The sequence below is a fragment of the Microcoleus sp. AT8-B5 genome (genome assembly GCF_036705565.1).
Classification (GTDB): Bacteria; Cyanobacteriota; Cyanobacteriia; order Cyanobacteriales; family Microcoleaceae; genus Microcoleus.
Window position 1 is genome coordinate 57,532 of sequence record NZ_JAUBUY010000001.1, and the last position, 99,041, is coordinate 156,572.

The following is a 99,041-nucleotide window of genomic DNA, read 5'->3' on the forward strand; positions in this document are numbered from 1 at the left end:
TTAATAGCTCCCTTTTCTAACTTAAAAGTGATGAGATATACTTCAGATGATGTGCTATGGCTAAGTGCCAGTCCGAGTTTGCAATTATTCGATATTTCTCTCATTAACTACTTAAATCATTCAGTACCAATACAAATATGGGAATACGAACAAACGGAAGATGAAGCTTGCTCTTTAGATGTCGCCGTTGATCTACTACATCACTATTTGAAAGCGCGGAATAGCCCAATTCATCTAATCGGTCACAGTACCAGCGGACTAATTGGTTTAATGTATGCCCGCCGCTATCCTCACAAAGTCAGCTCTTTGGGACTTTTAGCTGTCGGCTTGCCATCTGCTATTAATTGGCAAGCTCATTACTATACACATCTTTCTGCTTTTTCCTGGAGCCGCAAACAAATTTTAACTCAAATGGTTGGCGATATGTTGGGAGAACAAAATCAGTATATCAATCAAAGATTTGTATCATATTTTGAAGAAGATTTAGCACTTTCGCCTTCGCCTCACTCGTTATTTAGTACGACTAATTTATCCGATGGGGGTGTAGAAGTACCTTTGTTGTTATGCAGTAGCAAGACGGACTTTGTAGTATCTCCTATTGTCATGCGCCCCTGGCTTAAGTTTCTGAAAAAGGGCGATCGACTTTGGGAATGTAAAGATGGTAGGCATTTTTTTCATCACTTCTATCCAGAACAAGTTGGGGAAGAAATACTAAACTTTTGGCTGTCTCTACACAGTCGCCAACCGATTTTAGATTTGAGGTTCTAGATTTGCGCCACTATTGACATAAATAAGTAACAAGTTTTGGGGTGCTAAAAGCAGTCTACTCGCCAGCCTGCCAAAATTTACTACAGATTCAACTCTTTATATATCAAGACTTTGCAGCACTAGCAGCTTCCCGCAATGAAAATCTACGGTTAATGTATTATGATATATTAATAAGTTTTATTGTCAATAATTAATTATGAAAAATATAAGGAGTGCGATCGAGGGCGACAACAGCTCAATCAAGAGCCCGCCGTACTTTCGAGTACCGCTGAGCCTCAAAATTATCGTGCCGTTTCTAAGCGTATCCGTCACTCTATTGTTATTAGTCATACACACAGTCAAAATCGGATTTGCCAACACTCTCGAAAAAGGAGTGCGCGATCAAGTTGAAAACCAAGCATTTTTAGCCGTGCGAGACTTCAAAAGTCGATCGACTCAATTGATAATGCAAGCCAAACTGCTATCAGAAGAAGCCCAACTTATTCGCGCTATAGAAAAGAAAAACACAGACATCTTGCGTCAAGATATATTATCTCTAAAAACCACATTTAAACTAGATTTAGTCAAAGTAGTAGATGGGCGGGGCGAAATGGTAGCAGAGTTGCGAGAAGATTCGCTCATAGATAAGAAGTTAATCAATAGCGCAGCGATAAATTCAGCACTTAAAGGCTTAGAAAAGTCAAATTTTGTCAGCATTGATGGCAAAGCGCAAGCATTGCTAGTAGGATTTGCACCGATTAGAAGCAAGAATAGGATAATTGGTGCTGTACTCGTCGGTGACTTAGTGACAGACGAACAATTGCATAAAATCAACATTGACACTAAGAGTAAAAACTACTTCGCAATCTTTAAATCAGGAGAATTAATTGCTACTGATTTTCCCCAAATTCGCTCTAAATCTTGGAAAAAACCTACACCACAGACATCGACTACTAAAATAGATATTGAGCGCCTGTCTTACATAATGAAAACGGTAGAAATCTCCGAAATAGGCGATAGCATAGCTCTAGGTGTGTTTAGCCCAATGGCGACAGTGCAGCAAACGCAATTAACTTTATCTCAACGGCTAGATAGTTTCTTTTGGGCAGGGGTAATTCTAGCCACGATTGTTGGTGCTGTAGTTAGCCGAATCATCGGAAAACCAATTCTAGATTTAACTCAAAATGTGAATTGGATGGCAAGCAATGAATACTTTTCTGGTAGAGTACCCATTCCTTCCTCTGATGAGGTAGGTCAACTTGCGGAAGCTTTCAACTGTATGATAGAACAAGTAGAAAATCGCGATCGTACACTAAACCTACAATTGCACCAACTGCAACAAACGCTTCACGATTTAAAAAATGCCCAATCTCAACTAATTCAAGCCGAAAAAATGTCCAGTTTGGGGTTGATGATGGCTGGTATTGCTCACGAAATTAACAACCCAGTTAACTTTATTTATGGCAACCTCTCTCACGCTAATCAATATACTCAAGATTTGCTCAGGCTTGTAGGACTTTACCAGCAGGAATTTCCGAATGCAAGCGCGCCGATTCAAGACTGCATCGAGGAAATTGAACTCGACTTTTTATCAGAAGATTTGTCGAAGTTACTATCTTCGATGAAAATGGGTACTGAGCGAATTCAGCAAATTGTTTTGTCCCTGCGAAACTTCTCTAGGTTAGATGAAGCTGAAATGAAACCTGTCGATATCCATGAAGGAATTGACAGCACTCTATTAATTTTAAATAGCAAAATCAAAACAGCGATTAAAGTAATTAAAAATTATGGAAAATTGCCCTTAGTAGAGTGCTATCCGTCGCAGTTAAACCAGGTATTCATGAATATCATAGCCAATGCTGCTGATGCACTGTTGAGCAATCCAAATCTGCGAAACAAGGAGATTGAAATCCTCACAGAAATAGCAGGAGTAAATCAAGTTGTGGTGAAGATTAGAGATAACGGTAATGGGATTGACCCGGATGCAATTAATAAGCTATTTGACCCATTTTTTACCACTAAACCTGTGGGTAAAGGAACTGGTTTAGGGCTGTCAATTTCCTACCAGATAATCGAGAAGCATCAAGGGAAAATAGAAGTGAATTCGGAAATAGGGCAGGGAGCAGAGTTTGTGATTTATTTGCCGATTAAAGCCCGCACCCAAGAAGCCGCTTGTTTGTGCCAGAGTTAAGACAGTTGCTTGAATTGAATATCAGTTAGCTATTTGATTAGAGGAGACGGCATTGCCGTATCCCTACCGCAAAATAATCATGAACTCGCGAGGAGGATACGGCACTGCTGTTTCCCTACCCCGATTAATTGTAGGGAAACGGCAGTGCCATTTCCTGATTTCTGAAGTCCTTACTACAAACTTAATATCACTTAATGGCAAGTTGCAGAAACTGGCTCTTTTGCTGACACCGACTCGCCAGGATTTACCCATACATAAATCTCCGTTGCATCGTCGGCGCAACTGCCACACCCGCCGCACTTTTTGGCTTCTGCCATTTTGCTAATTCTGCCTTTACGAATTAGGCGGTTTAACATTCCGCGCAAAGCATCGCCATCCATGCGAAAGTGGATTTTTAGATCCGCGATAGAGGCTCTTTTGTTGTCAGCAATAAATTTTTGGATTTCGCTTAAAATCATGGCTTTTCTCCTTTGTTTGATTCTTAAACGTAGTTAACAGTCAACAGTCAACAGTCAACTAACTACTGATTGCTGCGCGTCGCTTGGGGCGTATTGCACCGATCATTTTTAATCCCGCAAGTGTCAGCGCCATAGCTATTACCAGTCTCACTACCCAAATAACTGAAGATTCTGGATGCTCTGCATATGTCGCGACTTGATAATAGAGGACTGCAATCCAGTAACCTAAACCAGTAGTCCATAAGCCTGCGAATACAGTCCATCCCAAGTTAGTTTCGCGGTAAAGCGCAGCCGTTGCGGAGACGCAGGGAAAGTACAGCAATACAAAAAGCAAATAAGCAAAAGCTGCTTGATTGGAACCGAACCGCTGGGACATTTGTCCGTAGGTGCTACCAGAGATACCTTGGTCTTCTTCCGCTTGTTTTTGGTCGGTAATATTAGTAGAATTTAAGCCGAGGGGATCGAAAAGTTGACCGGGAAGTTTTGTAAGATTCTCTGGTATGCTAAAAAATGCTTGGCCGATATTTCCCCAGAAACTAAATTCTTCTTCTTTCTCCGGTTCTCCACTTGCTGCTTTTTGTTCGTCTGCTAGTTGGGTGTACAAGGAATCTAAGGTTCCAACCATTACTTCTTTGGCAAATATTCCTGTTAGCAAACCGACGGTGGCGGGCCAGTTTTCTTGGGTGATTCCCATTGGTGTAAATACAGGTGTTGCCGCGTGGCCGACTGCACTAAGAATTGAGTCTTTGCTGTTGTCTTTGCCGAAGGAACCGTCGGTGCCCACTGAGCTCATGAATCCTAGTATAACCACCATGATCACGATCGCAATTCCGGCCTTTGTGATAAAAGCTTTCAGTCTGTCCCAAGTACGCAGTAACACTCCTTTGAGCTTGGGAATGTGGTAGGGCGGCAATTCCATAACAAAAGGCGCGGCTTCTCCTTGGAGGATGGTATTCTTGAGGATTAGTCCGGTGAGAACAGCGGCTAGAATTCCGATTAGGTAAAGTCCTAATACCATGTTTTGACCGCCGACTTGGAAGAATGCGCCGCAAAATAGGGCGTAAACTGCTAATCTGGCACTACAAGACATGAATGGATTCATCATAATCGTCATTGTACGATCGCGCTTATTTTCCAATGTCCGCGTCGCCATAATTCCGGGGATATTGCAGCCGAAACCGACTATCATCGGCACAAAGGATTTACCGGGAAGTCCGACAAATCGCATCAATCTGTCCATCACGAAGGCAGCCCGCGCCATGTAGCCGGAGTCTTCTAAAACAGACAAACACAAGAACATCATCCCAATTTGGGGGATAAATGTAGATGTGGTTTGAATGCCACCACCAGCACCTTTTGCGAGAAGTCCAATCAACCATCCTGGTGCGCTGATACTTTCTAAAAGTTTAGCGAAACCATCTACAAAAATTGTCCCCAAGGCGATGTCAAAAAAGTCGATAAACACTGCACCAACGTTAATCGAAATGGTGAACATTAGGTACATTACCGCTAAGAATACGGGAATGCCTAAGAAACGGTTGAGAACAATTTGGTCAATTTTGTCAGAAACGTTGGTTTTGACTTCTCTAGAACATTCGGTGACGCCTTGGGTTAGGTTGCGGATGAAGGTGTAACGGCTGTCGGCGATGATAATATCGAGGTCGTCATCGAGGGTTTCATGGACTCGGCGGCGGTGCGGAACGACGATTTTTTCGAGTTCTGTACAGGCGAGTTCCGGGGCGACTTCATCCTGATATTCTAACAGCTTCAGGGCTGTCCAGCGGGCATCTACGGTGCGATTTGGGCTGTGTTTTTCGATGTGCGGGATGAGTTGGACGATCGCATCTTCGATCGTAGCCGGATAAGCGACATAGGCAGATGGTACGATCGGCTGAGACAGCGCCCGATTAATCGCATCACGCAACAGAGGCACTCCGTCATTCGAGGAAGCACTCATCGGCACTACCGTACAGCCGAGGCGTTCTGCAAGTTTATTGACCTTGATTTTGAAATCCCGTTCTTTGGCAACATCCATCATATTCAGCGCCAAAATTGTCGGTACGCGCATCTCCAAAATTTGGGTAGTGAGATACAAATTGCGCTCTAAATTAGAAGCATCAACAATATTAATAATTAAGTCAGATTCCCCAGATAGCAAATAATCTCGCGCTACCAATTCATCGAGTCCAGTATCTCCATCTTCCGCATCAAGAGAATAAACTCCCGGTAAGTCAACAATCGTAATTGCTAAACCATCGTGAGTGTATTTTCCCTCTTTGCGTTCGACAGTTACTCCCGGCCAATTACCTACTCGCTGCTTGGCACCAGTCAGGGCATTAAATAAGGTAGTTTTGCCACAGTTAGGATTGCCTACCAATCCAATAATTTGCTTAGCCATTATTTAACCTCTTCTACAAATAGAGTTTTAGCTTCATCTTTGCGTAAACTGAGTTTGAAACCCCGCACGAGGATTTCGATGGGATCTCCCAAAGGTGCGTAGCGGGTGATAGTAAATTCAGTTCCCGGTGTCAGCCCCATTGCCAACAATTTGCCCTTATAGGCGCGGGCTGTTTTCTCATAGCCAATGACGCGGCAGATTGCGCCGACAGCTAAATCCCCTAGTTGTTTTTTCTCGTTCATCTGTTGTTTGAATGCAGTCTAAATTGGTAAAAATTCAATGAAATTTCAGAATCTGCGAAAATCTCTCTCTTCTGGAGACTCTGCGCCCTCTGCGGTTAATAAAAAAAATCTTTTTCACCAATAAAATAGGATTGCTGTAGATGCAATTTTTCTATGGCAATTTTGAATTCCTACACATAATTTTCTGTGCCATCCCTGCCCCCAAACCGATGCGGTTGTCCCCAATTGCCACGATGACGGAACCGCCAGATGTGCTGACGATTTGAACTTCTATAGTGGGGACTAATCCCATACCAATCAGACGGCGTACCGTGCCTTCTGAACCTTTGAGTTTGACAATCTGCAGTGTCTCGCCGATGCTTGCCATTGCTAGGGGAAATGATTTACCTTCACCCAAAGCAGGCTGAGTTTCTGTGCTGCTGTCTTCGCTTTGAGAGACTTCTGGTGTCTCGCCGTAAAAGGTGAAACCCCCGAAAGACTTGGGGTTTAACTCTTGATTCTGTTGGCTGTATGCTTGGTTTTGTTTCATGGGTCTTCTCACAGTCGATCGGTTTTAGCAGCAAGTTTTTTGGCGTTACTCCCAGGAAACAATTGAGATATATTCTCAATAAACTTTACACCGCAGTCCACGCATCGCCAAACTTCGGTTGTCAGGCTACTTGTTTTCTGGGAAGATTTCGGATACAGTTGTTCCCCGCGATCGGAAATTTGATGCTTTTTTTGCGATCTAGAGTTGAAATCTCTCTTAGGTTAGATGCCAATTTGCGGTTAAATTGCGCGATGGTCAAACTTACTGCTCTTAAGCATCTTATCTGAAAAATTGTTTATTAGCAACAATTCTCAAATATATTAACCAGAAACAGAATCAGCCATTGGTGGGACGCCGCGATACTAAATATCGATCGAATTTTAATGACTCGCCCCAACTCCTAAAATAGCGATCGAGCAAGCATATATACTTAAATGTTAGGGCGGACAGAGTGGCATCGCCCCTACCGATTCACAATTTATCAAGAATTATGCCAGCAAGTTTTCTGCCAAAGTCGATCGCACAACTCACAGAATCTACCTCAATTGCCTTAGCCCAAAGCATTCAACGGGAGGCAATTACAACTCCCCTATCTTCTGAACCAATTGCCACAACCTACGTGCGCCAAGGCAGCGGCAACACACCGATTTTGCTACTTCACGGCTTCGACAGTTCCTTGTTTGAATTCCGCCGCCTGTTGCCGCTGCTGGCTGCCGAAAATGAAACTTGGGCGGTTGATTTGTTGGGTTTTGGCTTTACAGAAAGAGCAGCAGGTTTGGCATTCAGCGCGAGGGCAATTGAAAGTCACCTTTACTATTTTTGGAAAACGCTAATTTCGCAGCCTGTAATCTTAGTCGGTGCTTCAATGGGAGGTGCAGCAGCAATTGATTTTACTCTCAATTATCCCGAAGCTGTAAAACAATTAGTGTTAATAGATAGCGCAGGTTTTGCCATCAGTTCTAATAAGGGGAAGTTTTTAATTCCTCCTTTAGGATATCTGGCAACTTCATTTTTACGCAATCCCAAAATTCGCCAGCGAATTAGCGTCAATGCTTATTTCGATAAAAATTTGGCTTCTGTTGACGCTCAAACTTGTGCTGCTTTGCACTTGGAAATGCCCAACTGGAATCAAGCTTTAATTGCGTTTACCAAAAGCGGCGGTTACGGTGGTTTTGGGGAAAAATTATCGCAAATTCAGCAGCAGACGCTGATTTTGTGGGGAAAACAAGACCGGATTTTGGGGACGGCGGATGCGGAAAAGTTTGCAAGGGCGATCGCAAATTCTCAACTAATTTGGATACCCGACTGTGGGCACGTTCCCCACTTAGAAAAGCCACAGATTACCGCGCAGCATATTTTAGAATTCATCACCAAAAGCGGACTCACGCAAAAAAATTAAACCTAGGGTGCGCTGCGGCGCACCTTACATATATGGTTTCCCTGGAAAATTTGGTATAGTTTGAGGTCAAATAGACAGGTTTCAAACTTTCGGCAAATACTTTTGTACGATCGTCCATCCTGTGAGCAACACAGTCACAAATCCCCCAAACAAGGCCAAATTAGTGCCGATGTGGAGGGGACGTGCCCAAGGATGTTTAGGGCCAATTTGCAGCCCGCTTCCAACAGAAACCAACACCAAAGCCACAACAGCTAACCCCGCCGGTAAATGAGCCGAGTGACCCAAATTGCCGTAGTATCCTAGGGTGCCGACTACACCAATTCCCAGCAGTAAAATTACCAAAGTCGCCATCCCCGCACCAGTGGCTAAATGAAAGGGACGCAGCCATTTTGGGCGCGGTTTTTTGGTACTCCTAGCGGCAAACATCCACGTTCCAGTAACGGCCAGCAACAGGTAAGCCAACAGGGAAACACCCATTGACCAAGCCGCTATTTTCCACAACCACAAGAAAGAAGGCAGATTCATCGGTTGCATCCCTAATTAGGATTTTCCACAAAAGGTTTCTTTCCGATTTTACCTGGACTTGAAAGCAAAAATGAATTATTTTGAGATCGAGTGCGATGTGCGATCGGACTATCCACAGATTGCATCAGTCTTACCTTGAAGTCAAACCCACTTTCTCCGATACTCAGCTTAATTTACGCTCGATATTGGTGGAGCACCTTTTTAGGAGCCACCTTTCCATTCTAGCTGGCTGGTTTTGCTCTCCATGAAAGGCATTTTATAAAACCCTAATTTTTGTTCTAAGATTAACCGGAAAAAAGGCAGACCTTCAATCAAATATCTTTTCCACAACCTTCTCGGTTCACTTAACAGTCTGTACGCCCATTCTATGCCGACTTCGCTCATCCATTTTGGAGCTCTGGCTTTGCAACCAGCTTCAAAATCAATGGTTGCACCTACGGCTAAGAAAATTTTGACGTGTGTTAATTTGCTCCTGTATTTAACCAGCCACTTCTCTTGCTTTGGCGCTCCCACTCCGATAGCCAGAACTGTCGCTCCTGATTTATTGATCGCATCAATTATTGTTTCACATTCTTCCTCATTTTTTTCAAATCCAAAAGAAGGAGAAAGTGCTTCAACCACTATTTGTCTACCAATTTTTTGGTTAATTTTTTCCTGGGCTTTCCTAGCAATACCTTCAGCCGCTCCTAGCAAAAATATTTTAATCTTCTCGTTATCTTTGTGATACATATAAAATGCCGGAAACAAATCCGAACCAGAAATCTTTTCTTTGAGAGGAGTACCCAAAAACTTGGAGGCATACATCAATATTTGACTGTCGCAGACTCTGTAAGTAGATGTATTGTAAGCTTCATAGAAGTCGCGGTCATACTGCAACTTAATCAAGTGGTCTACATTTGGTGTAAATACGACACCACCTTCGCCGTCGAGTTTTTCAAACAACTCTGTGATTGACAAGTTATCTATCGAGACATTCAATAAATTAACTGTTTTCATTTATTATGCCCTTCCCGGTTTATATTAAACTACAACTCAAACTATTATAGCCCACAATACAGTTGCGTGTTGTAACTAGGCGCTTCAGTGAACATAGTTTTCTCAGTATATCCTCCTATGCCCTACCTGTCTAGTCAGGATTTTTAAAGATTATGTAAAGAATCAGCTCGTTTTAGAAAAAGTGTATAAAGCCAATTTTTAAGTTTATAAGTCGCAAGACAGTTTCAAGTAAAAAGCCATCCAGTGCTAATACTTGTTGAAGCATTGCAAATGAATGTAAAAAAAAGAGTTTATGAGATTAAGAGTTTAACCTAGTGACAAATATCTGGCAACTTCCGAACGGGATTTCATCCAAAAGTGGTAGATTTTTGAGTTTTTGGTCTCTAGGGAAGGCAATATAGTCTCCAGCTTGAAGTGAAGTGGCGATCGTATTCCTGAAAATCATCCTGATTTTTGGTGAACCAGCGAATGTCTTCTTGGTGGCGAACTGGTTTTCTTGGCCTTAAGACTTTCTGGAGCTTTTAAGACGAGACCCGATATTCCTCCAGCAATCAGCGCAAAAATCGGGTTAGTCATAGCATTCAAAACACAGTCAAACACGTACATAGTTAAGGCTACTCCCAGGACGGCAGCGGGCGCTACTTTGGGATTTGACCAGGTTCTGGCGGGATACTTGAACAGGGTAAAGACGATAACAGGAAGTAACAAAGAAGAAAATAAACTAGCTAAACCGACTGCACCGTTGACGCCAAATGCAATAATCCATAAGCTGTCGGTGACCGAGATATCTTTACCCGACTCGTCGTAAACGCGGTTTCCGCCGGAATCTCCCCAGCCAAAAAGAAATCTTTGCCGCGCTTTTTCCCCCAAAATCTCTTCCATGTCAAATCTAAACTTCAGAGAGGCGGAGCGTTCTTCGCCAAATATTGGAGTGATGAAGTCCATCACGTCTTTGCTCGAAAATTGACCCGATGCAGCGACGTACAGATAAAACACTATATATCCAATTATGAATAGCAGGGGCAAAGGGGTGCGAAACCACTTGGCAGAGAATAATACGAGTAACCCCATTGCAAATAAACTGTAGGCGCCAGTAGAACGGCATAGGAAAAAAGCGATAGTTAATATAATTGCTAAAGTCTTGATGTTACGACCCTGAAACTTTTTGAGCGTCCCAGTTTGCCAAAGCCAAAGTGCGATTAAGGCGGCTGTCATCATCCATAGACCCACCATCAAACCGTGCTGCATAAATACTACCGGTCTCCACCCCCCCAGGCGCCTTGCTTGACCCCAGTCCTCAAAGGCATTGACGCCGTAAATCATTAGGTGCAGAATTGGGCCCCTAACCCCTTCAATTAAAGTAAAAGGAATGTAGGCCAACCCACCTGCAAAAATCCCGATCGCCAATTGTCGCAGCCCGTCTAAACTACCTAGATACAAGCGTCCTAAAAAATAAGGCAGACCCCAAGTAACGATTTGGTTGATAGTCGGAGAAATTGGACTGCCGCCATTACTAACTTGTGAAACAATTGGACACAAACAGTAAATTACCACTGGCACGTCCAGCCAACCGGGCTTAAAAGATGTGAGGCGCGCAGGATCGTAGATAAGAGTCCCCAACAAAACGCCGTAGCAAGCAGCCGAGATTTTGGTATAGGATGGCAATGAGGGGATGGGATAAGAAGCTTGCGGCAAAAACAGCCACCCTACCACAAAACTTATAATTACTGCACGCTGAGCCGGAAACCTCACAAACAGGTAACAAACGACTGGAATAAAGCCGAACAGAGCAAGTGGGATTAATGCAACCATAGGTATTTTTTGGCAGTAAAATTTTAGAAAGACAACTCAAATTGCCCGCTCAAAATTCTTGATTAAACGATCGCCCAACCCCAATCTTTTCAATCAACCTCAATTTTACGTGTTGTTGGTTAATTGTGCCTGACGTTCCAAAGCAGTGTACAGTGCCGCATCGAGGAGATTAGTTGCATCGTCCATAACAGCAAGTTCGCACTTACCAGCCTATTTTTGCCTTTTCTGCGGGGTGCGGATCTCTGCAGGAGGCGATCGTCACTTGATAGTCTAGCCGATCTTACTTTGTCGTCAGGGACAAGTCCCAATTACAAATGGGCAGATGTTTGATGACTAGACAAGTTTAGCCTGTAACGGAGCCAGCCTGAAAACCTCCGTCGCCCTCTGGTTCAGATTTTGGCTGAGCAATTTATAACCAGTATTCCCACGTCAGTGCGGTCAGAACTCGTGTCGAGACTGCTGCGTAGAAAACAGGACACGGGCGATTTTAGTTGTGGCAGAAGAAACCCACCAGAGGATATTGATTTTCTCCCCAGAATCCCGCACCTAAAACGCCCGTAGCGCCGAGTTTCAAATGGCGGCGCGGCACTTAGCATCGAACTGGAATTTTTTCCTTCGCAGAGTAGGGAGAAAAGGAATCTACGTTAACGTCGCGCTGTTTAGATTTGTCTACAGCAACTTTCAATGCCGCTTCAAAATGATCCGTGGCATCTTCCCAAGTATAGTTGTTCACCTTGGCATAGGCGGCTTCAGACATGGCTTGCCACTTGGAATTTGGCATCTGACAGATAGACTCTATGGCTTTTGCCATTTCTTCGGGATCTTCTGGTGTTACAAGTATGCCAGTACCGCCGCTCAAAATTTCAGGAGCAGCACCTGCTGGGGTACTGATGACGGGAGTGCGGCACGCCATCGCTTCGATAATTGGCAAGCCGAAGCCTTCTGAGCGGCTCGCCAGCAGCCAAGCATCGCATTTGCTGTAATAGTCTTTGATTTTGTCTTGGTCGGGTTGAATTACATACTCGGCATTGGCCGGTAGGGGCAATTCCGAGGATGGGGCCCCTGTACCGAAGGCAACCAGACGCAGGTTGGGGATCTTTTCTGCCGCTAGGGAAAAAGCTTTGAGGGCGATGTCGGTTCCTTTCCAGTAGATTGTAGAGTACATTAGGCCAACTGTAGGAACCGATTGTTTGTTGCGAGGACAGGCGTAAAATTGCTTGGTGTCCACGGTAGGAGGAGCTAAGGAAACTTCGCGATCGCCATATTTAGTCCGAGCTAGGTCAACTAACCACTCAGAGATCGTAATTTTGTGCATGGGCAGCATCCAGGTTGCTTCTACTCTTCCTTGAGGTAGATAGTCAAAAATTTCGTGGTGCTGGATAAAATAAGCTTTTGCTCCTTTGCTAGGAGAGAGTTTGGCTACCCACTCGGCGGTTTCCCACCAGGTGGCCACTACTACGTCAGCGTCAGGTACATCTTTGTCTTCTACGGGGCGGTAGCGATCGGTAATTTTGTGTTCTACACCTAAGTTATCGAAAAATGAGGGTTCATTTTCAGGTGGGGAAATCCAACCCCCTCCTCGCAGCAGCGACTTGACTTGCTGGCGCATACTCGGCTGGGGACTGGGTACAGAGATGACGAACACGGAGTGTCCTCGCTTTCTCAAAAGTTCTGCGAAAATAGATATTACTCGTATTCCACCAGTTAGAGACAGAGTAGGAAGAACAAAGGTGATTTTCATTTTTAAGTCCCGCTGAAGACTTTTACTCGCTTTCGGCGCTGCTAGCAGCGCTGATGTTAGAGCCCAAAAGGAAAGAGGGGCGGGTGAATATTAATTACCGCTTTCCTGGTGTTTACATAGAATCGAACCGATCGACTGTTCGCAACACCCCAATATCTATCTGCCACAACTTGAATGTCGTTGCATTGATCATAAGGATTGATGTTAGCCAGAAACAGTTCCCATCGGGATAATTTGCAGATCGGCGAAAGTTCAGCCCGAAGATAGATACCTCATCAAATAGAAGCTTGTTTCGCGACAAACACCAAGCTCTGTAACAGCCTCTGTTCAAGATAACATCATTTGAGCCAACAGATAGGAATGTACGGTAAACCGAATAGCAGCAAACTTTTCATGTGAGGGATAAAGGTAGCATCTGCAACAATCTTCAGTAGATTGACATCGCCTTTGGCAAAATTTTATACTGGATTCAAGAGGGGACTTCTTACCTTGAGAATGTTGATCGATCCATGAAAATAACAGATATAAATACCATCAGTGGCTGTAATTTTTTGGTAAATGTGCTGTAGGTATTGCTTGACACAATATCCTATTTGGTCAAGATTCAGAGATGGTGGTTTTCTCAGAAACCTGCAGGGGCGCGATCGCGCGAATCATCGTCGTGGAGCCGCGAATGAGGGGATAAAGCGGATTTTTAAAGCGATCCCCCTCGCCCTCAGTTTTCGTCTGTTCATAAAAAAACCTAGTTGATGCGTCCACTGTTTGAAAAAATAGGTTTCCCAATCGTGCTACAGAACATAGAGTTTCACCAATATAAATTTAATTAGCGGCATGAGTTTTAAATTTGTTAATAAAAGGCGATCGCCTGAAAAAGTTCCCACAAGAGACTGCCAGTGGGGGGCAGAGTATATGTAGCGTTCCTGCCCAATTCCAGTCTAAGTAATTACCGTAACAAAAATTCAGCAGCAAATTATCAAATGACCCTATCAAGATCCAAGGAATACTCAAGGTGGATTGGTCAATATCGTGCAAACTTTGACTCCTAAGTAGTAGCAGCAGCTTCGTGGAATGTATCAAACGATTTCGCCTACAAAAAATTTGATGTTATGAAATCATAATTTTTCCTAAGTTGGCAATTCCCGATGACAATCGGTGTGATCTTGGGGGCCGGGCCGCCGATGCTTGTAGCGATATGTTGGCCTGTTTTTATGCAGCTAAAATTATGCGATCGCCAGCAAAACCAAACCTAGAATTAAAAGCAGATGCCTGAACGGAAAGCATCTTCCGGTGGGAAGATATGAACTTCGATTATTGCACAGCATCAATCAATAGCCGAGTTCGGATATTCCGGCTGCTGAAGAATGGATTAGTTTCACAGTCAGCGATACTGGAATTGGAATCAAGCCAGAGCAAATTGAGAGAGTATTTCAAGCTTTTACGCAAGCGGACGATTATACTCCTCGCAGGTACGGCGGTACGGGTTTGGGACGGGCAATCGCCCAGAAATTCTGTGTGATGATGGGGGGAGATATTAGTCGGGAGAACGATTTGGGAAAAGGGTCAATGTTTACTGTATAATTGCCGACGATTGTAGCTGAAAAAGCAGCTAGTTAAAAAGGATTTGCCAACCAATAATTGCCAGGGCTAAATCTGCGATCGCGTGGCTGATATAACTCGACCAAAGCGAACGGTAAGTCAGATAAGAATGCGACCAAATTATCCCGGCGGTGAAGACAGCTAAGGAACCTAAGATCACAGCCTGCCAGTCGCTGTAAGCTGCGATTACAAAAATGTGGTGGAGGGTGAAAAATAGCGAACTCAGAAATATTGCTTTTGTACCCGGTATGAGAATCTGGCACTTGTTGCAGACAAACCACCGCCAAGTAAATTCTTCAATCAGCGAGTTAACTAGCACAAAATATGCTTCGACAATCAAGTAAATAGTAGGGCTGCTAATACCTAACTGGTACGATTTTTCTTTAGCAACTACAGGATCGATCCACTGCTGACCAAAAAGGCTATAGATACCCAGAATTACCGCAAACATGAATATTCCCCAAATAGATCCAGCCAGCAATTCTTGGGGCTTGGGCAGGGATAAACTGAGCTTTTTGCGATCGACAAAAACAGACCACGCGATCGGAAAAACCAGCAACCAAACTTGACAAAAGACTGAGAGTGTTTGTCCCCAGCTTCCAGGGGCAAGATACAAGGCTGCTATGATACCGATACTAGCGGCAGGGACAAGCAATGTTAAAGCCAATAGTGCTGTTTTGCGATCGCCCATGTCCAACATTTTGCACGATTCCTTAAAAAATTGGATTGAGATCGAATGAAAAAGCTTGGTGGAGGCGGACAGATTATACCACTTTCAAGAAACAATGCAACTGTAGGGCCGCGATCCAAACCCTTATGCAGTCAGTCATTCTCACGTTTTTAATCTAAAAGGTATGAGTTGTGTGCAGTTTATAAAATTTGCGTTTATTTCTTGAAACTAAAAATTGGTAAAATGGCGATCGCACGGACGATCCTACTAACCCGGAATTACTCTAAATCTACTCAGTTGTCTGGTTTCTGAAATCCGAGCGATCGTTCTATTTCAGGTTCAGCACCATTTTGCAGCCAATCAAGGGGTTTTTCTGCTATTTGGGCTGGGTTTACCCATATAATATCTTTTAGCGGATCAACATCTACTGCTACTTTAGCAAAACATTGTCTCACTTTGTTATCAAGTGAAATTACTGTGCGATCTGTAGCGATCGCAGCTTCCACCAAGCGCAAATCTTTAACCATTACTTCCCGCTCTTTATCGCTCTCGGCTATTGCTTCAACTTGACACCACAAATCATTATCTACCTCGATATCGAAGAAACATAATTTATTCTTGGCCACCATCTGGGACCGCCATTTACGAGCAAATTTTGATTGATGTTTGTTCCACTCATCTCTAATATCTGGAGTCATCACAATTCGGTGAGAAAGATCCAAGACAGCTTGGAGAAATTTCCGACAGTAAACCGATGTGGGATAGGTTGCATCTTCTCTACCAGTAGCACGCGCAACAGAAGCATCTATTACCAGGCGTTTAGAAACTTTATCTGCCATATTAACGCTTCCACAAAACAGCTTCTGCTGCATCCAAATAGCGGCTTTCTAGATGCAAAGAAACATCGCCCAAATCTTCAGGCCACTCTCCAAAAGCTCCCGTCTCGTCTAAATCGGCACTGGTGACTTCTGTAACACCATCGTCGCGCCGTTTAAACCAGTGAAGTTTTACTAAATCCGGTAGTATTTTACCCTCGGCAACTAACGATTGAACTGCTAAAAGCAGCAATTCGCTGTGAGTTTCTAGAACTACTCGCACACCTCTATTTGCAGAATCCACTAAGATTTGTGCTAAAGCAACTTGAGCGCGAGGATGCAAGTGAATTTCCGGCTGTTCTAGATAAACTAATTGTCCTGGTTCTGCTACAAGCAAAGCAACTAAAACAGGCAAGGTTTGCGATACTCCCAAGCCAACATCAGCAATACTAACAGTATCGCTTGCACTCCCGCTGCGGGATAAACGACCTACTAGCAGTTCAATTTGTACGTCATTAATCTGTCTGGCTTCAACTTTCCAGTTAAGTCCTAATAACTCAAAAGCTTGACCCAATTTTATCAGTCGCTCGTCTTTTGTTTCTTGCCAGTAATTAACTATACTAGCAACATAATTTTCAAAAAGACCCGGAAATTCACTGCCAACTCCTGCGGTATTGTAGGTGCGTCCTGGATTGCCTCTCAACCCGGGAACGTGGACTATGCGGCGAATATGTTTGGGGAAATTCGCCGAATAGGGTGAATCAAACTGACTGTCGCCAAATTTCAAATCTAGAAAACATCGGACATTACTCACACTCAATAATGGCGGTTCTTCGTAGGAGTTATTATCTAACAATAAATTGTAAGTTTCAGCCAGATATTCGGAAATAGTTTTCAACAATTCTTGATGCTGCATTCCGGGAAATATAGTAATATTTTCACCATCGTAATAAGGAATACAGTAAGTCGCTTTAACAACTTTAATCCCGTGCTTTGGCTGCTTTCTGAATAAGCTGATAAAAAAATTATCTGTGTCTATATTCAGCCTGAGAGAAAACTCATCCCTGTATTTTTCTGGAGAAAGTTTAGACAATACCTGTTCTGCTGATGTAAATTTAACATTAGGCCCGTCAAGTTTCAAACCACCTGGGTCGTAAGGGGCTTCTAGCGTTTGCTTCATCAGCAATAGTGGCTGCATGATGCTAGACTTACCAGAACTGTTGGCACCGGCTAGAATTGTCAGCGATCGCACTTCAATCTGGCACTCTTCGTAAATAGACTTGTAGCCGCATACTGCAATTTCAGTAATTCCCTGTACAGGCTCTTCGTTCTCGGTTTCAAAGAAAGTGGATTGAGTCATAATATTATGTTGGTCTTTGCCGCTCCAAATACCATATTATAATCTAATCCCTAGTAGCTGTGTATTTTGGCTGAATGACGATCGCAATTGACTTTGGAACTAGCAACACCGTCGTCGCTCGCTGGAATCAAGTCCTCCAGCAGCCCGAAACTTTAAAATTACCGGGATTGTCGGCAATCTCGGCTCAAAATCCGCCCCTAATTCCCAGTTTACTCTACGTTGAGGACGCTGCTCAAAGTAAAGTCATACTCGGTCAGCAAGTCCGCGACAAAGGCCGGGATTTGAGTGGAGATTCTCGGTTTTTTCGCAATTTTAAGCGGGGAATTGGCACTTCTGTTCAGGGTTTTGTGCCGGAACTTGACGGACAACTTATTACTTTTGAACAAGTAGGTGAGTGGTATTTGAGTCAAATTGTGAACTCAATTCGCGAACTGCCCTTGCCGATCGATTCTTTGATTTTTACTGTGCCGGTAGATAGTTTTGAAGCTTACCGCCATTGGTTGGGCAAAGTGTCACAATCTCTGCAAGTAGAACAGGTGCGGATGCTGGACGAACCTACGGCGGCTGCTTTGGGTTACGGTTTAGCCGATCGCGAAAATCTGTTAGTCATTGATTTCGGCGGCGGAACTCTCGACCTTTCTTTGGTGCGTTTGGACGCTTCCTCCAACAAAAAGCCCCTCGGTTTTATTCTCAAGTGGGGCGAAAAGCTATTAGCTGAATCTTCAGCGCAAAAAACAAAAGTTGCCCGGGTTTTGGCTAAAGCCGGACAAAATTTAGGCGGTTCTGATATTGATAATTGGCTAGTTGACTATTTTGTTCAAACAAAAGGGCTGGCAAAATCTCCGATTACAACGAGATTGGCAGAACGGTTAAAGATTCAGTTATCTTTAGTAAATCAGGCAGTTGAGGTTTATTTTGATGATGAAAATTTTGAGAGTTACGAATTAGAATTAGATCGATCTCGTTTTGAATCTATCCTCGGTGAACATCAGTTTTTTGACAAACTCGACGAGTGCATGAATCAAGTATTGCAGCAAGCGCGGCGCCAAGGCTTAGAAATTGGCGACATCGACGCAGTTTTGCTAGTTGGCGGTACTGTACAAATTCCCGCTGTTCAGCGTTGGGTGCAGCAATATTTCGAGCCGACAAAAATTCGCTGCGACAAACCCTTTGAGGCGATCGCCCAAGGTGCTCTGCAACTGAGTCAAGGCATAGAAATCAAAGATTTTCTCTATCACAGTTACGGAATTCGCTACTGGAACCGCCGCGACAATTGCCACAGTTGGCACAGTTTAATTAAATCCGGCCAGTCTTATCCGATGAGCGAACCGGTAGAATTAGTCTTGGGGGCTTCTTTAGAAAGTCAGCCAAGTATAGAATTAATTATCGGCGAATTGGGAGCGGAAACTGGCGGCACGGAGATATATTTTGATGGCGACAGACTAATTACTCGCCAACTCGCGGGCCAAACATCGGTACAGCCCTTAAATGATAAAGAAGGAGCCCGCAGCATCGCGCAATTGACGCCGCCTGGGTATCCGGGGAGCGATCGCATCAAAATCTTCTTCCGCGTTGACGAACAGCGCTTTTTGCGAATTACCGTGGAAGATTTGCTGACAAATGCAACTTTGTTAGAGGATAAACCCGTGGTGCAGCTAAGTTAGGAAGAGGTTTTACAGGTAAGGTGCGCTTCGGCGCACCCTAGTGATTGCATTCAAAACAAATTGTTAAAAGCAGATGAACTACAAACTAGAATGTCCACTCTCTCCTGAACTAGAAAAGTATCGCGACAGAATCGAAGCTACCATTAAACCTTACATCGAAATTCAAACCCAGAATAATGATGACGTTAATTGGTGGCAGAGTAAATTTGGGGGATTGCCTTATTTACCTAAAGGCTTTGAGTATCCAAAAACTGCTGACGGTAAATATTTATTCTTGCTAGCGCAACTCAACTTTGATGAAATACCGCCTTTAGATGGTTTTCCCGATCGGGGTATCTTACAGTTCTATATAGCTGACGATGACCTATATGGTTTAAATTTGGACAATTCTGCTAATGCAGATAATCATACAATCGAAGACAGATTCAAAATAATGTATTTTCCTCAGCCCGACTTCAAAGTTGAAAACATTATTACCAATTATGATTTTTTGCCGGAACCAGAATATTTTCCCGTGCATGGCTGCTGCAACTTGCAATTTACTAAAAAATATGCGCCGATTAGTATCAGTGACCGCCAATTTACCCAACTTTTAGGAGAAATTGATGAGTTTTTTACCACCGAGCATAAAATTTACCTTGAGTACCAAGACATATCATCTTTTCGAGGTCATAAAATAGGTGGTTATCCTGATTTTACACAAGAGGACGTAAGAAAATATAGTAGTAACTCCGAGCAAAAACCAAAGCTAGACATTCTTATATTGCAAATGGATACCGATTGCAATGAGACAGTAGATATCATGTGGGGAGACACTGGTGTAGGTAACTTTTTTATTGATGAATCAGCACTCAGAGAATTAGATTTTAGTGAGGTTTTATATAATTGGGATTGTGCTTGAAGGCAGTAATGAAGTAAGCAAGCTAAAAAAAACCACAACTGATGAAATCCGATCGAAGAAACCGGGTTTTTGACCGAATCTACGGCTGTAACGCAGTATTTCCCAAAAAAACCCGGTTTCTGACCACCGGTGCATCAGTTCTAATAATGTTCGACTATGCCCAATTCCCTAAACCTGAGATTTGTGCACCACCACGGGTGTTCCCACCGAAGCCCATTCAAATAGCCATTTAGCATGATTGACAGCTACATTTGTGCAGCCGTGAGTAACGGGATTGCCAAACAAATTGTGCCAGTAAGCGCCGTGAATTGCCATGCCTCCGTCGTAATACATTGTATAGGGAACGTCGGGCACGTCGTAGTCATCCCCAGTCATTCTAGTAACGCGGTGTTTGGTTTGAACGGCAAAGGTTCCCGTGCGGGTGGGAGTCGATGATTTGCCGCTGGAAATAATTACCGCGTAAACTGGTGTATTTCCTTCCCAAGCTATTAACCTTTGTCTTGACAAATCTATTTCAATCCAGCGTTCGCTGGATTGCTGCAACAGCATAATTTTATTTGCAATTATGTTGTGCTGTTCGCTGGCAAATGCGGTCATTGAACCGCCGCAGAATGCAGCAAAAGTGAGGGCGCAGCCGGCACAGAAAGTTCCAGCGCGGCGGAAGTAAGTTGAGTTGATAATGCTGTTCATTTCTCACACCTCGTACTATTTTAGATTTTAGATTTTAGATTTTAGATTGGCTTGTCCTATTTTAGATTTTAGATTTGAAATGTTGGATTTGGAAACAGGGCTTAACAAGTTGTTAAGTTTTGGGAGAGAGTTTGGGCAATTTGGACGATCGCCCGCCAATCGCTATTTTCCACTAAGTGTTTAGGAAATAAGTCTCCGGCTAAACCAACGGCGATCGCCCCGGCGTCAATAAATACTTTCGCATTTTCCAGCGTCACCCCGCCAGTGGGAATTAAAGGAATGTTTCCCAGGGGGCCTTGCAGGCTTTTCAGGTAAGCCGCGCCTCCCAAAGCCGATATCGGAAACACTTTAACGCAGGTAGCGCCTGCTTGCCACGCGGTTACAATTTCCGTGGGAGAAAAAGCACCGGGGACGATCGGCACTCCGGCGTCAACGGCTGTTTTAATCATAGCTAAATCGGTGTGCGGAGTAAACAGAAATTGAGCGCCGCAGTCTATTGCTTGTTGCAACTCTTCTAAGTTTAATAAAGTGCCGGTTCCAATACTAAAAGTAGGGAATTCGGAGCGGAGTTCGGCAATTAATTCAGCAGATTTGTGGGTATTCCAAGTAATTTCAATAAACTGGATTCCTCCTGCTGCTACCGATGATGCCATCTGCCGAGCGAGTTCTTTTTCGGAGGAACGGATGACTGCGATCGCCCGGTGTTTTTTTAGTAGTGTCAACCAAGATTGATCATTCATACAATTTTAGATTTTAGATTTTAGATTTTAGATTTGGGAAGGCTCCCAAATTGTAAACTCATATGATTGTGACTCGCATCTAATTTTAATACAGGTTGCTAACTTCGATATATGGCAATTTACAATATGTGCGGCGTTCAATTTTTAACGGACAATCTAGGCAACAAAACCGCTGCAATTGTTGACCTCAAAAATCACAGAGATTTTTGAGCTGACGTGCTGGCTGAATGCGGCGAACCGACAGATTTTCAGTTTTTATATCAATTCCTGTTGTATCGGAATGATGAAACCACAGAGGACACAGAGGATACAGAGAAAGGGAAGAGAGAGATGAATAATACGGATTTGATATTAGTTGAGTCTCAAGGCTAAAAAGTCGTGGTGCTGCTTGACTTCCAGTACCCAGACGATATCTGGGAGGATGTTGAGGACTGTGTGATTATTGAATCTAGAAAAGATGAACCAAGATTTCTCTGGGAAGAATTTAAGCGCTAGCTGCTGGAAAAAGGTATGCTGAATGTCTGATATCATGTCCGATCGATTGACCGTAATATCCCGGCCGGGCGGGTTTTTGAGATTGTCAATTATTGGCCGATATTATTGGTGAACCCGCCCCTACCTGATTTCGGGCGAAGCGACCGGACATAATATCATTCTTTAGATTTAATCTAAAATCCAAAATTTAAAATCTAAAATCGATCGATCGCACTCATAAAAAAATCGGGGCGATTCCAGACAATCCCAGAATCACCCCAATTATTGATTTCAAACTTTAGATTTAATCTAAAATCCAAAATCCACAATCCAAAATTGATTAGGCGATCGTCGCCATTTTCACATCGCTATTAGCTAACAAATTTTGCAATTCATCCGCATCCACAGTTTCCTTTTCAACTAGCATATCTGCCAAAGCATTAAGGACGTGGCGGTTGCCGACGAGTACATCTTTAGCGCGACGGTAAGCTTGTTCTACCAACAAACGCACTTCATCGTCGATCGTGGCTGCGGTTTCTTCCGAGAAATCCCGTTCAGCCATGATATCGCGACCCATGAACATATTGCCTTGTTGGCGACCGAGAGCTACAGGGCCTAGGCGATCGCTCATTCCGAAGCGAGTCACCATTTGCCGCGCTACTCTTGCCACTTGCTGCAAGTCGTTCGACGCCCCAGTCGTTACTTCTTCCTCGCCGAAGACAATTTCTTCAGCAATGCGGCCGCCCAAAGCTACCGCCATTTGATTTTGCAAGTAAGAACGAGAATACAAGCCAGAATCCATCCGATCTTCGCTGGGTGTGAACCAAGTCAAACCGCCAGCGCGACCGCGGGGGATAATGCTAATTTTCTGCACGGGGTCATAATCGGGCATCAGCGCACCGACTAAAGCGTGACCGGCTTCGTGGTAAGCTACCAAAGTTTTGCGCTTTTCGCTCATCACGCGGTCTTTCTTTTCTGGGCCAGCGAGCACGCGGTCGATCGCGTCGTTGACTTCATCCATCGAGACTTCGGTCAAGTTGCGGCGGGCGGCTAAAATTGCTGCTTCGTTGAGTAGGTTGGACAAATCCGCACCGGTGAAACCGGGTGTCCGGCGGGCGATTTTTTCCAAGTCCACGTCTTTCGACAAAGTTTTGCCGCGGGCGTGAACGTTGAGAATTTCTAGGCGGCCTCCGAAGTCGGGGCGATCGACCACAACTTGGCGATCGAAGCGACCCGGACGCAGCAGCGCCGCATCGAGCACGTCGGGGCGGTTCGTAGCAGCAATCAAAATGATGCCAGTATTGCCCTCAAAGCCGTCCATTTCGGTCAGCAACTGGTTCAGGGTTTGTTCCCGTTCGTCGTTACCACCGCCCAAACCAGCGCCCCGCTGGCGGCCTACGGCGTCAATTTCATCGATGAATACGATACAAGGAGCGTTCGATTTAGCTTGTTCAAACAAGTCGCGGACGCGGGAAGCACCGACACCCACGAACATTTCCACAAATTCTGAACCGGAAATCGAGAAGAAGGGAACGCCTGCTTCTCCAGCCACTGCTTTTGCGAGCAGGGTTTTGCCTGTTCCGGGAGGGCCCACTAGCAGCACGCCTTTAGGAATTTTTGCTCCGACTGCGGTGAAGCGGTCTGCATTTTTCAGGAAGTCCACGACTTCTGCGAGCTCTAGCTTGGCTTGTTCGATGCCGGCCACGTCGCCGAAAGTCACCTGAGTTTGCGGCTCCATTTGGACTCTAGCTTTGGATTTGCCGAAGTTCATGGCTTGGTTGCCGGGCCCGTTTTGGGCGCGCCGCACCAGGAAAAACAGTCCGACCAAAAGCAGGATCGGGAAGAACAGGCTGCTGAGGGCTTTTACCCAGAAGCCTTCGTCGCTTTGGGGCAGAACTGAAATATCTACGTTATTTTTGGTCAGGATGTTGATCAGTTCGGGGTCGTTGGGCAGGTTAACGAGTACCTTGTTGCCGTCCTGGGCTGTGACCAGGGCTTTGCTGCGATCGGAACTGATATTTATTTTGTCTACTCTCTTGCCTTCGACTTCCTGAATGAATTGACTGTACTTCCAAACTTCCCTACTTGGGGGCTGTTTGTCAAAAAATGCCGTTGCTAAGGCAATGACTACAATAGCCAGCAGTGCGTACAGGCCAGCGTTTCTCCAGCGTTTATTCACCGAGGTCGATCCTCCTAATTTTTAGTCCCTGTGATTTGGGATTTTTTATTTATGTTCATCAATCTTAACGTAATTGTAACTTGTTTTTGTGTGGTGAGGAATCCCGGCCATGCTGCGGCGGTCTCAGGTGAGGTCGTGGGAACGGAACAGCCCTGGGCGCTGTCTGGAGATGCGGCTGCTGTCCTCACGAGTTACCTATAGCATGAATTAAACTTTGTCAAGCCTTTAGTAGAAGTAATTTTTAGGGAGCTGACTCCTGATAAGATATCTGAGTCGGGGCTGCATTGGTGTAGGATGTTCCTGTTGATTCACAAGTTGTATGTATACATAACGGTAAACCCTTGAGGAACCGTCCGAAGAGTTCAATCGTCAGCATAAAAACAGTCTAGCCGATCGCACTGCAATCACTTAGGACTATTATAAACTTAGTTAAGTCTCATAAATATTCGGCATTCCAACACAGGCAGTTACTTGAATAAATTTGTAAGTTTAAATAATTAAAATGAAATGCAATATTTGTGATTTTCCAACCAACACCTTTGCTGCAGCTAGGGTACTAAAAAAATATAACGTCGAGTATTTTCAATGCTCAAATTGCGGCTTTGTTCAAACGGAAGAACCCTACTGGCTTGAGGAGGCTTATTCAGAAGCCATAGCTAGCAGCGACGTGGGAATGTTATCGAGAAGCACGATGTTCTCAAACGCCGCCAATAATATTATTTTTAATTTATTTAATCACCAGGCTAAATTTTTAGATTATGGAGGTGGCTACGGTGTATTTGTTCGGATGATGAGAGATTTAGGATTTGATTTTTATTGGCACGACAAATATTGTAAAAATATATTCTCTCAAGGATTTGAGGCAGACGAAAACAGCAGCTACAGCTACGAATTAGTGACAGCTTTTGAAGTATTTGAGCATTTTGTTAAGCCGCTGGAAGAGATCCAAAAAATCTTCAAATTTTCCCGCAATATTTTATTCAGTACCAAACTGCTGCCAGCCAACAATCCCAAGCCCAGCGAATGGTGGTACTATGCGCTAGATGAAGGTCAGCACATTTCTATTTATACCAGCAAGGCACTCTCGATAATTGCCGAAAAATTTAATTTAAACTTTTACTCTAACGGCGATTCTTTGCATATTTTTTCAGACAAGAAAATTCAGCCTCAACTTTTTCATAGCTTATCATCTTACAAAGAGCCGGAATTGAAAAAACCCTCATTACTCCAACAGGATTACGAGGAAGCCCTGAGAAAAATCGCAGACAGAGAGAACCGCAAATCAATGATAACTCCCGCAGCCATGCCTCCTACTAAAACAAGTAGAAAAATTGTGATAGACGGCGTATTTTTTCAGCTCAACAGCACGGGCATTGGTCGCGTCTGGAAATCGCTGCTAGAAAACTGGGCAGAAAATGGTTTTGCCAAACAAATTATAGTTCTTGACAGAGCGGGAACCGCCCCCAAAATTCCCGGCATTCAGTACCGGAATGTAGCTCGCTACGACTACAGCCAAACCGATGCTGACCGCCAAATGCTCCAACAAATCTGCGATGAAGAAAAAGCCGATTTATTTATTTCTACTTATTATACAACGCCTTTGTCAACGCGATCGGTCTTCATGGCTTATGACATGATCCCAGAGTTGATGGGGCAAAATATTGGTCATTCCGAGTGGAGAGAAAAGCATTGCGGTATCCGCCACGCCTCGGCCTACATCACCATTTCCGAAAATACAGCCCGCGATTTAGTAAAGGTTTTTCCGCAGATTTCTTCAAATTCGGTCGCTGTAGCGCACTGTGGCATTGATGCCAATTTTTCGCCATCCGATAGAGAAGAAATTTCAGGCTTTAAGTCAAAATACAGCATTACCAAGCCCTATTTTCTTTTGGTAGGCGAAAGGGTAGGCTGGCATGGTTACAAGAACGGAATATTATTCTTCAAAGCCTTTTCTCAACTTGCCAACAAGTTTGACTTTGATATAGTCTGTGCAGGTGGCAAACCTGCATTAGAACCAGAGTTGAAATTGTACTGTTCTGGGAATACTGTCCACACGCTGCAACTAAGCGACAGCGAACTGAGAGCTGCTTATTCTGGTGCTTCAGTGTTAGTTTATCCGTCGAAATATGAAGGCTTTGGGTTGCCAGTCCTTGAGGCAATGGCTTGCGGTTGTCCAGTCATCACCTGTCCAAACGGTTCGATTCCTGAAGTAGCAGGAAAAGCAGCGGTTTATGTAAATGGAGATGATGTTATTGGGCTTGTCAATGCTTTGCGGGAAATACAGAATCCCGGTGTCCGCAACTCATTAATTGCGGCGGGTTTAGAGCAAGCTAAGAAGTTTTCCTGGTCGAAAATGGCTGCAATTGTTAGTTCAGCTTTGGTTCAAGTAGCCGATCGCGCACATTCGGAGAATGCTTCCGTTCAACAGCAAACTGATGCAGCTTTGCAGAGGGAATTCGGGAATGGTGAGAACTCCCAGCCTGTCCCGTCCGCTTTTAAAGTATCTGCGATCGTTTCTACTTACAATTCCGAAAAATTTATCCGCGGCTGCTTGCAGGACTTGGTAGAGCAAACGCTGTACAAACAAGGCCAACTCGAAATCATAGTAATTGACAGCGGTTCCCAAGAAAACGAACAGTCTGTTGTGCGGGAATTTCAAGCGAAATATCCGAATATTGTGTACGATCGCACTTCTGACCGCGAAACATTATATGCAGCCTGGAATCGAGGCATTAAGATGTCGCGCGGAGCTTACATAACTAATGCTAACACCGATGACAGACACCGCCCCGATGCCCTAGAATTCATGGCGAAATACTTGGATGAAAATTCCCCAGTAAGTCTGGTTTATGCTGACCAATTAATCACCAACACAGCGAACGATACTTTTGCAAAAACCCAAGCAGAAAAGCGTTGGAATTGGCCAGCCTTTGACTACAGCGAACTCGAACGGCGCTGCATTATTGGTTCCCAACCGATGTGGAGAAAATCGCTGCACGAAAAATACGGCTATTTCCGAACCGAATTTACGGCTGCTGGCGATTACGAATTTTGGCTGCGGATTGGCAAAAGCGAAAATATTGTCCACTTGCCCGAAATTCTCGGTTTGTACTATAAAAATCAACAAGGTTTGGAACATGGATCGCAATTATCCCAGCAAGAAGCTTACCAAATATGGGATGAATACGGCATCCGCCAACGAGGGATCCTACATATTTCTTCGGTTCCTGTCTCGGTTTTTGCCTCGGAACTGAATGCGTTACCTTATCGCACACCCCCACAGCCACTTATCAGCGTAATTATCCCGTGCTACAATCACGCGAAATATGTCAGAGAAGCTGTTGAAAGTGTTGTCAGTCAGACTTATCAAAACTGGGAGTGCATAATTGTCAATGACGGCAGCACGGATGATACCAGCAACTTCGCAAATTATTTAATTCAACTGTATCCTCAAACATCGATTCGCCTCATAGATAAACCCAACACGGGGCCCGCTGATTCGAGAAATGTTGGCGTTCAGCAGTCGTCAGGAAAGTTTATTTTATTCCTAGATGCTGACGATCGAATTCATCCGAATTTTCTAGAGGAGTGCTTGGAAATTTTATTAGCAAAACCGCAGGTGGGTTTTGTCTATACAGATATGCAGCACTTCGGAGCCAACTGTGATTTAGTTATCCACGGTGATTTCGATCCCAATAGGTTTTTGAGAGACAATCAAGCTCCCGTTAGTTCTTTATTTAGAAAGGGAATTTTCGAGGAAGTAGGCGGGTTAAAAAAAGTGATGAAGCTGGGATGTGAAGACTGGGAATTTTGGGTGTCGGCCTATGAAAAAGGCTGGTTAGGGTATCGATTACCTAAGCCTTATCTCTATTATAGGCAGCACGGTGACGGCTCTAGCCGAACCCAAAAAATGGCTAGCGTTCGCGCAAAATTATACTTAATGAGAGCCCTCATTATTCACCTGCACTCTCAACTTTACCAACCCGAAGAAGTCCGTTGGTCAGAGGAAATTTTGCAGCAACATAGCTACTTAATAGCTGATGAATTAGTTCCCGAAAACAAAATAGCGCAACTTTTAAATTCGCTATCTCAATACTTGGGAGAGTATCAAAAAGACCAGTCTAACCCAGTAAGCCTCGCTAACATCAGCCAATGTCGTACGCAACTTACCAATTATTGGCTGAATCTGCCCCCCGCTCAACTGGTAAATGCCTATGCTGGCGATGCAGGTAAGGCACATCAGATACTCCTGAAGAGCGACATTAAAGATGAACCGCTAACCCACGCAGAACAGAGTTTTGTTAATGAAGTAGCTGCAAATATTGCCAAAGGATTTAATGAGCCAAAAGCCATCAATTACCTGCTAGCAGCGATGCTTTACCGACGTGCAGATCAATTGCAGATTAAGTACGAGCGCGCTCAAATTCCCAACTGGTTTGCCAATGACTATCTCAAATTTATGTTTGGCAGTCCCAACCTGTTTCAAACAGTTGGAGAAGCAGACAACTACTATGAATTTATGCAAAGATGGGTGAATTACATTCATAGCAATATATTCACCAATCCCGATTCGCAACTTTGGCAAAATATTGCCTTATTTTTCTCGCAAGTTGCGAACTTTATCCCGGTGTATTTTGCCACGGCAAACCTGCGCGATATTTACACCAAACGGGCGGAAATTATTGAGTTTTCGCTAAAAAATCGCGGCAGTTCAATTGATTGTATCTTCCCGGCGCGATCGCCAAATCGGACAAAAATCCGCCTCGGCATCATCAACGACCATTTCACGCCCCAAACCGAAACCTTCGCTACCATCCCGGTTTTCGAGCATTTAAACCGCAACCAGTTCGAGATATACCTGTACGCGCTCAACACCAGCGGCCACCAATTAGAACAATACTGTCAAAGTCGCGCCGACAAACTGGTTGCACTCCCGAAAGACTTTGCATCGCAAGTCAAAACAATCCGCGCCGACGACTTAGATATCCTGTTTTTCGGTACTAATTTAACAGCTATTAACAAACCGCTGACTTCACTAGCAATCCACCGTTTAGCGCGGGTACAAACTACATCTTTCTGTTCCCCGACAACCACCGGAATCCGGCACATGGATTACTACATCGCAGGTCAATTTACCGCGCCCGATGCTAGTTATCAAGAACAATATCGCGAACAGTTGGCTGTTCTCCAAGGCAGCGGTTTTTGTTTCAAATACGCAACAGAGTCGGAAGTAGCTACAGTCAAACCTACCCGCCAAAGTCTCGGAATTTCAGACAATACAACCGTTTTTATCTCCGGCGCCAACTTCTACAAAATTCTGCCTGAATTGAGGGAGAGTTGGGTAAAGATTCTAGCTGCTGTACCAGATTCCATCTTGATTTTATATCCCTTCGGGCCGGCTTGGACTCGCACCTATCCGGCAACACCTTTTGTCAACAATCTGAACGCTGTCTGCGCTAAATACGGCGTCAATAACAACCGCTTGCGGTTCGTAAAACAACTGCCTAGTCGCGCGGATGTGAAAGAATTTTTGCAGCTAGCAGATGTTTATCTCGATTCCTATCCTTATGCTGGGGCAACATCGTTAATTGATCCTTTGCAAGTAGGATTGCCGGCGGTGGTTGTGGAAGGAAATGCTTTGCGGTTCCGCCAAGGTTCGGCGATGCTGCGGGAACTGCAAATGCCTGATTTAATTGCTTATGACGAAGCATCTTACATTCAGCTAGCCGTTACCCTCGGCACTAACCCGCAATTGCGGCAGCAAAAACGGCAGGAAATTCAGCAGAAAATGCAAGCTAATCCGGCTTGTTTTGACAGTGTTGCATACTCTGGGGCGATCGGCAAATTATTCCAAGAACTCTTTGGCAACTGGCAAACCAGCCACCTGGAAGCATCGCGCAACTTACAGGATAGCATTCCCAAGCAGCCAGCTTTGGACGAGATTCTCTCGAACACCGTCAACCTTTATCAGAGAAACTCCTCAAACATCTCAGCAATATCCGAATTGCGTCAAATCCGCAAACAAATCGCTGATTTTTGGCTGAACCTTCCCACCGAAAACCTCGAAGCAGCCTACAAAAGCGCTTCAGGTAAGAGCTATCAAATCCTGCTAAAGAGCGATTTTCAACGTCAAGCGATGATCGAAAGCGAGCAAATATTTTTGCAGCAATTAACCCAGATTAGCAAAGGATTAGTGCATCCCAAAGCTGTCAATGCCTTGCTTGCCGCGATGCTGTATTTCCCGCCGGGAACCATGCGAATTCCCGACGCTCGCAACCGTTTGCCGCACTGGTTAATTGGGGATTACGAACAAGTTTTTGAGATGGAAGCCACCGTCAAGTCTGAGTCCACTTCTGACTTGCTCGCTCAATATATTCAATCCCCGCAATTTGCGAATCAACTGTTAGGATGCGTCAATCTTTACCGCATCGATCCGTCTGACGAATCGGTTGTTTTGGAACTCCGCCAAATCAGAAAACAAATGGCAGATTTTTGGCTGACTGTTCCTTCAGAGAAACTCGAAACTTTTTACCGAGGAGAAGTTCGCAAGGGATATCAAGCAATACTCGGATGTGGCTTGCAAGCAGAATCAATGAGTGAAGCCGAACAAAAATTTTTGCAGAGATTGACTGAAATTAGTAAAGGGTTGGTGCAGCCTCAAGCTATCAATGCTCTGCTGGGGGCGATGCTGTATTTTGTTCCGGGTAAAATGCGGGTTCCCGATGCTCGCACCCGCTTGCCGCAGTGGTTGCTTGAAGATTACGAAAAGGTGTTTGAGAGCGCATTTGCGACAACCGAACAAACAGTTGTCAAACAAGATTATATGCCGCAGTTTCTCAATCAATTAACTGCTGCCGTCAATCTTTATGAAATCGACCCGACGGCTGAATTGGTAATAGCAGATTTGCGGCAGATTCGCAAGCAAATTGCCGATTTGTGGCTGAGCGTTTCCGGCGAACAAGTAGAAGTTTTGTACCGGAGCGATTTTGGCAAGGGTTACAAAGCAATGTTGGGCAGCGGGTTTATTAACGAGCCATTGAATGAGAGCGATCGCGAGTTTTTTAAATCGTTGGTTGTTGAGTTGAGTAAAGGGTTTGGAGCGCCTAAAGCTGTGAATAATTTGTTGGCGGCGATGCTGTATTGTCGCCCTGGACAGTTGCGGGTTCAGGATGCGAATACTTGTTTGCCTCCGTGGTTGTTGGCGGATTACGAGCAGTTGGTTGGGGGTGCGGTGAAGGTGGCTGTGGGGTAAACGAAGGCGGAGTAGGCGATATCTGTAGGGAAACGGCACTGCCCATTAGTGTCAACTTAAGCTTTTAGTCCGCCAGTTCTCCCGCTCACCCGGCAGTCCGCCAGGGAATGAATTCCCTGTCTAATAGCGAAAGTCCTCTGAAAGAGGACTGAGAAGAAGAATTCTTAACTCATTAGTCCTCTTTGAGAGGACTTTCGCTTTGAGGCAGGGGTTTCAACCCTTGCCGGACTATGGGTTTTACCTTAAGTTGACACCCCTTGGGCACGGCGCCGTGTCCGTAAGAGGAGACGGCAGTGCCGTTTCCCTACTGGAATACGCTTGATTGTTAAGGGCAAAAGAAATGCTTCAATTATATAGAAACGGTGAAAATGGAGAAATAATTCGGGGTAAAGGGTTGTCGGCCTTTATACACAACGGCGACTACTACCAAACCATCATCCGAGTTTTTGAAGACGGTATGATCGATTGTTGGGAATGGGTTAACTTTGAGGAATTCAAAACCAAAGTTGCCGAGGGATGGGTTGTTACCCAAGTTCCCAAGGGTGCGAGGATAAGCTGTCACCATCTCTACTACGGAAATTCGACTTTAGAGTTTTATTATATAGAGATTGATGAGTTTGTAAAAGAAGTAGAAGATACCATCGCTCAGCTTCAGGGAAAGCAAACAGTTGCAGATACTTGTGTTCAAGCCTTTGCTAAATTCCTAACATTCCCAACAAAAGAAAATAAAAGTAGCTTGCGAGAAGCTTACAATGCTATTCCAAAACATCTGAGAATTTATGTTCTTGGCGATATGGATTGTAAAGATTCCGCTATCATAACCTGTGTCAAAGATACAGAAGTTTCCCAGGAAATACTAAAAAGCGTCTATAGGCGCTATGAATATATCTGGAAAAGGTTAAATTAAGCCAATATCTGAATCCTCAGTATTGTCCCAAACTCTATCTAGTGATGTTTGACTCGCTTGAAGCCAAAACTCAGCTTCTTCATCAGGTAAAACTGTTACTAATACTTTTGCCCCTTCGGGTAATTCGGATAACTCCAGCAGTTCAATTTTCCCTTGTCGAACAGTAGCCCAAAGTGTTTTTAGCATATCCACCTCCTAAACTGTGCTTTATGCAATTTGCAGATTTCTGGTACATTGTCGCACTGAGCGACTAATTACAACCTCACACATAGAGCGAGGAAGTATTTAAGCCTGATTTAGGATCAATTTAACACAAGTTCTGGCTGCTGAGTCTCAAACAAAGGGCGAGTTACCTGACGCACTAGCACTGTTTCTAAACTGCCTTCTACTACATTTGCTGCTTCTATTTCTAACTCGCCCCACAATAGCCGATCGCCTTGATTGGGCATTTTACCTAAATTGTGGATCACGAATCCGGCGATTGTTTGGTAAGCTTGGTTAGTTGGCAGGTTTAACCCTAGTTTTTCGTTAACTGCTGTCACTTCCCATAGGCCAGAAATGAGTGCCGAATGAGCATCTTTTTGAACGAAAGTTGCCTGGGAAGATGACACCAGCGGTTGAGACTCTTTACTGGTAATCCAACCAGTCAGCAGCCACACGGTACCGTTGAGAATTACTAGCAGCGGCCACAGTAATTTTGAGCAGAGTTCGAGGGCCGGCATCAGCAGCAAAGCGGTACGTTCTGGGGCGTGGGTTGCTAATACTTTGGGGATTAGTTCTCCTAAGACTATTTCTACGTAAGTTACTAAGATAAAAGCTACGGGAACTGCGATCGAATGAGCAGTCAGCACGGCAGAAAAATGACCGATCGGCAATTTGTCGATCCACGGTTCAATCCAGTGTACAGTCGCTCCCTCACCCAACCAACCCAACAGCAAACTCCCTGCTGTTGTGCCAGTTTGAGTCACAGACAGGTAATGCGGTATGTTGTTTTGAGCTTGGTGGACGAGTTGGGCGGTTTTGGCGGTTGGGCGATCGTGCAAGTGGGCGAGTTGGCGGATTTGATGGCGATCGGCTGATACTAATGCTAGTTCTGACGCCACAAAAAAGGCGATTAAAAGTGTTAAGCCCACCAACATTGCTAAACTCAGCATTGTTTGGGCTACTTCTATTTCCAGGCAAGTAAGGTTGTTCAAGATAGATATCTAATATGATAGATGTTTTATGTTCATGCTTTTATTTTAGCTTGGGACTCAGATAGGTTTATCCCCCGACATTTCGGATATCCCCACTACCCATATTCCTAGGTGTGCATTGCACACCTTACCCGTAGAACTTGTGAACTCTTTCTCTTCTCTTCCTTCGCGCCCTTGGCGTCTTCGGGGTTCGTTTTAACTGAGATATTGCACCATTCTCAATTACTTTTTTAGGAACAGGCTTTTCGGCCTGTTCCACAAGAAAATTCATCTCTTGTGGAACAGGCTTTTCGGCCTGTTCTTGACAATGGTGCAAGATGCGAGTAAAAAAAAAGAATCTAATTCACAACACCGGAACTCATTGCAGTATCAACTCTCCCTTACTCCCCGGAGCGAGTTAATTTCCGTAAAAGTCTGCACCGGATCGGACTTCAACCCGCCTTGAATGTAATTCAACTTCACTTCTTCTAACAAATCCGACAGCAGCGACTGCAATTCCGCGAGAGTTTTCTCATCTTGCAATTCCCGCCGTAAACTTTGATTAAATTCTTGGCTGAAATTATCGAGAATTTTTCTACCTTTATCGTCTTCATAAGTAGTAGCTACCACATCCACCGCAGTTTGAGCTAAATAATTTGCTAGCTGTTCAGTCATCTCCGTCGGCAAAATATTAATCGGAGAGAAAGTTTGCAGGATTTGATAGAAATCAGACTGTTTGATTGTTGTTTCCAAATTGTGGTGCAGCAATTCTTCTAAATCCGGTTGCACCTGTGGCAAAACTTTGTAAATTGTCAGATCCAAAATCCGTTTGGTAATTTGTTCGATCGTATTTTCCTGATTGACGTGAAGGTACGGCTGCTGCGCCAGCAACATCTGCGCCACGTCGCCCTGTTTGATCGAACTTTTAGCTTGATTGATAAACCGCACCATCATGTATTCCGACATCGTATTGGCTAAATAAGCCACCGGTTCATAGGTAACTTGAGCAACTACGCGATCGAGATTCACCAAACCAGACTTGTGCAGCCGCACCAATACTGGCAGAATCCGCCACCCCTGCCAAATCGGCATCACCAGAAACACCTCGTACCAGCGCCTCAGCACAAAATCAAACCAAGTTACCCCCGGTTTACGGCGGGTGTGGAACAAACTTTTAATCAAAAATTCCGCCCCAAAAAAACCAATAAAAAACGTATCTATTCGCCAAAACTGGTCAGCACTTTTCAAATATTCGGGATTAGCTAAACTCGAATCAATGCCTTTAATCGGGTCATAAATTTTAACTAAACCCGGAAAATAGCTCTGATAAACAGGGCGCAACTGAAGGTAACTGAAATGAAAAAGCACCAGCAAAAAATTGACCACCCCTACTAATGCGCTAATTTTTGCCCAAGAAATTGCTTTTTTGGACAGTTTTACCTCGGTGTTGTTAACAGTTGTGTGGGAATCTGACATAAAAATAATCTTCCGAATTTGCTAATCGATAAATCTATCTTGTGGCTGAGGCTAAAAAACTCTTAACCTAGTATAATTCTTTATACTCTAAGTATAAGGAAACCAAATGCCGTGAAATTAAAAACAGTCATATCCCTGCTCAAAGAAACTTTTACTCAATGGCAAGAAGATAGAGCGCCAACCCTAGCAGCCGCCCTAGCCTATCACACAGTCTTCTCCCTGGCCCCGCTGCTAATTATCGTAATTGCGATCGCCGGTTTAGTCTTTGGTGCAGACGCAGCCCAAGGTCAAATCGTCGGTCAACTCCAAAGTTTAATCGGCAAAGATGGCGCCGAAACCATCCAAGAACTCATCCTCAAAGCCTCCGAACCAAAGTCGGGAATGATTGCTACTTTACTCGGTATCGCTACACTTTTGTGGGGGGCTTCCAATGTGTTTACTAATCTCAAAGAAGCCCTCAATACTATTTGGAATGTTTCACCGCCTCCCGGACGCGGGATCTGGGGATTTCTGCAAGACCGCGTATTGTCTTTTGCAATGATTTTAGGCATAGGCTTTCTACTGCTAGTATCTTTAGTCCTGAGCGCCGTTTTAGCGGCCGTCAGCTTTTGGTTGAACGGCTTGCTGCACTTACCAGTGGGTATTTGGCAGATTGTGGACTTTGCTCTCTCCTTTGGCGTAGTTACGCTGCTTTTTGCTTTAATTTACAAAGTTTTGCCCGATGTCCATCTTGCCTGGAATGATGTTTGGATCGGCGCCGCCATCACCTCAATGCTGTTTACGATCGGCAAATCCTTAATTGGAGTTTACCTAGGAGGTAGCGGTATTGCCTCTACCTACGGTGCTGCTGGCTCGTTCGTGATTATCTTACTTTGGATCAATTATTCAGCTCAGATTCTCTTCTTAGGTGCTGAGTTTACTCAAGTTTGGGCTAACCGCTACGGTTCCCTGATGCTGGCAAAACGCAAAAATTTGCTCAGCATTCAAGCTGAGGAATCCTCCGGGTCCAAACACCGACAGAATTCTTAATATTAGATACAAAAAATGCGATCGCTCACTTTTGAGTCAGCCGAATGCCAGCACCTTGAAACCTATGTCAGTTGGGACGGCGAGACCTGTGGAATCACTAAATTTTAGACTCAACCCATCGCCAAATCTGCCCGTGAACTTGACCGGGCGAACACTTAGTAGTATCACTGGATATGGTTGAAACCAGTTTATCTTGATCCCTGTCGCTCCCCTTCGGTGATGACCGAAAAATTTGAAGTTTGCGATCGCCCCGAAAGAGATTTTTTTCCTTGCCAGTCCCCAATTTCAAAGGTGAAACCAATCTCAAGTCCACAAACTGGGATATTTCAACCTGAACTGATATCAGGAGGTACTTTTGTACGCATCAAAACATCTGGGAAGCCACCTGCTCCCTATGTCAGACATGGAGCTAATTCGCCTGTGGGTAAACCGCAAATCCCCCCGCAACCGGCGCTTTAGCTGGCAGGCGGCCAACCATTTTCGAGTGTTTGTCGCAAAACCGCTGGCACAAGTTACTCTGACTGATGTCGAGACTTTCGCAGCAGCGATGAGAGCTCGGAAACTTCCACCGCGTTTCTACCAGCAAACCTTGCTAGCGCTGAAATCGCTGTTCGCCTTCGGCCAGCAAACGAAAATTTTGCCCGCAACACTCCCCCTTCACCGGTGGCCGGTTCTGCGCCGGAATCGGTCTAAACGCCTTCGTTTTCAACTCTCTTGGGGTTTCTTAATCTGTTTGTGCTTTTTCTTAGGTAGAATGACGCCGAGACTGTGGGGACAATCGGTCTCGGCAGGAAGCTCGCCCGCCCCGAAACGGCTGCCGGAAGTTGCGACGATCGACTCACCAGACAAACGAGAGAATAACATCGATCGCGATCGATCGCCCGAAACTCCAACCCAGAATTCACCAGAGCCCAGACTCGATAGCAGACTCGATAACATCAGCCCCGAACGTCGAGTCAAAGCCTTTCTCGACACCATCGCAGCCGCCGAAGGAACCGCTAGCCCCGACGGCTACCGCACCCAGTACACCGGCACGAAATTTGTCAGCTTTCAAGATCATCCCAGAGAAATGAGGTGCGGCCGTCGCTACGGCAAAAAACTCTGTTCCGACGCAGCGGGGCGATATCAGTTTCTCAGCACCACTTGGGACAGATTTGCCAAAAAATTTGGCGTCCGCGATTTCAGCCCAGAAAATCAAGATTGGATGGCTATAGAGTTAATCCGAGAAAAAGGTGCATTAGAAGATATAGAAGCGGGTCGATTGGAGCCAGCAGTCAGAAAACTCGCTTACATCTGGCCTTCTTTTCGCCGTTATGGTGGTTCTGTAGAATCGTCGATGCCCAAACTCGAAGCAATGTACCTGCAAAATTTGGGAATTTACCGGCAAGGATTGGTGGTTAGCAATTAGTCAAAAGTTCAAGGACGAGTTTAGATTCGAGTTTGGGAATTTTGGATTAAATTTTGACATCCAAAATTGAAAATGGGGTAGTTATGGGTGATGTCTATTCCGGTTGTATCGAAATGATTAAACCACAGAGGGCACAGAGGACACAGAGAAAGAGAAGAGAGAGATAATAATTCCGATGTCAACGGATTAGATAGGATGTCTATTCTTCGGAAATTTAAAAATTAGGCTAATTTTCCATCTTCCATGTGAACGATGCGATCGGCAATATCTAAAATTCGGTTATCGTGGGTTACTAACAGAATAGTACAACCCTGTTCTTTGGCTAGTTGCTGCATCAAATTCACCACTTCGCGACCGGATTTGCTGTCCAGGGCGGCTGTTGGTTCGTCAGCTAAAACAATTTGCGGTTGACTGACCAAAGCGCGGGCGATCGCAACTCTTTGTTTTTGTCCTCCAGACAAATCATCTGGATAATAGTTAATCCGCTGTTCCAGTCCTACTAACTCTAGCATTTTTGCAGAGCGATCGCGCATTTGGGAACGCGACAAATTCCCGTGAACTTCCAAACCCATCTGCACGTTTTGTAGCGCTGTCAAACTGCGATGCAAGTTGTGCGCCTGAAAAATATAGCCAATTTTGCGTCGCGCCTTTACCAATTGGTCTGAACTCGCATGGCACATTTCTTGACCGATTATTTTGAGACTTCCCGATTGACCGGATCTCAGTCCGCCAATCAAAGTTAAAAGCGTAGTTTTTCCAGAACCAGAAGGCCCCGTCATCAGCACGATTTCACCTGCATTAATGTCGAGATTAATGTCAAAAAGTACCTGTTTTCGCAGTTGACCTTGACCGAAGTAGTGGTCGAGTTGGTGCGCGGAAATTATAGGTGAAGGAATCTGTAAGGCGTTGGTTGTCGGGTCGAGAGTAGTAGAATTCATAACTTCTTGGTTTGAGGTTTGAGATTGAATGATTCATCGCTTACATCGCCTAAATAGCCGAGTAAAAAGAAGAAAATAAGTTGACAAAAAATATGTTGGCACTCAGGAATTTCTACCAAATTTAGCTTTAATACCCCTTTATTTTTTAGTCTGCGGAGGCGGACTTCATTTGTGTAGGAAAGGTTTCAATCACCGAGTATGATAAAGTGTTTTATAACCCGGATTTAGTGTCCTTCAGACTCACTTATATCATGTCCGGTCGAGCGACCTCGATTTTTGTAGGGGCGGGTTCACCAACAATACCGGCCAATAATTGACCATCTCAAAAACCCGCTCCGACCGGAATATTATGGTTAATCGTGAGGACATGATATTCTTCATTTTCCCTTAAAACATATCTGCTGGATCTGCTGATTGCAGCTTGCGAGTGGCAATTGCTCCCGAAATAGTACACATAATCACGTTCAAAAGTAATACTATAAATGCTCTAATCAGCGTCATATAAAGCGGTAAATTTGTAGCTTGGCGAGTTAAAGAGTAGAGTCCGAAAGAAACTCCTACTCCTGGCAAAAAACCGAGGACAGAAAGAATTAGAGCTTGTTCAAAAACGATGCCCAGTAAATAAACATTGCGGTAGCCCATCGCTTTGAAAGTAGCGTATTCTCCCATGTGGTCGCTGACATCGGTTGAGAGAACTTGATAAACAATAATGACACCAACTACAAAACCCATCGCGACGCCTAAATTAAACACAAAGCCGATCGCAGTATTCTTAGCCCAATAGTTTTTCTCAAAATCGATAAATTCTTGTTTTGTTAATACCTTGACATCCGGCGGCAAATATGCTTTTAAAACTTGTTGAACTTCCACGGGGTCAGCACCCGGTTGCAGTTGAATTAATCCGGCATTAACACTCGCGGCGTTTTGTCTCGCAAACAGGCGCAGGTAATTTTGATCGCTAGTCATCAAAATACCGTCGGCGGCAAAAGATGCTCCAACTGTGAATAAACCGCTGACGTTAATCCTGCGCCGCTCTACCTCAGCTTTAACAGCTTTTCCTCGATCGATTTGCGCGATCGTCCCTTGGTAATCTCCCCTAGAAGCTCGATCGAACAACACGGTATCCGGCAATTTAATCGCGTTCAAATTTTGGTTAACTTCGGGAAGCGCAAACGCAGGGCGATTCGGATTGAAACCCACCACCATCAGCGACGTTTCGCGCCGAGTTTCGGGATTTTTCCAGTTAGCAATTTTCACGTAAAGCGGTTCGGCTGATTTCACGCCCGGTACGTTCATTGCTTGATACAATCGGCGCCTGGGGAAGGAAGACAAATTAATCAAATTTCGCGCTTGGGGGTGAATCAAAACTAAGTCTGTTTGCAAGCTTTGGTGCAGCCGCGTATTGCTGGTGTAAAGCGCATTTTGAAAGCCCAACTGCATGAACATCAAAACGTCAGCAAAGGCAATTCCTGCTACTGCAACGAGCATTCGCCCTTTGTCGTGACTCAGTTGCAGCCATCCGAGGGAAGTTCTGCGTCTTAATTGTTCTAAGGGTTTGATTAGTGCAATCATAGGATTTTAGATTTTAGATTTTGGATTTTGGATTAAAGACAGCAACCTGATGTTGGAACAATTCTTAATCTTTAATAATTAAGTCAGAATGATTCATCTCTCTATTCTCTTCCTCTGTGTCCTCAGCGCTCTCTGTGGTTAAAAAATTCTTAATCCTTAATTTCCCCGATCGCCACCTTGACTTGCAAATTGGTTAATCCCGCTACTTTCTGGCTGGAAGCTTCATCTAAGCGCACTTTTACTTCCACAATTCGACTATCAATATTCGCAGAAGGATCGGTGTTAACAATGTTTTGCCGCTGCACTTGCAAACCAATATGTTCGACAGTTCCCCGCAATTCGCCGGTCAAAGCATCGCTAGTAATTTTGGCGGTTTGTCCGAGGCGTACTTTGTCCACATCGCTTTCGTAGATTTCCGCAACAGCCAGCATCTCGCGAGTTTGTCCGAGTTCGACAATGCCGTCGTTTCCCACTTTTTCCCCCGGATGCGTATGAATTTTCAGGACTTGGGCGTCTCTGGGAGCACGGATGTAAGCTAGATCCAGATTGGCTTTGGCTTGTTTGGCGGCTGAAGCGGCGGCACTGACTTCGGCGGCGGCGGCTGCTATGTCAACGGGACGCACTTCGGCGATGCGATCGAGATTTGCCACGGCTTCATTAATCTGCTGTTGTCGAGATTGCTCAACTTGGCTGAGTTTGGCTTGGGCTTCGTTAATTTGCTGTTGGCGAGATTGTTGAATTTGATTTAATTTGGCTTGGGCTTCGTTAATTTGCTGTTGGCGGGATTCCTGAATTTGATTTAGTTTTGCCTTTCCTTCGTTGAGTTGCTGTTGAGTTGTTTCGGCGGCGAGGCTTTTGCTGTCGCTAGTTGAGGCGGAAATTGCTCCCTGTTTATACAGTTGGGAGTAGCGCCGATCCTCGCTTTGGGCGTTGCGGAGTTCGGCTTGTAGACGGGCAATTGCGGCTTTTTGGGTTTGAATTTCCCCTTGCTGTTCGGCCCTGATGCGAGCAATTGTGGCTTGTTGCGCTGCGATTTCGGTGCTGCGATCGACTTCTAGGCGGCTGACGATCGCCTGTTGCGCTGCGATCTCGTTGCTGCGATCGGCAGATAAACGGCTAATAGTCGCTTTCTGGGCTTGAATTTCGCCGTTTTTGGCTCCAGCTTTGACTTTTGCTAGGTTTGCTTCGGCGACGCGCACTTGTTCTTGAGCTTGGTCGAGGGCGGCTTGCAGGCGATCGCGACTATCCAAAATTGCGATCGCCTGACCTGTTTTCACCCTGTCTCCCTCTTTAACTAAGAGTCGATCGATCCGGTTTCCTTCCGCCGCGCCGGAGGCGGAGACTTTAATTACTTCTCCTCTGGGTTCGAGTCGTCCCAAGGCTGTAACTGTTGTTAATTGGGATGCTGTGACGGCTGCTGCTGCGGCTACTGCGTTCGGATCGGGTATGCGCGATCGCCAGATCGTGTAGCCTGTGGTTCCCGCTGCCCCCAGGGTTGCTACTGCTGCCACAACTAGGAGTTTTTTAACTAGGGATGGATTTGAGGATAAGCCGTCCGCTGTTGGTTGGTGTACCATGACATACCTCTTTGTGAGAAAATAAAACTAAACGGTTTAGTTACGATGTCTCCTAATACTAAACCGTTCAGCATAATAATGTCAAGCTCCCAAATAAAAATTACAGAAGCAAGGTATGGCAAGGACAAAACCGATCGAACCAGACGCAGCAGGAGGTGACAAGAGCGAGCAAATCCTGCAAGGTGCGATGCAAGAATTTTTAGCCCACGGCTACGCGGGCACGAGTATGGACAAGGTAGCGAAGACGGGGGGAGTGTCCAAAGCCACGGTTTACAGCTATTTTCAAGATAAAGAGGGATTGTTTGCGGCTTTGGTACAGCGACTGGCGCGAAAAAAAGTCCATTTTACAGTGCTGGATGAAGAACCTGCCGTAGCGCTGCGATTCGCTGCCACAACTATATTGGATCAGGCGACCCAGGAACCAGAATATCTCAATTTTGTGAGGTTAGTGATTGCGGAGTCAGGGCGTTTTCCCCAGCTCGCGCAGACTTTTGTGAGAAACTTAGCTAAACCGGGTATCGAGCGGCTAGCGGAATATTTGGCATCGCATCCAGAGTTAAAATTGCCCGATCCGGAGGCAACGGCGCGAATTTTTATCGGATCTTTGGTATATTTTCAGTTAATGCAGCATATGATGCACGGTAAAGAGATTATCCCAATGGAGCGCGATCGACTGATCGATGGTCTGCTGCATTTGATTTTAGGGCCGGAGTCCAATTCCTAAGTGCGACAAAATCTAGGATTTTTTTTCGAGAATCATTTAAATGCCATAAAGAGCGAGATCCCTTTATGGCTGCGATCGCAGGTTTTAGTCAGGTGTTTTTCCTAACCTTTCCCTCAATTCCTCCGCCGATAACTGCGGCAGTTGTTCTACAAACAATGTCAATTCTGCCACAGGCAATGCCAATAAATTAGTAACTGCAGCAGGCAGAAGATCGCCCAATTCAGGCGATCGTATTTGCAAGACACTTTCAGCCAACAATTTCACTGCTGATTCCCGCCCAGATTCATCGACTGTTAACATCGATATTGCCAGCAACAGCACTGTAAATTCCGCCGCCGCCAACTTGGATATTGGAGATAGAAAAAGTGCCATTTTTGGACTTAATTCTCCAAATCTAACTCGCAGAAAGTTTTCTAAGGATCGTCGATTAAATAACTTCGTAGGTTGGGTTGAGGAACGAAACCCAACCTACAAAAAATGCAAGTTATTTAATTCTCATTCCTAATATTAAGCGCTGTTGTTCTTGTCGGCCTTGTTCTAGTCCTTGTTCTAGTCCTTGTTCTAGTCCTTGTTCTCTAGCTTGTTGCTGTGCTGCTTGTATTTGTTGTTGAAAAAGTGGTGCAATGGCCATAATTAACTCCCGCTCTTCTGGCTCTAATACTTGTGGCGCATCGGTTACTAAAATAATTGGGTTTAAAGCCCCGTCCTTGTAGGACGGCTTTCTGTGTTATACTTACGCTGACACGACAAGCGTAACTATGTTGGTATTTGAGGCAAAACTTGAGGGGACGAAGCAACAGTACGAGAGGCTAGACGAAGCCATCCGCACCGCTCGCTTCGTTCGCAATAGCTGTCTGAGATACTGGCTCGACAACTTGGGAATCGGCAAGTACGAGTTAAGCGCCTACTGCGCTGTCCTAGCCAAAGAATTTCCTTGGGCTGCTAAACTCAACTCTCAAGCGCGTCAGGCTTCTGCCGAAAGAGCTTGGTCTGCAATTGCGCGGTTCTACGACAACTGCAAAAAAAGCACACCAGGGAAAAAGGGCTTCCCGCGTTTTAAAAAACATCAGACGCACGACTCTGTTGAATATAAAACAACAGGCTATAAGTTGTCGGATGATAGACGTACTATCACTTTCACTGATGGGTTTGAAGCCGGAAGTTTTAAGTTGTGGGGAACTCGCGACTTGCACTTCTACCAATTAAAGCAGCTTAAGCGCGTGCGTGTTGTTCGTAGAGCCGACGGTTACTACGTTCAGTTTTTGATCGACCAAGAACGACTAGAAAAGAGAACGCCAACTGGTAAAACACTAGGTTTGGACGTTGGTTTGACTCACTTCTACACAGATTCAGACGGTCAAACAATTGAAAACCCGCGTCATCTGAGAAAGTCCGAGAAAGCTCTCAAACGACTGAATCGGCGTCTTTCGAGAACAAAAAAAGGCTCCAAAAATAAAGCCAAAGCAAGAAACCGATTAAGTAGAAAACACCTCAAAGTAAGTAGACAACGTAAAGATTTTGCCGTGAAATTGGCAAGATGCGTAATCCAGTCTAGCGACTTGGTTGCCTACGAAGATTTGCAGGTGCGAAATATGGTCAAAAATAGAAAGCTAGCTAAATCTATTTCGGATGCTGCATGGTCTGCTTTCCGTCAATGGTTGGAATATTTCGGCAAAGTGTTTGGAGTGGTAACAGTTGCTGTACCACCGCACTACACTTCGCAAAATTGTTCTAACTGTGGGGAAATCGTCAAAAAGTCTTTGAGTCAAAGAACGCACCGCTGCCAACATTGCGGTGTTGTACTCTTACGTGACTGGAATGCCGCAATCAACATACTTGAGTTAGGACTTCGTACCGTGGGGCACACGGAAACGTTAAACGCCTCTGGAGACATCGACCGCTGCATTGGTGAGGCAACTCCTCAATGTAAGTCGAGTCGTGGAAAGAGGAAGCCTAAACAGTGATGTTTAGAATCCCCGACCGTTTACGGCGGGGAGGATGTCAATAAATTTGATTGTAACCGATACAGCAATTCTAGCGCGATAATCCGCAACGGATCGTCTGTTGCTAAAGCGCTTAATTGGGAAATAGCCCTTTGCTGCACTCCCCCTTTGCCCAAAATCCTCAACCACAGAGTTTCTGGAGTTTCGGGCAACTGGTGAATCGCCACAATTGCAGTCCGCAAAGATTCCCCCAAGAAATAAATTCCCTGCATCCAATTCTCTGTGTCTGGTATCGCATTAAAGCTATCTACCAATGCTTTCGATGCTGTGGGCATCGATCGATTTTAGATTTTAGATTTTAGATTTTAGATTGAAGAAAGTGAAGTAAACATCGATTTATCGGACTTCAGAAGCCACATCGCGGCCGATATTAACCGTTCCGAGCGGTGACAGCAATTCCTCCAGGTATTCTTTGGCAAAGAGATCGTGAATAAATCGCGTCATAGAAATTATTTCAAACAGTAAATATATCTTTTAGCCGTTTTCTCACCCATTCTACAGGATTTTCATCCTCTTCTGCTGCATCTACCAATTCCATTTCTCGCAATAATTGCTGTCTCTCGCTGAGTTCTTCTTTGTGTTTGACTATTTCTTTAATAATCTGTTCAGATAAATCCGGTCGTTCAGTTAAAACTTTCTGGAAACCTTCTTTATTGATGGCAAACAAAATTGTTTCTTCCAAAGCTCTTACCGAAGCAGTTCTGGGGATTCCCAACATTAAAGAAAGTTCACCGAGAAACTGACCACTACCGAGGTTATTCAGATGTTTGTCAATAGCTGCTACAAAAACTTCGACTGAACCTGAAAGAATCATGTAAAAAGCATCTCCGGGGTCGTTTTCGTGAAACAAATATTCTTGCGATCGCAGCCGTTTCCGGTATCCAACTTCAATCAATTGCCGCAATTCAAGGTCAGTCAGGTTTTCAAAGTATTCCACCTCTCGTAGCAAACAGCTAAGCGACGATGGCTTTTTCAGTTTCTCTGCAAAAATAGGCGGTTTTTGCTCATTTTCTGAGTAACTGTTCGGGAGGTCAATTGCAGTTTCTTTTTTGTTAAACATGGACAACAGAACTTCGGGATTTTGCAAATAAATTTCACGGTCATTGAACGGAAATTCGATTTTATGCTGGCGGAAATTGTATTCAATTGCAAAATTCAAAGAACTTTTAATTATTTCTCTTTCAGTCGGCTTGTCCGTCCAAACTAAAAGTTCAAATTTAAAACTATCATCACCAAACTCGACAAACAATACTTTCGGATTCGGTTCGTACAATACTCCAGCTTCTGCGTAAGCAATATTTAACAGAGTTTCTGTCACTAACAGGGGGTTACTATTCTCGGCTACTTCTACGGGAACTCGCAGACAGAGTAGGGAATTTTCGTAACTCCAGTTAACAATTTTGTTGCTAATCATTTTGCTGTTGGGAACAATGACGCTAGAGTCTTCAGTAGTTTGGATGATGGTCGATCGAATCGAGATTTTTTTGACGATTCCCATTAATCCTTCTAATTCCACAAAGTCTCCGACTTTAACCGGCCTGTCTAAAAGCAGCGTTAAGCCGCTGACAAAATTAGTTGTTAAATCTTGGATTCCGAAGCCAATTCCGACTCCCAATCCCCCCGCAACTACTGCAAAAGAAGCGAGGTTGAAGCCGATGCTTTGGATGGCGACTATTACTCCTAAAGCTACTATTAAATACCCAATAATTACTGCGATGGCTTCCCTGTTTCCCTCGTCAATTCCCAGTCTGACTAGCAAGCGTTCCTTCAGGAAATTCGTAAATGAGCGTGCTATGACAAGGATAGCCATAAACAACACTATTAGTTCTACCAGTGACTGCAGGGATACTGGATTGTCACCTATTTTAAATAGGGTAGCTGTAAATATTTGCGATATCTGTGTCAACACTTCTTCTGGTATTGTATTCAATTTAAATTCCGGGAATAAGGTTTTTTGTGTGGTCATTTTTAAGGAGAGGAGTAAAAAATAAAGTCCTCAGTACCCAATGTAAAAATCAAATACTGAACTCGTTATCATAAATTTTAACCTATTTTTATGGTAAAAAAACTTAAGTCGTTACATAGAGATGTTGTTCCTCATACTACGCAGTTATCCCTATTGCCAATTTTTCGGATACTTGGTCTTCGCAGGCCTGGGGTTAGTGTGCCACTTTTTCGCGTTCTGAGAGCCGACTCATCTATTATTAAAGCGCTCTAGTAACTTTAGTGAATATTAACTCGATTCGAGTTTATCATACTCTCCACTATTTTTTTTTGAAGTCCCGTTATCAAGTTAAGCAGGGATTATTCAATGACTCTTTAAGTGGACAAGTCAAATATCCAAGTATTACAATGACTTTAACTGGTGGGAGAGATATTGCTATTACTCTGCCAGTTGCGTCCGTTTTATGTATTATCTAAGTAAAAATTTAACGGATCTAGCTAAAATTGATAACGTTTCAAGAATACTTGGCATTCTACCGATATGGGGGACGAAATATAACTTAATCGCATTTGTCAATCCGTAATTTTACTTAAAATATTGCTTGTTTAGGAGTGGAAAATTGGCGATTTGAGGGTAGGTGGACATAAATATGGCGCGAGACATGATTGCTCGATCGCCCAAATCAAAGTTGTCCACCCAAAACCTGAGTAAAGGCTGAGCATAATTACTGATTGACAAATGCTTCCCTAGGTTAAGTTGTCATCAATGTTCTACCGATAGGATTGATTAGCAATAGAATTGATGAGAAATAGAAATACTTGGCGATACATCCGAATAATTAAAAAACATAGTGTCGCAAGGGATACATATCTCGCAGATTGAAAGCCTAATAGTCGCGCTACTGAACGTTTTATTCAGTACCCAAATTGGAGGCAACGAAAACCTTGCGATCGCACAATTGGACAGAAGTTCTAGAATAAAAGCTGAAATGCACGAGCCAACATGAGCAAATTCCCACCAGAGAAAACCCAACCGCCACAGCAAGAGAGCACAACAGCAGAGGTATTGCGACAGGCTCACTTCGAGGCTTTTTTTGCTGCTGCGAATGCCGGACTGATGATTTTAGACCGCCAACTCCGGTACGTCCAAATTAACGAAGCTATGGCCGAGATCAATGGCATTTGTGTGGCAGATCATATTGGTAGGTCGCTGTGTGAAGTGCTGCCAGAATTGGCTGCGAATCTGGGACCAATTTTGCAAGAAATTCTGGATACGGGCAAGCCAATTCTCGACTATGAAGTAGTGGGTGAAACTCCGAGACAACCGGGCCTCCTGCGCTACTGGCAAGCATCTTACTATCCTTTGCGGGATGAAAATGACCTGGTTTTTGGTGTTGGTGCCCTTGTGATTGAAATTACCGATCGCAAGCGGGCAGAACAAAAGCAGGCACGACTGACGGCCATTTTGGAAGCAACTTCCGACTTAGTAGGAGTTTCTGATACGACAGGGCATAGCGTCTATCTCAACAAAGCCGGACAGGAAATGCTGGGGATGTCCCCAGAGGAAGCACGAGCTTCGTTTAGTATAGATTCTGTGTTAGCTCCCTCAGCAACGGCAAAATTCCACAACGAAGTAATTCCCACCGCCTTGCGAGAGGGCCGGTGGACTGGTGAAACTCTGTTTTTGTCATGCGATGGGGAAGAAATTCCAGTCTCCCAGGTTTTGATCGTTCACAAAACCGCAGCGGGTGAAGTCGAGTTTATCTCCACTATTGCGCGGGATATTCGCGATCGCAAAAAAGCAGAGGAAGAACGGCAATTGCTCGCTACAACGATCGAGAACAGCCGTGACTTTATTGGCGTTGCCTCAATGGATGGTCGCCCGATGCTAGTGAATCAGGCTGGTCTGGATTTGGTGGGACTCAGCAGTTTGGACGAAGCCAAAACCAAACACATGAACGACTTTTTCATGGCAGAAGATTTGGACTTTGTACAGCAGTTTATTATGCCTGCAATAATGCAAGAGGGAAGTTGGCGGAGTGATTTCCGCTTCAGACATTTCGTGACAGGTGAACCCATCGCGGTAGATTACACCCTATTTTTGATCAAAGATCCAGAGACTAATGAACCCATAGGAATTGCCACTATTACGCGGGATATTCGCGATCGCAAAATCGCAGAAGATGTCCTGAAACAAAGTGAAGAAAGATTTCGTTCTTTGATCGAAGCTACCGCTCAAATTATTTGGATCGCTAATGCTGAGGGCGAATTGGCCAGCGAGCAACCTACTTTATGTGCATTTACAGGACAGACATTTGATGATTACAAGGGAGGGGGTGGGCTCAACGCTATCCATCCAGACGATCGCTCGTCTATTGCCACTGCCTGGTCAACTGCTGTTGCTAATCGATCGCTCTATGAAGTTGAATTTCGTATGCGCCGTCATGACGGGGTATATCGGTACATGAGTTGTCGTGGTGTACCAATTCTGAACGCGGATGGTTCAATTCGGGAATGGATTGGAGCTAATACAGATATTACCGATCGCAAGCAAGCAGAAGAAGCTCTGCGCCAACAGCAAGCTGCGCTGCGCGATCGCAACGTCTTGCTGAGCTCTATTTTGGAAAGTACGCCAGACATAATTGTGGTTAAAGACCGGGAAGGCCGATATGTTGCCCTTAATTCCGAGGTCGCAAAATCCTTTTACGGTAGACCCATTGAGGAAATTATCGGTAAAGATGATTCGGAACTCCTTCCTCCGGCTGCCGCCGTTGCAATAATGGCAAAAGACCGCCAGATCATGGAAGCAGGCCTTACTGAAAGCTACGAAGAAGAGGTTTTCAATGGTAAAGAGAATACTTCTTTTTTAACCACAAAAGCCCCTTGGCGGGACGCTCAGGGCAATATTATCGGCCTGATCGCCATAGCACGAAACATTAACGATCGCAAACAAATGGAAGCAGAGTTGCGCGATCGTAATGCACTGCTCAAATCTATTTTGGAAAGTACACCAGACTTCATTGTCGTTAAAGATCGGGAAGGTCGTCATGTTGCCCTTAACTCCAATTTGGCAAACTTCATAGGCAAGCCCATTGAGGAAATCATCGGCAAAGATGATTTGGAATTACTGCCGCCTGACACGGCCCGTGCAATTATGGCAAAAGATCGCCAACTCATGGCAGCAGGAATCACTGAGAGTTACGAGGAAGATGTCTTTCATGGTGAGACCACCGGGACTTTTTTTACTACAAAAGCTCCTTGGCGGGATGCTAAGGGTAATATCCTGGGCATCATCGCCACAACACGAGATATTAGCGATCGCAAAAAAGTCGAGCAAACACTCCGTCAAACCCTAGAAATACTAGACTTAGCCAGCGATGGTATCATTATTCGGGATATGGATGACCGCATCATATACTGGAACCAAGGTGCAGAAAAGCTCTATGGTTGGACAAAAGCCCAAGTAGTCGGGGAGTACATTCACACCTGCTTGGAAACAGCCTTTCCTAAACCGTTAGAAATCGTAAGGGCAGAGTTTTTCCAGCAGGGAAGTTGGGAAGGAGAAGTGCAGCACACCACCAGCGATCGTCGGCAGATTATTGTGGCAAGTCGCTGGACATTACAGCGCGATGGGGAAGGAAAGCCTTGTGCCCAACTCGAAATTAATAATGACATTAGCGATCGCAAACAAGCAGAAGATGCTATCAAACAAAGCGAAGAACGCTATCGATCGCTAATAGTTGCCACATCCCAAATTGTCTGGACAGCGGATGCTGAAGGAAGATGCCCGGATCTACCGAGTTGGAGAGCTTACACCGGACAAACCGAAGCTGAGGTAATTGGTTTTGGCTGGTTAGATGCAATTCACCCGGACGATTCCGAACGAACCAATCAAGTCTGGCTCGAAGCAGTGCAAACGAGAAGCCTGTATGACATAGAATATCAACTCCGCGGAGCGGATGGAAACTATCGTTATTTTCAAGTTAGAGGGGTGCCAATTCTGAATGAAGATGGCAGCATCCGGGAGTGGGTTGGCACTTGCACCGATATCCACGATCGCAAACAAGCGGAATTCGTAATGGCAAAAGCCAGGGAAGCCGCAGAAGCAGCTAGTCGGGCAAAAAGTGAATTCCTTGCTAACATGAGCCATGAATTGCGGACTCCGCTTAATGGCATCATGGGCTACGCGCAGATTCTTCAGCGTTCCAAAGTCTTGAATGAAGAAGAGCGATCGCGCATTGATGTTATTTATCAGTGCGGTTCCCATTTACTGACCTTAATCAATGATATTCTCGACTTGTCGAAGATTGAAGCACAGAAAGTGGAACTAATGCCCACGGATTTTCATTTCCCGGCGTTCCTGCAAGGTGTCGCAGAAATGTGTCGTATCCGAGCTGAACTAAAGGGAATTCACTTTCATTTTCCATCAAGCCCCGAACTGCCGATCGGGATTCGTGCGGATGAAAAACGCTTGCGACAAGTCTTAATTAATCTTTTAAGCAACGCTATTAAATTTACGGATGAGGGCAGTGTTACTTTTATAGTCAGTTTTGCCACAGAAGAAAAAATTCGCTTTGAAATACGCGATACAGGTACCGGCATTGCACAGGATCAACTCCAAGCTATCTTTCAGCCCTTCGAGCAGGTAGGCGATCGCAGACGGCAGACGGAAGGCACGGGATTGGGACTGGCAATTAGCCAAAGGATTGTAGAACTAATGGGCAGTACCATTCAAGTTCAAAGTGAGATTAATGTTGGCAGTATTTTCTGGTTTGATGTCAATCTATCTCAAGCCGATGAATGGGTTAAAACATCTCAAATCGACCATCGCGGGCAGATTATCGGCATCAAACACCGCCAACCTAAGATTGTGGTTATTGATGACAAATGGGCTAACCGTTCGGTCATTAGCAATTTGCTCAGTCCGCTCGGCTTTGAGGTGTCTGAAGCGAACGATGGGCAGGAAGGCTGGGAAAAAATTCTAGAAGTGCAGCCAGATTTAATTGTTACCGATTTATTAATGCCCGAACTCGATGGCTTCGAGGTGATTAAGCGGGTTCGAGAATCGGAAAATTTCAAAGACACCGTTATTATTGTCTCTTCTGCCAGCGTATTTGAAACCGATCAATACAGAAGTTTAGAAGCAGGAGGTAATGCCTTTATTCCCAAACCTATTCAGGCAACAGAGCTCCTGCAAAAATTACAACAGTATCTGGATTTGGAATGGGTTTATGAAGCTAATGAAGATCCACAGGCGATCGCATCAGACACCGATGAGCTAATTCCCCCGCCTGCTACACAAATGGAAATGCTATACGAACTGGCTATGAAGGGAAATTTCCTAGAAATAGTTAAGCAGGCGGTATTACTGGAACAAATAGATCCCCAATACATTCCCTTTGCTAAAAGATTGCATCAAATGGCAAAAGACTTTCAAGACGAAGAGATTTTAACGTTTATTCAGTCCTACAAGTAAGGTTTATGAATTCAGAAATTCAAGCAAATGGTACAATCCTTATAGTTGATGACAATTCAGCCAACTTGGGTGTCTTATCTGATGCCTTAAGTCAGGAAGGATTTGAAGTTCGGGTCGCGAAATCTGGAAAGATGGCACTAGAGCGAGTCAAATATGCTCTCCCAGATCTAATCTTGCTAGATGTCATGATGCCAGAAATTGATGGATTTGAAACCTGTCGTCGATTACAGGCTAATCCAGAAACTAAACAGATTCCCATTATATTTATGACTGCGCTCTCGGATACGGCTAATAAAGTTGAGGGTTTTAAGCTTGGGGCTGTAGATTATATTACCAAACCTTTCCAACAGGAGGAAGTATTAGCTCGCGTCAAGCTGCATTTAAAGCTTCATGTTTTAACTGAGAAGTTAGAAGAAAATAATACATTATTGGAGCAAAAAGTTTTAGAAGTGAGCCAAGCCTATGAAGATTTAAAACAACTGCAACTTAAGTTAATTCAAAGCGAGAAGATGTCCGGATTAGGGCAAATGGCGGCTGGGATTGCTCATGAAATAAACAACCCTATAAATTTCATCTCTGGCAATCTGGGTTATGCCCAAGAGTACGCTCACAACTTACTAAAAATAATACATCTCTATCAAGAAGATTATGTAAATCCCACCCCTCGGATTCAAGCAGCAATGGATGAAATAGAACTGGAATTTGTGGAGGAAGATTTTATCAAAGTTCTTAACTCAATCAACTTAGGAACGCAGCGCATCCAGGAGATTGTTAAGTCTATGCGAATCTTTTCTCGCCTAGATGAGGCAGAGGTGAAATCTGTAAATATTCATGAAGGAATTGATAGTACACTCACCATCCTGCATCATCGTTTAAAAGCAAAACCAGAGCATCCTGAGATTGAATTAATAAAAAAGTACGGTCAGCTTCCACCAGTAGAATGTCATGCCGGACAATTAAATCAAGTGTTTATGAATATTATTTCCAATGCCATTGATGCTTTAGAGGAATCGAATCAGCAGCGTTCTTTTGCAGAAGTGAAACAACACAAGAACCGCATTCAAATTGCTACAAAAGTAATTGATGAGAATTGGGTGGCTATTCATATTAGTGACAACGGTCGGGGAGTTTGCGAAAGTTTAAAGCCGAAACTATTTGACCCTTTTTTTACCACGAAACCTATCGGTAAAGGAACTGGGTTGGGGTTATCTATCAGTTACCAAATTATCGTTGAAAAGCATGGGGGCAGATTATACTGCCAGCCTGGATTAGGAAAGGGAATAGAATTCGTCATTGAAATTCCTATTCGGCAGCAAGCTTGTAAAGCTGCTTAGTTTCCTGGTACAATGTCTCTTAGGAATGAGAATTAAATAACTTCCACTCTTGAAAGTGGGATGGGCGTCCCGCCCGTCATGAGTGGACGGGCGGGACGCCCATCCCACAATAACAATTAAAATTGTAAGTTATTTAATTCGCGATCCTTACGAACTTTGGTTAATTTCTCGCTGACAGCGGGGACGACAAGGTGTTCCTGTGCAAATAAAGCCTGCAGGCATATTTTTAAAGACGCTGCTGCGAGCTCCGATTAAAGCGTTAGCACCGATTTCGACACCAGGGCCAATGAAGCAGTCGGCGGCAATCCAAACGCCGTTATTAATGATCGCAGGTGCTGTTATTAAGCCAAAGGCGGGGTCTTGAGGGTCATGAGTGCCGGTGCAGAGGTAGCTTTTTTGAGAAATGACGCAGTGTTTGCCGATCGCAATTCGATCCAGACTGTACAATACAACATCATCTCCGATCCAACTGTAATCGCCGATGGCAATTTTCCAAGGATAGGTAAAACGAGCCGTGGGACGAATGATCACACCCCGACCTATTTTCGCTCCAAATAACCGCAGCAAGCCGCTTCTGATGCGATTAAAAGGGTGTGGAGTGAGAGGAAAGGCGATCGCCTGCACCAACCACCAAACTAAAATTAGCCAAGTAGGCTTTCCTCGATCAAACTTTGATTGGTCGTACAGCCGCAAATCAACCAAAGATTCGCCTGTCAAAGTATTTGCGTGATTGTCGCTAATTGGACGATCGTTTATTTGAGAATTTGGGGAATTTGCGATCGAATTTTCCGGATCTTGGTGGGGATTTGGTATATAATCGGTCATTGATAGTTAATTTAATGTTTAATTTAAAATCGAGTTTAACCTTAAGGACTGCTGCATGACATTTCTAGTTAGGGACAATTTTGACTCGAAAAACGCCAAGGATATCGCACAATGCGAGAAGACAAATCCCAGAATTGGCAAAGTGCGACTTTTACAAACAGCATTGGTACTGCTTAGCAGCTTTTTTGTAGCAGAGTTAATCGCCGCACTTAATTCTCATAGTTTGTCCCTATTAGCAGATGCGGGTCACGTTTTTTCAGATGTAGCAGCTTTAGCAATAACTTTGACAGCGACTTGGTACTCGTCACGAAAAAGAAGTAAATCGGTGGATTGTGCGATCGCACAATCGCCAATTCCTGAACGAGGAGAAATCATTGCTGCTTTAATTAATAGTATCAGTTTAGTAGCGATCGCCCTTTGGATTGCCGCAGAGTCGATCGCCCGTTTGCAGTCCCCAACACCCGAAGTAGAAGGACTCCCGATGTTAATTACCGCCATAGTCGGTTTAAGCATCAACTCGATCAATGCTTGTTGCTTGCATTCCTGCTGTCACGGTGACTTAAATCTCAAAAGCGCCTTTCTGCACGCAGTCGCCGACATTTTTTCATCGGTTGGAGTAATTTTAGCTGCGATCGCCGTAGCGTGGCTGCACTGGAATTGGGCTGACGGCTTAATTAGCTTGCTAGTCTCTGCATCAATTATTTTATTAACTCTACCATTGCTAATAGAAAGCATCCAATTGCTGCTGGGAAAAGTATCAGCAATATCCGCCAGTCAACAGCCTTGTGATTGCGAAAAAGTGAGCGCAGAAAAATTGCTTTTTCCATCCCTCGAAGAACTTATTAAATGAAAATGTCTCAAGCCACTCGCTATGGGCTGGCTTTCCTAATTCCCAATTCCCCCATGCTTCCAAAATATTAAGGCAATTTAACTTCGGTCTCCTGAGTGATAACTACTGGCGGCGACAGAGTAGGCTCAGGTTCTGCCACATTTAACTGACCGCCACAACAACGCAACTCGTAAAGTTTTGCATTAATTTGATACTCATATTGACTCAATAACCTTGCATAAATATAGCCAGCTTTGCCATCCAAAAAGCCGAGCTGAATGAAGTAAAATAAAATAAATCTGAGCATTGGTTTAAAAGGCAGCCGCACCCAAACTTTTTTGAGAAATCGCTTCCGCTGCACTGCATCTCCAAATAGGTGAGCGCCAATAGTGCCGCTGTCGTCGCGGCCTTCAATAATATTGTAATAAACGCGAGCTTCCCAATTAGAATAGCGGTTATGCCGTTCTATCCAGTGAAATAAATCGCGATAATCCTCGTGGATCATGTCATTTTTTAAGTAGCCGACTTGACCGGCTAAAATTACGTGTTCGTGAACTTCGTTGTCGCCAGTATTGGGGACGGATTCAGTGCCGAGATTTTCGTAACGTCCTTTTTGATGCTTGAACAAACGCAAATTCCAGTCGGGATATCGGCCGCCGTAACGCAGCCACTGACCTAAAAAGAAGACTTTGCGGTTGAGGTAGTAGCCGTCAAAATTGGGGTCTTCGATCGCCTGCGCGATTTCGTCCCAAAGTTCCGGGGGAATGCGCTCGTCGCAATCGACAATTAATACCCATTCGTTGCGAAAGGGCAGATTGTCCAATGACCAATTTTTCTTTTTCGGCCAGCGGTTGTCGAAGTAGAATTGCACTACTTTGGCGCCGGTGCTGATGGCAATTTCTACGGTGCGATCGCTGCTTTGGGAATCAACCATGAAAACTTCATCCGCCCTAGCAATGCTGGCCAGACACGCTGGTAGATTAAGTTCTTCGTCTTTTGCCGGAATGAGAACTGAAACCGGAATCTTGGATGAACTAGATGTCATAATCGAGTGCTTGAACCTGAATGCGGTCGAGTTTTTTGTGGATGAAGTGCGATCGGCACAGCAGGGCCGACGACTTGAGCAGCGAGGGATATTGCCTATAGCCTAATGCCTGCTGGTCGATTTCGGTGCAAAAATCAGGCCGCGGATGGCTGCGATCAAATAACCGATTTGACCCCAGGCAAAAACGAAATTTTCAAAGCGCAGCCCTGGATCTCTAATATATTTAAAAGACTTCCAGACACCCCTCAAGATTCTTTCACCCCCCCACCCAAGCTGAGCAATACCGGCTCGATCGGACAATTGTTCGCGATAACACTCGCTGATGCCTTGCCACCACCCGCGCTCTAGAAACCAAGCTTTGTTGAGCCTTTCTGTCGCGACATGGTGAAGCACCAGGGCCTCCGGTAGATAAACTACTTGCCAACCTAACTCTAAAGCTAATTCTGTGGCCCGCAACTCTTCATTTGACAGCAATTTTGTGCCGACTCTACCGAGTTTGACATCGAAGCCGCCAATTTGTTCGAGAAAAGCGCGCCGGATTGAGTAGTTTACTCCCCTGGGAGTCAAACCGGCAGCAGTCACGTATAGGTAAGTATCGCCTAAATCGTATGATCCCAAGTTCTGGGCCAATCCCGGTGACAGCCATTCGGGCGGGCTGACTCCCGAAGGCCAGAGCAAATTTACTTTGCCACCAGCTACGGCGAGTTTTTGATTGCTTTGATAAGCCGCGTGCAGCACCCTGAGCCAATTGGGCTCAGCAATAGCGTCGTCGTCGAGATAAGCTAATATTTCACTGCCAGCTTCCTTTGCGCCGGTGTTCCGGGCTACTGACAGACCGATTTCCGGCTCCCAGACGTACTTGAGGCGCCGATCGCCCTGTCTTGCTTCTACCACCTCGCGGGTGCGCGAAGTCGAACTTTCGGGGCTTGCATAATCGCTAGAAGCGTTATCCACTACTACTACTTCAAAGTTGTCGGGAAAATCCTGTACCAGCAAGCTGTCGATCGCCCCACCTAAATAGGCGGCGCGATTGTGGGTGCAAATAATCGCTGATATCTGAGGACGATCTGGCATAAATAACAGCTTGGGAAATACGGGGGTTCTCGATCGACTTACTCTGATCTTGTCTCATCAATGCTATTATCGCTTAAAAAGCATTTGGTAGTTAGCCGTTTAAATCATAATTGGTAATTGCTAATTGGGAATTGGCAATTGGGAATTATGTTTAATCCTTTGTATGTTACCCCGCCCAAAGAAGGGAGACAAGCCCGCAACATTAGTCGCGAGCAGCCCAAAAATTTTAACCAAACTTCAATCTCCCAAAATCATTTGTTGTGGAGTAAATCTAAAATCTAAAATCTAAAATCTAAAATCGACTGACTAATGAGTAACTCAGAACCCACCACATCTAGACAATTAATCTTAGTAACTGGGCCGGCCCGAAGTGGCAAAAGTGAATGGGCCGAAACTCTGGCGGCGGGTTCGGGAAAACAAGTAATTTATGTGGCTACCGGTCAGGTTGATGAAGCTGATTTGGAGTGGATTCGTCGCCTCGAACAGCACCGAAATCGCCGTCGGGTTGATTGGAAAACTCTAGAAGTGCCGATCGACTTGTCAGCAGTTGTGCAAGCCAGCAAGCCCTCAGATTGCTTGTTGATTGATTCTCTGGGAACTTGGACGGCGAATCTTTTGGAACAAGAAGCGGCTGTTTGGGCGACTACGCAGCAAGATTTGCTCGCCTGTTTGAAGTCGGCGGCGGCTGATGTAATTTTGGTAGGGGAAGAAACCGGATGGGGTGTTGTGCCTGCTTATCCGGCGGGGCGGCTGTTTCGCGATCGCCTCGGCACTCTCGTGCGCCACATCGGGGCGATCGCCGATACTGTTTATCTCGCCACCGGAGGTTACGCCTTGAATCTCACCGCTTTGGGTACGCCACTGCCGCCTGTAGCGAAAAATTAACAGCCAGAGTCGCGATCGACAAGAGAGAAAAAATATCGGTTTCCCGAACGACAATTTTAACTAAAAATCAGCTATGATTTTAACTAAGATTGAAAAATCAAGAGTCATATAAATTAGTAAAAAAACCTAATCCCTAGGGGGGAAGCCCAACAATTAGACATGAGGAATAGCCGAATTTTGAAATTATGTAAAAGATAAAATGTCTCTTAAGAAAGAGTGGTGATTTCAAATTCAAAGTCTAAAATAATCAATTAGTTGAAGGGTTGACTAAAAGTTATGGCATCAGATAGTGAAGTAAGAAAATATATTGCTTACTGGTTTCAGTTAGGCAAAAAAGTATTAATTCGCAACGGTTCCGAAGCGCTGGAGCCCAAATCGGTAAATGCGGGCGATCGCTACAGCCAGGAATTTGAAGACTGCTGGCAAAAAATCATCTCCCGCGACAGCGGAGACTGTTACCTCGAAGGCACAAACGAAACAATTGCCCAACTGCTGACGCCAGCTTGGGAAATCAGTCCCTGCGCGCGCTGCGCTATGCCCGTAGTGTTCAAACAAACCGGAATGCCCCCGGAGTTCTGTCCCTGTAACGACTTACCGAACTGGCCCGATACCGAAATGCCCCAACCTCGATCGCCCGTCAGCAGCCAATCGCAACTATCAGGCATTCGCGATCGACTCCAAAGATCCAGCGGCGAGTAAGTATATAAGAAGGAAGAAGGGTCTTCTTCCTTAAATTGTTACAATATATTTACAATGCTTCACACTAGGTCTGATTTATGAATGTCAAGACAGTATCGCCAGCCTCCCCGCCAACTTATGTAAATTCAGGGACTCAGGCTGTACTAAGCAATCTCCAAGATGCAAATACAATTCCCCTGCAAGCAGTACCAGTATCACTAGAGACGGAGCACGTAACGGACGATCGGCTCAAATCAGCCAGAGACATAGCTTTCGAGTTAGCCGGAGATGCTGTTCGGTACGATCCAGTGGCGATCGCAGCCCAGTACCGAAATCGACCTCTACAAGTCTGGGGAAGGCTGTCGAGCGTTGTTTGGACATTTTTTAGCTTTGCCTTCAGTGTGTGGTTCGACGGCAAAACAGGTCGTACCGCCACCAACGAAAAGCGCCGCGCCGTCCGACTGCGAGAAATTCTGGGTCAACTCGGCCCAGCTTTCATCAAAATCGGACAAGCACTCTCAACACGCCCCGACTTAGTACCGCCAGTATATTTAGAAGAACTAACAACGCTGCAAGACCAATTGCCAGCATTTCCCAACGAAGTAGCATATCAATTCATCCAAGAAGAATTGGGCGCCCACCCCAAAGACATCTACGCAGAAATCAGCCCCGATCCGATCGCAGCAGCATCTCTCGGACAAGTCTACAAAGGCAAACTCAAAACCGGAGAAACAGTCGCAATCAAAGTCCAGCGACCGGGTTTAGCCGAAAACATCGGCTTAGATATTTACATCCTGCGGCGCGTTGCAGTTTGGGCGCAAAACACCTTCAAAATAATTCGCAGTGACCTCGCAGCAATTATGGACGAGTTGGGCGAGCGCATTTACGAAGAAATGGACTACACCCACGAAGGTCAAAATGCCGAACGGTTTGCCCAACTATACGGCCACATCAAAGACATTTATGTTCCCAGCATCTACTGGGAATATACCCGCCGCCGCGTCTTAACAATGGAGTGGATCACCGGCATCAAACTTACGAATTTAGAGGCCGTTAAAGCTCAAGGAATCGACGCTCCTTACTTAATTGAAGTGGGGGTGCAGTGCTCTCTCAGACAACTTCTAGAACACGGTTTCTTTCACGCCGATCCGCATCCCGGCAATCTTTTGGCAACTCCTGACGGTCAATTAGCTTATCTCGATTTCGGGATGATGAGCGAAGTTAAACCTTATCAGCGATACGGCTTGTTGGAAGCTGTGGTGCATTTGGTGAACCGCGACTTTGAAGGTTTAGCAAAAGATTATGTCAAGTTGGAGTTTTTAACGCCAGATACGGATTTAACGCCAATTATTCCAGCTTTGGCGGGGGTATTTAACAATGCTTTGGGTGCTAGCGTTGCCGAACTCAATTTCAAAAGCATTACTGACGAACTTTCGGCGGTGATGTACGAATATCCTTTCCGGGTTCCAGCTTACTATGCTTTGATTATTCGATCGCTCGTCACGTTAGAAGGGATTGCCATTAATGTCGATCCAGAATTCAAAGTGTTGAGCAAAGCCTATCCTTACGTTGCAAAACGGCTGTTGAGCGACCCCGCACCGGAATTGAGAGCATCCCTGCAAGATTTGCTGTTCAAACAAGGCGAATTCCGCTGGAACCGCTTAGAAAACTTGCTCAACAATGCCCGCGAGAGCGAGGATTACGATGTCAGCAAAATCTTGAACCAAGCATTAGAATATTTATTTTCCGAAAGAGGAGATTTCATTCGCGATCGTATTGTCCTCGAATTAGTCAAAAGTCTCGACACACTTTCCAGCAACGCCTTTGCTAACGCCAAAGCAGTCGTCGGCGAATGGTTTGGAGTCAAGGCAAATCAACCTGTGGTTTCACCAACTGAACAAAAAAACCTACAACACATCAAACGGATTTGGGATATTTTGCAATCAACTCCCGGTTTTGACGGGATGAAAGTATTGCAGCTTCTTCCGCAGTTATTGGTGAAACCCCAAGTGCAGAATATGGGGCAGAAAGTAGTCGGCGGTTTAGCTCAAAGAGCAGTTGCTAGGGTTATTCGCGAGTTTTTGCTTTCGCAGGAACCGGATGCGATTCCCGTGAATGGAAGCTACCCTAAAACTTCGCCTCAGTTGTCTTTACCTGCGGCGAAGTAGTTATATCATGTCAGGCGAATTGACCATAATTCCTGTAGGGGCGGGTTCACCAATATCTACAATAGAAACGAGAGATTCTGTAAACCCGCCCCAGCTTTTGAGCGTGCTCGATCGACCATGATATTAAATTGGGATATTGGGATTTTTTGACCGCAGATATTAGCAGATAAACACAGATGAACGCAGATGAAATGTCGTCTGCGTTCTTTTAATTAAGCTTGAATCCTTTAGCGGCTAATTGCTGGCGGAGACTTTGGATTATTACGCGATCGAGAGTATTTTCACCACTATTGGTACTAGATTGGCGCTGTTGTTCAATATATGCTGTACGCTTTTGAGATAAGTCGCGGATGGTCTTTTTAATGGCCTCTCTTTCGGTTTTCTTTCCAGCTACATATGCTTTTTTCTGTTAGCGTCATCCCTCGCATGATTTCGGGTAAATTATCATCTGATATTGCCTCTAGTTTAACTGTGCCGTTTTCGAGAGCATCGAGCAAGTCCCAAGAAGCATTATCATAGTATTCAGAAGCTTTGGACGCACTACGCAAAACCCTATTCCTGCCAGCATTACTATCTTCAACTGCTTGACGTTGTTGTCCTATTCTTCCTTCTCTACCGTAAGGAATGTAGGTTTGATTTAGTTTAGTATTCCAAGTAGAAATTTCGTCGTAAGGGGACTTGATTACTACAATTTGTTGGTTTTGATTAATGTTGAAGCTACTGCCTTTTGCTAAGGAATGAGAATTAAATAACTTCCACTCTTGAAAGTGGGATGGGCCTAAGAGCCCATCCAAAAAGGACGGGCTCTTAGGCCCATCCCACAAACTTGTGGAAGTTATTTAATTCTCATTCCAAAGATCGATCGCCCCTCAAGCCTTTTTGTTCTTTCTATTTATTTATCAGGGTGAGCTCGGTAGTTTTATGCAAAACTCTCCAGTTTTTTTGGTCGAGTTTGGCAAAGACTGCGTGGAAGTACGGAACCACGGGTGTTTTGGGGATTTAAGGGCGATCGAATAACGCGCTTTCCCAGAATCCGGCGGGGAATGAATTCCCCGCCTCATAGCGAAAGTCCTCTCAAAGAGGACTGGTAAATTCTTCAGTCGGCGACCGACGACTTTCGCTTTGAGGCTCTTGTTTCAACAAGAGCCGGAGTTCGGGATTGCGAGATAGCCGGATTGCGCGATCGATCTGCTTGTTAACACTAAAGATCGATCGCCCCTCAAGCCTTTTTGTTCTTTCTATTTATTTATCAGGGTGAGCTCGGTAGTTTTATGCAAAACTCTCCAGTTTTTTTTGTCGAGTTTGGCAAAGACTGCGTGGAAGTACGGAACCACGGGTGTTTTGGGGATTTAAGGGCGATCGAATAACGCACGGGTGGTCATAAACCGGGTTTTTCGCAGAAGACTTCGTTACAAACCTGCATAAATCGCAAAAACCCGGTTTATGCAGGTTTTGATGCGTCTTAACAAAAATTCACATCTAATTCAACTGCCCAATCCACCGCACAGCAAGACTTTCAACCATCCTCTGAAAAAAATTTCTGAATTTCGCATAAATTCCTCCAACTTACCCTGATAAATAAATGTAGGAACAAAGTTGCGGCCGCACTTAACTATGACTGATAAATCCAACCCCTCCGAGGGGGAAGACCACTTATCCGACGAAACCGATGCTGTTGGGTGCTCAGTAAAATCGGAAAAGTTCGATCGAGATCCCGCACACCAGCAAATCGTCGAACTCGTCACCAAAGCTTGCCAGCAGCCCCCCGGCAGTATCAGGCGAAGTCGTTTCTTGAATCAACTAATTCGAGAGATTATCAAATCCGGCAAACTCTGGAAACCAAAAACACCTTACTATGAAGAGGCATTGCAAGAAACCTGGATCTATCTCAATCGAAATTTATGTGAAGCTACCACAGCAAAACGACCTTACGATCCCGAAGAAAGCCTGATTACTACTTGGTTAAATAGCTATCTCGAAAGGCGGCTTTTTGATTGTCGTCTGGCCCCAATAAAAGAAAGTGAGACACCAAACCGCCGTCGAATAGCGTCCTCAGAAGGAAAACAAGACAAAGAAACCATCAATCCCATTGACTATCTCGCCGCCGATTATGATGTAAGTTTCTATTTGGACGAACTTCTCGCATGGATAGAAACCGATCCAAATAACGAGTTAAAAAGCAGACACGTTAGAGGCAAACCGCAGATAAATTGTCAAGTTTTATTGCAGCGAAAATGTTTGTACGGTCAAAGTCTTAAAGAACTCGCCAAAGAGTTTGGCTGCGCCCATTCTACTTTATATCAATTGTTCAACAATGACTGCCGTCATCTGCTGCAAAAATTTTGCGAAGACCAAGGATATCAAACTTTAAATATACCAGGAGTGTACCAAAACAATGAACCATAACAACCTTTGGGAAATCGAATCTTTGCCAATGCCAATTACTCAGAAGGCACTGCAAGTTGCTCAGCAGTTTGCCACCCAACAGCGCCACCCGCAAAGGCACGAGCAAGTTTATCTCAATACTTTGGCAGTGCTGGCAGTTCGCGATTATCTAAAAATCATCGATATTGAGACTGACTTGACTGAATGCGATAGCTGGAATCCCGTAATTCGCCTGTTTGCAGATGCGGGAGATTTGTATGTTAAAGGATTGGGAAAAATCGAATGCCGTCCAATTAAAAATCGACATCAAACTCAAGAAACTGGCAACCAGAATTCATCTGCACATCCGCCTGAGATTTGCCCAGTGCCGGTGGAAGCAAGGGCAGAACGCATTGGCTATATTGCTGTAGAAATTGATGAGGAGGAAAAGGAAGCGAGATTGCTTGGTTTTTCTCCCAATGCGGATGCGGGGGAATTAGTATTGAGCGAATTGCATTCCCTGGATGATTTTTTAGGGCATCTAGAACATTTGTTGGAATCTCAAATTAACCTCAGTCAGTGGTTGATGAATGTATTTACGGCTGATTGGCTGCCTTTTGAAGCGGTATTTAACCAGCAGACACAAACTTCTCAGGTGGAGATTCAAAATCCGGTTGAATCTCAGTTAGGCAATTGGTGGCAAAATTTTGTAGACAGATGTTTGCAGCAATTGGATCGAGGTAAACAAAATTTAAAAAACTTGATTTCTCCTGACGAAACCCCCAGTTTTGCATTACGAGGAGGTGGAAATTCGAGAGAAGAATCTGCGTTACAGAGCAGTCAAAGTAGCATCAATAGGTTTCCCGAAGCCGATGTCACGCGGGCTAAGTTGATTGACTTGGGAATGCGGCTGGGAAGGACAACGGTGGCTTTGTTGGTGGCGATTGCTGAAGAGAGCGATCGCACTGTCAGAGTTCACGTTCAACTGCATCCGGCGATCGGAGAACGTTACCTGCCCCAGAATATTAAACTTTCCTTAATCTCCGACATCGGTAAAAATCTAACCGAGTCACAATCAAGGATTCAGGAGAGGTACATTTTGCTGAAGGATATTGAGGTCGATCGAGACGAGAGTTTTAGTATTCGAGTAGCTTTAGATGATTTCAGCGTCACAGAAAATTTTGTGGTATGATATCTCGATTAACTCTACTCGCGTCTAATTTATGAGCTTAAGATTTATCTTGGGTTTAGGGATTGGGGATTTACACAAGGGTTTTCCCGACATCACAGGGGAGTTTCAAGAAAACCAAACAACAGTTCATAAATTTAAAGGAAGTTTGCCACCAGCCCCGGAAGTTGATGATCTGCAAAAAAGATGGCAACTTATTTGTCGTGCGGGAAAATCTAGCAACATCCTTTCTAGAATTAAAGTTAAGGCTACAGGGACAACCAATATTTGTGAAGATAATCCTCAATTGATCTATCAATATTTGAATGAATCTATGAGGCTGTGGCTGAGTAGTGAGGAGTTTTATGCGGGAATTGAGCATAATTTTAGAAATGTAGTTGATGCGTTTGGTGGTCGAGATCGGTGCTTTGAAGTATTTCTCGAAATCAAAGATTCGGAAAATTGGCATCTGCCTTGGGATGCGTGGAAATTTCGCGAAGATTACAAAAACTGTGAAATAATTAAAAGTCCGTCCCAGTATAGAAAAGCTCTCAAAAAGGCAACTACAGGCGGAATGCCTCTGCCTTCGCGAGGTAGAATTTTATGTGTCTCCGGTAATAGTGACGGACTCGATCTGAAACAAGATGAGAAAAGTCTTCAAATGTCTTTTGGCGATCGCTGCAAGTTAGAATTTATGCAACAGCCAACACCGGAAAAGCTACGCGAGAAGTTGTTAGAGGATGAAAAAAATTGGCAGATTTTATATTACGGCGGGCATAGCAATAGCAATGCTGTCAATGGATGGCTGCATATTAATGAAGCAGATTGCGATAATACTGTCACAATAGACTATTTAAAAGAGGGGTTGGAAAAATCAATTTTTCAAGGATTGGAGTTGCTAATTTTAAACTCGTGTTCTAGCCTCCAATTGGCAGCAGATTTAGTAGCTGGAGGCTTGCCTTTACCGTCAATGATTGTGATGCGTGCGCCGATACCAGAAAAAATTGCTCACGATTTTGTTAAGTCTTTATTCGGATATTTAAGCAAAGAATATCCTTTGTTTTTAGCAGTACGAAAAGCTAAGGATTATTTACAGAAATGGGAATCTCAGTTTCCCGGTGCGAGTGCGATACCAGTGCTCTGTCAGCAGCCAACTTTTGATGGGTTGACTTTACTGCAATTAAAGCGCGATCGCCCTTTGATGGCTGCTGCGGATGATGTGGTGGACGATCGCCCAAACAACGATATCTCTATTTTTATTTCTAATTTGATGCAGCGCCTGGGAATCGGTTTAGCTACTACCGCTAGCAGTTATATGTTAATGGGCCCGATACTTGCCCCAGTTGCGAATCAAATTGGCATGGCAAACCACCGTCAAAATAAACCTTTAATTGCTAAATTATTCTACAAATTAGCCAGCTTAATTAATCTGAATTATGCACAACCTTACTATAATTTAGCTATGTTGTGCGACGAATTGAATGACGATCGCGGTGCGTTAGAGGCCATGCAAAATGCTGTATTGCGAGGACTTCCTGATGCTTCTGCTCAAATATCTAAATTATTCATTCGCAAGGATAAACATCAAGCAGCTTTAAAGGCGATCAACCTTTGTTTAGAACACGCTAAATACGACGGTGTAAAAGCTGCTTGTATCAAAAATCGCGGCTGGATACGGTTTAAAGAACAGCAGTATGACGATGCAGAGATAGATTTTCAAACAGCAATTGGATTGACAGACAATAGCCCGGAAGCTCACTGTTTTTTAGCACGGGTTATGGAAACTAAAGGTAAGCCCCATGAAGCGTTAGAACACTGGGAAAAAACGATTAAATATTCTAAATCTAGCGTACCAGAACAAGAGCAATGTATCCAAAGTGCTAAACAACATTTACGAATAAAAGGAAATATCAAGTGAAAATCAGGATTGCAGTTTCTATAGCTTTAAGCTCGATCGCAACTACCGCACTAGCAGCCAGTAACAGAATATCCAACGGACTGATTATCCATAGTAGCGGGGAAGTTGCGATCGAGCGCCAAAACGGGCTAATTGTCCGCCCTACCAGCGGTACGCCGATTTATCCGGGAGACACACTGCGAACAGCACAAAACGCACAACTGACTATCCAATGTGCAGATTTGGGAATTAAGTCGATCGCAGGGAGTGAAAATCAATTGAATAGCTGTTTGTTAGCCAAACAAGAGTCGAAATCTGATTGCAGCAAGGACTTGATTAAATGTCCCGATCGCGGCGACGATAAAATTGCTTGGAATAGCGCGCCAATTCCTTATATTATCAGTCCGCGGCGGACGAAATTGCTCGACAGCAAGCCAATTTTGCGGTGGAATCCGGTTGCTGGTGCTACTAGCTATAAGTTGAGCCTCCGGGAAAATGGAGCGAAATTAAACTGGGAAATGACTGTTAGCGGTACTGAGGCTGTGTATCCGGGGGAACCGGCGCTGAAACCGGGTGTTAGGTACCGATTGATTGTCGAGGCGAATACGGGTGTTTCTTCAGAAAGTGCTGTTGGGGAGGGGGATATCGAGTTTAGCTTGCTGGATGAGACTGAGGTGGAAAGGGTGAAAAGTGAGGTTGGGGCGATCGACAAACAAGTACCTAACGAAAACGCCAAAAAATTAGCCATTTCTAGCGTTTATCTTAACACAAACTTGATTGCCGAAGCAAGAGAAATTTTAGAAAATTTACAAGAAACAGGCATGAAAACACCGCCCATTTATCGCACGTTGGGCGATTTGTATCTAGAAAAGCTACAACTGGTTCCCCAGGCTGAAGTCTACTATTCCAAGGTGATTAATACGGCGAAACCTGACGATATTGAGGAGTTGACGGCCGCTAGATACGGATTGGGACAAGTTCATTCAGCCATGAGAAATAATCTGGAAGCTATGAAATATTTGCGAATGGCAAAAGATGGATATACAACCTTGGGAGATTTGCCAATGGTGGAAAAAGTAGAGAAGCAATTGCGAGATTTGCAAAGGAGGGAAGACAGGAAATAGTAAGGGGCTGTGACGTTAATTCCGGCAGGGTTGTGACGTTAATTTCGGCAGGGAATGAATTCCCTGCCTCAAAGCAAAAGTCCACTAAAGTGGACTGACATCAAACTTTTTTCTACAGTTCTATTCAAAGGACTTTCGCTATTAGCCAGGGAATTCATTCCCTGGCGGACTCGCGGGATGTGACGTTAATTCCGGCAGGGAATGAATTCCCTGCCTCAAAGCAAAAGTCCACTAAAGTGGACTGACATTAAACTTTTTCTACAGTCCTCTTCAGAGGACTTTCGCTATTAGCCAGGGAATTCATTCCCTGGCGGATTGACGGAATTTGGGACTGTCAGAGGGCGCTGGCGGACTTTCGCAATTATCAGAGTGTACGAAACATCATCTACTAACAAAACCATGAAATCAACACACAAAAAACCCCGCTTTTTCCTCACCTTCCTCTCCTTCACCACCTTAGCAATGTGGGAAATAGGACTTTTCCCCGCATCCCAAACAGCCACAGCCCAAATTACCCCCGCAACCGACGGCACCAATACTCAAATTACTCCCAGCGGCAACCAATTCAACATCAACGGCGGCCAACAATCCGGTGACGGCACAAATCTCTTTCACAGTTTCCAAGAATTTGGTTTAACTCAAGGGCAAACTGCCAATTTTATATCAAATCCCAATATCCGCAATATTTTAGGGCGAGTTGTCGGCGGCGATGCTTCGCTGATTAACGGATTAATTCAAATAACGGGCGGCAATTCCAATTTATTTTTAATGAATCCGGCGGGGATTGTTTTTGGCACAAATGCCAGTTTGAACGTGCCTGCTGCTTTCACTGCGACTACTGCGACGGGCATCGATTTTGGCAATAACTGGTTTAGTGCGGCTGGTACTAATAATTATACTCAATTAATCGGAAATCCTAATAGTTTTGCTTTTACAAATACGCAACCGGGAGGAATTGTCAATTTAGGCAATTTGGCAGTGGGACAAGGGCAAAATTTAACTTTATTGGGCGGCACGGTTTTGAGTACGGGACAAGTTTCTGCACCGGGAGGGAATATTATTATTGTGGCTGTACCGGGTGAGAGTTTAGTCAGAATTAGTCAACCGGGAAATCTGTTAAGTTTGGAGATTCAGGCGCAATCTGTAGCAGGCAGTTTGCCTCAAAATTGGGTGTTGCCGGTTGCATCTTTGCCGCAGTTGTTGACTGGTGGCGGAGGAAGTGCAACGGGGGTGACAGTCAACGCTGGAGGGCAAATAGAATTAACTGGTTCTGGTTTGCAGGTAGAGAATGGAGATGTCGCTGCTAAAGAAGTAACTGCGGAGAATGCAACGCTGTCAGCTAATCGCAATTTGACATTAGTTGAAAGTCTGTTGCGTACAACAGGCGATTTGAATTTGCTGGCTAACATTACAGTGCGGGTGCGCGATAGCGTGGCAAATCCGTTTGTGGCTAATGCTGGCGGTAATCTCTACATTCAGGGCAATCAAAGTATCGATCTTTTGGCGCTGAACCATCTTTCGCAAACGCCTTTTGTCAGCGGTGGAAATCTGACTTTAGTGAGTGATGGCATCATATCTACAGATGCTCACTTTCGCAGTGGCAATAATATGTCAATTCTCGATCGTTCGGGCAAACCTGCTAATTTTACCAGTTTGTACGATCCAATATTTACGCAGCCCAATGACTATATCTCTGGGGGATATACGGGTGCCTCTCTGAAGATAGATACAACTTTAGGAAAAGGAAATATTACTTTTAACGGTGGTATTTCAATCACAAGTCCAGATGCAGCTTTTGCTAATGCTTCTCCTGGTACAGATGAATTTATTTTAGCTACTTCGCGCTCTATAATTTTGCGATCTGGCGGCAATATTCAAGTAAAAAACATTTACAATTATAATAACCAGCCCAATAATGTAGGTCCTATAATTATGCAAGCTACAGGCAACATTCAAGCGGGAATTATTTCAGTCTATAATATTGCGGGTGATGCTGGTTATATATCTTTGAGTGCTGGGGGAAATATTTCAACAGAAGCACTTCTTGCTAATAATATTTCTGGTAATGGCGTTGGCGGTGATATTACTGTGAATGCAGGTGGCAGCTTTACTGTTATAGCAGGAAATACAGCGGGTGCGGAAAATATAACTACTTCCGCACCTAATGGAGGGGGTAATATTACCATTAAAGCAAAAAACGATATCTCGATCGGCTGTGCTACTTTCTGGTTTTGTTTAGAAACTGTTAGTAGGGATAATGGTTTCATCAAGGCTAATGGAAATAGCGGTAATGTTAGTATCATCAGCGAACAGGGTTCTATTATTTTCCAGACTCCCCGATCTATAGATACGAGTAATAGCGCTTCTGTCGGCATTCCTGGCTCTGTCAATGTACAAGCAAGAGGGAATATTACTTTAGGTGAGATATTAACCTACAGTGAAGACCCTTCACAATCTGATGGTGCAAATATCAATATTACGAGCGTAAATGGAAATATCCAGCTTGGCGAAATCAATAATTCTTCAGACGGCGGTAATAGCGGCAATATTAATCTCTCTACAAGTGGAAATATTATAACAGGTAACGTATTAAACTATGGTAAATTGCAAGGCGGAATTGTTAATTTTACTAGCACGAATGGCAGCATCACTATAGGAAAATTAAATGCAACCAGCTCTCAGGATTCAGGAAATGCTACGATTTTTCTACCGGAAAATGGTGGGTCAATTACTTTGAGTGCCGATCGCAATATTACGACTGGCAATCTCACTGTAACAGCGAATCAAAACGGCGGCCCGATCGCACTTACGAGCACTGTCGGTTCCATAAATACCGGAACGCTTAATGTCACGGGCGATCGCGCTGCTGGAAATATCACTCTTCAAGCCAGCACCGGCATCACAACACCGACAACAGGAACCGCGATCGCGGGTACTTCTAGTAACGGCAACGGTAGCAATGTTACTTTATCTACTGCCAGCGGTGACATTAATATAGGCGATGTATTAGTATCTGGAATAAAGGGTGGAAATCTTAACTTTACTAATAGCAACGGCAATATTACTACAGACCAGTTATTGACAAGTTATGACGGTCCATCTCCCGATCTTAAAACTAACACAGGCGGCACTGTTAATCTAAATGCTGGGGGAAATATTACTACCAGCGACATCCGGGCGATCGGCAATCAAGACGGCGGCTCAATCACGTTTAAAAGCGGCGGGGCGATCGACACTACCGCCGGAATCATCAATGCGATCGGCGGCAACAACGGCGGCAATATTTCCCTCGAAGCTGGAACCAACATCAGTACGGCAGGAATTGGTAGCGCTTTATTATTAAGTGGGTTCAACGCCAATAGCGGCAATCTTCGCATTCAAAGCGGCGGTAATATCGACACAACTGCAGGCCCAATTATTACCGCTGCGGCAAATGGTAAGGGCGGAGATATCACCATAATTGCTGGCGGAACAGTTTCGACATCTGATATTAATTCCCGCACTTTCGCTCCCAGTATTACTGTGAGTGGTGGCAATATTGATGTTAAGGCCAATAACTCTATTACTGCCAGTGGCCAGATCGAAACCAACCGTAATAACATTACTTTTAACGCTCCGGTAACATTAGGTGACAACCTGTCGGTCAAAATCTTAGATACTGGCGATATTACTTTTAAGTCTACTGTTGACGGGCCTTACAGTCTTACTGTTCAACCCCAGGCGGGAAGTGTGGATTTTGGTAAAGATGTTGGCAAAGCGACTGCCCTCAACAGCATCAATATTGAAGATGATATCACCAAAAATTCCGGTGCAATTAACATTTTTACTACGAATAATATTACCGCCCAAAATATTAAGTCAGCGACCGGAATTTCTTTGGATAGCGACAAAGGAGAAATCACCACAGGTAATCTCGATGCGACTTCCCCTAACACTGGCGGTAATATTGCTTTGAGCGCTGGAACTAATATTGCTGCGGGCGATATCAATACCTCGTCTGCTGGTAATGGTGGCAGTATCTTGCTCGACGCTACCGGAAGTATTACTGTTGGTGAAATTGACTCTTCGGCGCAGGGGAATGCAGGGAATGTCACGGCTTATAACCGCAGTGCTGCGGGCAATATTACGGTGAGTCAAATTAACGCTCAAAGTAGTCTCGGCAAGGGTACGGGAGGCAATGTCGAGATTCAGATGGGAGGGTTTTTTCGATCGCTCAATTCCTTCACAGACAGCAACGGCATTAATGCTAGCATTTCTACCGCTGGAAGTCCTGGAGATAGCAGCGGCGGTACTATAATTATCCGCCACGGAGGCGCAGGATTAACGCCGTTTATTGTCGGTGATTCTGCCACAAATGGAACGGCGGGTGCAATTACTAGGGGAAATTCTAATCCTATTCAAACAATTTTGCCGGATAACTCCTATCTCTATACTCACAGACAGGATGTCGATCGCATTCAAATTATTTCCGTACCGCCGCCAATAGTTGCACCGACACCCGCAGCTACTCCAACACCCGCAGCGACTCCAACGCCCGCACCCACACCCGCAGCGACTCCCACGCCCGCACCCACACCCGCAGCGACTCCCACGCCCGCACCCGCACCCGCAGCTACTCCCACGCCCGCACCCACAGCCGCAGCTACTCCCACGCCCGCACCCACAGTCGCAGCTACTCCAGCGCCTTCCCCAACACCGACTCCAGCGCCCGCAAGCACGCCCTCACGGCAACTCCCACCGCGTGTACCCGTCGCACCTTCGGCAACTCCCGAAAGCTCGATCGCACCTGCCCCAACACCCGAAAGCTCGATCGCACCTTTCCCAATTCCCCAAATATTTATCGAACCTTCGGCAACACCCGAAACTTCGATCGCACCTTCGGCAACACCCGATCCGATAACTGGTTTTCCCCTCAACTTCCAACTACCTGAATTGCCCGGTTTATTCCTACTGCCACCCCGCGCGCGCCCCACCCAGCCCTCAACACCCACAACCCCAAACGCTGCTGCCCGCCTAGCTTCGAGGCCTACCCTTCCCTCTGTTTCCCAAATCAACTCCTCCCTCGGCGCTCAACCTGCGATCGCCCCTCAACCTTCAAACGCGCCAAATCCCGCGCCCACAGCCCCTCTTGCCTCTCTAACCCAGCCTGTAACTCAGATTCAGCCACCACCTACAAGTGCGATCGTACCCGCACCTACAAGTGCGATCGTACCCGCGCCCGCTGTCAGCCCAAGCCAAACTCCGCAACAGGAGTTAGCTTTTTTAATTGGCGATTTATTGGGAGCACAAACCTCGATCGACCAAAATGCTGAAACGGGAAATACCGAATTAGATTGGAAGCGTAACAATGAAACAATTATCTCCCTAGAACTTCCTTACTCCCCGTCAGTTAACACGATTGCGGGAGCCGAAGCAAATAACCTAATTTCCACACAGACATCTACTGACAATTTAACTGTTTCAGTCGCAGAAACTCCGCCGGAAATAATTGTGCAAACTCCTAGTTTACCGATTGCTAATTCTGAACCCTTTGATGTCAATCTTTCTGATCTTTGGGAGAGAATAGCTGCAATAAATACAGCGCCAGTTCAAGATTCACCGAGTATTACTCCAGCGCCCGCACCAATTCCCGCACCAACTCCAGCGCCGCCACCAACTCCAATTCCCGCAACAATTCCAGCACCCGCCCCAACTCCCGAACCAACTCCAGCACCCGTAGCAACTCCGATCGCAGAAAATCCCCCACCCGCAGATATCCCAAATCTCTTTCCCTCACCAATTAGCAGGTTGCTCGTAGAACAAACTTTAGAACAAGGCAATGCTAACGATGCTGTTGCTTTAATTGACCAACTCTTTGAACAAGACTACGAAAATTATTATGGGGAAAATTTCACGGATAAAAAAATCAACGTTCAATATCTAAGAGAAACTCTCAAAACAATTAAGGAAGAAACCGGGAAGCAAGCTGTAATTGTTTACGTTGTGGCAGGTATCCGAGACTTGTGGCTAATTTTAGTAGTTCCAGATGGCCCTCCAATTATCAAAAAAGTCGCCCTTGCCACAATAATAGAATTAAAGAAAAATGTGAAATATTTGCAGGAATATTTAGGGAATCCTTGGGGTTCGCAAGATACAAGATATTTGCCAAGCGCCCAGGAACTTTACAAATGGTTAGTTGCACCGATTTCTCAAAATTTAGAATCATTAAATATCGACACTCTCATTTTTGCATTTGATGCCGGTTTGCGCCAATTGCCCATAGCAGCTTTACACGATGGCAACCAATTTTTAATAGAAAAATACAGTCTAGGTTCAATTCCCAGCATCAGCTTGACTAACACCAATTATCAAAGTTTGCTGAATGCCGAAGTTTTAGCAATGGGTGCTTCAGAGTTTCCACACACCAAGAAAGAGCGTTTGCCAGCAGTGCCGATCGAATTATCTGCGATCGCCGGGAGGAGAACAGAAACGCAAAATCCAGCAGGATTTCCCTTGTGGCAAGGTCGCTCTTTTCTCAATCAAGAATTTACCCTGCAAAACCTGAGAAAACAGCGAGAACAACAGGAATTTGGAATCGTTCACTTAGCTACTCACGCCAGTTTTCCTCAAGGCGAAAATGGAAAAAAAGAAGCTGAGATTGATTTGTGGGACAGCTCTTTGGCGCTAGATGAATTTAGGTTGGCGAAGTGGTACGATCGCCGACAAGTAGAATTATTAGTGCTGAGTGCGTGCGAAACTGCGATCGGGGACAATACAGCAGAAATGGGATTTGCTGGACTGGCCGTCCGCAGTGGTGTAAAATCAGCGCTAGCGAGTTTGTGGAAAGTTAATGATATCGGCACTTTGGCGTTGATGACCGAGTTTTACGGCAATTTGCGATCGGAAAACATTAAAGCTGAAGCGCTCAGAAAAGCTCAACTGGCAATGATCCACAAACAAATTTTAATTAAAAACGGTCAATTGCGGGGGACTGAAGGCGCGATCGACCTTACCCAATCGGCGCAAGTACCAAATGCAGATTTCTCACACCCGACGTTTTGGGCCGGATTCACAATAATTGGCAGTCCCTGGTAATAGGCGATATCTGTAGGGAAACGGCACAGCGCCGTGTCGGGTGCGATATCTGTAGGGAAGCACTACGCCGTGTCCGGCGTCCAGAGTATCCCTGACAATTCCCGCATCCAGGATACCCGCCACGTGATTCATCCGTCCAGAAATAAAAAACCTGTACCCGATGAAACTTGCCGAACGTATTTATCTCGCGCAAGTCAATTCTAAAATCTAAAATCTAAAATCTAAAATCTAAAATCGATTGACTACTATCTTTTTATGTCATAAATTGGCTATGAATAGCAAAACTCAACACTAGCGGGGCAAAACCTGTGGGCAAGTTTGATAAAATATTCAATTCAGAAGACCAATCCGAAGCAAGCTTGACTTTAGAAGAATCCGTAGCAGCGGTAGCACTTGTGGCAGCGGAGGCAAATTCCCCTGATACGGATGCTGATATCTTAGAAAGCATACTTTGGGAATCAGAAATATTTGCTGAATACTCGGAAGATGATATGTCAGCAATGTTTCAAAGACTCGCCGGTATTGTTGCCCAAGACGGTTTAGGAGCATTATTTAATACTGCTTGGCAATCCATGCCCGATGAGTTAGTATTGGATACTTTTGCCATAACCGCAGCAATGTTTGTCGCAGATGGCGAAATAGCTCAGAAGCACCAGGCTTTTCTTCAGGAATTCCAGCAAGCATTAGGTGTGGAAGACGAGGAAGCTGCAGAAATTATTGAGGATGTAATTGCTGCTTACTCGGAAGTAGAGGGCGAAGAGTCTGATTTCGATGCGGCATGGTACGTATCTCCTGAAGGCAATTTTAGCGTTCCCATTCCCGTTGATGAGGAACGAGGCGGTAAAATTGATGATCAAGAAAGCTGTGTCGCATTTTCAGATGACTTTGGCGTTTTGCTGAAAATTGATTATTTCCCTGTTGTTGGTGAAGTGGAAGAAACAATCGAGTCGGTTGGCGAGGAAGGTTATCTCAAGTCTTTTCTCGACAATTTTGTTTCTCAGGCAATTCTGGCTAATGTTCCCAATTCTAAGTTACTCCACGCGGAATATTTAGAAGATGAAGAAGCTTATTTCGTGGTTTTAGATTTGCCTGGGGGTGCAACTATCAGCGTGCAAGAAAACGATCGCCCTCTGACTCGGTTGGATGCTTACCGGGGACTTATGGCTTTTATTGCTGACGATTTTTGCTACACGGTAAGCTGTCAGCGCATTTATCAGGAGGGGGATGAATTGGGTTCCCTGGAGTCTGAAGTTGAGGGAATTATGAACAAGATTTTTGAGTTTATTGAGACAATCGAATTCGGGCCGATCGAATAAAGAGGACTTATACCTTTTTCGATTAAAGAATTGGGACTGGTGCGATCGATTGACCGTAAGAACCCGGCCGGGGCGGGTTTTTGAGATTGTCAATTATTGGCGGGTATTGTTGGTGAACCCGCCCCTACCATATTAATGGTAATTGATAGGACATGATATTACAGGTTTTTTTGCAATAAAATAGTGCGATCGACAACAGGGTTTTTTGACCGATTCTCGATCGCACTTCCAGATACATTCAGTCAACCAAAGTCGAGAGGTAGCAGCAATTAGCCGCCATTTTCGACTAATTAGTAGTCTGAGCTTCCACCAATCTTTGCTTGAGTTCTTCCAAAGCACTCGCCCAGCGCGGATCTGGCTGCACCGAGCCGGAATCAGGGCTCGACACCGTTGCTGCTGACTGATTGCGGCGAGACTTGTTGTTGTCACCCCGACGGCGATTGCTTTTGCTGGAGGCGCCTCCACCTTGGCTAGGGGGAGCTGACGAGCGCTGCTGTTGCTGCGGCGCAGGCACAGGCATTGGAACAGACGCCGATGCCGACACCAACTGTGGTGACTGGGGCGACTGCTGCTGATCGTCTTCGCCCTTCTCAGATTTACCCTTAGAGCGGGGTAATGCCTTCTCTATTTTCAGCGGGTTTTCTTTGAACATCAAGCCATTGTATTTCTCAATAACTTGGTCGGCTTGTTCGTCGGTTAGCACCGTCACAAAACCAAATCCTCGGCATTTTCCAGTTTTGCGGTCTGTAATTACCTTGGTGGTAACAGATTCGCCCTCCGGTGCAAAAACTTCTTGCAATTCTTGGCGATCGAGTTCCTTGGGTAGATTGCCAACATAAAGACGAATAGACATGAAAAATTCCTCCCGACTTGGATTTTAATTAATTTGCTCGAACAGAATTACCTGAAGTCAACTGAATATTGACTTCAGGCAAACACCACATAACCGGAGAATTGGCGCATTCCTCCCACCAACCTTGACAGCTCCCCCCACCTTTTAGAACAAAAAGATGATTTACTCTGATAAGGCCGGAACTTAACCGCCGATGCAGAGAGCTTTTAAATCTCAGGTTGTTGTGTAAACTTTTAGTCATCACTCAAATGTTTAGGCTATTGGCTATTCTGTATTACTTGCTTCCGGTTTTGATTCAGAATGTTTATAGCCAGCGCCGTCTAGAAATTTATGTCCAAGGATGTCAATTGTAAGCGATCGGAATGCCAGTATTCAGTTTAATACAGTGATGGATAAAATGGCTAACATTTTTTCAGCCAGTAATCTTACCTCGTTCCTAATCTCGCTCCTAATGCTGAGAACTACTCATTTACCCACTATCCCTTAAATCCGGCCCGGCAGAGTCCGAGCATTCTTTAAAGGTATCACAGCCTTGGTAACAGAGCTAGTTATTTAGGAAGATTTCAGTCTGTATTTAACGGAAACCACATCTGAATCACTTTTGAGAATTCATCCCGCACAGCAAAAATAGCGATCGAAAAAAAACAGCCGACAAGCGGCTGGCTGTACTTGCTGTGTTGGGATGTTGACAATTTTTACGCAATGCCTTAAGGGATTTTAGCCAACTGAAGTTATCGCGCTGTTTGATTCAATCCAATTTATGTAAACTAATGTAACAGACCGCTGGCAAAAAAGCAACTTTTCTTTACGAAGGAAGTTCGGCAACGAGCAATGTACGGGATGTAACGGATGTAACGGATGTAACGGATAGACTGTAGGGTGCGTAGGGAGCAACTCCAGAATCCGATCGCCCATCCCCTGTTTAACTCAAAACTCATCTGGGGCTGCGCGTTGTGCGCGATCGAGTGCGGCAATCTGATAACTATTCCTCATACCTGTAAAAAATGCAATTGTAGGCAACCTCGAAACCCTTATGCAGTAAGTCATTTCCCATTCTTCAATCTAAAATCCAAAATCTAAAATCCAAAATCGTCTCACCTTGGCCCCTGGATAATAATGTATGCGCCCCAAAAAGCAGCAGCAAAGGCCAAAATCGCAGACCAAATCGGATGTCCGCTGTCACTAACCCTCCCTCCTTGACTGCGGAGACTTTCAAGGTCGATCGCCACAGTAGCACCCCGGCGCAGCCAACCAGTCGCCACCACAGATGTTCCGATCAAATCGCTAGGGCGAGTAGTCTCTTTGAACAAAAATGGCCACAAAGAGCCAATGTAGCCAAACCTCGAAACATAGTGCAACCTCACCAAACCCGTCGCCGTTTGCAAAATCAAATCTTGTCCCAGCCAATTACTCATACCCGATCGACCCAAAAGTAGGCCTTCCAGCCGCACCGGTTCAGCATCCAGCGGCAAACTATCGGGATTTGACAAAATTTCCGGCAAACTCGGCGAAGCGGTTTCTCGCGGTATAATATCCGGGAAGAAATAATTGATCCGCATCAAAGTACCGATGCTAAATCCGATCGGCAAACAGCCCCAAATAATCGATCGATCGCCCCAAAGCCAATCCAACTGCCAAATACTCGTCCTCGAAAAAATCCCCCCAATCAGCCAAAGCACCCCGACTATCGCCAAACTCATCGGAATTCCAAAAAACGGCGCACCCTGTAAAAATAGTTTTGAATCTTTAAATTCGACTATTGACTTAAACAGAGACAATTTTCCTTTCCTGGGTTGTTCTTGCACTCCCGCGTCTACCAAATCTAACTCTGTCTCCAGTTGCCAGAATTGAGCATAAAGAGCCAACAGCTTCAAACGCTCTCCCAGCAAAGGATGCGCGCGGTTAACCGTCAACCAATTGCGCTCCCGATTGCTGACATCCCACAGCAAAATCTGTTCTAGCGGCGCGTGTAATGCAGCAGAACCAAGGGTTACAGCTTGTCCAACGCCTACAGGTAACAATAGATCGAAACTTTCCAGGAAAAAGCTAGTTTGTTTTTGCTGTTCGATATTATCAGCAATGCCGATCGCAATTTTAGCCACTGCCCGCGTCAAACCGTTAGGATTGCCCGTAATTTCCGCAGCAGTGCGATCGCTAAAATACACTCTGCGGCGCGACAGCCACAACATCGGCCAGCGCAACAACTTATAAATCCCGTAACTCGTAGCAGAAATTGCAGCGGCCACAAATTTAACAGCAGAACGCAAAAACTCGATCGTCATTAAATCACACAACCGCTCTTGCCAGTGCGCCACCTGCCAATAAATCAGGTAAGGAATCTGAATCACCAGCAGCGCCAGCGACATCGGCGCAAAATCCCAGTGAGAGATATGGGCCAACTCCCGCGCGAAAATCGTGGCAATTTCATCATCCGTCAATTGTTCCAACAGCCCGCGACTCACAGCAATCCGAGCAAAACGGGGCAAACCGCCGTAACTGAAAGCTACAGGAACATTCAGCGGCAAGAGTTTCAACACCGGCGTCGGCATATTTTGCTTCGTACAAAAGCTTCGCAGTACCCGACTAGCTTCTTTGCTGTGCTTGGATAAAACTGACCCGCGCAGGGTTTCGATGCCGCAAAACAGTTTCAGCAGCGAGTCTATCAGCCAGGGAGACGAGGCCAAAAGCAATCCAAAAACCATCTGAACAAACGGAGTTGGATCGCGGTAAAAAAGCTGAATCGGCGCGAAAATAGGCAGTCTAGTGAATATGTAAAGCTGAACCAACAGAGAATTAGTGTTTGTCAGCAGGAATTGCAGGATAAACCGGGCTAGGAAAAATAGGGCGATCGCACTTGCAACGGCTTGTATCCGAAACTCCAGCAACTTCAGCGGTTTGAGCGGGCGCGGGCTTTTCGCGCGCCCGGTGTCGCGCCAAGTGAGTTGGTAAGTGGTAATATCTGGGCTGGCGACTCCGGGAATATCTGTTGGGGAAGCGGAACTATTTTCGCCGCTAATTTCTGCGGTTTCGGGTGCGGTTTCGGTCGAGTTTTCCGGTTCAGAAGTCTGGCTTGTGGGGGGTGGAGGTGGCGGGGAAATCGGTTGCGATTTGGCGTTCCCAGGCTCTACAGCAGGCTCTAAAGGTAAAAATCCTGTTTTTTTGTCTACGGTAGGTCGTAGCGAAGCGGGGCGTAAGCCATCGCCCCCTATCGATTTTTTCGGCGATTCAGTTCCGGCATCAAAGGCGACAAAGCCTGTTTCGGGGGGAGTTTCTGCGGATTTTGGTTTATTTTCCGGTGGTTTTGGGGGGGGAGGGGGGGTTAATTCTTTTAAAGTGCGATCGGCCCAAGTTTTGACTTGAGGGTTGGGACTTTTGGCGAGGGAAGAGCACAGGGCGATCGCCTTTTTCAGATTACCGGTTGCTTTGTACGCACCCACTAACCCCATCTGCGCGCGGATTCCCGACGGCTGATTAGCTGCGGTTTGGGTAACGGATTCTAAAAGGGCGATCGCCCGATCGTAATCCCGCGCTTTCAAAGCAGCTAACCCAGCCTCTAGAGCTTGTTTCACAGATAAATCCGCCGAATTTTGAGGGTTTGGAGATGCCATGACAGTGATTGCACTAGCGCCTTGTCTAAGATAGCTTGGCTGGTCGATCGATAACTGTTCTAACACAGCTCTATTTTGCTGTCATTAGTTGCAACTTTTGCCGCCAGGTACTTAAATAATTTCACTAAAATTATTTGTTTCTGAGATATTGCGCGATCGCCACGATCCGACAGGGGTTTAAACCTCTGCCTCAAAGCTAAAGTCCTCTACAAGAGGACTGAAGAATTACGCCAATTCGTGGTTAAATACTTCCTTGCTCTTTTAGTCTCGCGTTGCGCGGACTTTGTTTGACAAGAAGCGATTTCAATCGCCAGGTTTTAATCGCTATTTTTTGATGCTAAAATTTAAAACAGTAGCTAAAGGAAAAATGCCATGTCAGACCAAGACATCGCTAAGATCATTACGATCGAACCGGGTAAGCGAGGTGGTCAACCTTGTATTCGAGGTATGAGAATTACGGTTTATGACGTGTTGGAATATCTCGCTTCTGGGATGACTTATCAAGAAATCCTAGAGGATTTTCCCTATCTCACGCAACAGGATATTTTAGCTTGCTTGAGTTTCGCAGCTAAACGAGAGCAGTTTATGTTAGTTGTTGGGTGATGAAACTACTAAAGAAACCGGGTTTTTGGCTGAATCTACGAATCACAACGAAATATTCAAGGGAAAAACCCGGTTTCTGGCTACCCGTGCGTCAGCCCTAAATTTGCTAAAATACACCCAGAAAATATCAAAATATAAATATGAACGAATCCCAAATACCCCAAATTCCTTGGCTGCCATTAAGCCGAGAAGCGCACAAACTATCAGTTACCGACAGATTAGCTCTAGTCAACGCGATTGTTGAGTCCATCAGACAGGAACTCCGACCCCGCCAACCTCTGCTAGATGATTTTGTGGAACCCATGACGGGGCTAGCAAAAACTGATACACCACCCGCAACAGATGACGAATTTGAAATTAGATTGCGGCCCGATCGCAAAGGTGCGGCGAAGCGACTCAGAGGGCTAGCAAAAACCGATACGCCACCTCCAACAGATGCCGAAGTTGCACTCATGTTAGAAGAGCGTTTGGTGGAGAAATACCTAAAATGAAGGTATTAATAGACACCAACATTATCCTCGATAGTTTGCTAGAACGAGAACCGTTTGTAGAGGATGCTGATGCTTTATTTGAGGCGATCGAAAATGAGCAAATTGAGGGATATGTAACGGCAACAACCTTAACAAATATCTTCTACATTGTCCGAAGGCAAACTCGCAGCCTCGATCGCGCTAGGCAAGCTATTGCTGAAACACTAGCATTAATGAAAGTATCTGCAGTCGATCGCCACGTTTTGGAAATAGCATTTGCATCTAATTTAACCGATTTTGAAGATGCCGTGCAGTTAGCTTGTGCGCTGTCAGATAACTTGGAGGCGATCGTCACCCGCGATGCAGGAGATTTCGCCGGTGCTACTTTACCAATTTTATCACCTAAAGAGTTATTAAAACGTTTGGGGGATAAGATTAACAGGACTGACACACTCCGACAAAGAAACCCGGTTTTTGGTCGAATCTACGAATCAAAACCAAGAATTATCGAAAAAACCCGGTTTCTGGCCACCCGCGCGTCAGCCTTCAAAGAAACCGGGTTTTTGGCCGAATCTACGAATCAAAACCAAGAATTATCGAAAAAACCCGGTTTCTGGCCACCCGCGCGTCAGCCTTCAAAGAAACCCGGTTTTTGGTCGAATCTACGAATCAAAACCAAGAATTATCGAAAAAACCCGGTTTTTAGCCCCGTGTGTCAGCTCTGAAAATGACTTAACCTAACCCGGAATCAACCAATTATCCCCCTCACTCCTCGCTAACAGCCAAACCCGAAACCACAGGGGCGATCGCATTTAACTTCAACACAGGATGCTCCCCTTCCACCTGGCGGCAATTCCACTCATTTCTAAACAGCAAAACCGGCCTTCCCCAAGTATCTTTTACCGTCACCGTATTAAACAGCCGCCCAACTTTTTCCAGCGCCTCCCAACCGCCGTCAACCCAACGAGCTACACTGTAAGGCAACATATCGATCGTCGTTTCCACATTATATTCCGACTGCATTCTGAACTGCACAACTTCAAATTGCAACTGTCCGACAGCCGCCAAAATTGGCTCGCGTTTCGACTCATCAACCGAGTACATAATTTGCACTGCGCCTTCTTCCTGCAACTCCGAAACGCCCTTGCGGAACTGCTTAAACTTAGAAGGATTGGGATTTCTCAAAAAAGCAAAAAGTTCAGGAGAAAAACAGGGTATCCCTTCATATTCCAGTTTTTGGCCGGTGTAAATAGTATCGCCGATCGCAAATACTCCCGGATTGTTCAAACCGATCACATCGCCCGGATAAGCAACCTCGATCGACTCCCGATCCTGAGCAAATAACTTTTGAGGCCTTGACAAACGCACCGTTTTACCACTGCGAGCGTGAGTCACGTTCATGTCCTTTTCAAACTTGCCCGTACAAACCCGAATAAACGCCACCCGATCGCGGTGTCTTGGGTCCATATTCGCTTGCAACTTAAACACAAACCCGGTAAAATCTTCATAAGTTGGCGGCAAATCTCCGGCGCTGCTCTTGCGGGCGATCGGCTTCATAGCGTAATCTAAAAACGCATCTAAAAACAGTTCGACCCCAAAATTGCTCATGGCGCTGCCAAAGAAAACAGGCGTCATTTTTCCCGCCCGAACTAAATCTAAATCGAGTTCAGTTCCCAACTCATCTAGCAGTTCCAACTCTTCTTTGAGCTGATAGTAAAGGTCTTGTTCCAACAAATCTTCAATGCGCGGATCGCCCAATTCGATGACGGTATCAACAGCAGCGCGAGAACCGTGTTTGGCCCGCTCGAATAAGTGAATTTTGCGCGCCCTGCGATCGAAAACACCTTTAAAGCGATCGCCCGTACCTATGGGCCAATTTACCGGATAAGTCTGCAACCCCAATTCCTTCTCAATTTCGTCCAACAAATCCAGAGGTTCTCTGCTAGGGCGATCGAGCTTATTAAAGAAAGTAAAAATAGGCAAACTTCGCAGCTTACAAACTTCAAATAACTTCCGAGTTTGCGGTTCCAAACCCTTAGCAGCATCCTCAAGCATCACCGCATTGTCAGCCGCCGCCAGAGTTCGATAAGTATCTTCGCTAAAATCTTGGTGTCCCGGAGTATCTAGCAGATTAATGTGATATTTTTTATACTCAAACTGCAAAACAGTAGAAGTAATAGAAATTCCCCGCTGCTGTTCCATCGCCATCCAGTCAGACGTAGCGTGTCGCTGAGCCCGCCGCGCTTTCACAGAACCTGCTTCGTGAATTGCACCTCCGTACAGCAGCAGCTTTTCTGTCAAAGTAGTTTTTCCCGCGTCAGGGTGCGAGATAATAGCAAAGTTGCGCCGGCGCTCAACAGCAGTTAGCAGTTCAGTTTCGAGTTCTGTTGTCATCAAAAAAAATCCGTAAGTGGGAACTCAGTCCCTTTAGGGCTGAGAGGGAAACGGCTCGGCGGTTGAAACCGCCGTGAATCTTTCCATTACACGGGGATTGCTTAATTCGGTGTACTTTTGTAATGTACTTTCAGTGGGACAATTACCACCTCAAACCTCGCAACCCGCTCACGCATAATGTTTGCTCTTTCGAGCCTCCCTTTCGGGGTAATGTTCGCCTCGCCAAGGTTATAAGAGCTTGTTAGGCTTGCAACACTGTTTCAGTGACCTTAAAACTGTTTAATTGCAAGCGACAGAGCAGGGAACTGGCGTCGCATTCGCCTGGTGTCGTGACTCAAATAACGTAGTCAATTAAGACTTAGGCTGGTCAGTACAGCTTGCTTGATTACTCTTACAAGCTCAGTCCCTTTAGGGCTGGGTTACTGACCACAAATTAGGTAGGGGAATCATCACCCGATCGCCATTATAGCCTGTGCTACAGTTGCTATTAAAGGTAAAATTATCAATAAAGTCAAGGAAAAGTAATATGTACGACTCTGACAAGCGGAAGCTGCTATCACTGGTGTGCCACGGGGCGATTTTTTTCAGCACGTTACTGTTCTCGATCGGAGCGCCGATCGCTGTATTGTTAGTATCAGATGACCCCGTTGTCAAAGAAAACGCCACAGAAGCCATCAATTTTCACCTTAATGTATGGCTGTACAGCGCCGTAATTGTGGCGTTAACTGTCGTCACTTTTGGTCTTGCTGGCTTTATCCTAGTCCCCCTAGGTTATCTGCTACACTGGGGACTGACAATAATGGCTATCCTCCACGTTTTGCAAACTCCTAACCAACCTTACCGCTACCCTTTTATTTTCCGAATAGTGTAGACAGAAAATCGCGCTTCACCATCGATTTCAACAACCCGATTTCTTTAAGCAGAAACCGGGTTTTTAATTGTTTTATAACTCACATTCGCTCCCCCAAACTGGCAAATACACTGCTTAATATTATGTCCCGTCGATTACCCCTAATACCGTAGGGGCGGGTGCACGAAAAATATCTGCCAATAATTGACAATCTCAAAAACCCGCCCTTTTAATCGCTCGATCGGACATGATATAAGTGATAAAGAGGGTTGATGATCGGAGACAAGATTCAGTAAAAAAACTTAAAAATTTGTGAAGCTAAGCATCATCTAGTTGGAATTCCAGAAAATTGACCTAACATCATGAGTGAAATCTTGTTAATCCATAAAAAATCAAAAATCAGAGTACAATCAACTATTAATTATGGTGTTTTCGCCCTGTTGCAGGGCTGCTGTGAACGCTAAGTTGAGCTTCCATTGATGCCGTTTCCCACACTATGCTACCGCCTTTGGGTTATTTCGCGGAGTTAGGGCGGATGTTCGATCGCTCGGAACCATCATTTTTGCTTTAGCTGTGCTATTTTTGCATCGGGCGATCGTTTTATTGGAATATTCCACCAATTCTATCTCTACCAGGTGTATTAAAACTTAATACAATATTTTTCCAATAAAAATCCCGCTCTTGTGGAACGGGAAAGCCATCAGGGTGCATCTATATATATGTCACTATAACTCATAGGGGGTATAACCCCTCGTAGCTTTATCGAATCTTTACAATCACAAAATTTTTGTAAAGATTGAGGTTTTTATTTGACTGATTAGCCGTTTTATGAAATTAAAATGGAAAATGCTGACATTTATAAAATCCAGTGACTTTCCAAGGACAATTGCGATTAAACCAGGAGCGTGATGTTTCTTCACCTTAATTCTCGAAATATCAATAATGTACGATCGCCTGGTTAGCCTGTTTGGGATTGAAAACTAAAAATTCAGTAGAGTGCGTCAGCAATTAGCTAATCAATTATAGAAAAAATAACGCGCTGCTGACGCACCTTACTAAGTTTGAGGATAACGTTGTGCTAAGAAAGAGATAGCAGCAGCCCGATCGCCCAAATCGCCATCCAACTTCGCCGCCAACAAATCATCCAACATTCGTTTAAACCCAGGCCCCGGCTTATAACCCAAAGCCTTCAAATCGTTGCCATTCAAAGGCGGCTCAACATTCGTCCATTTGGTGAGATATTCCCAAATTTGGCGGCGTGCACTTCGCGGACTTTGTAGGGCGATCGCAATTAACACCGGCAATTCATAATTCCTCAACAGCAACACCAACTGACTCGGCAACTCGCACTTAGGCAAATTCTCCGCTAACTGCTTCTTTCCGGCTTCCAAAACTTCCAACCGCTTAATGCTGTCAGCAGGTAACTGAAGATTTGCAGCCACCTTGCCGCGATATTCCGGTGCTACATAAGCTATCAAAACTTCCAGCCGCATCTGCCAATCGGGAATATTGATAATTGGGAATTGGGAATTGGGAATTGGGGATTGAGCCTTGAGAATAGTTGCTTTTTCTTTTTCTTCCTTCTTCCCTATTCCCTCTTCCTTATTCCCTCTGACTCGTGACTCACCCTCAATCATTAATCCGTGTATCCGTGTCAAAATCCGTGTCGTGCCTTCCTTCTTCCTTCCTTGCAAACACCGATCGAGCAAACGCAGTTGCCGCCACAACTCCCGATCCAACTCCAAAGTAGGATGAATACAGCGCAAAGCCTGCAAATCTCCCAGCATTTGCAAAGCAACTTTCCAGTAATGAGCTTGCAAAATGTATTTCAATTCGCTTTTGAGTCGAGTTTCCAAAGCCGGAGCTCGGCCATTTTCCCCCTGAATTCGGTAATAAATCCCGCTAGCCAAAGCGTTGCGGATGTATCCTTCCGTCTGCGGCTCAATTTCAAACCCCAACCGCACCGCAAATCGCACAGCGCGATAAATTCGCGTCGGATCTTCGATAAAACTATTGGCGTGCAAAACTCGAATTTGCTTCGATTCCAAATCCAGCAAACCGCAGAAAAAATCTAACAATTCGCCGCTGCGAGGAACACCCAACCGCACAGCCAGCGCATTAATTGTAAAATCCCTGCGGTACAAATCTTGGCGAATCGAACTCGCTTCAACTTCAGGATTTGCCGCCGGATAAGGGTAAAATTCAGTGCGAGCCGTAGCGATATCCACCCACAGCGAGCCGAAAGCAGAGTCTTTGTGCCACAAAAGCGCGGCGGTTTGAAATTGACCGTGAACGTCCAAACGCGAGTCTGGGTAAAGTTTTTGCAGCGATGAAGCTAACTCGACACCAGCACCGGAATCGTCGGAACCGCACTTTCCATCCACCACTAAATCGATATCCGTTAGCGCCAGTGTATCATCCGTGGCTAAGAGTAAATCCCGGACTGCTCCACCCACAATATAAAGTTGCCAGCCGCGATTTTGGGCAATATTGGCGGCGATCGACAATAATTGCCATAATTCGGGACTGATGCGCGATCGCAACAACTGCTCAACCGATTCGGACACGGCACAATAAGAGAATTCTGCATTACTTCCCCTGTCTCGCGCTTTTTGCTGGTGCAATTCCCGCAACACATCAGTGCGAGTCACAATTCCCACCAGTTGACCGTTTTCCAATACTGGCAAGCGCCCGATATCGTATGTCACCATTAAAGATTCAATTTCCGGCAGCAAGGTATCTGGGGCGATCGTTTTTAACTGCGGACTCATGTAACCCTTGACGGGGGCGTGACTGAAACCGTGGTGCAGGGCAATGTCAATGTCGCGGCGCGAGATAATGCCAGCCAGTCGATCGCCCGCATCGACCACAGAAAGCCCTGAATGTCCGTAACGTAGGAGTATACGGTGAGCTTCCCCCACCGAGGTTTCCGGGCGAATACTCCGCACTGGAGACGACATTAACTCGCGCGCTGTCGGAGGGTGGGGAATTTGAGCTTTCAGTTCGTCAGCTAACTGATTTAAAGTCAGCAGGGGGTCAACATCGCGGGTAGCGAGGGAAGCGGCGCGGGCGTGGCCTCCGCCGCCGAAGGGTTTGAACAATTCGCTGAGGTTTGTGCCTTCGATGCGCGATCGACCGATAATAGTTAATCGATTGGAAACTGGCGATTCGGGAGCGATGTTGCGGTTGTTTTCGTTTTCGCTAAATTTATAAACATTACCTAACAGCAGAGCATCGGTTTCAGTTAAATCGAGCAAGCGAGAAGCCAGCGAAGAAAGTCCCGGAACATAAGCTTCAGTAGACAGCAGCACCCAGGCTACGCTGTAACCGTGCAAAGTTTCCGATCGCAAATTCTTGAGCGCTTCTCTCAGCAAATCTTGCAATTGAGGAGACAAAGCGGGTTCTACATATTCAGCTATTACCCCCAAACTCGCTCCCTGTTCCATCAACCAGGCCAAAGCTATGGCATCTCGCGCAGTTGCGCCCTCAAAGGTGAGGGAACCTGTATCGACGTGGATGCCGAGGGCCATTACTGTTGCTTCCGAAGGCAGAAGGCGGAAGGGTATGTCGCTGTTTTCTGCTTGATTTTTGAGCTTTTCAACAATTAATGTTGTGCTGGCTCCGACTGCTTCGATCTGCGTAACAGTAGCGGGGATGTCTGAATGCGCTTCTAGGTGGTGGTCGAAAATAGCAATTTCCCTTACTTGTGGCAAATCCAGCCACTCGGCGGCTTTTCCCAAACGATCGCGCCCGGAGGCATCCACTATAGTAATCGATCGAATTTGTTGCGGATTGACCGATCGGCGTTCAATCAGTGGGTACTCGTCGCGGTGTAGCGCCAAAAAGTCCCGCACCGTCGGATGACACCCGCCCGTCAATACGATCCTGCTACCGGGGCGCAGCACGCAAAGTCCCACCGCCGCCCCCAAGGCGTCAAAATCTGCTGTTGTGTGGCACAAAACTAAGTCCATAGCCGAAAATCCCGCATCTCTAACTCAAACAGTAGCAATTTCTCGCCCTCTGAAACCGGATGTGTCGATCGGGCTTTAAGTTAACCTTTCCAGTTTTCTGTGCTGTAACGAACAATGATAAAATTGATAAAAATCTTAAGAGCCGCTGACGCCTGTTCGCGCAACGCCCGAATTTGCCTGGGTTCTTTCGTATCAATCAACCGACAATTTCTCGATCGACTATCGGGAAACTGTCAAAAACTAGAATTTGGAAGATTTTTTTCGGTTCTGGGAAACTATTTCCGCTCAACGCACGGTTATATCGAAAGGAGAAAAGATGTTATCAATTCTGTTTCAAGTCGTTTTACTGGGTCTGGTACTGCTGTCTTTTGTGATGGTCGTTGGCGTGCCAGTTGCTTATGCCTCTCCCCAAAACTGGAATCAGTCTAAATCCCTGATTTATGTCGGATCGGGTCTGTGGTTTTTGCTGGTTATTGCAGTGGGTGTATTGAACTTTTTAGTCGTTTAATTTCACCCAAGTCTATCGGATAAAGAAGGTAAAAGATAGAAGGATGAAGGCATTCACCAGCGATTAAAAGGCATTCGGCAGAAGCTAGGCATTTTCCAGACCGCGCGATTCTGTATGTTTTTGCACTTGAGATTCAGATGAGATGCTGCTGCTTTCTGACTTTTGCCTTCTCACAAACAAAACTCTAAAACCTAAAATCTAAAATCTAAAGTAGAACACTATGACTGTTTTCGAGGGAACTTTTACTCACACCGAATCTTTGCGATTTGCGATTGTCATCGGTCGTTTTAACGATTTGGTGGTTAACAAACTTTTGGAGGGATGTCAAGATTGTTTGAAACGCCACGGGGTTGATATTAATCCTCATGGATCTCAGGTGGACTTTTTTTGGGTTCCGGGAAGTTTTGAGATTCCTTTGGTGGCGCGCCAAGCGGCTCTTTCTCACCGCTACGATGCGGTAATTTGTCTGGGTGCGGTAATTCGGGGCCAAACTCCTCATTTCGATTTTGTGGCTGGTGAGGTTGCTAAGGGAATTGCTGCGGCTGCTTTTCAGACAGGGGTGCCGGTGATTTTTGGGGTGGTGACGACTGACACGATGCAGCAAGCTTTGGAAAGGGCTGGAATTAAAAGCAATTTGGGCTGGAATTATGCGATGAGTGCTTTGGAAATGGGTACTTTGATGCGCCAAGTTAAGGGTTTGGGAACACACTCTTACGATCATCGATTAACTACTGGATCTGCTGCTCAAGTGCTTTCGGGTGAAGCAAATCTGGCGATCGCCCCCGATGTATCGTCGGATCAAATCCCCTCGTAAGTTCGGCTAGCAATATTTTTAAGCTAAAAAGCATCAAGATTTGCATCGGGAAAAATCTTAAGACTCTTGTGGGGTGGTGATTATACCCGCCCCCAAGGTAAAAATTCCACTCTGGGCCGATCGACAAATTAGACCAATATCTTGCCCATTGGAAATGGGTACTTTGATGCCTCAAGTTAATAGTTTGGGCGGCAATTTTGACCAATAATTTCAAAGGTGGTACCCGCCACGTCATTTATCCGTGGAATCAATCCAAAATCTAAAATCTAAAATCCTCAAGAAAGAGCATTTATCTCGCGCAAGTCAATTCTAAAATCTAAAATCTAAAATCTAAAATCTAAAATCTAAAATCTAAAATCTAAAATCGAAAATCGAAAATCGAAAATCGAAAATCGAAAATCGAAAATCGAAAATCGAAAATCGAAAATCGAAAATCTAAAATCGAAAATCGAAAATCGAAAATCGAAAATCTAAAATCGAAAATCGAAAATCGAAAATCGAAAATCGAAAATCGAAAATCTAAAATCTAAAATCTAAAATCTAAAATCTAAAATCTAAAATCTAAAATCTAAAATCGATTGACGCTCCATTACCTGCGTCTGCTGCTGTTAAAGTGCTGTCGGGCGATCGGGCTTGATTTATAGCAATCCTAAATGATTCGTGTAATTCTTGTAGGGGCAAACCCCGTGGTTGCCCCGATGCAGGCTGGGGTAGGCACTCTTAGCACTACCCCTACATATTTTTACAAATGATGCGAGGATTGCTATATGTTCCCAGGAAATTTCGTAATCTAAAATCCAGGTTTATTATTCCCTTTATTAACTAGGCATTAATCGGCTGATTGGATATTTAATTTGGTTGATAATGGACCTCTTGCAAAAATAACTAGGACGGGATCTGGGGCCCATCCCACAAAAGTTATTTTTTCTTGTGGGATGGGCGTCCCGCCCGTCCAATAAATTTATGAAAAGGACTTTTGCAAGAGGTCTAATCAACTGGAAATACGCAGCGAACCCGCTCAAAAAAGATAAAGTGATTTCAACGATCGATCGCAACGAGTCGTTTCAATAGATGAGGCTGCTGTAATTTCCGGTTTTCGCGATTTGTCTCTGGATAATATGATATAAAAAAAAAATATATCAAATTTTACTGAATCTGGTTGCATAAAGATGAGAAATTCGTTATGTTGAATTTTGTGTAAGCATTGAGGCGGTCTCAAATCAATCCTCAAAATGCTTTAAGTATAAATACTCGATAAGCAGTATTTAACCTAGTCTTAACAAACAACTCTGAAAGTAAATTTTTAGGTAGATTGTTAAGTTCATATTAAATGACAAATTGTCAAGTTAATGTCTAGGAAGTTTGCCAGCAAAAGGATTGATACTTTTGAAGCTCGCCCAGATACTTACAGTTACTGATCAACATGAAAGTGCAAAAATCTTATGGGTGACATTCAAGCTACGTTTACATCTACCGATCGAGCTTTTCAAATTGAGGGGTACGAAAAAATAGATTTCAGCTTGCTCTACGTAGATGGTGCTTTCAAGCTGGAGAATCCTGAGATTGCGGATAGTTACCGCCAATTCGGTCGCTGTTTAATGGTTGTAGATGAAACAGTCTATGGTCTTTATGGTGGACAGATGCAGGATTATTTCAAGCATCACGAGATAGATTTAACAGTCTTTCCAGTTAATATCAAGGAACCTGATAAGACCTTAAAAACTTTTGAAAGCATCATAGATGCCTTCGTTGATTTCGGACTCGTGCGGAAGGAGCCTGTTTTGGTAGTCGGTGGTGGATTGACGACAGACGTAGCTGGTTTTGCCTGCTCATCCTATCGCCGTCGGACTAACTACATTCGCGTACCGACAACTTTAATTGGGCTGATTGATGCCAGTGTGGCAATCAAAGTAGCTGTGAACCACGGTAAGCTGAAAAACCGCCTCGGCGCTTACCACGCTTCGCAGAAAGTAATCTTAGATTTCTCCTTTCTGAAAACTCTGCCGATCGACCAAATACGAAACGGCATGGCAGAGTTAATTAAGATCGCCGTAGTAGGCAACAAAGAAATCTTCGAGTTGTTAGAAAACTACGGCGAAGCATTGCTGCACAGCCATTTTGGTTATTTAGACGGCACATCTGAACTGCGGGAAGTGGCCCATCGCTTAACCTACAACGCGATTCAGTCAATGCTGGCCTTAGAAGTACCAAACCTCCACGAGCTAGATTTGGATCGAGTGATAGCTTATGGTCACACTTGGAGTCCGACGCTGGAACTAACACCGGAAATTCCGATGTTCCACGGCCATAGTGTCGCCATCGATATGGCTTTTTCGGCCACCATTGCCCAACTGCGGGGCTACATTTCGATCGCCGATCGCGATCGCATCTTAAGATTAATGAGCCGCCTCGGACTAGCAATAGACAGCCCTTATCTCACATCAGAACTGCTCTGGAAAGCCACAACATCGATCAGTCGTACCCGCGACGGCCTTCAGCGTGCAGCAGCTCCATGCCCCATTGGTGACTGCTTTTTCATGAACGATTTAACTCGAACTGAGTTGGATGAAGCCCTAGCGGTGCATCGAGAAATCTGTCAGGGCTACCCGCGTCATGGCGATGGCGAGGATATGTATGTGGTATTGCAGAAAGTTGCAACTCGTTCCACAGCCGGGGTATAAAGATGAGACCCGTTACCCCAGTCGGGATTTTAGCCTCCTTACTCGAAAGTCTCGCCTCGCAAGTAGAAAAAATCGATAATCTCGATCGAGCTTTCAAGGCCCAATTACAACAAGCCTACGAACTAGCAAATGGTCTCGATCCGTACCTGAACCTTTGTACCACGCCGGAATCTCCCGCCTTAGCCACGTTAGTAAAGCGCACCCAATCAGAAGATTGGAGTCAGCGATTCTCTGACGGCGAGACAGTGCGCCACTTGGAACAGGAAATGCTTTCGGGCCATGTGGAAGGCCAAATGCTGAAATTTCTCGTCCATCTCACCAAAGCACAGCGCGTACTGGAAATCGGGATGTTTACCGGGTACTCAGCACTAGCGATGGCCGAAGCCCTGCCAGTGGATGGAGTGGTGGTAGCCTGCGAAGTAGATGCTTACGTCGCTGAATTTGCCCAGAAGTGTTTTCACGAATCTACTGCCGGCCACAAAATCTCAGTCAAGGTGGCACCGGCTCTAGAAACCATGAAACAATTGGCTGCTAATGGAGAAGTGTTCGATTTGGTATTTATCGATGCTGATAAAGCTGGATACATAGACTATCTCGATTTACTCCTAACTACCGGGCTGTTGGCTCCCAATGGCTTGATATGTGCAGACAATACTCTGATGCAGGGACAGCCATATTTGTCGGGTACTGCTACTGATAACGGAGTTGCGATCGCCAAATTCAACCAGGCTCTAGTTGACGATCCGCGCGTAGAGCAAGTGTTAGTGCCGCTGAGAGATGGATTGACCTTAATTCGGCGCGTTTAGAGCGTGTTCTCTTGCCCCGGAGATCCCCTTAATCAGGCGGGATCGGTCAAAGTCCTAATGCGGATTTAGCCGGATCAGATCAGTGCAACCGGATTCGATCTAATTCATCTGCGTTAATCTGTGTTTATCTTCCCTCATCTGCGGTTTAAAAAAGATAATTTATGAACCGCAGATGACAATTTATTAACGCGGATTAACGCAGATGAAGATCGGAGAGATGTGAATATTTCTGATGCTAACAGATTTGATATTACCTTTAATTAGAGTGTTTACTTACTAGAAAATTATGCTCGAAACAGTTTCTGTGGCAGCGATGCCATCTGAACAGGAAACAAACACTGGGAATAGGCGCTTCCAGACTGCATTCAAAACCATAGCCACATTAATTTTGCTGCTATTAGTAATGCCCCTGAATATTGCTTTAACTGCGATCGCCCTACTGAGATCCATCATCATCAAACCGTTTCAGTCTCGATCGACTACAGCCACTCCCCAAACGATTTTAATCAGTGGCGGCAAGATGACCAAAGCATTGCAGCTAGCCCGATCGTTCCATCAGGCCGGTCATCGGGTAATTTTGGTAGAAACCGAGAAATACTGGCTGACGGGTCATCGTTACTCTTGGGCAGTCGATCGCTTTTACACAGTACCAAACCCCCAGACAGATGAATACCCCCAAGCACTCTTAAAAATTGTCCAACAAGAGAAAGTTAATGTTTACGTTCCCGTTTGTAGTCCAGTCGCCAGTTACTACGATGCCGAAGTCAAAAGGGTACTTTCTGGGCACTGTACGGTAATGCACGTCGATGTCGAAACTCTGCAACGATTGGATGATAAATATGATTTTGCAAAAGCAGCGGAAGCATTGGGGCTGCGAGTTCCGAAGTCTTATCGCATTACTAATCCGCAGCAAGTAATCGATTTTGATTTTAGTGATGCACAGCGTCCATATATAATCAAAAGTATTCCCTACGATTCTGTTCGCAGGTTAAACTTAACTAAATTACCCTGCGAAACCCCAGCAGAAACTGCCACCTTTGTCAACTCATTACCAATTTCCGAGAGTAAACCTTGGATTATGCAAGAGTATATTCCGGGGCAAGAATTCTGCACTCATAGTACAATTCGTGATGGTCATCTTCAGTTGCACTGTTGCTGTGAATCGTCGGCTTTTCAGGTGAATTACCAGAATGTCGATCGCCCGGATATCGAAAATTGGATTCGTCAATTTGCCAAGAGTCTCAATCTGACAGGACAAGTTTCCTTTGATTTCATTCAGGCGGCGGATGATGGAGAGATTTACGCGATCGAATGCAACCCCCGCACCCATTCAGCCATCACGATGTTTTACAACCATCCCGATGTGGCAAAAGCTTATTTGGAACCCGACCCTTTACCGCAGACTGTGCAGCCTTTGGCATCTAGTCGCCCGACTTACTGGATTTACCATGAAATTTGGCGATTGGTGACTCATTTGCGATCGCCGAAGCTCGTTTCTGAGCGGTTACAAATTATCGCCCAAGGCAAAGATGCTATCTTCGAGTGGGACGATCCGCTGCCGTTTTTGATGGTGCATCATTGGCAAATTCCCTTGTTGTTATGGGGAAATTTACAGAAGCCGAAAGAGTGGATTCGGATTGATTTTAATATTGGCAAACTTGTGGAAATAGGGGGAGATTGAGGATGTCAGTAGTACGGGTTTTGCATTTAGTCGGATCGGCAGTTAGCGATTTTTTCTGTAATTTATCGCGGCTTTATGCAGAAGATTGTCTAAAAAATACGGCTAATTCAGCACTCTATGAATTTCATATAGCCTATATTTCTCCCGATCGCCAATGGCGTTTTCCTACATCTCTCGATCAAGGTGCGATCGCAGCCGCTAATCCCATGTCTCTAGCGGGCGCTGTAGAGGTGCTGACACAGCTAAAGATTGACGTAATGGTACCGCAGATGTTTTGCATCCCCGGCATGACTCAATACCGCAGCTTGTTCGATCTGCTGCATATTCCTTATGTGGGTAATCCGGCAGAGTTGATGGCGCTGACTGCTGACAAAGCCAAGACTAAGGCAGTAGTAGCAGCCGCTGGGGTAAGTGTACCGTTGGGAGAAGTTGTCCGCGCGGGCGATCGACCTTCTATTGACTTTCCGGTGGTGCTCAAGCCGCTGAATGCGGATAATTCTCTGGGAGTTGCCTTAGTTAAAAATGCTGCTGACTATGATGCGGCTTTGGAGACAGCATTGACTCATTCCGAGGAAGTGCTAGTAGAAAAATTCATTGAATTGGGTAGAGAAGTTCGCTGTGGAATTATCATCAAAGCAGGCGAATTAGTCTGTTTACCGCTGGAAGAGTATGCTCTAGATGCTGATACCAAACCGATTCGGAGTTATGCTGATAAGCTCAAACAAAATGACGATGGCAACTTGAGCTGTGTCGCTAAGGATAGTACCAAATCGTGGATAGTGGACATCAGCGATCCGGCAACCGAGAGAGTTTGGGATATGGCCAGAAAATGCCACATCGCTTTGGGTTGTCGCGATTATAGTCTATTTGATTTTCGCATCGATCCGCAGGGACAACCTTGGTTTTTGGAAGCGGGGCTGTACTGTTCTTTTGCTCAGAAAAGTGTGCTTTCTGCAATGACGAAAGCATCAGGAACTTCTCTGGATACTTTTTTTGAAAGTATGTTGCAAAATGCCTTGCAGAGATGACTCAGGCTGAGTTTGCGATCGGAGTAGCTAAAACATCACAAAATTTGTGAAATAATGATCGTATCAAGAACTTCTGTGGATAGTTTTAGATTCAGTCGATAGGCGCGATCGGTATTTTGACATTGTGGACACAATCTTATAGCAAACTTCACTTCCTATGTCAAGAATTTTCAGTATTTTACCGAAAAGACTTGTGCCATCTTTTAGCTTTCCGCATACTAATCACCAGACAGAGGAAACCACAACATGATCCAAACCATATCGAAAACAATCACGTTTGATGAGTTCGTTGCTTGGTATCCAGAGAACTCTGTCCATAAGTACGAACTACACAATGGAGTAATTGTTGAAATGCCTTTAGGAACCGGCCGTCATTCCCGCGTTACAGGTTTCATCCGTTCAAAACTATCAGTCGAAATTGACCGCCGCTCCTTACCTTATTCCATCCCCGGCGACTGCCTGCTCAAACCCGTCCGCAACGAGGCGGGCTACCTGCCAGACGCAGTTGTCCTAGACGAAGCAGCTCTGCGCCAGAGAGAACCGCGCTGGGATACGGAATCCATCATCACGATGGGGTCTTCGGTGCGACTGGCTGTAGAGGTCGTCAGTACCAACTGGCGGGACGATTACCATCTCAAATTCGCTGACTACGAAGAAATGGGCATCCCCGAATACTGGATTGTGGACTACCTTGGTTTGGGCGGCCGCAAGTTCATCGGCACTCCCAAGCAACCCACGCTCTCGGTTTGCCAGTTGGTTGACGGCGAGTATCAAATCAGCCAGTTTCGGGGAGATGACCGAGTTGAATCGCTGGCTTTCCCAGAGTTGAGGTTGACTGCCGAGTTGATTTTTCGAGGCGGTCTGCCCTTAACCGAGCCGAGCTAGAAGGAGTGGGGGGCGATCGGGTATCAAAAGGATATCAAATGGGTACAAAAGGACACCAATTTTGTGACAAATCGGCGTTTTGTACCAAGTGCTGTTTTGTCAGGACGGGCGATCCCAATTATATCAACTACAGTTTAATTTGTCAAGGATTAGAGGCAACGTTGCCTCTAATCCTTGTGTAATATTTGAGCTTTCCGCATACTAATCACCAGACAGAGGAAAACACAACATGATCCAAACCATATCCAAAACAATCACGTTTGATGAGTTCGTTGCTTGGTATCCAGAGAACTCTGTCCACAAGTACGAACTACACAATGGAGTAATTGTTGAAATGCCTTTAGGAACTGGCGACCATTCCGACGTTACAGGTTTCATTTCCGGTGAAATCAATTTTGAAATCAGGCGACTGCAATTGCCTTACTCTATCCCTGGTGATTGCTTGCTCAAGCTTGCGCGTAACGAATCTGGCTACCAGCCAGATGTAATTGTCCTAGACCGAACCGCACTTGCAAACGAACCGCGCTGGAAAAAAGAATCAGTCATCACGATGGGGTCTTCGGTGCGACTAGCTGTAGAGGTGGTCAGTACGAACTGGCGGGATGATTATTTTTTCAAAGCTTCCGACTATGAAGAAATGGGCATTCCCGAATACTGGATTGTAGACTATCTTGGTTTAGGCGGTCGCAAGTTTATCGGCAATCCCAAACAACCCACTCTCTCGATTTACCAGCTAGTAGATGGGGAGTATCAGGTAAAACAGTTTAGGGGAAGCGAGACTGTTGAGTCGCTGGCTTTTCCAGAATTGAGCTTAACAGCAGAGAAGATTTTTCTTGCTGGCTTGCCGAACTAGCAAGTCGAAATTATGCAAAGGGCGTAAGATTGTCGAAGCCTTCCGACGACACCAAAACCTGACAATTGGGTCAAAATCTGGCAGCGAAAAAGCGGGAAAGTACGATCGCACAAAGCCTAAAAATTCTCATCTCGCCCACGATCGCACAAATATCACACAACAACTGCGGACACCACAACAGTCCAGAGCTTCCACATACACATTGCAATTTTTTAAATTGTGTGATATCATAAAACGTTCTTAAAAATAGCGCAACACTAACTATTACTGCATGGCAACGAAGCCAACGATCGCATTTACTCACCTCGGCTGCGAAAAAAATCGCATCGATACCGAACACATGATTGGCTTGCTGGCTCAAGCGGGCTATCAAGTCGATTCTAATGAAGAATTAGCCGATTATGTTGTAGTCAATACTTGTAGTTTTATCCAAGCTGCGCGAGAAGAGTCGGTCCGCACCTTGGTAGAATTGGCAGAAGCTAATAAAAAAGTAGTCATCACCGGCTGCATGGCACAGCATTTTCAGCAGGAATTGCTGGACGAATTGCCGGAAGCAGTCGCAATTGTCGGCACTGGCGACTATCATAAAATCGTCAATGTTATGCAGCAGGTGGAAAAGGGCGATCGAGTTTCCCTCGTCTCTAGTGAACCTACTTACATCGCTGACGAAACTACTCCCCGCTACCGCACGACATCGGAAGGTGTGGCTTATCTGCGTATAGCAGAAGGCTGCGACTACCGCTGTGCATTTTGCATTATCCCGCACTTGCGCGGAAATCAAAGATCGCGGACGATCGAGTCTATCGTCGCGGAAGCTAAGCAATTAGCCTCCGAAGGGGTAAAAGAAATTATCTTAATTTCTCAAATTACCACCAACTACGGCAAAGATATTTATGGCGAACCGAAACTCGCCGAACTACTGCGCGCTTTGGGTGAAGTAGATGTACCTTGGATTCGGATGCACTACGCCTATCCTACAGGTTTGACTCCGCAAGTTGTAGCAGCAATCCGCGAAACGCCCAACGTTTTGCCGTATTTGGATTTACCCCTGCAACACTCGCACCCGGAAATTCTGCAGGCGATGAATCGGCCTTTTCAAGCCGGGATCAATGATGCTATAGTCGATCGGCTCAAAGCAGCACTTCCCGGCGCCGTGATGCGGACAACTTTTATTGTCGGCTTCCCCGGCGAAACCGACGAACACGCAGCACACTTGCTGGAATTTGTCAAGCGCCACGAATTCGATCACGTAGGAGTTTTTGTATTTTCGCCAGAAGAAGGAACCCCAGCCTTCAGCTTGCCCCAGCAAATACCTGCAGAAATAATGGAAATGCGGCGCAATTTGGTAATGGCGGCACAACAACCTATATCATTGAAGAAGAATCAAGAGTCTGTCGGTCAGGTAGTTGATGTCCTGATAGAACAAGAACAACCAGAGACAGGTGAGTTGATTGGTAGATCCGCTCGGTTTTCCCCAGAAGTAGATGGACTCGTCTATGTGACAGGAGAAGCGCGACTGGGATCGATCGTATCTGTGAAAATTACTGGTGCAGATGTCTACGACCTCTACGGTCAAGTCGATTTTAGATTTGAGATTTGAGATTTGAGATTGACTGCACAGACTGATCTGGGAGCTCGATCTTTTGT

General features: G+C 45.1%; 73 protein-coding genes. 38 read left to right on the top strand and 35 right to left on the bottom strand.

What is annotated here, in order from left to right; all coding sequences use genetic code 11:
- Positions 1 to 30: 30 nt before the first annotated feature.
- Positions 31 to 768 carry an alpha/beta hydrolase gene (locus tag QUB39_RS00295; RefSeq protein WP_333484966.1) on the top strand — a complete coding sequence of 246 codons (738 nt, stop codon included), beginning with the start codon at positions 31 to 33 and terminating at the stop codon, positions 766 to 768.
- 196 nt (positions 769 to 964) lie between these two features.
- Positions 965 to 2,938: an ATP-binding protein gene (locus QUB39_RS00300; RefSeq protein WP_333484967.1), complete on the top strand. Its 1,974-nt coding sequence runs from the start codon at positions 965 to 967 to the stop codon at positions 2,936 to 2,938.
- 191 nt (positions 2,939 to 3,129) lie between these two features.
- Here QUB39_RS00300 and QUB39_RS00305 read toward each other — a convergent pair whose 3' ends face one another.
- The 4 genes from QUB39_RS00305 to QUB39_RS00320 all read right to left on the bottom strand — a co-directional run bounded on the left by QUB39_RS00305 (position 3,130) and on the right by QUB39_RS00320 (position 6,565).
- The gene (locus QUB39_RS00305; protein ID WP_333232888.1) at positions 3,130 to 3,396 is read right to left on the bottom strand and encodes a FeoC-like transcriptional regulator; all 267 of its coding nucleotides are present in this window, start codon (positions 3,394 to 3,396) and stop codon (positions 3,130 to 3,132) included.
- Positions 3,397 to 3,454: 58 nt separating this feature from the next.
- On the bottom strand, positions 3,455 to 5,794 hold the full coding sequence (gene feoB, locus QUB39_RS00310; protein WP_333209031.1) for a Fe(2+) transporter permease subunit FeoB: 2,340 nt from the start codon (positions 5,792 to 5,794) through the stop codon (positions 3,455 to 3,457).
- Positions 5,794 to 6,036, bottom strand: coding sequence for a FeoA family protein (locus QUB39_RS00315; RefSeq protein ID WP_333209033.1), 243 nt, complete (start codon positions 6,034 to 6,036; stop codon positions 5,794 to 5,796). Before QUB39_RS00315 ends, feoB begins: the two co-directional genes overlap by 1 nt.
- Before the next feature lie 151 nt (positions 6,037 to 6,187).
- Complete coding sequence (locus QUB39_RS00320) at positions 6,188 to 6,565, bottom strand: FeoA family protein (protein WP_333055426.1); 378 nt, start codon at positions 6,563 to 6,565, stop codon at positions 6,188 to 6,190.
- 490 nt (positions 6,566 to 7,055) lie between these two features.
- On the opposite strand from QUB39_RS00320, the gene QUB39_RS00325 reads away from it, so the two are divergent.
- Complete coding sequence (locus tag QUB39_RS00325; protein ID WP_333055425.1) at positions 7,056 to 7,964, top strand: alpha/beta hydrolase; 909 nt, start codon at positions 7,056 to 7,058, stop codon at positions 7,962 to 7,964.
- Between the two features lie 81 nt (positions 7,965 to 8,045).
- Here the strand turns inward: QUB39_RS00325 and QUB39_RS00330 are convergent, their stop codons facing one another.
- The 4 genes from QUB39_RS00330 to QUB39_RS00345 all read right to left on the bottom strand — a co-directional run bounded on the left by QUB39_RS00330 (position 8,046) and on the right by QUB39_RS00345 (position 13,038).
- Positions 8,046 to 8,489: a DUF4079 domain-containing protein gene (locus QUB39_RS00330; protein ID WP_333055424.1), complete on the bottom strand. Its 444-nt coding sequence runs from the start codon at positions 8,487 to 8,489 to the stop codon at positions 8,046 to 8,048.
- 201 nt (positions 8,490 to 8,690) lie between these two features.
- Positions 8,691 to 9,485 carry a WecB/TagA/CpsF family glycosyltransferase gene (locus QUB39_RS00335; protein WP_333055423.1) on the bottom strand — a complete coding sequence of 265 codons (795 nt, stop codon included), beginning with the start codon at positions 9,483 to 9,485 and terminating at the stop codon, positions 8,691 to 8,693.
- Positions 9,486 to 9,926: 441 nt separating this feature from the next.
- Complete coding sequence (locus QUB39_RS00340; protein WP_333055422.1) at positions 9,927 to 11,297, bottom strand: O-antigen ligase domain-containing protein; 1,371 nt, start codon at positions 11,295 to 11,297, stop codon at positions 9,927 to 9,929.
- Between the two features lie 589 nt (positions 11,298 to 11,886).
- A complete protein-coding gene (locus tag QUB39_RS00345; RefSeq protein WP_333055421.1) occupies positions 11,887 to 13,038 on the bottom strand; it encodes a glycosyltransferase family 4 protein in 1,152 nt (383 codons plus the stop codon).
- 1,365 nt (positions 13,039 to 14,403) lie between these two features.
- Between QUB39_RS00345 and QUB39_RS00350 the strand changes: the two genes are divergently transcribed.
- A complete protein-coding gene (locus QUB39_RS00350) occupies positions 14,404 to 14,616 on the top strand; it encodes an ATP-binding protein (RefSeq protein ID WP_333209093.1) in 213 nt (70 codons plus the stop codon).
- 28 nt (positions 14,617 to 14,644) lie between these two features.
- Here QUB39_RS00350 and QUB39_RS00355 read toward each other — a convergent pair whose 3' ends face one another.
- The 3 genes from QUB39_RS00355 to QUB39_RS00365 all read right to left on the bottom strand — a co-directional run bounded on the left by QUB39_RS00355 (position 14,645) and on the right by QUB39_RS00365 (position 17,479).
- A complete protein-coding gene (locus QUB39_RS00355; RefSeq protein WP_333055420.1) occupies positions 14,645 to 15,334 on the bottom strand; it encodes a CPBP family intramembrane glutamic endopeptidase in 690 nt (229 codons plus the stop codon).
- Positions 15,335 to 15,597: 263 nt separating this feature from the next.
- The gene (locus tag QUB39_RS00360) at positions 15,598 to 16,143 is read right to left on the bottom strand and encodes a hypothetical protein (protein ID WP_333209037.1); all 546 of its coding nucleotides are present in this window, start codon (positions 16,141 to 16,143) and stop codon (positions 15,598 to 15,600) included.
- Position 16,144: 1 nt separating this feature from the next.
- Positions 16,145 to 17,479, bottom strand: coding sequence for an AAA family ATPase (locus QUB39_RS00365; RefSeq protein ID WP_333209039.1), 1,335 nt, complete (start codon positions 17,477 to 17,479; stop codon positions 16,145 to 16,147).
- Positions 17,480 to 17,553: 74 nt separating this feature from the next.
- On the opposite strand from QUB39_RS00365, the gene QUB39_RS00370 reads away from it, so the two are divergent.
- A complete protein-coding gene (locus QUB39_RS00370) occupies positions 17,554 to 19,143 on the top strand; it encodes an Hsp70 family protein (RefSeq protein WP_333209041.1) in 1,590 nt (529 codons plus the stop codon).
- Positions 19,144 to 19,216: 73 nt separating this feature from the next.
- Positions 19,217 to 20,044: a DUF1963 domain-containing protein gene (locus tag QUB39_RS00375; protein ID WP_333209043.1), complete on the top strand. Its 828-nt coding sequence runs from the start codon at positions 19,217 to 19,219 to the stop codon at positions 20,042 to 20,044.
- Positions 20,045 to 20,212: 168 nt separating this feature from the next.
- Here the strand turns inward: QUB39_RS00375 and QUB39_RS00380 are convergent, their stop codons facing one another.
- The 4 genes from QUB39_RS00380 to ftsH3 all read right to left on the bottom strand — a co-directional run bounded on the left by QUB39_RS00380 (position 20,213) and on the right by ftsH3 (position 24,127).
- Entirely contained in the window at positions 20,213 to 20,734 is a 522-nt protein-coding gene (locus tag QUB39_RS00380) for a L,D-transpeptidase (RefSeq protein ID WP_333055415.1), read from the bottom strand.
- 101 nt (positions 20,735 to 20,835) lie between these two features.
- A complete protein-coding gene (locus QUB39_RS00385; RefSeq protein ID WP_333209045.1) occupies positions 20,836 to 21,474 on the bottom strand; it encodes a bifunctional 4-hydroxy-2-oxoglutarate aldolase/2-dehydro-3-deoxy-phosphogluconate aldolase in 639 nt (212 codons plus the stop codon).
- Between the two features lie 351 nt (positions 21,475 to 21,825).
- Positions 21,826 to 22,005: a hypothetical protein gene (locus tag QUB39_RS00390; RefSeq protein WP_333055413.1), complete on the bottom strand. Its 180-nt coding sequence runs from the start codon at positions 22,003 to 22,005 to the stop codon at positions 21,826 to 21,828.
- A 283-nt stretch (positions 22,006 to 22,288) separates the two neighbouring features.
- On the bottom strand, positions 22,289 to 24,127 hold the full coding sequence (gene ftsH3 / locus QUB39_RS00395; RefSeq protein WP_006633639.1) for an ATP-dependent zinc metalloprotease FtsH3: 1,839 nt from the start codon (positions 24,125 to 24,127) through the stop codon (positions 22,289 to 22,291).
- Positions 24,128 to 24,629: 502 nt separating this feature from the next.
- Between ftsH3 and QUB39_RS00400 the strand changes: the two genes are divergently transcribed.
- On the top strand, positions 24,630 to 31,379 hold the full coding sequence (locus QUB39_RS00400) for a glycosyltransferase (protein ID WP_333209047.1): 6,750 nt from the start codon (positions 24,630 to 24,632) through the stop codon (positions 31,377 to 31,379).
- 340 nt (positions 31,380 to 31,719) lie between these two features.
- Complete coding sequence (locus QUB39_RS00405) at positions 31,720 to 32,286, top strand: DUF7638 domain-containing protein (protein WP_333055411.1); 567 nt, start codon at positions 31,720 to 31,722, stop codon at positions 32,284 to 32,286.
- On the opposite strand, the gene QUB39_RS00410 is transcribed toward QUB39_RS00405, so the two are convergent.
- The 3 genes from QUB39_RS00410 to QUB39_RS00420 form a co-directional block, all read right to left on the bottom strand.
- Positions 32,278 to 32,472, bottom strand: coding sequence for a hypothetical protein (locus QUB39_RS00410; protein WP_333209049.1), 195 nt, complete (start codon positions 32,470 to 32,472; stop codon positions 32,278 to 32,280). The two genes, QUB39_RS00405 and QUB39_RS00410, sit on opposite strands and share 9 nt — an antisense overlap.
- Positions 32,473 to 32,588: 116 nt before the next feature.
- Positions 32,589 to 33,482, bottom strand: a complete 894-nt coding sequence (locus QUB39_RS00415; protein WP_333055409.1) for a CNNM domain-containing protein — start codon at positions 33,480 to 33,482, stop codon at positions 32,589 to 32,591.
- A 369-nt stretch (positions 33,483 to 33,851) separates the two neighbouring features.
- Positions 33,852 to 34,937 (bottom strand): hypothetical protein, encoded by a 1,086-nt coding sequence (locus QUB39_RS00420; RefSeq protein WP_333055408.1) that lies wholly within the window; start codon positions 34,935 to 34,937, stop codon positions 33,852 to 33,854.
- A gap of 111 nt (positions 34,938 to 35,048) precedes the next feature.
- Here QUB39_RS00420 and QUB39_RS00425 point away from each other — a divergent pair, with 111 nt between their 5' ends.
- Both QUB39_RS00425 and QUB39_RS00430 read left to right on the top strand, forming a co-directional pair.
- Positions 35,049 to 35,966: a YihY/virulence factor BrkB family protein gene (locus tag QUB39_RS00425; RefSeq protein ID WP_333055407.1), complete on the top strand. Its 918-nt coding sequence runs from the start codon at positions 35,049 to 35,051 to the stop codon at positions 35,964 to 35,966.
- 394 nt (positions 35,967 to 36,360) lie between these two features.
- Complete coding sequence (locus QUB39_RS00430; RefSeq protein WP_333209052.1) at positions 36,361 to 37,374, top strand: glycoside hydrolase family 104 protein; 1,014 nt, start codon at positions 36,361 to 36,363, stop codon at positions 37,372 to 37,374.
- A gap of 221 nt (positions 37,375 to 37,595) precedes the next feature.
- Here QUB39_RS00430 and QUB39_RS00435 read toward each other — a convergent pair whose 3' ends face one another.
- From QUB39_RS00435 to QUB39_RS00445, 3 genes are all read right to left on the bottom strand, one after another.
- The gene (locus QUB39_RS00435) at positions 37,596 to 38,312 is read right to left on the bottom strand and encodes a DevA family ABC transporter ATP-binding protein (protein ID WP_333484968.1); all 717 of its coding nucleotides are present in this window, start codon (positions 38,310 to 38,312) and stop codon (positions 37,596 to 37,598) included.
- Positions 38,313 to 38,699: 387 nt separating this feature from the next.
- A complete protein-coding gene (gene devC, locus QUB39_RS00440; protein WP_333484969.1) occupies positions 38,700 to 39,884 on the bottom strand; it encodes an ABC transporter permease DevC in 1,185 nt (394 codons plus the stop codon).
- A gap of 149 nt (positions 39,885 to 40,033) precedes the next feature.
- Positions 40,034 to 41,461, bottom strand: a complete 1,428-nt coding sequence (locus QUB39_RS00445; protein ID WP_333374336.1) for an HlyD family efflux transporter periplasmic adaptor subunit — start codon at positions 41,459 to 41,461, stop codon at positions 40,034 to 40,036.
- Between the two features lie 115 nt (positions 41,462 to 41,576).
- Here QUB39_RS00445 and QUB39_RS00450 point away from each other — a divergent pair, with 115 nt between their 5' ends.
- Positions 41,577 to 42,185 (top strand): TetR/AcrR family transcriptional regulator, encoded by a 609-nt coding sequence (locus tag QUB39_RS00450; protein WP_333484970.1) that lies wholly within the window; start codon positions 41,577 to 41,579, stop codon positions 42,183 to 42,185.
- Between the two features lie 84 nt (positions 42,186 to 42,269).
- Here the strand turns inward: QUB39_RS00450 and QUB39_RS00455 are convergent, their stop codons facing one another.
- Together QUB39_RS00455 and QUB39_RS00460 are read right to left on the bottom strand one after the other, a co-directional pair.
- On the bottom strand, positions 42,270 to 42,557 hold the full coding sequence (locus QUB39_RS00455) for a hypothetical protein (RefSeq protein ID WP_333055401.1): 288 nt from the start codon (positions 42,555 to 42,557) through the stop codon (positions 42,270 to 42,272).
- 112 nt (positions 42,558 to 42,669) lie between these two features.
- Complete coding sequence (locus QUB39_RS00460; protein WP_333055399.1) at positions 42,670 to 42,816, bottom strand: hypothetical protein; 147 nt, start codon at positions 42,814 to 42,816, stop codon at positions 42,670 to 42,672.
- A 127-nt stretch (positions 42,817 to 42,943) separates the two neighbouring features.
- Here QUB39_RS00460 and QUB39_RS00465 point away from each other — a divergent pair, with 127 nt between their 5' ends.
- Positions 42,944 to 44,149: a transposase gene (locus QUB39_RS00465; RefSeq protein WP_333055397.1), complete on the top strand. Its 1,206-nt coding sequence runs from the start codon at positions 42,944 to 42,946 to the stop codon at positions 44,147 to 44,149.
- 20 nt (positions 44,150 to 44,169) lie between these two features.
- Here the strand turns inward: QUB39_RS00465 and QUB39_RS00470 are convergent, their stop codons facing one another.
- Together QUB39_RS00470 and QUB39_RS00475 are read right to left on the bottom strand one after the other, a co-directional pair.
- Complete coding sequence (locus tag QUB39_RS00470) at positions 44,170 to 44,463, bottom strand: hypothetical protein (RefSeq protein ID WP_333055396.1); 294 nt, start codon at positions 44,461 to 44,463, stop codon at positions 44,170 to 44,172.
- 179 nt (positions 44,464 to 44,642) lie between these two features.
- On the bottom strand, positions 44,643 to 46,154 hold the full coding sequence (locus QUB39_RS00475; RefSeq protein ID WP_333209061.1) for a mechanosensitive ion channel domain-containing protein: 1,512 nt from the start codon (positions 46,152 to 46,154) through the stop codon (positions 44,643 to 44,645).
- A 981-nt stretch (positions 46,155 to 47,135) separates the two neighbouring features.
- Between QUB39_RS00475 and QUB39_RS00480 the strand changes: the two genes are divergently transcribed.
- Together QUB39_RS00480 and QUB39_RS00485 are read left to right on the top strand one after the other, a co-directional pair.
- Entirely contained in the window at positions 47,136 to 51,608 is a 4,473-nt protein-coding gene (locus tag QUB39_RS00480) for a PAS domain S-box protein (protein WP_333484971.1), read from the top strand.
- Between the two features lie 5 nt (positions 51,609 to 51,613).
- Entirely contained in the window at positions 51,614 to 52,942 is a 1,329-nt protein-coding gene (locus QUB39_RS00485) for a response regulator (protein ID WP_333055391.1), read from the top strand.
- Positions 52,943 to 53,089: 147 nt separating this feature from the next.
- Here QUB39_RS00485 and hpsU read toward each other — a convergent pair whose 3' ends face one another.
- Entirely contained in the window at positions 53,090 to 53,767 is a 678-nt protein-coding gene (hpsU, locus tag QUB39_RS00490) for a hormogonium polysaccharide biosynthesis acetyltransferase HpsU (protein ID WP_333055390.1), read from the bottom strand.
- Between the two features lie 55 nt (positions 53,768 to 53,822).
- On the opposite strand from hpsU, the gene QUB39_RS00495 reads away from it, so the two are divergent.
- Positions 53,823 to 54,617, top strand: coding sequence for a cation diffusion facilitator family transporter (locus tag QUB39_RS00495; protein WP_333055388.1), 795 nt, complete (start codon positions 53,823 to 53,825; stop codon positions 54,615 to 54,617).
- Positions 54,618 to 54,684: 67 nt separating this feature from the next.
- Here the strand turns inward: QUB39_RS00495 and QUB39_RS00500 are convergent, their stop codons facing one another.
- On the bottom strand, positions 54,685 to 55,620 hold the full coding sequence (locus QUB39_RS00500; RefSeq protein ID WP_333209095.1) for a glycosyltransferase family 2 protein: 936 nt from the start codon (positions 55,618 to 55,620) through the stop codon (positions 54,685 to 54,687).
- Here QUB39_RS00500 and QUB39_RS00505 point away from each other — a divergent pair.
- On the top strand, positions 55,529 to 55,747 hold the full coding sequence (locus QUB39_RS00505) for a hypothetical protein (protein ID WP_333055490.1): 219 nt from the start codon (positions 55,529 to 55,531) through the stop codon (positions 55,745 to 55,747). The two genes, QUB39_RS00500 and QUB39_RS00505, sit on opposite strands and share 92 nt — an antisense overlap.
- On the opposite strand, the gene QUB39_RS00510 is transcribed toward QUB39_RS00505, so the two are convergent.
- A complete protein-coding gene (locus QUB39_RS00510) occupies positions 55,744 to 56,715 on the bottom strand; it encodes a glycosyltransferase family 2 protein (RefSeq protein WP_333055386.1) in 972 nt (323 codons plus the stop codon). The two genes, QUB39_RS00505 and QUB39_RS00510, sit on opposite strands and share 4 nt — an antisense overlap.
- A 309-nt stretch (positions 56,716 to 57,024) precedes the next feature.
- On the opposite strand from QUB39_RS00510, the gene cobU reads away from it, so the two are divergent.
- The 3 genes from cobU (at position 57,025) to QUB39_RS00525 (ending at position 60,446) form a co-directional block, all read left to right on the top strand.
- Positions 57,025 to 57,600: a bifunctional adenosylcobinamide kinase/adenosylcobinamide-phosphate guanylyltransferase gene (gene cobU / locus QUB39_RS00515; protein WP_333055385.1), complete on the top strand. Its 576-nt coding sequence runs from the start codon at positions 57,025 to 57,027 to the stop codon at positions 57,598 to 57,600.
- Between the two features lie 276 nt (positions 57,601 to 57,876).
- Complete coding sequence (locus tag QUB39_RS00520; RefSeq protein WP_333055383.1) at positions 57,877 to 58,299, top strand: hypothetical protein; 423 nt, start codon at positions 57,877 to 57,879, stop codon at positions 58,297 to 58,299.
- A gap of 77 nt (positions 58,300 to 58,376) precedes the next feature.
- Positions 58,377 to 60,446 carry an AarF/ABC1/UbiB kinase family protein gene (locus tag QUB39_RS00525; RefSeq protein WP_333055381.1) on the top strand — a complete coding sequence of 690 codons (2,070 nt, stop codon included), beginning with the start codon at positions 58,377 to 58,379 and terminating at the stop codon, positions 60,444 to 60,446.
- A gap of 359 nt (positions 60,447 to 60,805) precedes the next feature.
- On the opposite strand, the gene QUB39_RS00530 is transcribed toward QUB39_RS00525, so the two are convergent.
- The gene (locus QUB39_RS00530) at positions 60,806 to 61,240 is read right to left on the bottom strand and encodes a hypothetical protein (protein ID WP_333055379.1); all 435 of its coding nucleotides are present in this window, start codon (positions 61,238 to 61,240) and stop codon (positions 60,806 to 60,808) included.
- 820 nt (positions 61,241 to 62,060) lie between these two features.
- Between QUB39_RS00530 and QUB39_RS00535 the strand changes: the two genes are divergently transcribed.
- From QUB39_RS00535 to QUB39_RS00555, 5 genes are all read left to right on the top strand, one after another.
- Positions 62,061 to 62,852 (top strand): sigma-70 family RNA polymerase sigma factor, encoded by a 792-nt coding sequence (locus tag QUB39_RS00535; protein ID WP_333209067.1) that lies wholly within the window; start codon positions 62,061 to 62,063, stop codon positions 62,850 to 62,852.
- Positions 62,842 to 64,002 carry a DUF1822 family protein gene (locus QUB39_RS00540; protein WP_333209069.1) on the top strand — a complete coding sequence of 387 codons (1,161 nt, stop codon included), beginning with the start codon at positions 62,842 to 62,844 and terminating at the stop codon, positions 64,000 to 64,002. Before QUB39_RS00535 ends, QUB39_RS00540 begins: the two co-directional genes overlap by 11 nt.
- A gap of 31 nt (positions 64,003 to 64,033) precedes the next feature.
- Positions 64,034 to 65,896: a CHAT domain-containing protein gene (locus QUB39_RS00545; RefSeq protein ID WP_333209071.1), complete on the top strand. Its 1,863-nt coding sequence runs from the start codon at positions 64,034 to 64,036 to the stop codon at positions 65,894 to 65,896.
- Positions 65,893 to 66,999: a hypothetical protein gene (locus QUB39_RS00550; protein WP_333209073.1), complete on the top strand. Its 1,107-nt coding sequence runs from the start codon at positions 65,893 to 65,895 to the stop codon at positions 66,997 to 66,999. Before QUB39_RS00545 ends, QUB39_RS00550 begins: the two co-directional genes overlap by 4 nt.
- Before the next feature lie 399 nt (positions 67,000 to 67,398).
- Entirely contained in the window at positions 67,399 to 74,073 is a 6,675-nt protein-coding gene (locus QUB39_RS00555) for a CHAT domain-containing protein (protein WP_333484972.1), read from the top strand.
- Here the strand turns inward: QUB39_RS00555 and QUB39_RS00560 are convergent.
- Positions 74,023 to 74,205: a hypothetical protein gene (locus QUB39_RS00560; protein ID WP_333209078.1), complete on the bottom strand. Its 183-nt coding sequence runs from the start codon at positions 74,203 to 74,205 to the stop codon at positions 74,023 to 74,025. The two genes, QUB39_RS00555 and QUB39_RS00560, sit on opposite strands and share 51 nt — an antisense overlap.
- A gap of 176 nt (positions 74,206 to 74,381) precedes the next feature.
- On the opposite strand from QUB39_RS00560, the gene QUB39_RS00565 reads away from it, so the two are divergent.
- On the top strand, positions 74,382 to 75,389 hold the full coding sequence (locus QUB39_RS00565; protein ID WP_333484973.1) for a tellurite resistance TerB family protein: 1,008 nt from the start codon (positions 74,382 to 74,384) through the stop codon (positions 75,387 to 75,389).
- Between the two features lie 286 nt (positions 75,390 to 75,675).
- Here QUB39_RS00565 and QUB39_RS00570 read toward each other — a convergent pair whose 3' ends face one another.
- The 3 genes from QUB39_RS00570 to QUB39_RS00580 form a co-directional block, all read right to left on the bottom strand.
- Positions 75,676 to 76,242 carry an RNA-binding protein gene (locus QUB39_RS00570; RefSeq protein ID WP_333209082.1) on the bottom strand — a complete coding sequence of 189 codons (567 nt, stop codon included), beginning with the start codon at positions 76,240 to 76,242 and terminating at the stop codon, positions 75,676 to 75,678.
- Between the two features lie 563 nt (positions 76,243 to 76,805).
- Entirely contained in the window at positions 76,806 to 76,934 is a 129-nt protein-coding gene (locus tag QUB39_RS00575; RefSeq protein ID WP_333484974.1) for a hypothetical protein, read from the bottom strand.
- A 402-nt stretch (positions 76,935 to 77,336) separates the two neighbouring features.
- The gene (locus QUB39_RS00580) at positions 77,337 to 79,916 is read right to left on the bottom strand and encodes a zinc metalloprotease HtpX (RefSeq protein ID WP_333209084.1); all 2,580 of its coding nucleotides are present in this window, start codon (positions 79,914 to 79,916) and stop codon (positions 77,337 to 77,339) included.
- Between the two features lie 306 nt (positions 79,917 to 80,222).
- Between QUB39_RS00580 and QUB39_RS00585 the strand changes: the two genes are divergently transcribed.
- From QUB39_RS00585 to QUB39_RS00595, 3 genes are all read left to right on the top strand, one after another.
- Positions 80,223 to 80,453: a DUF433 domain-containing protein gene (locus QUB39_RS00585; protein WP_333058245.1), complete on the top strand. Its 231-nt coding sequence runs from the start codon at positions 80,223 to 80,225 to the stop codon at positions 80,451 to 80,453.
- 140 nt (positions 80,454 to 80,593) lie between these two features.
- A complete protein-coding gene (locus QUB39_RS00590) occupies positions 80,594 to 80,944 on the top strand; it encodes a hypothetical protein (protein WP_333058246.1) in 351 nt (116 codons plus the stop codon).
- On the top strand, positions 80,941 to 81,648 hold the full coding sequence (locus QUB39_RS00595) for a PIN domain-containing protein (RefSeq protein WP_333278428.1): 708 nt from the start codon (positions 80,941 to 80,943) through the stop codon (positions 81,646 to 81,648). Before QUB39_RS00590 ends, QUB39_RS00595 begins: the two co-directional genes overlap by 4 nt.
- A gap of 40 nt (positions 81,649 to 81,688) precedes the next feature.
- On the opposite strand, the gene prfC is transcribed toward QUB39_RS00595, so the two are convergent.
- Positions 81,689 to 83,317 carry a peptide chain release factor 3 gene (prfC, locus tag QUB39_RS00600; protein ID WP_190735310.1) on the bottom strand — a complete coding sequence of 543 codons (1,629 nt, stop codon included), beginning with the start codon at positions 83,315 to 83,317 and terminating at the stop codon, positions 81,689 to 81,691.
- Positions 83,318 to 83,843: 526 nt separating this feature from the next.
- Here prfC and QUB39_RS00605 point away from each other — a divergent pair.
- The gene (locus QUB39_RS00605) at positions 83,844 to 84,188 is read left to right on the top strand and encodes a DUF4870 domain-containing protein (protein WP_333058248.1); all 345 of its coding nucleotides are present in this window, start codon (positions 83,844 to 83,846) and stop codon (positions 84,186 to 84,188) included.
- Between the two features lie 1,034 nt (positions 84,189 to 85,222).
- Here the strand turns inward: QUB39_RS00605 and QUB39_RS00610 are convergent.
- On the bottom strand, positions 85,223 to 88,138 hold the full coding sequence (locus QUB39_RS00610; RefSeq protein ID WP_333209089.1) for a CBS domain-containing protein: 2,916 nt from the start codon (positions 88,136 to 88,138) through the stop codon (positions 85,223 to 85,225).
- A 316-nt stretch (positions 88,139 to 88,454) separates the two neighbouring features.
- On the opposite strand from QUB39_RS00610, the gene psbZ reads away from it, so the two are divergent.
- The 9 genes from psbZ to rimO all read left to right on the top strand — a co-directional run bounded on the left by psbZ (position 88,455) and on the right by rimO (position 98,994).
- Positions 88,455 to 88,646: a photosystem II reaction center protein PsbZ gene (gene psbZ, locus QUB39_RS00615; protein ID WP_190735314.1), complete on the top strand. Its 192-nt coding sequence runs from the start codon at positions 88,455 to 88,457 to the stop codon at positions 88,644 to 88,646.
- Positions 88,647 to 88,866: 220 nt separating this feature from the next.
- Positions 88,867 to 89,460 (top strand): 6,7-dimethyl-8-ribityllumazine synthase, encoded by a 594-nt coding sequence (gene ribH, locus QUB39_RS00620; RefSeq protein WP_333209091.1) that lies wholly within the window; start codon positions 88,867 to 88,869, stop codon positions 89,458 to 89,460.
- 1,442 nt (positions 89,461 to 90,902) lie between these two features.
- On the top strand, positions 90,903 to 92,141 hold the full coding sequence (locus tag QUB39_RS00625) for a sedoheptulose 7-phosphate cyclase (protein ID WP_333052703.1): 1,239 nt from the start codon (positions 90,903 to 90,905) through the stop codon (positions 92,139 to 92,141).
- A 2-nt stretch (positions 92,142 to 92,143) separates the two neighbouring features.
- Positions 92,144 to 92,947, top strand: coding sequence for a class I SAM-dependent methyltransferase (locus QUB39_RS00630; RefSeq protein WP_333210486.1), 804 nt, complete (start codon positions 92,144 to 92,146; stop codon positions 92,945 to 92,947).
- A gap of 286 nt (positions 92,948 to 93,233) precedes the next feature.
- Complete coding sequence (locus tag QUB39_RS00635) at positions 93,234 to 94,628, top strand: ATP-grasp domain-containing protein (protein WP_333052706.1); 1,395 nt, start codon at positions 93,234 to 93,236, stop codon at positions 94,626 to 94,628.
- A 2-nt stretch (positions 94,629 to 94,630) separates the two neighbouring features.
- Positions 94,631 to 95,656: an ATP-binding protein gene (locus QUB39_RS00640; protein ID WP_333052707.1), complete on the top strand. Its 1,026-nt coding sequence runs from the start codon at positions 94,631 to 94,633 to the stop codon at positions 95,654 to 95,656.
- A gap of 246 nt (positions 95,657 to 95,902) precedes the next feature.
- The gene (locus QUB39_RS00645; protein ID WP_333052709.1) at positions 95,903 to 96,541 is read left to right on the top strand and encodes a Uma2 family endonuclease; all 639 of its coding nucleotides are present in this window, start codon (positions 95,903 to 95,905) and stop codon (positions 96,539 to 96,541) included.
- A 229-nt stretch (positions 96,542 to 96,770) separates the two neighbouring features.
- A complete protein-coding gene (locus QUB39_RS00650) occupies positions 96,771 to 97,394 on the top strand; it encodes a Uma2 family endonuclease (protein ID WP_333052711.1) in 624 nt (207 codons plus the stop codon).
- A 271-nt stretch (positions 97,395 to 97,665) separates the two neighbouring features.
- The gene (gene rimO, locus QUB39_RS00655) at positions 97,666 to 98,994 is read left to right on the top strand and encodes a 30S ribosomal protein S12 methylthiotransferase RimO (protein ID WP_333052712.1); all 1,329 of its coding nucleotides are present in this window, start codon (positions 97,666 to 97,668) and stop codon (positions 98,992 to 98,994) included.
- Positions 98,995 to 99,041: the final 47 nt, after the last annotated feature.

Bases quoted from the DNA above. Each gene is read 5' to 3' on its own strand.
- QUB39_RS00295 (WP_333484966.1), top strand. From the start codon at position 31: ATGAGATATACTTCAGATGATGTGCTATGGCTAAGTGCCAGTCCGAGT.
- QUB39_RS00300 (WP_333484967.1), top strand. From the start codon at position 965: ATGAAAAATATAAGGAGTGCGATCGAGGGCGACAACAGCTCAATCAAG.
- QUB39_RS00305 (WP_333232888.1), bottom strand. From the start codon at position 3,396: ATGATTTTAAGCGAAATCCAAAAATTTATTGCTGACAACAAAAGAGCC.
- feoB (WP_333209031.1), bottom strand. From the start codon at position 5,794: ATGGCTAAGCAAATTATTGGATTGGTAGGCAATCCTAACTGTGGCAAA.
- QUB39_RS00315 (WP_333209033.1), bottom strand. From the start codon at position 6,036: ATGAACGAGAAAAAACAACTAGGGGATTTAGCTGTCGGCGCAATCTGC.
- QUB39_RS00320 (WP_333055426.1), bottom strand. From the start codon at position 6,565: ATGAAACAAAACCAAGCATACAGCCAACAGAATCAAGAGTTAAACCCC.
- QUB39_RS00325 (WP_333055425.1), top strand. From the start codon at position 7,056: ATGCCAGCAAGTTTTCTGCCAAAGTCGATCGCACAACTCACAGAATCT.
- QUB39_RS00330 (WP_333055424.1), bottom strand. From the start codon at position 8,489: ATGAATCTGCCTTCTTTCTTGTGGTTGTGGAAAATAGCGGCTTGGTCA.
- QUB39_RS00335 (WP_333055423.1), bottom strand. From the start codon at position 9,485: ATGAAAACAGTTAATTTATTGAATGTCTCGATAGATAACTTGTCAATC.
- QUB39_RS00340 (WP_333055422.1), bottom strand. From the start codon at position 11,297: ATGGTTGCATTAATCCCACTTGCTCTGTTCGGCTTTATTCCAGTCGTT.
- QUB39_RS00345 (WP_333055421.1), bottom strand. From the start codon at position 13,038: ATGAAAATCACCTTTGTTCTTCCTACTCTGTCTCTAACTGGTGGAATA.
- QUB39_RS00355 (WP_333055420.1), bottom strand. From the start codon at position 15,334: ATGTTGGACATGGGCGATCGCAAAACAGCACTATTGGCTTTAACATTG.
- QUB39_RS00360 (WP_333209037.1), bottom strand. From the start codon at position 16,143: ATGGCAGATAAAGTTTCTAAACGCCTGGTAATAGATGCTTCTGTTGCG.
- QUB39_RS00365 (WP_333209039.1), bottom strand. From the start codon at position 17,479: ATGACTCAATCCACTTTCTTTGAAACCGAGAACGAAGAGCCTGTACAG.
- QUB39_RS00370 (WP_333209041.1), top strand. From the start codon at position 17,554: ATGACGATCGCAATTGACTTTGGAACTAGCAACACCGTCGTCGCTCGC.
- QUB39_RS00375 (WP_333209043.1), top strand. From the start codon at position 19,217: ATGAACTACAAACTAGAATGTCCACTCTCTCCTGAACTAGAAAAGTAT.
- QUB39_RS00380 (WP_333055415.1), bottom strand. From the start codon at position 20,734: ATGAACAGCATTATCAACTCAACTTACTTCCGCCGCGCTGGAACTTTC.
- QUB39_RS00385 (WP_333209045.1), bottom strand. From the start codon at position 21,474: ATGAATGATCAATCTTGGTTGACACTACTAAAAAAACACCGGGCGATC.
- QUB39_RS00390 (WP_333055413.1), bottom strand. From the start codon at position 22,005: ATGATATCAGACATTCAGCATACCTTTTTCCAGCAGCTAGCGCTTAAA.
- QUB39_RS00400 (WP_333209047.1), top strand. From the start codon at position 24,630: ATGAAATGCAATATTTGTGATTTTCCAACCAACACCTTTGCTGCAGCT.
- QUB39_RS00405 (WP_333055411.1), top strand. From the start codon at position 31,720: ATGCTTCAATTATATAGAAACGGTGAAAATGGAGAAATAATTCGGGGT.
- QUB39_RS00410 (WP_333209049.1), bottom strand. From the start codon at position 32,472: ATGCTAAAAACACTTTGGGCTACTGTTCGACAAGGGAAAATTGAACTG.
- QUB39_RS00420 (WP_333055408.1), bottom strand. From the start codon at position 34,937: ATGTCAGATTCCCACACAACTGTTAACAACACCGAGGTAAAACTGTCC.
- QUB39_RS00430 (WP_333209052.1), top strand. From the start codon at position 36,361: ATGTCAGACATGGAGCTAATTCGCCTGTGGGTAAACCGCAAATCCCCC.
- QUB39_RS00435 (WP_333484968.1), bottom strand. From the start codon at position 38,312: ATGAATTCTACTACTCTCGACCCGACAACCAACGCCTTACAGATTCCT.
- devC (WP_333484969.1), bottom strand. From the start codon at position 39,884: ATGATTGCACTAATCAAACCCTTAGAACAATTAAGACGCAGAACTTCC.
- QUB39_RS00445 (WP_333374336.1), bottom strand. From the start codon at position 41,461: ATGGTACACCAACCAACAGCGGACGGCTTATCCTCAAATCCATCCCTA.
- QUB39_RS00450 (WP_333484970.1), top strand. From the start codon at position 41,577: ATGGCAAGGACAAAACCGATCGAACCAGACGCAGCAGGAGGTGACAAG.
- QUB39_RS00455 (WP_333055401.1), bottom strand. From the start codon at position 42,557: ATGGCACTTTTTCTATCTCCAATATCCAAGTTGGCGGCGGCGGAATTT.
- QUB39_RS00460 (WP_333055399.1), bottom strand. From the start codon at position 42,816: ATGGCCATTGCACCACTTTTTCAACAACAAATACAAGCAGCACAGCAA.
- QUB39_RS00465 (WP_333055397.1), top strand. From the start codon at position 42,944: ATGTTGGTATTTGAGGCAAAACTTGAGGGGACGAAGCAACAGTACGAG.
- QUB39_RS00470 (WP_333055396.1), bottom strand. From the start codon at position 44,463: ATGCCCACAGCATCGAAAGCATTGGTAGATAGCTTTAATGCGATACCA.
- QUB39_RS00475 (WP_333209061.1), bottom strand. From the start codon at position 46,154: ATGACCACACAAAAAACCTTATTCCCGGAATTTAAATTGAATACAATA.
- QUB39_RS00480 (WP_333484971.1), top strand. From the start codon at position 47,136: ATGAGCAAATTCCCACCAGAGAAAACCCAACCGCCACAGCAAGAGAGC.
- QUB39_RS00485 (WP_333055391.1), top strand. From the start codon at position 51,614: ATGAATTCAGAAATTCAAGCAAATGGTACAATCCTTATAGTTGATGAC.
- hpsU (WP_333055390.1), bottom strand. From the start codon at position 53,767: ATGACCGATTATATACCAAATCCCCACCAAGATCCGGAAAATTCGATC.
- QUB39_RS00495 (WP_333055388.1), top strand. From the start codon at position 53,823: ATGACATTTCTAGTTAGGGACAATTTTGACTCGAAAAACGCCAAGGAT.
- QUB39_RS00505 (WP_333055490.1), top strand. From the start codon at position 55,529: ATGAAAACTTCATCCGCCCTAGCAATGCTGGCCAGACACGCTGGTAGA.
- QUB39_RS00510 (WP_333055386.1), bottom strand. From the start codon at position 56,715: ATGCCAGATCGTCCTCAGATATCAGCGATTATTTGCACCCACAATCGC.
- cobU (WP_333055385.1), top strand. From the start codon at position 57,025: ATGAGTAACTCAGAACCCACCACATCTAGACAATTAATCTTAGTAACT.
- QUB39_RS00520 (WP_333055383.1), top strand. From the start codon at position 57,877: ATGGCATCAGATAGTGAAGTAAGAAAATATATTGCTTACTGGTTTCAG.
- QUB39_RS00525 (WP_333055381.1), top strand. From the start codon at position 58,377: ATGAATGTCAAGACAGTATCGCCAGCCTCCCCGCCAACTTATGTAAAT.
- QUB39_RS00535 (WP_333209067.1), top strand. From the start codon at position 62,061: ATGACTGATAAATCCAACCCCTCCGAGGGGGAAGACCACTTATCCGAC.
- QUB39_RS00540 (WP_333209069.1), top strand. From the start codon at position 62,842: ATGAACCATAACAACCTTTGGGAAATCGAATCTTTGCCAATGCCAATT.
- QUB39_RS00545 (WP_333209071.1), top strand. From the start codon at position 64,034: ATGAGCTTAAGATTTATCTTGGGTTTAGGGATTGGGGATTTACACAAG.
- QUB39_RS00555 (WP_333484972.1), top strand. From the start codon at position 67,399: ATGAAATCAACACACAAAAAACCCCGCTTTTTCCTCACCTTCCTCTCC.
- QUB39_RS00560 (WP_333209078.1), bottom strand. From the start codon at position 74,205: ATGAATCACGTGGCGGGTATCCTGGATGCGGGAATTGTCAGGGATACT.
- QUB39_RS00570 (WP_333209082.1), bottom strand. From the start codon at position 76,242: ATGTCTATTCGTCTTTATGTTGGCAATCTACCCAAGGAACTCGATCGC.
- QUB39_RS00585 (WP_333058245.1), top strand. From the start codon at position 80,223: ATGTCAGACCAAGACATCGCTAAGATCATTACGATCGAACCGGGTAAG.
- QUB39_RS00590 (WP_333058246.1), top strand. From the start codon at position 80,594: ATGAACGAATCCCAAATACCCCAAATTCCTTGGCTGCCATTAAGCCGA.
- QUB39_RS00595 (WP_333278428.1), top strand. From the start codon at position 80,941: ATGAAGGTATTAATAGACACCAACATTATCCTCGATAGTTTGCTAGAA.
- prfC (WP_190735310.1), bottom strand. From the start codon at position 83,317: ATGACAACAGAACTCGAAACTGAACTGCTAACTGCTGTTGAGCGCCGG.
- QUB39_RS00605 (WP_333058248.1), top strand. From the start codon at position 83,844: ATGTACGACTCTGACAAGCGGAAGCTGCTATCACTGGTGTGCCACGGG.
- QUB39_RS00610 (WP_333209089.1), bottom strand. From the start codon at position 88,138: ATGGACTTAGTTTTGTGCCACACAACAGCAGATTTTGACGCCTTGGGG.
- psbZ (WP_190735314.1), top strand. From the start codon at position 88,455: ATGTTATCAATTCTGTTTCAAGTCGTTTTACTGGGTCTGGTACTGCTG.
- ribH (WP_333209091.1), top strand. From the start codon at position 88,867: ATGACTGTTTTCGAGGGAACTTTTACTCACACCGAATCTTTGCGATTT.
- QUB39_RS00625 (WP_333052703.1), top strand. From the start codon at position 90,903: ATGGGTGACATTCAAGCTACGTTTACATCTACCGATCGAGCTTTTCAA.
- QUB39_RS00630 (WP_333210486.1), top strand. From the start codon at position 92,144: ATGAGACCCGTTACCCCAGTCGGGATTTTAGCCTCCTTACTCGAAAGT.
- QUB39_RS00635 (WP_333052706.1), top strand. From the start codon at position 93,234: ATGCTCGAAACAGTTTCTGTGGCAGCGATGCCATCTGAACAGGAAACA.
- QUB39_RS00640 (WP_333052707.1), top strand. From the start codon at position 94,631: ATGTCAGTAGTACGGGTTTTGCATTTAGTCGGATCGGCAGTTAGCGAT.
- QUB39_RS00645 (WP_333052709.1), top strand. From the start codon at position 95,903: ATGATCCAAACCATATCGAAAACAATCACGTTTGATGAGTTCGTTGCT.
- QUB39_RS00650 (WP_333052711.1), top strand. From the start codon at position 96,771: ATGATCCAAACCATATCCAAAACAATCACGTTTGATGAGTTCGTTGCT.
- rimO (WP_333052712.1), top strand. From the start codon at position 97,666: ATGGCAACGAAGCCAACGATCGCATTTACTCACCTCGGCTGCGAAAAA.